Raw genomic sequence first — 115,343 nt, 5'->3', positions numbered from 1 at the left:
GCCCGTGAACCAGGGTGCGATCGGGTTGCCCCACCAGCGCGTCGAGGCAGGCACGGTATCGCCGCGCATGACCAGCGAGGCCGGGCCGACGGTCGAGCCGTCGCCGATCACCGAGGCGGGCAGGGCGACGCAGTGCGGGCCGAGGGTAGCGCCAGCGCTGAGGGTGACAGCGTCCATGGCCATGATCCGATCGTGGAACAGGTGGGTCTGCACTACACAGCCACGTTCCACAGTCGCGCCGTCACCCAGGGTCACCAAGTCGGCCTCCGGGAGCCAGTAGGACTCGCACCATACTCCGCGGCCGATCTTCGCGCCGAGTGCGCGAAGCCATAGGTTCAGTAGGGGCGTTCCGGTTGCCGCGCGCGCGAACCAAGGCGCGGCGACGGTTTCCACGAAGGTGTCGGATACTTCGTTACGCCATACGAACCAACTCCACAGCGGGTGCTCCTCGTGCCGGATCCGCCCTACCAGTATCCATTTGGCGGCCACCGTTCCTGCCCCGGCAACCGCGCCCGCGGCCAGCAGTACGACACCACTGAGCAGCCCAGCGACCAGGTGGCCGAAGTTTCGCGCGAGCCATGCGAGGGCGAGCAGCACACCGAGTCCGATGGCGAAGGTCGCCATAACTGGGAACAACCGGCAGGTTTCGACGAGGCCGCGCGCGATACGCAGTCGGGTGGGCGGGTAGAAGGTGCGTGTGGTGTCGGAGTTTCCTGCGACACGGCGCAGCCGGACCGGAGGACTGCCCAGCCAGGATGAGCCGGCCTTTGCCTTGGACGGTGCCGCGGAAAGGACGGCCACCAGGCCGTTTTTCGGAACACGGCGACCGGGCGCGGTCATCCCGGAGTTGCCGAGAAACGCGCGCTTGCCGACCTTGGCCGCACCGATACGCAGCCAGCCGCCGCCGAGTTCGTAGCCGGCGATCATGGTGTCGTCGGCGAGAAACGCGCCATCGGCCACTGTGGTGAATTTCGGCAACAGCAGCACCGTGGATGCCTCGACGCTTTTACCGACCTTCGCGCCTAGTAGACGCAGCCATACCGGCGTGAGCAAGCTCGCGTAAAGTGGGAACAAGAAGGTGCGTGCGGAATCCAGGAGTCGCTCGGTAGCCCAGGCCTGCCAGCCGATACGGCTGCGCACCGGGTGATAGCCCTCGGTCAGACCGATGCTCAGTAGCCGAACCGCGGCGACAATCGCCGCGGCGTACGCGCCGAGGCTGAGCAGGACGGCTACAGGAAGGACCGCGAAGGCGCGGCCTACAGCTTGCACCGGTGCGCTGGTGTCGCGGATGAACCAGGCGATGAACGCACCGCCCATACCGAGGGCGAGCACGGGCAAGGCGGCCGATACTATCGACGTGACCCCGAAAACGGCGACCCAGCGCCTGGCTCGGGCGGGCGTACGCGCAGGCCAGCGGCGCTGAGCCTTGCCGACCTTCACTGCGGGCGAGCCTGCCCACGCCTGCTCGGCCTTTACCCTGCCCGATACCGCGGAGCCGGGTGCCACCTCGGCATTCTTGCCGATCTCCGTGCCTGGCAGCAGGATCGAGCGCGAGCCGACGACCGCGCCGGGACCGATGCTGATCGGACCGAGATGCACTCTATCGCCGTCGATCCAGTAACCGGACAGGTCCACCTCCGGCTCTACGCTGCACCCGTCACCTAGTTCGAGCATGCCGGTCACCGGCGGCAGGGAGTGCAGGTCGACGCCTTTGCCGATCCGCGCGCCAAGGGCCCGGGCGAACGGAACCATCCATGGGGCGCTGGAGAGATTTTCGGCGCCGCTGGCCTCGGACAGGCGGATGGCAGCCCAGAGTCGCAAGTGCACGGAGCCGCCACGCGGATAACATCCTGGTCGGACACCACGCAAGAGCAAGCGCGCCCCCGCCACACAGAGCGTCATACGTCCAGGTGGCGAGAGGAACAGCACGAATGCGGCCATTGTCCACCACCAGGACAGGTGCGGTAACCATGACAGCGAGCCGAACCCGGCCGTGATATTTCCTGCGATCACCAGCCAGGTAAACCACTGCAGGCCGGTGAGCGTGGCCAGCGGCACGGTGGCCAGTACCTGCACTGTCTGCGCGATTAGTGGTGTCGGGCGCACGATTCGTTCAGTGGCGGCGACCTCGGGTGTGGTCTGCTCCAGCAGTTCGACCAAGGCGCCCAGCCTGGGGTGGTCGTAGAGATCGGCGACGGTGAACTGGGGACAGCGTTCACGCAGGGCGGCGACCAGCAGGGCTGCCGCGAGCGAGTTGCCGCCGAGATCGAAGAAGTCGGCGGTGAGATCGCGGACTTTCGTGCCCAGAATCGAATCCCACAGTCCGGCAACCCATTGCGCCGTGCCGGTCAGATCGTTGTCATCATCCTCCGTAGTATCGGCCAGTGGCCAGGGCAGCGCGTCTCGGTCGATCTTGCCCGAGGTCCGGGCGGGGAGTTCGGCGACCACTACGAGTCGCGGAATCAGTGCGGCTGGGAGGCGTTCGATGAGAACGGTTCGCGCCGCCTCGGCATCGAAGTCGAGCTTCGGCCCGGTCAGATAGCCGACCAGAACTTTATTGCCCGCCTTCGTGGTCTGGATCGCGGCAGCGGCGCCGGTGACTCCGGGGAGTTGCCGTAGCGCGTTGTCGATTTCGCCGAGTTCGATACGTCTGCCACCGAGTTTGATCTGGTCGTCGGCGCGGCCGAGGAAGATCAGGCCCGCGCGGTCGTTGCGAACGAGGTCACCGCTGCGATAGGCACGGTTCCAGCCGACGGAGGGCAGTGGCGCGTACTGTTGCGCGTCCTTCACCGGGTCAAGATAACGAGCCAGACCGACGCCGCCGATCACCAATTCGCCGGATTCGCCCTCGCCCACAGGGTTTCCCCTTTGGTCCACCACGACGAGATCCCAGCCGTTGAGTGGAAGGCCGATCCGGATCGGTTTCTGGCCATCCAGTCGCGCTGCACATGCGACGACCGTCGCCTCGGTAGGGCCGTAAGTGTTCCATACCTCGCGTCCCTCTCCGGCAAGGCGTTCGGCGAGTTCCGGTGGGACGGCCTCGCCGCCGAAAATCAGTAAACGTACTGCTTCCAGCGCCTCGACCGGCCAGGTCGCTGCCAGAGTAGGCACGGTCGAGATGATGGTGATCCCGCGTTGTACCAGCCAGGGGCCGAGGTCGGCGCCAGTACGTACCAGTTCCCGAGGAGCAGGCACCAGACAGGCGCCATGGCGCCACGCCAGCCACATTTCCTCGCAGGAGGCGTCGAAGGCGATCGAGAGGCCTGCCAGGACCCGGTCGCCGGGGCCGATCGGAGCCTCGCGGAGGAACAGGTCGGCTTCGGCGTCGACGAAGGCGGCGGCGTTGCGGTGTGTGACGGCGACACCTTTCGGAGTTCCGGTCGAGCCGGAGGTGAAGATTATCCAGGCGTCGTCGTTGGGGGTGGGTAGTTCTGGGCAGGTGTCCGCACGCTGGTGCTGTCCTATGGCGCGGATGTCGGTGGCTGTGTTTTCGATACCCGCGGCAGTCACGATCGCGGTGACGCGCGCCGCGCCGAAGACCAGTAAGGCGCGCTCGTTCGGGTCGTCGGCGTCAACTGGTACATAAGCGGCACCGGCATAGAGGATGGCGAGGATTGTGGCGTAGAGCTCGCGAGTGCCCGATGGCATGCGTACGCCGATCCGATCGCCTCGGCGTACGCCTGCCGCCGCGAGACGGTTCGCGATCTTCTCGATCTCAGCGACCAGTTCGAGGTAGGACAGGACTGTTCGGCCGTCATCGATAGCAGGGGCGTTGGGGTGTGTGGATGCTGTCGTGGTCAGGATGTCGACGAGTGTCCTTGCCTCGGAAGCGTACTCGCCGCGCAGTAAGGGGTTTGCCTGCGCGTCGAGTGCTGCCCGGAGTAGGGTGCTCTGCGCACCTCCCATCGACCTGCCTCACACTTCCTTTTGTCCGTCATACAGGGCTGCCACGGTACAAACGCTACGATGGCCGACGGTTCACGGTACCCGGAGCCGTTTTCGTCGGGCTTATTTGTCGACGGAAGGTTGTCCGTGCCCCCGATAAGCGTGGTTGTCCATCCCGGTATGGGCCCAGGCCTCAGCTTGTCGGTCGACCGAGGCACGGACCACTGAGAGAGTCCGGATCAACGGCGGATATGTCAATCTCCCAGCTCAGTGGGGCGGTAATAGCGACCGTTGTAGTAGAGCAGTGGAGCTGCGGCGGGTTTCTCGTCAGTGTTGTCGTGCACGCGGGTGACCAGACCGGCGACCACAGTGTGGTCGCCGACGGGGATGAGCCGGTGCACGGTGGCGCGCAGCCAGATGGGGGTGCCGTGCAGCACCGGCTCGCCGGTTTCCAGGGTGGTCCACAGGGATTGGTTGGTGAATCGTTCCGTGGCGGTTCGGGAAAACCGATGTGCCAGGTGCTGTTGGTGCTCACCGAGGAAGTGGATGACCACGGACTCGGCGTCCAACAAGGCGGACAGACTGGAGGAGGTGTGCGCGATATTGAACGAGACCAATGGCGGGTCCAGCGACAGCGAGGCGAAAGAGGTCGCGGTGAAGCCGACCGGTCCGCGCGGTGAACTCGACGTGACGACAGTGACGCCTGCGGGATAGTGGCGCATAGAGGCGCGATACTGCTCAGCGGTGATACCGCTGAGATCATCGGGGATCGTAAAGTCCGCCGCCTCGGGCCGGGGTATTTCGGTCACATGACGAAACTACGCTCGAATTCTCGCAGTGGCACGGCGAGTCGCTCTTCTGTTGAGGATGGGGCACGATAGCGTATGTTCACGCTGTCTCGATACGCTGTATAAATGACAGATTGGCAGGCTTTCACGGTCGAAACCAAGGACAACGTCACTCAGGTGACACTGACCGGTCCCGGTAAGGGCAACGCGATGGGGCCGGATTTCTGGCGCGAGTTGCCAGAGATCTTCCAGACGCTGGACGCCGACCCCGAGGTGCGTGCGATTGTGCTGACGGGCTCGGGAAAGCATTTTTCCTATGGACTCGACCTGCCCGCGATGAGCAGTACATTCGGCCCGTTGCTCGCCGATCGCGCCCTGGCTGCGCCGCGTACCGAATTTCTGAATGAGGTACGCAGATTGCAGGCCTCGGTAACAGCGGTGGCGGACTGTCGCAAGCCGGTGATCGCCGCGGTGTCCGGTTGGTGCATCGGCGGCGGACTGGATCTGATTGCAGCCACCGACATTCGTTACGCCAGCACGGACGCCAAGTTCAGCCTGCGTGAGGCCAAAGTCGCGATTGTCGCCGACATCGGGTCGCTGCACCGGTTGCCCGGCATCATCGGCGAGGGACACCTGCGAGAGCTCGCCTACACCGCCAAAGACATCGATGCCGCGCGCGCGGAGAAGATCGGCTTGGTAAACGATGTCTTCGCAGATCAGGAGACGATGCTCGACGCGGCGCACGCCACCGCACGGGAGATCGCCGTAAACCCGCCACTGGTGGTGCAGGGCGTGAAGGATGTGCTGGATCAGCGCCGTAAGGATGAGGTCGCCGCAGGTCTGCGTTATGTCTCCGCGTGGAATGCCGCATTCTTGCCTTCGGAGGATCTCACCGAGGCGATACAGGCTGTCTTCGAAAAGCGCGCGCCCGAGTTCCGCGGCAAGTAAGCCAGCTACGTTCGAATCGTCTTCGGTATTGCCAGGAAGGCGTTGCCGGATAACCGGGGAGTCCGGACTTGTCGGACTCCCCGGCTCCTCTGGATTTCAGTGCCCGCCCTGGTCCTTCAGACGTTGGATGGATGCCTCGATCTCGGCTTCGGCTTCGGCGCGCCCGACCCATTCGGAGCCCTTGACGTACTTGCCGGGTTCGAGGTCCTTGTAGCGCTCGAAGAAATGCTTGATCGAGGAAAGCTCGGACTCCGGGACATCTTTCAGATCCAGGATGTGGTTCCACCGTGGGTCGCCGGCAGGCACACACAGGATCTTGTCGTCGCCACCTGCCTCATCGGTCATTTTGTACATCGCGACCGGGCGAGCTTCCACGACGACACCAGGGAATACCGGATCCGGCAACAGGACCAGCGCGTCCAGTGGGTCGCCATCCTCACCGAGGGTGTTCTCGATGTAGCCATAGTCGGCGGGATAGACCATGGAGGTATAAAGGAAGCGGTCGAGTCGGACCCGGCCGGTCTTGTGGTCGACCTCGTATTTGTTCCGAGAACCCTTGGGGATCTCGATGGTGACATCGAACTCCACGCTATCTCCTTCGGTGCTTCGGTGCCGAGCCGGAACCCGGCTTTTGCGGTGACTGTCGACTCGGCCATAGCAGAAGCGCCGACTCGCCAGGTTATGCATAGGAACAGTTGCGCAACGAGGATAGTGTGATCGGCGAAGGCACGGATGCGGCAGGCGGCTGCTGCGGGAATCGGTCAGGAGCGCGGCGGCGACGTGTTTGGTAACAACGGAAACATGGGTGTGCTGGCTGCCAGGCGGCGCCGCAACAGGTGGATCTGGGGATCGGTCACTCTGGTGGCGTTGCTCGTGGTCGTCGTAGCGGCGGTGGTCACGGTGCGGCCGTGGACTGCGGAGTTCCGGCACGGTGGGCTGATTGTCGCCGCTCCACCCGCACTGGTCGATCCCACCTTACAGATCAGTCCGGTCAGGCCGAACGCGCCCGCACCGAGCCCTGCGGGGATCGCCGCCGCGCTGGCTCCGGTAATCAAGAACCCGAATCTCGGTGTTTTCGCAGGCCAGGTAACCGATGCCAGCAGTGCCACAGTGTTGTGGAGCAATGGGGCGGACAAGCCGATGATTCCCTCGTCCACCGCCAAGATCCTCACTGCGGCGGCTGCCTTGCTCACGTTGCCTGCTGAGCACCGGGTGAGCACCACGGTGGTCACCGGTGCGGCACCGAACGAACTGGTTCTGGTCGGCGGAGGTGACCCGACGCTCACCGCACAGCCGGACGGCAAGGGCTATTACCCGAATGGGCCGCGCCTGGCCGACTTGGTAGCACAGATCAAAGCAGCGGGCCGTCCAGTGGACAGGATCATTGTCGATACTTCCGCTTATACGGGATCGGCCATGGCGCGGGGTTGGGATCAGGTCGACATCGCCGGGGGCTCGATCGCCCCGATCGAGCCGGTGATGCTCGACGGTGGACGCCTGCGACCGCTCGTGGAGTACTCGCCGCGCACCCCGGCTCCCGCGCTGGCCGCAGGACAGCGCCTGGCTACCGATCTCGGGCTCGACCCGGCTCTGGTCCGGATGGGCAAAGCGCCCGCTGATGCGGTCGAGGTCGCCGCCGTACAGTCGGCGCCGTTGCGGGATCGTCTGCACGATATGCTGGTCCATTCCGATAACGTGCTGGCCGAGGCGGTCGGGCGGGAGATTGCGATGGCGACCGGTGGCGAGGCATCTTTCAATGGTGCCGTCACCGCGGTGCGTGGGGCGCTGAGCGCGGCCGGTTTCGATCTCACCGGCGTGGATATGCACGACAGCAGCGGGCTTTCAGTGGACGATCGAATCCCGGCACAGCTTCTCGACCGAGTGATGGCAACCGCGGCTGAGCCCACCGACACCACCGCGGCACAGCCGACGGGCACCAGGGCCATACCTGGACAAGGCCGGATCGCCGCTACCTTGGCGGCGATGCTCGATGATCTGCCGGTCGCGGGCGCTACTGGTTCGTTGAGTAGCCGTTATGTCGTTCAAGATCGGCAGGCGGCGGGCTGGGTACGAGCTAAGACCGGAACTTTGTCGGTGTCGAGTGCGTTGGTCGGATATGTGCTGGACGCGGATGGTCGGGTACTGACCTTCGCTCTGATGTCGAATGAGCGACCACCGGAGGTGAGCAGGCCCGCATTGGATGCGATCGTAGGCACGCTGCGAAACTGTGGATGCTCATGACGGGTGGTTGACCATGACCCAGCAAGGTTCTGACACAGCCGGATTCGGTCCCGCACTTGTGCCAGAGCGGCACAAGGGTCGCTCTGGTCTTTCCGGACTGGTCGATTGGCGTTTGGCCGCGCGAACCGGCTCGGTTCTGGTCCCCGCGGGCCCACGCACTTCGCGTTACTCGGCCGAGCAGGTCGTTGCTGAACTCGCCATTGCCTCCGAACGTGCCGAAGGGCCGGTTCGCGAGGTCAGCGGGCTGTTGGACGGCAGACCGGTGCCCGAAGCCAGGATTGTCGACCGGCCGGGCTGGATCACGGCCGCCGCAGACTCCATGGCCCAGCTCACCGGCACCGGTGTAGCGCAAGAGGAGTGGAAGCTGCTCGCAGGAAAGCCCGCAGGCGTGCAGGCAGGGGCGATGCTGGCCTTCTTGTCCACCGCGGTCCTCGGTCAGTACGACCCGTTCACCGGAACGGACGGAGCTTTGCTGCTGGTCGCGCCGAACATCGTAGCGGTGGAACGCGCACTAGGAGTGTCGCCGACTGATTTCCGGCTCTGGGTTTGTCTGCACGAGGTGACGCATCGGGTGCAGTTCTCCTCCGCTCCATGGCTCGCGGAGTACATGCGCACCAATGTCGGTGTACTCAGTGAATCTGGTGATGAGCCGCTGGCCGATATGCTTTCCCGATTGGTCGAGGAGATTCGCGACCACCGCCGTGGCGCGGTCTCCAGCGATCCCGCCGCACGTGGTGTGGTCGGACTGTTGCGTGCCATCCAGACGCCGCCGCAGCGTGAGGCGTTGGACCGGCTGCTCATGCTCGGCACCTTGTTGGAGGGACATGCCGATCACGTCATGGACGCGGTCGGTTCCGCGGTTGTCCCGACGGTCCAGCAGATCCGCACTGCCTTCGATCAGCGGCGCAGACGTCCGACGAATCCGGTGCAACGTCTGCTGCGTGCCCTGCTCGGCGTGGATTCGAAGGTGGCGCAATATGTGCGCGGAAAGAAGTTTGTGGACGAGGTGGTCGACAGGGTGGGCATGGTGCAGTTCAACATGGTGTGGGCTGAGGCTGCCGCTCTGCCACATGTCGATGAGATCGACAATCCGCAGCGCTGGATCGAGCGAGTACTCGGCTGAACGCGCCGAGGCGGTTTCGGCCGGTCGGCCATGGTGGGATCGTTCGGTGAACGTGGTCGGTAGGCTGCGGCGCATGGGGCGCGCACCGGAAACGACATCAGGACGCCTCGGGTCGGCAGGTAAGAGGCCTGATGGCGGACGGCTGCCAGAAACCGCTGCTGTGCTCGCCGTCCGCAGGGCGGTGCGAGATTGGCTGGCTCGGTATGCACCTTCCGAAACCGAGGGATGCGCGGTGACGGTGGGATTGTCCGGCGGCGCCGATTCGCTGGCGCTTACCGCGGCAGCGGTGGCCGAGACGACTGCGGTCGACGCGCTGGTGATCGACCACCGACTGCAGCCGGGGTCCGGTGCGGTCGCCGCGGAGGCGGCGGCTAGGGCGCTCGCGCTCGGCTGCAGGTCCACACGAGTGCTCGAGGTCGAAGTCGGCACCGAGGGAGGGCTGGAGGCGGCCGCACGCCGGGCCAGGTATGCCGCATTGGACGCGGCGCGCGACGGCCTTCCGGTGTTGCTCGGGCACACTCTCGACGACCAAGCGGAAACTGTGCTGCTCGGACTAGCGCGTGGGTCGGGAGGCCGTTCTATCCAAGGAATGGCCGAGTACGTCGAGCCATGGGGTAGGCCGTTGCTCGGTGTGCGTAGGGAAACGACTCGTCAGCTGTGCGCAGACCTCGGCATGCCGCCGCACGACGACCCGCACAACGTGACACCGGATTTCACCAGGGTCCGGCTGCGGCTGGAGGCGCTGCCGCTGCTGGAGCGGATTCTCGGAGGTGGGGTGGCCTCGGCGTTGGCTCGCACGGCCGAACAGTTGCGGGAAGACGGCGCGGTGCTGGATGTGCTCGCCACCGAATTACTGCACCGCGCGAGTGATGGGCGAACGCTCATGATCGAGACCCTCGCCACCGCTCCCGCAGCTCTGCGAAAACGGGCAATTCGATTATGGCTGTTGGCTAATGGCGGGAAAGCCTTGACCGCCAAGCATTTACAGGCCGTCGACGAACTGGTGGTCGCGTGGCGCGGTCAGGGCGGCGTAGCGGTCGGCGGTGGAAGTCCGGAGAACAGGTTGGTTGCCGGACGGGAACATGGCAGGCTGACACTGCGGCCGGACAAGAATGGCCATCGGAGGCGATGAGACAGATTGAACCGGTTCAACGAGCTCACTCACCACGGAAGGGAATCCAACTGACGTGTACGAGGACGACATCGCGTCGGTACTGATCACCCAGGAACAGATCACAGCCAAGACCGAAGAGCTGGCCGGGCTCATCGCCGAGCGGTATCCGGTCGACACCCCAGAGGGGGACCTGCTACTGGTCGGTGTGCTCAAGGGTGCGATCTTCTTCATGACCGACCTGGCCAAGGCGCTGCCGATCCCGACCCAGATGGAGTTCATGGCCGTCTCGTCCTATGGATCGTCCACTTCGTCTTCCGGCGTGGTGCGCATCATGAAGGACTTGGACAAGGACATCGCGGGCCGCAATGTCCTGATCGTCGAGGACATCATCGATTCCGGACTCACTCTGTCTTGGCTGCAGCGCAACCTGTCCACTCGTAATCCGGCTTCGCTCGAGGTGGTCACTCTGCTGCGTAAGCCCGACGCACTACGCACGCATGTGGATGTCGCGCATGTGGGCTTCGATATCCCGAACGAATTCGTCGTCGGCTACGGTCTCGACTACGCGGAACGCTACCGTGACCTGCCCTACATCGGCACTTTGAACCCAAAAGTCTACGGCGGCTGATCGTTATCGGGAAGGATCCCGAAAATTGTCGCGGGAGAACCGGATCCACGGCGATAGATCGGACCGCCCACTAGCACCCACGCCCCCGTCTCCGGCAGTACGGCGAGGTTGGCCAGGCATTCCAAACTGATCCGGTGTTCGCCGTAGACCAGCTTGGACACCGCATAGGTTGTGTCGGTGCCTACATCCGGGCCGAAGGTGTCGATCCCGAGTGCACCGCGGCGACCGAGCCTGCCGGTACGCAGTAGCCACGCCACAGTCGCTACTGCGAAACCAGGTTGATGCCCCGCCGCTTCCCCGGTGCCGACGAATTCCGGCGTACCCCACTTGGCGTCCCAGCCGGTCCAGGCGATTATCGCGGCACCGTCCGGGATCCGGCCGTATTCGGCTTCCCAGTGCCGCAAGTCGTCGACGGTGATCGTGTAGTCGCGATCCTGCGCGCAGCGCTGCCGGAGGTCGATCTTCACCGCGGGCAACAGCAGGTCGACCAACTCCAGCTCGTCCGAGGCGAGGCCGCCGGGATCGAAATGGATCGGCGCGCCCCAGTGAGTTCCTGTGTGTTCACCGTGTTGAAGATAGCGCAGGTAGTAGCCGTCCTCGGCAATCGTGGCCACGGTATCGGCGCGGAATTCCGGGTCGCCCGGATATAGCGGCGTGGTGGCTGGATCGTGTACGTGTGACAAGCTCACAATCCGGCCCAGTGGGCACGATGCGCTCATCGGGCCCGCTGCGGAATCGCTTTGGCCAGGGCGAGCAGGTCGGCCTCTAGGACACGGAACAGCCGGTAGGTGAGCACGAATGCCAGGATGCCACTCACACTGAGTGCGCGCACCGGAACGATGATGTAGGGCAGGTCATCGGCGGCGACGAAGGTCGCGCTCGCCACTGCGAGCAGGGGAACTGACGCCGCGACACCGAGGTAGAAATTGCCGCGCCTGGCCAGCGCGCGCAGCTGGCGTTCGTCATCGGGGCCGATCTCGCCGTGTACCAGAAGCTGTGGATAGATCGAGCGCAGTGCGTAGACCATGATCGGAAAGAACGGATAGGCCAGTGCGATGGTCGCACACACCACCTGCGCGGTGAAGAAGTGCGCGAATGTCCGCTGCGGCAGGTCGACGCCGGACAGTGCCAGTCCAAAGGGCCAGGCAATGCCGGCGACCACCCAGAATCCGAATGGCACCCATACCGCCCAATCGCCCATCAACAGTGTGTCGCGGCGCCCTTTCGCGAGCGTGCGAGCGGAGTACTCGCGTCCGCGGGCGAGTAGATGTGTGATGGCGAGGGGACGCCAGGTCAGCAACAGTAAAAACAGCGCAGCCAGCGGAAAGGCGATCAGATTGTTGATCAAGCCGACTGTCTCGAATTTCTCCTGGTCGACTGACGACATTCGCTCGACGATCAGGTTCTGGTTCAGCCGGATGTTATAGATGCTCGCCAGCATGCTGGGCACGCCGACGCACAGCGCTGCTAGCGGAAGTAGCCAGCCCCTGGCTCGGTAGGCAAAGCTGTCCGGTGCGGGGTCGACCAGATCGCGCGCGTGCGCGTCGAGGCACAATTGAAGTTGTGCGGCGAGTTCGGCGCCGCTGCGCCAGCGGCGCTTGGGGTCTGCATGCAGACAATCCAACAGCACGCGGCGTAGCGCAGCCGGGGTCTCCTCGGGCAGGCGCGACAGCGCTTTCGCGTGGACACCCGCGTAGCGTGCCGTCAGCATCCTCGCGTACATTTCGGTGGCGGTGTCGTACTGTTCGGGCGGCGGGTCCTCGAATGGGCTTGCACCGGTCAGCAACTCCCAGAGCAATACTCCAAGGGAATAGATGTCGCTTCGGTTGTCCGGTGTGGGGGCGTCGTGATCGAGGCAACGAGCCAGCTGCTCCGGGGAACGGTAGGCCAGTGTATCCGCAGTGGCGGTCTGCTGCATTGTGGCTGTGCGATAGCCAGGTTCGTCGAGCGCGAAATCCGCGAGCTTCGGGATGCCTTCAGCAGTGAACAGGATATTCGCCGGCTTGATGTCGTGATGCAGCACACCGTGGTGCTCGGCGTATTCCAGTGCGTCGGCGAGCCGTATGCCTATCCACGCTATGGTTTCCGGCCAGCTGAGCTGCGCGATCTCGACACGAACGCTCGAGTCCGATGGCCGGATCTCGCCTTTGGCCTCCATGGCGGTATCCACTGCGCGAAGTAGCAGCCGACCGCCGTCGGAGACCGGGCCTTGACGACGTTGTTCGAGCAGAGCGTCCGCAGTGCCGCCGGGGAGGTACTGCATATAAACCAGGTGCGGGAAAACAGTGGTCGCCGCGGGGGCTTCCGAGACAGTCGAGGTGGGTGAAGAATCCGGTTGCGCGGCAGATACGGAGTCGGTGTGATCCGGCGGACTGAGAACTGTCGTGTCGGTGTCGGTCGATCGAGCACTGTGTGTTTCCCGGTGTATGCGCATGGGAATTTTTTCGCCGGATTCGACAGATAGTTCGGTGGTTCGAGGATCGGGTGGCTTCGCGCTGCCGCTGGACGGACCGTGACCATGGAGAGTGTAGGACCTGGCTGCCATCGTGGTGTCGTCGGCGTCGAGCCGATCTAGGCCTGCTGGGCCACCCGCATGGAGGAGTTCGGTATCGGTCGCTGTGCCGGGAGACACTGGCCCGGCAACGGTCAGATTTCTGGCGGCGTCGATGCTGAGCACCCGTTGGTCGCAGATACGCACGATATGCGGGTGGTCGAGCTGGGCCATCGTCAGCGGCATATCCACTCGTCCCACCGAAAACCGCACGGCAACGAGCCTTTGCATAGACCGTTGTCTAGCGAGGAAGACCCGGCCGAGTGGACCGGTGCCGAGATCAGTGAGCAGATCGAAGTCATCGACACGCTGACCTGGCGTGAGATCGGCCAGCGCAACAATGGCTTCGCTCGCTTCGTCGCCGACTATGGTCTCGGCGCTGTCGGCGAAGCCGGTAAGTCGTTCGCTGATCTGGTCAGCCAGGTCTGGATATTCGGCGAGGAAATCGGCCACCGTCAGTGGCGTATATGTGCGGCGCGCCAAGAACTCCGCACACACCAGATCTACGAGCTGGGGGCTGTCGTCTATCTCGGGGAACTCTTCGCGGTACTCGGCTATTCGTTTACTGAGCCCTTCCCGCTCCCGGCGTTGTTGTATATCGATCCGCACCAGCTCGGTGAGTACGCGCACGCGGATCTGCCTGCCATCAGGCACATAGTCGCAGATCTGTGGTGTCGACCGATCGCCGTGGAGGCTGTGCCGCCAATCGTCGCCGAACCGGACGATGGCCTCGTCAATCGAGGAGGTCACGTGCCGTTCTCCGCAGTCTTCGTGGCATCTTGTTCGATTCGCGGTTGCTTGCCTGCGATGTCCAGTACGGCGGAGTCGGGGTCGACTACCCGTTCCAGTGCCCGCAGGTCTGCCTCCAGCGCCCGGAACAGGAGGTAGGTGCCCACGAATGCGATGATGCCACCGAGACATAGCAACCGCACCGCGGAGAGCACTGAAGGGATGTCGTCGGGACGCAGGAAGGTGATCCCCGCAACCGCGAGCAGCGGCACAGAGGCGGCGACCGCGAGATACCAGTTGCACCGTCGATCCAGGCCACGCAGCCATACCGCGTCTTCCGGACTGATGTCCCCGTGCCGGAGAAACAACGGATAGATGCACCGCATCATATAGAACGTCAGCAGGAAGAACGGATAGGCGACCGCGATCGCACCACACACCATCAGTGAGACCAGGAAGTGCACCACGGCCCGTGCCGGCATGGCCCCGGTGGACAGCTGTAGCGCGATCGGGAAAATGATCCCCGCCAGGACCCACAGGGAGAATGCCACAGCGACGGCGCGGTCGCCGATCAGCAGAGAGTCCCGTCTGGCTCGCCGCAGAGTGCTCGGATCGTATCGGCGTCCTCTGCGCAACCCGGAAGGCACTTTCAGTACATATCTGGACATGTACAGCACGATCGCGATGCCGGCCGGGAAGAAGATCGCGTTCACCGTGCCGGTGATGATGAAGAAGATTTCCTGGGCTTCACTGTTCATCCGGTCGACGATCAGGCTCTGGTTGTGCTTGATGTTGTACAACGAGGCAAGCACATTCGGTAACGCCACCGAGAGCAGGGCTACCGGCAAGAAGTAGGGGCGTAGGCGCCGCCGCCAGCTGTGTGGCGCTGGGTCGACCAGCTCCCGTGCGCGGTGATCCAGACACATCTCCAACTGCCTGGCCAGGATGGCGCCGCTGGACCAACGGTCGGTTCGCTCCGGTGCGAGACAGGTCAGCAGTACGCGACGCAGTGCGGCCGGGCAGTCCGGTGGAACCCGCTGCAGTGCGGCTGCATTTACGCCAGCGCTGCGTCGCTCCAGCATGGCCTCCAAGGTGGTGTCATCGCCTTGATCGTCCACATTCGCTGTGGTGTCGTCGAACGGCTTGGCGCCGGTGAGCAGCTCCCACAGCACAACACCGAGTGAGTAGATGTCAGCGCGGGTATCCAAATCGATGGCACCACGGTCGAAGCCGGGATGGCAGGCCTCCAGCTGTTCCGGTGACATATAGGCCAGCGATCCGCCGAAATAGGCCACCGGACTGGCACCAGCCACATTACGGCTGAAGCTGATGTTGAAGTCGGCCAGTTTCGGCACCGCCTCGGTAGTGAGCAGAACATTGGCCGGCTTCACATCACGGTGCAGTACGCCATGCGTTGATGCGTAGTCCAAGGCTTCGGCCAGCCGCTTGCCCAGCCAAGCCACGGTTTCCGGCCAGCTGAGCTGCGCGATCTCGGCACGCACGCTGGAGTCGGTCGGCCGGATCTCCCCTTTTTCTTCCATTGCCGCATCGACGGCGTCCAGCAGCAGTTGACCGTTGCGCTCATGCGGTGGTGTGGCCCGCACCCAGCGCAGCACTCCCAGTAGTGTGCCGCCGGGCAGAAACTGCATATAGAGCAGCCGTAACCGACGCGTGGCTCCCGCTGCGTCGTCCAGGAGCCGTTGGTCGAAGACCCGAACGATGTAGTCGTGGTCGAGCTGGGCGAGCGTCTGTGGCTCGGTGCCGTGATCAGTGGAGATCTTGACCGCGACCAGCCGCTGTAGCGAGCGCTGCCGCGCAAGGAAGACTCGGGCGAACGCTCCGCTGCCCAGAGCGGTCAGCAGATCGAAGTCATCTATCCGATGGCCGATGTCGATGCGATCGAGCGTGATGTCACGTTCCGGTGCGGACCCGATCGTGGGGGAGACCGCGGTGGCTGTGTCGGTCGGCTCTGTGACGGTCGTGCTGGACATATCCGAACCACTAGTGGATTGGGTGGTTTGGTTCGAATTGGTGTCGGTGAGGGCAGTGCGGGTGCGGTCGAAAACGTTCTGCGTGGAATCTTCCAGTACCACGCGGCGGGTGCTCTGGTCCAACTCATCGGCATTCAACAGAGTGCGCAGTTCCTCCGCTTGGTATGGGTATTCGCGCAGGAATTCGCGCGGATCGATTCGTTCCCCGCTGTGGCGGCGGATGACGAACTCCTCATATACCAGACCGGCTGGTATCTCTTGGGGAGTTAGTTCGGGAAATTCGGCGCAGTAATCGGCCAAGCGTTTACGTGCGGTCGGTTGCGGTAGGGTGCCCATTGCTGTCGAGGCGCGCCGCAACCAGCGATTTCGCAGGTCGACGCGAATCAGCTCGAGCAGTGCCTCGCGCCGCAAGGTGCTCGCGTCGGGCAGATAAGCGGCGATCAGCGGTGGGCGCCACGTGGTTTTCCAGGCCGCGGTGAACGCGGCCACCGCGTCGAATTCAGCGTGGGGCAGATCGCTATGCCCAGCGTCGGTGCTCGCACCTGTGTCGGAATCGAATCTTCTTTCGGAGTTCGCATTCATGCTCGGACCTATCGGCTCGGCGGACGCCGCGGAATCCTCAGTGGCTGCTCGTTGGATGTGCTGGAAAAATTACGCCACACCCAACACCATCATCCCCCGCGCCGTATTCGAAATGATAACTTGCGGCTCATCAGCAGATCACCCGATTTCGATAAGCGAGCGACGGGGGACGACCAGTACATATCTGACGAGGCCGCGGCGGCGGACGGTTCGATCTCGACCGGCTCGATCAAGACGACCGTAGCGCGAGCAATCCGGAATGTATCTGCCGTTGAGTCGATGGACGCCTCTCCGCTTTCCGCGGCTGCCGGAATCCGGCGCCCACGTGGTCGTGCCCTCGCACCAGTTATCGAGCGTCGCCCGGCATCGATAATCGCGGCGAGCGTGCGTGATGGTTTGTTGTTTCCCAGCCGGGTAGCGGTGGACGCTTTGGCGCGGAACTCGATAGTGAGCCGGGAATCGAATGCGTTCGGGGCAGGCTCTGGCAGCATCCGGGCTACGCATCGGGCCATGGCCGAGGCCGCCGCAGTAGAACTGCGTGATGACCTCGATGTGTTGCCGTTGGCCGGTGTGCCTGTCGCAGTCGAGCCACTGTCGTGGGACTCGGCGACCGCCGTGGATCATCCCGCCCAGACTAGGCTGCGTGCTGCGGGGCGGTGATCGTCGGTCGCGTCGCCTCGGCGTGCTGTGGAGTCTTCGGCATCGCGCCGGGGCGTTTCCCCCTTGTCGATGCTCGCGTCTGTTCCAGCCAGGTCGAAAACGGTGTACTCGCGACGACGGTCGACGATGCGGCGCTGGCTCTGGCGGCCCTCGCGGCACGGCCTGATCTGACCGAGGTCGATCCGCCCGGCAGGCTCCGTATCGGGTTGGCTCTTGATCTGCCATCGCGGCTGGTCCAGCTCGACTGGCATTGGGTAGCCGCTGCCAGGAGAGCGACTTCGCTCACCGCGGCAGCAGGTCATCTCGTCGCGCCCGCTGTACTGCCCTATGGCAACGCTATGCGGGTGGTTGTCCTACACAGGCAGGTCGTAGGCGCCTGCGCCGATTCGGTGCAGGCGCAGCCGACGTGTTCGCCGCATCGTGTCCGAAGCCGACCGGCCTTCAACCAGTCGATGCCCGGGGTGCTGCGCGCGCACCCAGCCCAGCTAGAGCGGGTGGAGGCACTTCAGACGCTGACTGGGGACCGTTGTGCGGCGAATCCGCCCTCGATGGCACGACCAGCGAATTCCAGGATGGTCGGTCGATGGTCGTCGGACCGCCATGCCACAGCGAGCTCACACGGCGCGAGCCCGGAAACTGGGCGTGCAGTCAGGCCGGGCCAGCGGTACATAGGTACATTGTTCTCGGCGAGCAGGCAGACGCCGAGGCCGAGGCTTACGGCTTCCAGCCGGTCCTCGGGGGTCGCGGCCTCGGCACCGATCCTGGGTGGGCGGCCGCCGCGCCCGTCATTGCCGAGCCAGAAATCGCGCACCGCACCGGCTTCGGTAGGCAGCGCGATGAACGGTTCGTCGAGCAGATCGGCGAACTCGACAGTCGACGAGACAGCCAGCGGATGGTTTTCCGGAAGCAATACCCAGCGCGGTTCGGTGCGTAGCACTTGCCAGCGGTAGCGATTCAGCTCCGGTAGCGGCAGCCAGACCATGGCGAGGTCGGCTTGGCGGCTGGAGAGTCCGCTGGACGGGTCGGTCCATGCTGCCGAGTGCAGTGCGAGGCGATGTCCGCTCGCGCTCTCCAAATCGCTGAGCAGTCCGCGGCCGAGTGTGGCCTGGATGCCGACACGCAGCACTTCCCCCGCTTCTTTCAGCGAGATGTTGGTGCTTTCCCACAGTTCCAAGATCTTGCGGGCGCCTTCGAGTAGTTCTTTGCCCGCGACGGTCAATGCGACACTGCGCTGGTTGCGGTCGAAAAGGACTACGTCGAGCTGGCGTTCCAGCTGCCGGATCTGACGTGACAGGGTGGGTTGAGCGATGTGCAGCCGCTGAGCGGCGTTGGTGAAGTGTAGTTCCTCAGCGACGGCGACAAAATACCGCAGGTCGCGCAAGTGCGGGTCCATAGCCTCTTGCTATCAGAATCGGTCTCGATTTTCCAGCTTTATCGGGCTGAGAAGTTCATATGAAGCAGATAAACAGCCGACAGGTTTGTTAAACACAGCATATTGCTTATCGTGCCGCAGTGCACCATGTGGTTCGCCCGTGCCTCGACGTGCGCCGAGCTGCTCTGGCCGTGATTGTGTGGCCAGTCGCCTGACCAGCATTGATGGAGCTATGGTTCAAGTAGCTACGGCAGGTCGTGGTCTTTGTGTCCGCTGTGGTGGGCGGGCTGAAGATGCCTTGTGGACCAGCGGTCGCCGATGTCCGAGAAAAGATGTTAGTTTGATCACAATCGGGTCGGTACTGCTGATGGATCGCCCGCACGGCGCCGTCGCCGGATTTCAGCAGCAGCACCCTATCGTCGCGACTATCACACGTTGCGGGCGCGTTCCTCGTATGTTTTGCGTTTCTCATCTTCGGCGGCACCGAGGAACAGATGATCCGTACCGAGTGCCCGGCCGATGCGGTCGGCGAGCGGCTGTGGCAGCAAGCCTATGGTCTGGGCGATGAATCCGGCCAGAGCGGTCACCCTGACCTTGGCCTTCGGCGTGGCTATCAGCTTTGCGATGGCGTCGGCGATTTCCTCTGGTTCGGCCGCGCGCACCGGGGTGGTGAGACCGGAGCCGAGTTCGGTGTTGGTCAATGTGGGCAGCACCGAAGAGAAGTGCAGGCCGGTGCCCCGGTACTCCTCGCGGAGGGTATCAGTGAACCCGAGTACCGCGTGCTTGCTGGCGTTGTAGGTAGCCAAGCCAGGGATGTGCGACTCGCCTGCGAGCGAGGCGATATTGATGATGTGCCCGTGGTCGCGCGGCAGCATCCGGCGTAACCCCGACTTGGAGCCGAGAATCACCCCGTAGACGTTGATGTCGAGGATACGGCGGGTAACCCGATCCGGTTCGTCCACCAGCTTGCCGATCGGCATTATGCCCGCGTTGTTGATCAGTACATCGATCGGGCCTAGGGTGCGCTCCACCTCGTCGAGGAAACCTTCGAATGAGGCCTGATCGGTCACGTCGAGCTTGCCGTAGAACTCGAATTCGCGCGCCGAGCCGGATTCTTTGGCAGCGGCCTCGTCGATATCGCCGATGACGATCCGCGCACCGAGGGCCTGCAGTGCGGTAGCGGTGGCCAATCCGATCCCGCGGGCGCCGCCGGTGATAACGACTATCTTGCCTTGGACCTGCTCCGCGACGCTCATTTGTCTTCTCCCCTGAGCCTCAGGACGGCTGGAAAGTTCAGCCTACGAAGCCCGCGCGCACCGGCCGCGCGCATGGCGCTGATTGCGAGTAGGAGTTTTGGCATCGAATACGGTTGCCAGAACAATTCCTTCTGCGGGGTCGGCAGGATCGGCATGGTGATCGCCTGCTGGCGGCAGTACTTGCGTACTCCTTCGGCCCCGCCCCAGCGCGCACCGACGCCGGACAGCCTCCAGCCGCCCATCGGTAGTGCGTAGCTGAACAGGTTGGCGAATATATCGTTGATATTGACCGCACCGACGTCCAATTGCCGGGCGATTCGCGCGCCACGTTCCTTGTCGCTCGTCCAGACTGAGGCCGACAGACCGTAGACCGAGTCATTGGCCAGCTGGATCGCCTCCGCCTCATCGGCCACCTTTATGACTGGCAGCGTCGGGCCGAAAGTCTCCTCAGTGATACAGGACATGGTGTGGTCGACGTCGACAAGCACGGTCGGCTCGAACGCGGTGCCGAACCCGGCGCGCTTGCCGCCGGTCAGCACCTTCGCGCCTGCCGCGACGGCTTCCTCGACATGGCGTTGCACAGTGGCCATCTGTTGCTCATTGGCCAGCGCGCCCACGTCGTATTTCGAGTCGCGCCCATCGAGGCCTTGGCGTAGGGCCTTGACATTGGCGGTCAGTTTGGCAACGAACTCGTCGTACACCGGCGCTTCCACATATACTCGCTCAACCGAGAGGCAGACTTGTCCGGAGTTGAACATGCCGCCGAAGGTGATGCCGTGCGCGGCGCGGTCGAGGTCGGCGTCGGCCAGAACGATGGCGGGGTCCTTGCCGCCCAGTTCGAGGCTGTAGGGGATCATGCGTTCCGCACAGGCGACGGCGATCTTGCGTCCGGTCGCGGTGGAACCAGTGAACTGGAGATAGTCGACATTGTCGACTACAGCCGCTCCGGTCGCGCCGGCCCCGGTGACTACGGAGAGGACCGGTGGGGCGCCGATTTCCGTCCAGCCCGCGGCCAATTCCAGTGCCGAGAGCGGGGTCACCTCCGAAGGTTTGAGCAACACAGCCGCACCTGCGGCGAGAGCGGGGAAGGTGTCCATTACCGGCATGGCTAGCGGGAAGTTCCACGGTGTGATCACACCGACCACCGGATAGGGCCGGTAGATCGTGCTCAGCCGCTTGGCTTTGGCCAGCGGGCTATGTGGTGTGGGGTGCTCGTCTGCGAGGAATTCGCCTGCGTGGCGCGCGTAGTAGCCGATCAGATCGGCTGAGAAGCTCGGATCGATCAGGGCTTCTGCTCGGGGCTTCGCGGTCTCTGATTGCAGTACGGTGGCCAGTCGGTCGGTGTTGTCGAACAACCAATCCTGGAACTTCAGCAGCCAAGCCTTACGGCCGTCGGGACCGATCTCCCGCCATTCCGGCTGGTAGAGCCGTAGCTCACGGACTTTTGCCGCGACGACGTCAGCGGTTTCATCCGGTATCGCGCCGACGATCTTTCCGGTGCCGGGGTTACGCACTTCGATGCTGGAGGGGCCTGCGGCCTTCGTGTGGGCTGATGCTTTCTTGATCGGACCTGGGGCTGGTTCGGTATTGGTCACTGCTGCTCTCCCACTGACATGTTTTGGTCCGCGGTCTGCTGACTGCAGTGAGCCAGACCACTGAAATATGATCGTGACACAATAAGAGCGGACGTTCTTGGCCTGATTTATCAAGTGTATCGAGAATATTTATATCCAAAGTACAAATTCGGCCTGAGTAAGACGCTCGAGCAGAAGGAGGGGGCGATGGCTGTTCCGGTTTCTGATACTTCGGCGGCGACTGCGGCTGTTCCGCTGGATAGCGTGTCTCGGCCGAGCCCGGCGCCCGGTGAGGTTCGCGATTGGCTGACCGACTATGTCTATGCGACCATGCGCGTCGAGACGCTCGAACAGATCGTCACCCGGCTCGACGACGTCGTTATCGAGCGCATCCCAGAACTGACTGATCGCGATATGCGCCGCGACCTCGCGGCGAGTACCCGGGCCCATGCGCGGACCGTGCTCAGCCGCTTGGCTAGCGACACTTTCGAGTTCTCGCTCCCGGAAGAGGCACACGCGTTCGCGCGCAGTGTGGCTCGACGCGGTTTCGAGCTGCGGTTGCTCTTACGGGTCTATCACGTGGGCATGGAGGCGGTGCTCGGCTACCTGACCGAAATGATCGAGCAGCAGCAGGTACCGCCCGAGTTGGAGCGGATGGTGCTGCTGCGGCTGTTCGAGCGGGCTACCAAATGGATGAGCGCCTCGGTCGAGTTGCTCACCGACACATATATGGAAGAGCGCGAGCAAGTTCTGCGCGCCGCACTCAACCGGCGCACCGAGACCGTCCGCGCTCTGCTCGCCGGCGATGAAGTGGATGTCGGGCAGGCGTCGGTACGGTTGGGCTACCGGTTGCTGCAGAAGCATCTGGCCTTCGTATTGTGGACCGATGAACTGACCGGAGAGCCAGGATGTGCTGACGCGGAAGCGACCGGTCTGCTCGACCAGGTCGCGGCGCGGTTGGCCTCGGCCTTGGGCAGCAGCAGGATGCTCACCATCCCAATTGGAGCCAGTGCGGTGTGGGCGTGGGCGGGATTGGACGCCAGGCACGATGCGGGACTCGCGGTGCCGGGGCAGTTGGAGCGGCTGTTGGCGGCTAGGGTCGAGGCCCCGGTCCGAGTCGCCTTCGGGGTACCCGCCGGTGGGGTCGAGGGTTTTCGGCAAAGCCATCGTGAGGCTGTTGCCGCGCGGCATGTCGCTGAGCGCATGCCAGGGGGTGGCCAACGGGTCACCGGGTACCGCACAGTAGAGATCGTCTATTTGGCGGGTGCGGACGACGCGGCTATGCGTGGGCTGGTGCGGCGTGAATTGGGCGCGTTGGCGGGCCAGGATGCGAACATTGTGCGATTGCGTGAGACATTGCACGCCTACCTGCGCAGCCACCGCAGCCCGGAGGCTACAGCGAAGTTGCTCCGCGTACATAAGAACACGATCCGCTACCGCGTTCAGCAGATCGAACACCTTCTGGGATTTCCGATCGAAGAGCGCAGTCTGCCTCTGGAGATCGCATTGGATTGCGCCGCTGTCTACGGAGCCGATGCTCTGTCGTGAACCGGATCGGTTATTCCCCCGCGGCGGTTTCGCGGGCGGCGATCCGGCGAAGCGGTGGTTCGGTGGTCGGTGCGACCTTGCGGGTGGGCAGTTCGGCGAGCAATGTGGTAGTCGCCGCCGCGATGGCCGCGACAGCCCTGTCCATAGCGGGCTTGGTGGCCGAACTCAGGCCGGACACGCCACCGACCTTACGCGCGTACTGAAGTGCGGCGGCATATATCTCCTGCTCGGTCGCGGCAGGTTCCAGGCCACGCAGGACGGTGATATTTCTACACATGTCAGCACACTAGCTCCGGACTACCACAGGTGTCAGTGCGAACGGAAACCGCTGGAAAAATCGTTCACACGGTGGCCGCGTCCCCCTTGCGTCGGTGGGCGAGTCCGCAGTGGCATCCTACGAATATCGAATATCTATTGCGTGTGATAGGGGACAATCAGGACATGGCTTCACGCGGAGTGCCCACCTTGACGACGTTTTCTTATCCGGAGCTGGATGAACGGGAAGAAGACCATTGGTCCGGTGCCGCGGTCTCCGGCGATGAGCTGCGGGCACTGGCACTCGGCGCCTTCTACTCGGCGCGTTGGGATGCCTTCCATGATGCTTTGCTGCTCGGACCGGAACGCACGCATCCGCTCGGCGATCGTCGTGAGTTGGCCATTGATACGTTGACCGGTGCGTGGGGCATTACCGACGGTACTGAGGCGCAGGCATCGATGGAACAGCTGCTGGACGGCATGCACGCTCCGCTCTACGCGCTGGTGCATCCGCTTGTCATGGCTTCGATCAACGCCAGCGAACGCGACCGTTTCGGCGAGCGAGCCGATCGGCACCGAGCGTTCCTACGGCAGGTCGGTGCGTTCCGTGGCATGGACAATCCCGAGGCGCTGGTTCGTGATTACGATATCTGGGCGCAGGCGATCAAGATCGGTTTCACCGACCACCTGGTCCGGCCGCTACCCGGCGATATCCATGCCTGGGATCTGGCCAGGGTGGTCGCAGTGGCCAGGATGGCCTACACCGCAGGCTACCTGGATGCCGAGGCGGCCTGGGGCTATCTTCAGCGCGCCCTGCCGCTGGCGCAGCGCAAATACCGCAACTGGCGTCAGTTCGGGGACGCTTATCTCACCGGTTGGACCTACTGGCAGGCTTGCGAGGATTTGGCCGAGCTGAAGAACGGCGGTGTCGATCGTCGCAAGGAGCTGCTGCGGTTGTGGCTACGCCCCACCAGCCCGTGGCGGCGGATCGCATTGAACTCAGCTCCGATCGGGGAGTGAGCGCAGAATGCCGCGCCCGTAGCGTTGGAACTGCGCGTCGTCGACCATACCGAGGGAGTGGCGCTCCACCAGCAACTCCCATTCCGAATACAACTGGGCGACCCCGGGATCCGCAGGCCTGATGGCGCCATCGGCGGATTCGCGATGTACTGCGAAGTTCACCGCGCAGGTGATCCGTTCGGTGTCGGTGCTATCAGTGCCTGCGAAGCACAGGGTCCGGCTGCCGTCGTACACCTCGATACTCGTCATGCCATGTTCGGTGTCGATCTCGCCGGAGCCCGCGGCGGGTGTGTCAATGGTATTCGTCCACATGATCAACGAAATGGGCAGTTCGTGGGCATAGCGGGTTGCGCAGGTAGAGATGAACAGCAGCCGTCTTGTCGTCACTGCCAAGAGGCCGGGACCGGTGCCGGCTGGTGGCAGCGCGTTCACGACGGTGGCCTCCAGCACGTACTCATCCGGCATCACGTAGTGGTGCAGGGCCGCTATCGCCTGTTTCGTGTCGCGTCGTGATGTCATCTTGCGCGCGGCCCGGTCCACGTCCGCGCGGTTGGGACCGCCTTTACCCCAAGTGGGGGTGGGGGGACATAGATCGGGGGCTGTCACGTCGATGCGTTGGGTCGCCGTAATGTGCGTATTGATCCGGTCGACGATCTCGGTGGCCGCGTGGACGTCATGCTCGGCGATCAAGACTGGCAACGGCGTGCGATCAGCGGGTACGCCGGTGAGCACAGGCTTCGGGTACCGCAGGTAGATCTCGATGACAACTGCGTCGTCCGCCCGCCGGTTCAAACGGACCTTGAGCAGGTCCGAAACCGGAACATCGAGCACACGCTCGCCGCCGGATCCGGGTCGCAGAACGATCAACCTGCCGTGACCGTGCCGCAGTATCGCTGTGGGTGTCCTTAACTCGACTATGTCCATACCCCCTGCGTTCGTGTCCGATTCGCAGTGCTCCAGGGCGCTTTCGTGGTCACGTGAGCTACCGCTTCCGTGACTGTTGTTCGCGCCGCGATATTGTGTCGTCGCTCACGATAGGCGGAACATGTCATGATTGTTGCCACTTGGAGATTGTTGCCACTTGGAGGAAGTCGGACAGGAGATGTCGGGAACCACCTACGTTCCCTGCTCGTTTACCTCTTCAACTGCACCTGCAGCCGAACTATGCGATGTATCGAATAGACCGTACGCGGTAACGTGGCATGTCCGCATCCGGACCCTCGCGGAACCGGATACGCCAGACGCATCGCTAGGCAAGAACCGGAGACACCGGAAAGGACTGGCCGCCCCGGCCGACGCTCTATGAACCGCAAGACTGTGTTTCGCACCCTGGCCGTAGTCTCGGGCATTCTGCTCGTGATCTATGCGTTCAGCTACTTCGGCAACGACACGCGGGGCTGGAAGAGCGTCGATACGTCGGTCGCCCTGAGCCAGCTGGAGAACAAGAGCAACGTCAAGAACGTTCAGATCGACGACCGCGAACAGCAACTGCGCATCGAGCTGAAGAACGGCAACGACGCCACCGGCGGTCAAACCAAGATCATCGCCAAGTACCCGGGCGGTAGCGAGACTTCCGCGCAGATATTCCAGGCTGTGAAGAACTCCGGCGCCGACTACAACACCGTGGTCAAGCAGGAGAGCTGGTTCACTCAGATCTTGCTGTTCGTGCTGCCGATGGTGATCCTGCTCGGTCTGTTCATCTTCGTAATGGCCCGTATGCAGGGCGGTGGCCGCGGCGGCATGATGGGCTTCGGTAAATCGAAAGCCAAACAGCTGTCCAAGGACATGCCCAAGACCACGTTCGCCGACGTGGCCGGGGCCGATGAGGCGGTCGAGGAACTCTACGAGATCAAGGACTTCCTGCAGAACCCCGTCCGTTATCAGGCGCTCGGGGCCAAAATTCCCAAGGGCGTCCTGCTCTACGGCCCACCGGGCACGGGTAAGACCCTGCTGGCTCGCGCTGTCGCGGGTGAGGCTGGTGTGCCGTTCTTCACCATCTCCGGCTCGGACTTCGTCGAGATGTTCGTCGGTGTGGGTGCCTCCCGAGTACGGGATCTGTTCGAGCAGGCCAAGCAGAACAGCCCCTGCATTATCTTCGTCGACGAGATCGACGCGGTCGGTCGTCAACGCGGCGCCGGCCTCGGCGGCGGTCACGACGAGCGTGAGCAAACCCTCAACCAGCTCTTGGTCGAGATGGACGGCTTCGGCGATCGCACCGGCATCATCTTGATCGCCGCGACCAACCGCCCTGACATCCTCGATCCAGCACTGCTGCGCCCGGGGCGATTCGACCGACAGATTCCGGTCAGCAATCCCGATCTCGCCGGGCGTCGCGCCATCCTCCGGGTGCACTCGCAAGGTAAGCCGATTGCACCGGAGACCGATTTGGACGGGCTGGCCAAGCGCACCGTTGGTATGTCCGGCGCGGATCTGGCCAATGTGATCAATGAGGCCGCATTACTCACCGCTCGCGAGAACGGCGCGGTGATCACCGGTGAATCGCTGGAGGAATCGGTCGATCGGGTGATCGGCGGCCCGCGCCGCAAGAGCCGGATCATCAGCGAGCACGAAAAGAAGATCACCGCATACCATGAAGGTGGCCATACCCTGGCCGCGTGGGCCATGCCGGATATCGAGCCGGTGTATAAGGTCACCATCTTGGCGCGCGGCCGCACCGGCGGACATGCCATGACGGTGCCCGAAGACGACAAGGGGCTGATGACCCGTTCGGAGATGATCGCCCGCCTGGTCATGGCGATGGGCGGTCGTGCGGCCGAGGAGCTGGTGTTCCATGAGCCGACCACCGGCGCGTCCTCAGATATCGACCAGGCCACCAAGATCGCTCGTGCGATGGTCACCGAGTACGGCATGAGCGCTCGGCTCGGCGCGGTCAGGTACGGCCAGGAGCAGGGAGATCCGTTCCTCGGCCGTTCGATGGGGATGGGTTCGGAATATTCGCATGAAGTGGCGGGCGCGATCGATGAAGAGGTGCGCAATCTGATCGAGGCCGCGCATACCGAGGCGTGGTCGATTCTCAACGAGTACCGCGATGTGCTCGACGAACTAGCCACTGCGCTGCTGGAGCGGGAGACCTTGCATCGCAAGGACCTCGAGCAGATCCTTGCCTCGGTGCATAAGCGTCCGCGGATCACTGCGTTCAACGACTTCGGCGACCGTGTCCCCTCGGACAAACCGCCGGTGAAGACCCCGGGAGAGTTGGCTGCCGAGCGTGGTGAGACATGGCCGCCGGAACCGATGACGAAACCCGTGCCCGCGGCCGCGCAGCGTGAGCAGCAGGTAGCCAATGGCTATCCGCCGGGAGGCAGTTACGGTGCGCCGCCACAGTACGGTCGCTCGCCCGCGCCCGGCTATCCCCTGCCGCAAGCGTCTGCCCCGGGCTATCCACGCCAGGGCACGCATGGTTCGCGCCCGGACTATGGCGCTCCCGCAGGGTGGTCCGCTCCCGGCTGGCCACCGCGGGACGAGTCGCAGGGACAGCCGGCCGGCTGGGGCGACCCGCAGCAGCCCGGTTACCCGCAGCAACCCAGTTACCCACAGTGGGGTCCTCCACAAGAGGGGCCGCAGCAGAGTGCGCCTGCGGAGGGCTACGGCCAGGGTGGGTATGGCGATCATGGTGGCAATAAAGAGCAGCACCACGCCAATCCGAATGGTGAAGGGCAAAACGGCGAGTGGGATGGACCAAACGGTCGACACTGACGAGCGCCGATTAGGCTCGACTCGGGGGTGCCCAGCAATGACAGGCACCCCGAGATTTTGGAGGTGTCCTCGATTGTCGGCCAACAACCACGATGGTGGTTACATCCTCGCTCAGGCGGATAACCTCGCCTCGGCGGATAACGCCGAATCCCGCGGCATGGGTGCGGGCATCGTCGAGCCGGGGCAGGTCGCATTGGAAACTGGCAGGTCATTCGATCAGAGACGCGCCGAAGCCGCAGTACGGGAGTTGCTGATAGCCGTTGGCGAGGATCCCGATCGGCCCGGCTTGCGTGAGACACCCGCCCGTGTCGCGCGCGCGTACCGTGAGACCTTCGCCGGGCTCTACGTGGAACCGGACTCGGTGCTCGACACCGTATTCGACGAAGGACATCAGGAGCTCGTGCTGGTCCGGGACATTCCGATGTATTCAACCTGCGAGCATCACCTCGTGTCGTTCCATGGTGTCGCCCACGTCGGTTACATCCCCGGCCCGCACGGCCGGGTCACCGGTCTGTCCAAGCTGGCCAGGCTGGTCGATCTCTACGCCAAGCGGCCCCAGGTACAAGAGCGTCTGACCAGCCAGATTGCCGAAGCGGTTATGCGCAAGCTCGATCCGCGCGGCGCGATCGTGGTAGTCGAAGCCGAACACCTCTGTATGGCGATGCGTGGTATTCGCAAGCCGGGCGCGAGCACTACCACTTCCGCCGTGCGCGGACTACTCCAGTCCAACGCCGCCTCGCGTGCCGAGGCGCTCGATCTCATCCTGCGGAAGTGAGCGAGGCCAGCGCGCGCGGGCTTGCGAGCGTGAGCGTACGCGGCGGTCGTTGCTGTGCGGTGCTGGGGGTAGTGAACGTCACCAGCGATTCGTTCTCTGATGGCGGTAGATATCTAGCTCCCGAAGCGGCTATCGCGCATGGTGTGCGGCTCTACGCGGCGGGCGCGGACATCATCGATGTCGGTGGGGAGTCGACTAGACCAGGTGCTATGCGTGTTGACGCGGCTACCGAGGTCGCACGGGTGCTACCGGTTATCCGCGGCCTGGTCGAGGCCGGCGTGCCGACCAGCGTTGATACTATGCGGGCCGTTGTAGCCGAGGCCGCGATCGAAGCCGGGGTATCGGTGGTGAACGATGTTTCCGGTGGCCGCGCCGATCCCGACATGGTTCGGGTGATCGCCTCCGCTCAGGTCCCGTGGATTCTTATGCACTGGCGGGCGGGTGCCGACTACCGGCATACCGGTCCCGCGGACCACTATGACGACGTTGTTGCCGAGGTACTCGCCGAATTGATCACCCAGGTCGACCTGGCTGTGGCGGCGGGGGTGGACTCCTCTCGGCTGATCCTCGACCCTGGGTTGGGTTTCGCGAAGAACGCCCAGCACAATTGGGCACTGCTGGGCGCGTTGCCCGAACTGGTCGCCGCCGGGCTGCCGATCCTGATAGGTGCCTCGCGTAAGCGCTTCCTCGGCACGTTGCTCGCAGGCGATGTGGGGCCGCGTCCACCAGAGGGTCGCGAGACAGCCACTGCGACTATTTCCGCGCTCGCCGCCCTACACGGCGCGTGGGGAGTGCGCGTGCACGATGTGCGTTCTTCGCTGGACGCGATCACTGTCGCCACCGCGTGGCAGAACGCCGTACGACAGCGTGCCGCACGATATGACATCACTCGACCGATCGTTGAAGGAGCGTACCGATGAACCGGTCCCCGGTTCGTACCGAAGATGATGCGCTGTCGCGAAGTTCGTCACTCCGGTTTGGCGACGATCGAATCGAGCTGCGTGGCCTGCGTGTTTATGGGCAGCACGGCGTATTCGAGCATGAGCGCCGCGACGGTCAGGAATTCGTAATCGACCTGACAGTGTGGGTAGATCTCACCGCTGCCGCGGCATCCGACGATTTGGCGGCTACCGTCGACTACGGCGCGCTGGCCGAGCGCGCGGTGCGTATCGTGCAGGGCAGGCCGCGCAACCTCATCGAGACGGTGGCAGCGGAGATTGCCGACGACATGATGACCGATCCACGAATCGGGGCGGTCGAGGTGGTTGTGCATAAGCCCGCCGCGCCGATCCCGCACGCTTTCGCCGATGTTCGTGTAGTCACCTCGCGTTACCGGGATAAGGCCGTTGAATGAGTAGACGAAATCTTGACGCAGCTTCTCCTCGGACTGGGCCGAGCTCTGTGGGAGACCGTCGATGACCCGTGCGGTGCTGTCTATCGGCTCGAACCTGGGTGATCGGCTTGCTCATCTGCGAAGTGTTCTGGATGGACTGGGACATCGGGTGCTAGCCGTTTCCCCAGTGTATTCAACCCCGCCTTGGGGGGGTGTTCCGCAGGGGGACTATCTCAACGCCGCAGTGCTGGTAACAGACCAGGCCTTTGACTGTATGGACTGGCTGCGTCGTGGCCAAGAGCTGGAGGAGGCCGCGGGGCGAGTCCGTGATGAGCGATGGGGAGCGCGGACGCTCGACGTGGATGTCGTGTGGTGCGCGCGGCTACGCGACGGCGTGTCGGTCGCTTGCCGTAGTACCGATCCAGAGCTGATCCTGCCGCATCCGCAGGCGCATCGTCGGGCCTTCGTCCTGGTGCCGTGGTTGGATGTGGCGCCGGACGCGGTGTTAGAGGTCGATGGCGGAGCACACACTGTCGCGGATCTGTTGGCGCGGCTCGATCCGGCCGAGCGGGCCGGTGTGCGCCGAACCGAGTTCTCGCTGACGGGTGCGACATCGTGAAGCTGAAGCCGACTCGCGTCCTAGACCTGGTGGCGAACGTACTTGTCGCTGCGATTGTCGCGTGGATCGCCACCAGAATGGCCTACGACAATTTTCCGCCGATCTCGATTTTCGCGGGTGCCTCACTCTATCCGGTGGCCGTCATCGAAGTTGTACTCGCTTTCGTGATTCGAGCCAGAGTCAACGATCACCAGATCGGTGATGGTCGCCACCAACTGCATCCGATCACCGCCGCTCGCGCCGTCGCGTTGGCCAAGGCATCGGTGCAGGTGGGATCTATCGCAGGCGGTGTTTGGCTCGGCTTCTTATGCTGGATTCTTCCGCAGCGTGGTACTGTGCGCGCGGCGGCTGCCGACAGTCCGGGTGCGATTGTCGGGATGTTGGCGGGGGTGGCTTTGGTTGTCGCGGCTCTATGGCTGGAGTACTGTTGTCGCGCTCCGGACGAGCCCACCGATGATGCGGCAACTACGTAGCTAGTTTTTCGAGCAGACTTACGCAATCGGAATCTGCGCATGGCGCGTTGTTTTGGATACTCTGGCTGACATGGTCTCACCTTCCCGGAGCAGCACCTCTCGCCGACAGCGGGATGACGTGGGAAGATTTTTCATTGGCGTCTTGATCGCCTTGGGACTGGTTGCCAGTATTTTCCTGGTATTCAGTGACAATGTGCACTTCGTTCGGGTAGGTCTGATCGCAGCATTATGGGCCGCGACCATCGGTGCGCTGGCCGCGACAAGGTATCGCAAGGAAGCGACGATCGACAAGGCCAAGGTCCGCGATATGCAGACGGTCTATGAGTTGCAACTGGAGCGGGAGGTCACCGCGCGGCGCGAGTACGAACTCGGTATCGAGGCCAGGATCCGAGAAGAAGTGGGAGCCGACGTGGCCGAACTCGTGGCGCTGCGCGCGGAGCTCACCGTGCTTCGGCAGAGCCTGCAACGGCTGTTCGACGGGGAGCTGCCGATGGATCGCCCAGCATTGCGGGCCGATGCGACCAGAATCCAAGAGCTGACCAGCCCGAGTGGAGAATCGGCCGACAATGGCGCCGAAAACGCCGAGATCTGGTCTGTCTTCGCTGATAAACAACAGGGCAGCGGCTCTATGCCGATCTTCGCCGGTCCTTTCGATGAGCCGGTCACCGCCGAGACCACCATCCTCTCCTCCGAAAGTGACGACTCCGGACCCGCTGATGTCGAGCAGACCGGGTTCACTCAGACGGGTGGCTGGGAAGAGGTGCTCGCTGGGACTGTGGACGAGTCACCCGACGAACCCCGGTCGCAGCAGGACAGGCAGCCCGAGCCGCGCCAAAAAACTGTGCGACAACAACCTTCCGCGCCCATAGTGGGCACGTCGAGCAGGCGGAACAGGCGCAGGGCCGACGACGAGATGCCGGAGCATCGGCTCTCCGTCGCGGAGATTATGGCCAACCTGCAGTCCGAAGGACGGCAATAGCCCTGCAGTCAGCGTGTCCGACGGCAGTGCGGCCTATATCACGTGCCCCCCGGTGGCATCGGCCTGCGGCGTGCCGATATCCTCGCACCGTACCGTCCGGTACCCGCATGGCGGGACTGGAACGAGATCGAGAGGACGCCGTTGACCTCGAGAAGTGTCAATTCCGACGACATGATGTCGGACTGTGACCTGGCCCCCGCCCGTTTGACTGTGGGCATCGTTTCGGCGGGACGTGTCGGCTCGGCACTGGGTGCCGCGCTGGAGCGTGCCGGCCATGTGGTGTTCGGTGTGTGTGCGGTCTCCGATGCCTCGGTGTGCCGCGCCAGGACCCGGCTGCCGGATTCGGAGATCTTGCCGATCGAAGAGGTGGCCGCGCACAGCGAGCTGCTGCTGCTCGCAGTACCAGATGTCGAACTCGCTGGTCTGGTACGGGGCCTGGCCGGTGCCGGCGTCGTCCGGCCGAGCGCTATCGTGGCGCACACTTCCGGCGCGAACGGTATCGGGGTACTCGACCCGCTTACCGAGATCGGCGCGCTTCCGCTGGCGATCCACCCTGCCATGACCTTCACCGGTCACGAGGAGGACCTGGCCCGGCTGGGCAATGCCTGTTTCGGCATCACCGCGGCCGATGAGGTCGGTTATGCCATCGCGCAATCGTTGGTGATCGAGATGGGCGGCGAGCCGGTCCGGGTGCCGGAGGAACACCGACCGCTGTATCACGCCGCGCTTGTGCACGGCTGCGGAAACCTGCTGACAGTGGTTCTCGATGCACTGACCATGCTACGGACCGCGTTGGCAGGCCAAGGACTGCTCGGTCAGCAGGTGGTCGACGATCAGCCGGGTGGTTTGGCCGAACGCTTGCTCGCTCCTTTGGCCTCGGCCGCGCTGGACAACGCGTTACGCCGGGGACAAGCTGGTCTGACTGGACCCGTCGCCCGTGACGACGCTGACGCGGTGGCCGCGCATCTGGCGGCATTGGCACCGGTGGACCCTCGGCTGACCGAGGGGTATCGGGCATTGTCGCTGCGCACTGCGGAAAGGGCGGGTACGGCCCCCGCTGTCATCGAGCTCTTGGAAGGACGTTGATGTTCGATCCGAAATTGCACGGCGCATACCGACCCGGTGAGCTGACCGTGCACAATGATCCCGCGGTGATCGGCGCCGTATCCCGCGCCCTGCGCGGCGTCGGTCGCACGGTAGCTCTGGTTCCGACGATGGGCGCGCTACATGAGGGCCACCTGGAGATCGTGCGGGCGGCGAAGCGGACCAACCAGGTGGTCATCGTCTCGATCTTTGTCAACCCTTTGCAGTTCAGCGCGAACGAGGATTTGGACAATTACCCTCGCACCTTGGACTCCGATGTCGAGCTGTTGCGCGCGGAGGGAGTCGATCTGGTATTCGCGCCGAGTGTGTCCGATATGTATCCAGACGGTCCGCGCACTGCGGTGCACCCAGGTCCGCTCGGGACCGAATTGGAAGGGGCCAGCCGTTCGACCCATTTCGCCGGCGTGCTCACTGTGATCGCCAAACTGCTACAGATCGCATGCCCCACCGAGGCCCTTTTCGGTGAGAAGGACTACCAGCAGCTCACACTGATCCGGCAACTGGTTCGCGATCTGAACTTCGACGTGAAGATCACCCCCGTGGTCACTGTACGCGAACCCGATGGCCTGGCGATGTCCTCGCGTAATCGCTATCTCGATGCGGCGCAGCGCGAATCGGCGCTTGCGTTGTCGGCAGCACTGGTGGCGGGCAAGCACGCGGGTGGTCTGGGCCCTGATGCGGTGCGCGCCGCCGCCAAGCAGGTGCTCGATGCTGCTCGAGGTATCGAGCTCGACTATCTGGAGTTGCGTTCGGCAGACCTCGGGCCCGCGCCGATGAGTGGGAACGCCAGATTATTGATCGCGGCGAGGGTCGGCACCACCCGGCTCATCGACAATATCGCCGTCGCACTCGGTGTTCCGAGCGATAACCACTCTCATGCCCGCGGTTCGTATTCCGACGCGGACACTGCCCACCCTGCCCCGACGGTGCCAGTTCCCGCCCCGCTCCCTCCCACGAACTAGAAAGGGCGCCACCATGCTGCGCACCATGATGAAATCGAAAATCCACCGCGCCACCGTGACACACGCCGATCTGCATTATGTGGGATCAGTCACCGTGGACCAGGATCTGCTCGATGCGGCAGACCTGTTGGAAGGTGAACAGGTCTGCATCGTCGACATCGATAACGGCGCCCGGTTGGAGACCTACATCATCGCGGGAGAGCGGGGTTCCGGCGTGATCGGCATCAACGGCGCTGCTGCCCATCTGGTCCATCCAGGCGATCTGGTGATTTTGATCGCCTATGGTCAGCTGAACGAGCAGGAACTGATGGGGTACAACCCAAGGGTTGTGTTCGTCGATGAGCGAAATCGCCTGGTCGAGCTGGGTTCGGACCCGGCGCACGCACCAGAGAGCTCGGGTTTGGCCTCGCCGCGCGGTCTGTCCTTCGTCTGAGGACCGGCGGCCGGAGCATGCTACTGACTATCGATGTTCGCAATACCAGTATTGAACTCGGTCTGTTCTCGGGCACCGGAGCACATTCGACATTGGTGCGGCACTGGCGCATGCACACCAACCCGTTGCTGACTGCTGACGAATTCGCCATGCAGGTGCGTGGGCTGGTCGGTAAGCAGCTGGACGAGGTGATCGGCGTCAGTGCGCTCTCGACCGTACCGCCGGTACTGCGCGAGTTGCGCGGCATGCTCAGTCAGTACTGGGGGCATGTGCCGCACGTGTTGGTGGAACCTGGTGTGCGCACGGGCATTCCGCTGCTGGTCGACAACCCGAAAGAAATCGGCGCGGATCGTATCGTCAATTGTCTTGCTGCCTATCAGCGATATTCCTCTCCCGCGATTGTTGTCGACTTCGGCACTGCGATCTGTGTGGATCTGGTATCCGAGAAGGGTGAGTTCCTCGGCGGGATTATCGCTCCTGGCGTGGAGATTTCCACCGAAGCGCTGGTGGAACGTAGTGCGTTGCGACGAGCCGAGTTGACCAAGCCGCGTTCGGTGCTGGGGAAGAACAGTATGGAATGCATGCAGTCCGGTGCGGTATTCGGTTTCGCCGGATTGGTGGATGGGCTGATCGATCGAATTCGCGACGAGTTCGATGCTTTCTCCGGCGACGATGTCGCGGTGGTGGCGACCGGTACGACCGCGCCGTTGATCGTCCCGGAATCGGAGACGATCGACCAGCACGATCCGTATCTCACGTTGACTGGTCTGCGGCTAGTGTACGAGCGTAACCAGCGCCGCAAGGGAAATTTGTGGCCCATGTGATGTGGGACTCACCGCAGGTCGAACATACCGCGCTGCGGCCTGCTATCCTGTCGCTCGTGTCTTCTAGCGTGAGTGCCCAGGAGTGTTGTCGAGGCTGACACGCCTCGACCGATCGAGGCTGAGTATCTGCCCTCGACCGATTTAATTTTCCTGGAGCTCCCCTCATGCGCTCTTCTGTTTCCGTCATCTCCCACGTCCGTAATTCCTTTTCGGCTGTCCTGTCGCTGGAGCGATCGGTCGGTCTCGTGTCTCCGAATCGGCTTCGCCCGTCCGGTCTGCTGAAGTCGACCGATGAATGCACCGAAAGTGTGTTGGCCGGCCGCTATGGACACCTGCTTGCCTCGAGTGGTCATCGGCCGCTGGAGGAGCGCTGGGCAACTAGGTTACCGGTCGACGATGAGGCCGACTTCTGGCTGATCAGTTGGGTGCCGGGCAAGTCAACCGGGTTACACGACCATGTCGGATCGCTCGAGGCACTGACTGTGCTCAGAGGCGCGTTGTCGGAATATCGATGGGGCGGAACGGAATTGCATTACCGCACGCTGATGGTGAGTGGTCGGGCGGCATTCCGGATCGGTTGGTCACACAACATTGTGCGCGCATCCGCAGGTGTTTCCGGTGCTGCCGAATCCGCCTACCCCCTTGATCGGACACTGAGCGTGCCTGCCCATTCCCCGCCGCTCATCGCAATGTCGCATTACGAGGTGACCTGTCACGGCACCCCGCTATCTACTCATATTATCCGTACTGAACAGCCCTAAGGTGATAGGTGATGACCCGTTCGACTATCGATCGGATGTTGGAGAACACACGGGCCCGGTCGGCCCGGACCCACATCTTCGAATTACCGGAAGCGATCGCGCGTGGCGCCGTTCTGGTAGATATCCGGCCTCAGGCGCAACGGGAGTGCGAGGGCATCCTACCTGGTGCCTTGGTGATCGAGCGCAATGTGCTGGAATGGCGTCTGGACCCATCCAGCGCTGCTCGGCTGGCGCTGGCCACCGACCACAGGATGGAGTGGATCGTTGTTTGCTCCGAGGGGTACACCTCCAGTTCGGCCGCTGCCGCACTGCGACAGCTCGGATTGCGTCGGGCGACTGATCTAGTCGGTGGCTATCAGGCATTGAAGGCAGCGGGATTGCTGAACGTCGCCATGCATGCGTCGCACTTCGTGCGCGAGGTCGCCGCGCTCGTCTCATTGTAATTCTCCTCCCAGCTTTCCCGAACCGAATTATTCGGGTGCGCAGGTGCTTTCGGCTTCGCAAGATCCACAGCCGATTTCTTCTCCCTGGTCAGTAGCCGGGTTGTCCGAACAAGTGATGGAATCGAGACCGTTTCGTTACGCTATGCGCTAAAGCCTGGGTGGCTCGCAAAACGATTTCTGGTGCACGCTAGGGTTGCTCGTCGTGAGCACTCCCAACTCCGCATTCTCCAGCGTATCGTCATCGGATTCGAGGCCCACTGCGGCGACCGGCTCCGACGACGCTCCGGAGCAGGTACGGATTCGCAGGGAGAAGCGGGAACGGCTGCTTGCGGCTGGTAGCGATGCATATCCGGCCGTTGTGCCGCGGACGCACACTCTTGCCGAAATTCGGGCCGCATACCCGGACCTGGCCGCAGACATTGCCACCGGACAGGAGGTCGGTGTAGCAGGTCGCGTCATTTTCCTGCGTAATACCGGCAAGTTGTGTTTTACGACGTTGCAGGAGGGTGATGGCACCAAGCTGCAGGCGATGGTCAGTCTGAAGGGGGTCGGCGCCGACTCGCTCGCTGCGTGGAAGGCCGACGTCGATCTCGGTGACTTTGTTTTTGTGCGCGGTGAGGTCATCTCGTCGCGGACCGGAGAGTTGAGCGTCTTGGCCGATTCCTGGTTCATGGCGGCCAAGGCCCTACGGCCGTTGCCTGTGGCGCATAAAGAGATGAACGAGGAGACTCGTGTCCGGCAACGTTATGTCGACCTGATTGTGCGTCCAGAGGCCAGAGAAATGGCGCGAACGCGTATCACAGTTGTGCGTGCGTTGCGTAACGCGCTCGAACGGCGGGGATTTCTAGAAGTAGAGACTCCGATGTTGCAGACGCTACACGGCGGCGCCGCAGCCCGGCCGTTCATCACCCATTCGAATGCTCTCGATATGGATCTCTACCTGCGTATAGCACCCGAGTTGTTCTTGAAGCGCTGTGTGGTCGGTGGCTTGGAGCAGGTTTTCGAGATCAACCGGAACTTCCGCAACGAAGGCGCGGACTCTACGCATTCTCCTGAGTTCGCCATGTTGGAGACATACCAAGCATACGGAACCTACGATGACTCGGCGCTGATGATCCGGGAATTGGTGCAGGAAGTGGCCCAGGATGTGTTCGGCACGCAGACGGTGACTCTGGCCGACGGAACCGAATATGACCTGAGTGGCGAGTGGGCAACCATCGAGATGTATCCTTCGCTATCGGATGCGCTGGGTGTCCGCGTCACTCCGGAAACATCGGTCGCGGAATTGCACGCACTCGCAGATCGGGTCGGATTGGAAATTCCCGCGGATAAGGGCTATGGCCACGGGAAACTTGTCGAGGAACTATGGGAACACCAGTACGGTGACAAGCTGTACGCGCCGACTTTCGTTCGCGACTTCCCGGTCGAGACATCACCGTTGACAAGGCAACATCGCAGTACGGCAGGCGTCACGGAGAAGTGGGATCTCTATGTGCGCGGCTTCGAGTTGGCCACGGGCTATTCGGAGTTGGTCGATCCGGTGATCCAGCGCGAGCGATTCGCCGACCAGGCGCGGATGGCCGCGCAGGGTGATGATGAGGCGATGATCCTGGATGAGGACTTCCTCGCCGCGATGGAACACGGTATGCCGCCTACCACTGGCACTGGCATGGGAATCGATCGGTTGCTGATGGCGCTGACAGGATTGGGAATCCGGGAAACGATACTGTTCCCAATTGTGCGTCCGGTCACCAGGTGATCGCTGGATTACAAAGCAGCGGCTCCAGTCTTGGAATTTCCGGAATTCAAGGTATTCTTGCCTCGTATAATCGGCCTAGCATGCGGGTCGCACGATTTCGAGAGGACGTTCATCTCATGGCAAAGAAGGTCACCGTTAGCCTGATCGACGATGTCGACGGTGAGTCCATCGCAGACGAGACCATAGAGTTTGCGATCGACGGTGTGTCGTACGAGATCGACCTGTCGTCGGCAAATGCTATGAAGCTACGCGATGGATTGGAAGAGTGGGTTTCGAGTGCACGGCGGGTCAGTGGCCGACGCAGGGTCAAGACTACTTCTGCTGCTGCGGGCGCTCCTAAGAACCGGGTCTCCATCGACCGAGAACAAAGTGCCGCAATTCGCGAATGGGCGCGGCGGAATGGGCACAAGGTATCTGCGCGTGGTCGTATCTCCGCCGACATCACCGACGCATACAACAAGGCCGCGAAGGGATAGTTCAATTTTGTCCGTCGCCCCGTCGAATCGTGCGGCGCCGGGGCGGCGGTCTTGTTTTGTGATAGGACTTCGTTATAGCGACGAGACCGGATGGCGTAATCATCCGAGGAATCATCGATCACCTCGGTATCGGTCGAATCGATCTTGCTCGGAGTACCCGGACGCGGCACCATGGAAACGTGCGACGGTCACTGGCGGTATGGAGAAGCGAGGTATCAGCGCAGTGACAAGATTCGTCGGATCGTTTTTGCGATTCACCGATGACGCGGGAAGGCAGCGGGAGCTTATGCTCACGCCCGACCACAGTCGTGTCACGATCGGGCGCTCTGCTCATGCCGATCTTGCCCTGAGCTGGGACGCAGAAGTCTCCCGGCTGCACGCGGCGGTCGAATATCTGGGCGCGCACTGGACCATCGTCGATGACGGTCTTTCCCGCAACGGAACCTTCGTCAATGGTGACCGGCTCGCAGGAAGGCGCAGGCTGAAGGGCGGCGATGTCATCCGAATGGGTACCTCGCGGGTTTCTTTCCATGATTTCAGCGGTGTGGCCGACGACATAACCCGCACCTCCACCGGATCGTTTCCCACCGCCCGTTCGCTCACCGCAACTCAACGCTCGGTGTTGATCGCGCTGTGTCGCCCGTACAAGCACGGTGCGGGTTTCGCCACGCCTGCATCCAATCAGCAGATCGCCGAAGAGTTGTTCCTCAGCGTCGACGCGGTCAAGACCCATCTGCGCGCGCTGTTCGCCAAGTTCGGTGTGGAAGATCTGCCCCAGAACCAGAAACGGGTGCGGTTGGCCGGACTGGCTATGCAGAGCGGGCTCATTTCCGATCGGGATCTGTGAGTTCTCCACCGCGGACACTCGCTCAGTAGATGGAGCTTGCGGACATGGAAAGTGTCTGCGGCGGTTCGGCTCGCTGAATATGCACGCGGTACGGTCGCCTTCACTCTGTTGGCGACAGTGTCGCACCTCGGCAGGGAATATCGGGGCATGCTGGACTGGCTCGTGTTCGCGTTGGCGCTGGCGTGTTCACTTTTCGCAATGTCTACTTTTCGCAATGTCTTCCGACGGGAACGTCCGCCCGACAACCAGCTGCCTGTTGCCGGAGACCCAATGGTCATCGCGGAGCCCGTTGTACTGCGCATTGACGACGAACCGCTTGGTTTCGTTGGAATATCGTGCGTGGTGTGCGCTACACGCTCGTCTTGCTGATATCGGCCGCTGCTACGGCCTCGAGCGGGCGCACCGCGCCGGTCCGGCCAAGTGTTGTTCTTCGGTAGAACTTGTATCACTAGGATTAGCCTTTTCGGGGTCCTCCGGTGCGGTAGCGTTCTAGAACTGGTTCTATAACAGGAGGCTGTCGTGCGGCGTGTCTCGGGCTTCTCTTTGTTCATGGTGTTGCTTGCCGCGATGGGTGTCGTCACGGCGGGCTCGGCGCATGCGCAGCAGTATCCGGTTGTCTACAACTTCTTCTCGGGTATCCCGGCTGAGTTGACGAATCCGGGTGGCTCGCTGCCTGGTTCCAACGATTGGTCTTGTCGGCCGAGCGCTGCGCATCCGAATCCGGTGGTGCTCGCGCACGGGACGGGCGGTGGCGCGCAGACGAACTGGGGTGTGTATGTGCCGTTGCTGGCCAATGAAGGCTACTGCGTGTATGCGGGCACCTTCGGTAACTATGACTTGCCGTGGCCTGGATCATCCGTCGGCGGAATGCTTCCGATCGAACGTAGCGCCGCGCAGTTCGGCGCTTTGGTGGATCGGGTGCTGGCCGCGACCGGCGCCGCCAAGGTCGATATCGTCGCCCACTCCCAGGGCAACTTCTTCGCCAACTATTTCATCAAGCGGCTCGGTGGGGCGGCGAAGGTGGACAAGTTGGTCGCGCTGGCTCCACCATGGCTCGGCTCGAACGCCTTTGGAGCGGGGGAACTGGGTGAATACAGTGCGCGACTGGGGCTGGGATCGGCTTTCGATACGCTTGCCGGGGCGCTGTGTCAGGCCTGCCGCCAAGTTCTGCGTGGCTCGGATTTTCTGCGCGCGTTGAATGCGGATGGCGTCTATCACCCGGACGTGGTGTACACCAATATTGCGACCGCGCTGGATGAATTGGTTGTTCCGTACACTTCGGGGCTGGTGCCTGGGCCGGGCGTGACGAACATCGTGGTGCAGGACGGCTGTTCTACGGACTATTCCGAGCACGCTGGTATCGCGGGCAGTCCGCGGGCTGCGGCTTATGTGCTCAATGCGCTCGATCCCGCGCATCCACGCCCGGTACCTTGCCAGTTCATCCCCCCGTTCACCGGGTAGCCGGATACGGGTTCGCCGGGTGCTCGGCGGTGCACGCCGACTGGGCACACTGCGTCGCACTGACTTGGCGCAGTATCGAGATGATGCATGCCGCGCTCGTCGTACGCCGAAATCCGCCATCCCGAGAGGCTCTGTGCGATAGCATTCCAGAATTGATTTCAGATCCGGCGGAGTGTTCTAGAGCTATTTCTGGTTTTGGAGGCTATCGTGCGGCGTGTCTCGGGCTTCTCCCTGTTCATCGTGTTGCTTGCCGCGATGTCTGCCATCACGGCGAGCTCGGCGCATGCGCAACAGTATCCGGTTGTCTACAACTTTTTGGTCGGGGTCCCGGCCGAGTGGGCGAATCCGGGTGGCTCGCTGCCTGGTTCCAACGATTGGTCTTGTCGGCCGAGCGCTGCGCATCCGAATCCGGTGGTGCTCGCGCACGGGACGGGCGGTGGCGCGCAGACGAACTGGGGTGTGTATGTGCCGTTGCTGGCCAATGAAGGCTACTGCGTGTATGCGGGCACCTTCGGTAACTATGACTTGCCGTGGCCTGGATCATCCGTCGGCGGAATGCTTCCGATCGAACGTAGCGCCGCGCAGTTCGGCGCCTTGGTGGATCGGGTGCTGGCCGCGACCGGCGCCGCCAAGGTCGATATCGTCGCCCACTCCCAGGGCAATGTCTACGGTAATTACTTCATCAAGCGGCTCGGTGGAGCGTCGCAGGTGGACAAGTTCGTCGGACTGGCTCCGCCGTGGCTCGGCTCGAACGCCGCGAGTTTGGGGGAGTTGAGTGAGTACAGCACGCGATCGGGTCTGAAAGCAGCCTTCGACGGGCTCTTCGGGCCGTGTCAGGCGTGCCGTCAAGTTCTGCATGGCTCGGATTTCCTGCGCGCGTTGAACGCGGATGGCGTCTATCACCCGGACGTGACGTACACCAATATCGCGACCATGCTGGATGAATTGGTTGTTCCGTACACTTCGGGGCTGGTGCCTGGGCCGGGCGTGACGAACATCGTGGTGCAGGACGGCTGCTCGATGGATTACTCCGCACATGCGGTTCTCGCGGGCAGTCCGCGGGCTGCGGCTTATGTGCTCAATGCGCTCGATCCCGCGCATCCACGCCCGGTGCCTTGCCAGTTCATCCCCCCGTCCACGAGGTAGACCGGTATAGGTTCGGCGGAGTGTTCTAGAGCTATTTCTGGTTTTGGAGGCTATCGTGCAGCGTGTCCCGGGCTTCTCCTTGTTCATCGTGCTGCTCGCCGCGATGGGTGTTGTCACGGCGAGCTCGGCGCATGCGCAGCAGTATCCGGTTGACTACAACTTCTTGGTCGGCATCCCGGCCGAGTTGACAAATCCGGGTGGCTCGCTGCCTGGTTCCAACGATTGGTCTTGTCGGCCGATCGCCGCGCATCCGAATCCGGTGGTACTCGCGCACGGAACAGGCACAAACAAGCAGACGAACTGGGGTGTGTATGTGCCGCTGCTGGCCAATGAAGGCTACTGCGTGTACGCGGGCACCTTCGGTAACTACGCCGACTCGCCATGGCCGAATTCGGCGATGGGTGGCATGCTTCCGATCGAGCGCAGTGCCGCGCAGCTCGGCGCCTTCGTGGATCGGGTGTTGGCCGCGACCGGCGCCGCCAAGGTCGATATCGTCGCCCACTCCCAGGGCAATGTCTACGGTAATTACTTCATCAAGCGTCTCGGTGGAGCGTCGCAGGTGGACAAATTCGTCGGGCTGGCTCCGTTGTGGCTCGGTTCGAACGTCCTGGGACTAGGGGATTTGGGCGTGTACAGCATGCGGGTGGGTCTGAAAGCGGCCTTCGATGGGCTTTTCGGGGAGTGTCAAGCTTGTCCGCAAGTCGGACAGGGCTCGGATTTTCTGCGCGCGTTGAACGCGGATGGCGTCTATCACCCGGACGTGGCGTACACCAATATCGCGACCATGTTGGATGAATTGGTTGTTCCGTACACTTCGGGGCTGGTGCCTGGGCCGGGCGTGACGAACATCGTGGTGCAGGACGGCTGCCCTACGGACTACTCCGAGCACGCGGCTCTCGGCGGCAGTCCGCGGGCTGCGGCTTATGTGCTCAATGCGCTCGATCCTGCGCATCCACGCCCGGTGCCTTGCGAGTTCATCCCCCCGATCACTGGGTAGGCCGCCACTTGGGTTCGGTGGAGTGTTCTAGAGCTATTTCTGGTTTTGGAGGCTATCGTGCAGCGTGTCCCGAGCTTCTCCTTGTTCATCGTGCTGCTCGCCGCGATGGGTGTCGTCACGGCGGGCTCGGTGCATGCGCAGCAGTATCCGGTTGTCTACAACTTCTTCTCGGGTATCCCGGCTGAGTTGACGAATCCGGGTGGCTCGCTGCCTGGTTCCAACGATTGGTCTTGTCGGCCGAGCGCTGCGCATCCGAATCCGGTGGTGCTCGCGCACGGGACGGGCGGTGGCGCGCAGACGAACTGGGGTGTGTATGTGCCGTTGCTGGCCAATGAAGGCTACTGCGTGTATGCGGGCACCTTCGGTAACTATGACTTGCCGTGGCCTGGATCATCCGTCGGCGGAATGCTTCCGATCGAACGTAGCGCCGCGCAGTTCGGCGCTTTGGTGGATCGGGTGCTGGCCGCGACCGGCGCCGCCAAGGTCGATATCGTCTCCCATTCTCAGGGCAATGTCTACGGTAATTACTTCATCAAGCGGCTCGGTGGGGCGGCCAAGGTGGACAAGCTGGTCGGACTGGCTCCGCTATGGCTCGGCTCGAATGCCGCGGGTTTGGGGGAGCTGAGCGAATACAGTAAGCGGTTGGGGTTGGGCCAGGCCATAGACGGGCTTTTCGGGCCGTGTCAGGCCTGCCCGCAAGGCCTGCGTGGCTCGGATTTTCTGCGCGCGTTGAATGCGGATGGCGTCTATCACCCGGACGTGGTGTACACCAATATTGCGACCGCGCTGGATGAATTGGTTGTTCCGTACACTTCGGGGCTGGTGCCTGGGCCGGGCGTGACGAACATCGTGGTGCAGGACGGCTGTTCTACGGACTATTCCGAGCACGCTGGTATCGCGGGCAGTCCGCGGGCTGCGGCTTATGTGCTCAATGCGCTCGATCCCGCGCATCCACGCCCGGTACCTTGCCAGTTCATCCCCCCGTTCGCCGGGTAGGCAGTCGCCTTCGACCGTCAAGCGCTCTGTTCGCTGAGGGCAAAACCGAGCCGGAAACGAATGCCCCGACGCTTGCGTTATGGGTCAATGACGGTGCTGTCGCGGGTCGGCAATAGGGTGGACTGGCGACGGCGGCATCCTCCGCCAACTAGAGTGGAGGTTGGGGGCCGCAACCCCCGGGCTTCATGGCAGGTTGACGCCCAAGGTTGTAGACAGCGCAGGTGGCGTCTGTTGCCAGAATGTCGGAGCAGGAGAGTGAGGGAGCGATGTTCGAGAGGTTCACCGACCGCGCGAGGCGCGTCGTCGTCCTGGCCCAGGAAGAGGCCCGGATGCTCAACCACAACTACATCGGCACCGAGCACATCCTGCTGGGGCTGATCCACGAGGGCGAGGGCGTCGCGGCCAAGTCGTTGGAGTCGCTCGGTATCTCGCTGGAAGGCGTGCGCAGCCAGGTGGAGGAGATCATCGGCCAGGGGCAGCAGGCCCCTTCCGGACATATCCCGTTCACCCCGCGCGCCAAGAAGGTGCTGGAGCTGAGCCTCCGTGAGGCACTGCAGCTAGGCCACAACTACATCGGCACCGAGCACATCTTGCTCGGTCTCATCCGCGAGGGCGAGGGCGTGGCGGCGCAGGTGCTGGTGAAGCTGGGCGCTGATCTCAACCGGGTGCGTCAGCAGGTCATCCAACTGTTGTCCGGGTATCAGGGCAAGGAGCCGGTCGAGTCCGGTTCGCGCGGTGAGGCGGGTACTCCGTCCACTTCACTGGTGCTCGACCAGTTCGGCCGTAATCTGACTCAGGCCGCGCTGGAGGGCAAGCTCGACCCGGTCATCGGCCGATCCAAGGAGATCGAGCGTGTTATGCAGGTGCTCAGCCGCCGCACCAAGAATAATCCGGTGCTGATCGGCGAGCCTGGTGTCGGCAAGACCGCTGTAGTCGAGGGGCTCGCGCAGGCCATTGTCAATGGCGAAGTGCCCGAGACGCTGAAGGACAAGCAGCTTTATACCCTCGACCTGGGTTCTCTGGTCGCGGGCAGCCGCTATCGCGGCGACTTCGAAGAGCGGCTGAAGAAGGTGCTCAAGGAGATCAACACCCGCGGCGACATCATCCTGTTCATCGACGAGTTGCACACGCTGGTCGGCGCGGGTGCTGCCGAGGGTGCCATCGACGCGGCTTCGATCCTGAAGCCCAAGCTGGCCCGCGGTGAGCTGCAGACCATTGGTGCGACCACCCTCGACGAGTACCGCAAGTACATCGAGAAGGACGCTGCCCTGGAGCGCCGGTTCCAGCCGGTTCAGGTGGGTGAGCCGACTGTCGAACACACCATCAATATCCTCAAGGGCCTGCGTGACCGCTACGAGGCGCACCACAGGGTCTCCATCACCGACGGCGCTCTGGTAGCCGCCGCGACGCTGGCCGATCGCTACATCAACGACCGGTTCCTGCCGGACAAAGCGATCGACTTGATCGACGAGGCGGGCGCCCGGATGCGCATCCGTCGGATGACCGCTCCGCCGGATCTGCGCGAATTCGATGACAAGATCGCCGAGGCACGACGGGAGAAGGAGTCCGCGATCGATGCGCAGGACTTCGAGAAGGCCGCACGGTTGCGTGACAAGGAGAAGCAGCTCGTCGCTAAGCGAGCTGAGCGGGAGAAGCAGTGGCGATCGGGTGACCTGGATGTCGTGGCCGAGGTCGATGACGAGCAGATCGCCGAGGTACTGGCGAATTGGACCGGTATCCCGGTGTTCAAGCTCACCGAGGAGGAGACCACTCGACTGCTCCGCATGGAGGAGGAGCTGCACAAGCGGATCATCGGCCAGGAGGACGCGGTCAAGGCTGTCTCCAAGGCGATCCGTCGTACCAGGGCCGGTCTGAAGGACCCGAAGCGTCCTTCCGGCTCGTTCATCTTCGCCGGTCCATCCGGAGTGGGTAAGACCGAGCTGTCCAAGGCGCTGGCGAACTTCCTGTTCGGTGATGACGATGCGCTCATCCAGATCGACATGGGCGAGTTCCACGACAGGTTCACCGCCTCACGGCTGTTCGGTGCCCCTCCCGGCTATGTCGGTTACGAGGAAGGCGGCCAGCTCACCGAGAAGGTGCGTCGCAAGCCGTTCTCGGTGGTGCTGTTCGACGAGATCGAGAAGGCCCATCAGGAGATCTACAACACCCTGTTGCAGGTTCTGGAGGATGGGCGTCTTACCGATGGCCAAGGCCGGACGGTGGATTTCAAGAACACCGTGCTGATCTTCACCTCGAACCTCGGTACCGCGGATATCTCGAAGGCGGTCGGTCTGGGCTTCTCGCAGTCCAACAGCGAGGGGTCGAACTACGAGCGGATGAAGCTCAAGGTCAACGATGAGCTCAAGAAGCACTTCAGGCCGGAGTTCCTCAACCGTATCGACGACGTTATCGTCTTCCACCAGCTCACCAACGAGCAGATCGTCGAGATGGTGGACTTGATGATCGGCCGAGTCGCCACGCAGCTGAGGAACAAGGACATGGCGATCGAACTTACCCCGACCGCCAAGAGCCTGCTGGCCAAGCGTGGTTTCGACCCCGTGCTCGGTGCTCGGCCGCTGCGCCGCACCATCCAGCGCGAGATCGAGGACCAGCTGTCGGAGAAGATTCTCTTCGGTGAAATCGGGCCCGGACAGACCATTTCCGTGGATGTGGAAGGTTGGGACGGCGAAGGCACTGGCGAAGATGCCAAGTTCACCTTCACTGGTAAGACGAAGCTGACCAAGGCGACCGAGGAAAAGCCCGAGGTTGTGCTGACCGGAGCTTCCGAAGGCGCTACCGACGCAGTCTCCGGCGAGTAAGTCGCGAACCCGAAGGAGCCCGTATCACCAACTGATGATACGGGCTTTCTTCGCGAGTGTCGGCGACTCCGGTGTGCTGATCAGCGCAGTACTCAAGCAGCCTGTGATGGCTGTACGGGATTTGCCGCAAGATGCGTTGCGGTCAAGTGAGCGCCCAGTGGTGTGTGGTGAATTCTGCTGCTGTCGTGGTAATCGTGTATCGCAGCCTCCGCTGCCGTCGATGTGTTCGCGGTGTGTATTGTTCCGCGGGTCCGGTGGATGTGCCTGGCGCCGTACCGGTAGATGTTATGGCGATATCCGCTTCGACTGCTTCCGGCTCGGAAGCATGCGTGGGAAGGCAGGCCGCGACTCGGAATCCGCCACTGGGACGTGGGCCTGCCGTAAGCGCACCGCTAAGCGCATGTGCCCGCTCGCGTATGCCTGTGATGCCGTTGCCACCGTTGTGGTGGGTGCGGGAGGAGACAGTGGTCGGGCGAGTGTTATCGATAGTGATATCGACCGACTCCGCACGGACACGGCGAGCACGACCCCCAGTCCGAGCCGACCAAGCTCCGGTTCGCCATCGCTACCACCCGCACTCACGTAGCTTATGCGGCGGGGTCGAGATTTGCTGTCCGCCTGCAGTTGTTGCGAAAGTTGCTCGCACAGTACGTTTGTCAGCTGCTTTCGCACGTGCGCGCACCAGAATCCGTACGTACCGGTCGCGAAGCGGACACCACCGATTTCGGCTTCGAGCACTGTAGGAGCGTGCGCGTCCAGCACTGGCGAATCGGCGAACCAGTGGGCCAGGGGAGACTACCGGGGTAGGTTCGTGCTGAATCATCGAATGATTTTCGGCGAAAGGATCGTAATGCCCACACGTACCGCGCGTACCGCCTGGTCCGGCACTCTGCAAGAGGGTTCGGGACAGGTCGAGCTGACCAGCTCTGGAGTCGGTAAATATGATGTGTCTTTCCCCAAACGTTCTGCTGAGTCGGCCGACGGTACCACCAGTCCGGAAGAGTTGATCGCGGCCGCGCATTCCTCTTGCTATGCGATGGCGCTTTCGGCGCAGATCGGCAATGCGGGCGGCACTCCGGAAAGCCTGGACGTCACCGCGGAGGTCACTCTCGGCCCGGATCCAGCAGGAGGTTTCCGGATCACCGCGAGCAAACTCATCGTTCGCGGTCGTGTCTCCGGCATTGATGCCGACGCATTCCAAGCCGCCGCCGAGGCAGCCAAGGCGGGTTGTCCCCTCAGCAAGGCGCTGGCAGGCGTCGACCACATCACCCTCGACGCGGCCCTCGGGTAGGGATCCACTGCTCTGTTCCCCACACACCGCATGGATAGCGGGGAACAGAGCTCGGTATGTGAGTGATCACGACACACAGTGCGTCGAACGCGACACGGTGGACATCGGATACGAATCAGCCCCCGCTAGCGGCTGCCGCTCGAATCGGAGTATCGGTGCGTGTCGCGAACTCGGTGAGTGCCGCGAAGCCCACTGCGAGGCAGACCCATAGCGTTGTGGTCTCGGCCAGCGAAGCCACCCGAAACTGCCATAGTAGGGTGGCCGGGAAATCCGTCCCCACTTCGTTCACTCCAGGTAACAGAATGTAGCCGAGTGTGGTCACCAGGACGAACGTCGCGATACCGCCGATCAACCGGACTGTGGGCAATTGCGCTCGCAGCACTATAGCCACTGCGATCGCTGTGGCCACGGCCACGACACCGAGCAGTACTGCGGCCAACCACAGCAGGGTGCGCTCGTTGATGGTATCTGGGTCGCCTACTGCCGGTGGGTTGGCCGGGTACTTGAAGAATGGCACCGCGACGATCGCGGCCCAGCCTGCGACACCTATCGCCAGCGCGAGTCGTGGCCCTGGCAGCGTGGTGTAGCCTCGTGCGATATGTGCGACCGCAGCGTAGATGGCGCCGAACGCGAGCCCGGCCAACCCTAGTGCGAGGAAATGCCCGAATTTCTGGCCGGTGCGGCTCACCAACGGTTCTTCGCCACCGTGGGAGTGTCCGCCCGACGATGCCTGAGCATCGTGGGAATGCCCGCCCGTGGATACGGCGTGCTCGGCGGTTTCGGTAGCCGAGCCCGCTTCTTCGATAGCGATGGCGGCCTCCACCTGAGGTTCGCCGATGAAGAAACCGACCGTCGCGGCCAGCACACCAGCGATCAGGCCGGCCAGCAGTCCGCGCAGCAGTAATGTTGTGAGCGAACCGTTCAGTGGCACGGAAGCCCCAGCAGGTGGCGTCCGTCGTGCATCAGCTCATGCAGGTACATCCCGCTGCGCGAGATGGTGCCCTGGTCGAATCCGACCAGGTAAAGCGTGAGCAGTGCGAGAAGAACGACACCGACCGTGGTGAGCACGGTGGCCAGGGAGTCAGTTGCCCTGCTGGGCGAGTACGCGATAGCCATTCGAGTCCTCCTTGGGATACGCGTCCCGTCGGGTGGTGGTGCGACGGTGCCGGTGTCTGGCTTTCCGGCACCGGACTCGATGCATGGAACACAGTGGCGCGACCGCTCCGGAATCTCACCGGAATTACCGCATCACCCTCGCGTTTGTCCTTCGAACTGTGACATCCACATGTACCCGGCGTCAATAAGTCGGTACGGACGGTGCGCCACCGTCCCGGGCGAGTCGCCACTGGGTGCCGACCAGCCCGGTCGGGATACGAGCTGGTCGGCCGGTTTCGCACAGTCAGTTCGCCGGCTTCGCCGCGACATCGAGTACTACTTCGAACTCGAGTAGCGATGCCCCGGTCGCGACCGGTTTGCGACGCTCGCCCGCGTGTGCCTCGCGTGCGGGTCCATCGCGCCAGGCCGCAAAAGAATCTTCCGAATCCCACTGGGTAACAACGAAATACCGATTGTCTCCAGCAACCGGGCGCAGCAGTTGAAAGCCGAGGAAGCCGGGTGACCCCTCGACCGCGTGCGCGCGGTGGGCGAACCGCTTCTCCAGCTCGGGCCCCGCGCCCTCGGGAACCTCGATCGCGTTGATCTTCACAACAGCCATGTCTCCACGCTAGCGGTTGGCGTCGAGCGATTGCGCAGTATCTCCTATGGCCGAAATCTCGCTATTGTCGAATCGATGTTGCATGACGAAGGCGGAGCAGGCGTGCCGATACTCCTGCTGCATGGCTTGATGGGGAGTGCTCGCACCTGGTGCGAGCAACTGGACTGGCTGCGTGACTTCGGCCATGTCTATACCTTCGATGCCGCAGGGCATGGCAGGCCGGCACCCGAAGAACTGACCACCGAGGCATTCGTCGCGGATCTGGCCGCGCACATCCGCGAGATCACCGAGCCGATGGTGGTGATCGGGCATTCGATGGGTGCGCTGCACGGCTGGGTGCTCGCGGCGAGCTATCCGCAGCGGGTGCGGGCACTGGTAGTCGAGGATCTCGCGCCGGACTTCACCGGTCGCACTGCCGCGCACTGGGCCGCGATGATCGAGGCATGGCCGCAGCCGTTTCCCGATGCCGAGGCCGTGCTCACGTACTTCGGGCCGGTGGCGGGGCGGTATTTCTTGAACTCGTTCGAGTCCGGGCCGGACGGATACCGGCTGCACGGCTCGGTCACCACCTTCCGGGATATATCCGAGGAGTGGGGAAGACGTGATTTCTGGCGGCAGTGGCGTGCTGTGCGGGTGCCCGCGTTACTGCTGGAGGGCGAGTACAGCATCACCCCGCCGGGGCAGATGCGGCAGATGGCCGAGGTGCATCCAGCCGCTGACTACGTTGTGGTCCCCGGAGCGGGACACCTCGTACATGACGATCGGCCCGAGCATTACCGGACTGAGGTCGAGCGCTTCCTAAGGTACGTGCTCCACGATTGAATCGCCCGGCCCGAGGATTCGAGGTCGGCTCAAGGGGTGTGTGCGTTGTGGCCGCCTTCGCCCGCGAGCGCGAACAGCCCGTCCGGAGTCTGTTCGACCAGGCCGTCTACCAGCAGTGAGTCCAGAGCGCGGTCACGTTGGCCCGGGTCGCGGGTCCAAGCCAGATCCAGGTGTACCCGCTCGACTGGACCGCTGGCGCAGCGAAGGACGTCCAGTAGGCGACCTCGGGCTTGGCGGTCGGTGCCCTCGTATTTCTGGATGCGGCGGACCACCTCGGTCGCTGGTCGGCCCGCAGCGACCCACGCGCAGTGCGCGAGTGGACAGCGCGGGCAGTCCGGGGTGCGCGCAGTGCACACGGTCGCCCCGAGTTCCATCAGGGCCGCGGAGAATACGGTGGCGTTGTCGGCCTGGCTCGGCAGCAGGGCTTCGGTCTCAGGGAGGTCGCGCGCGGTCGGATTGCCCGCTTCTGCCCGCCCGTGTACTGCTCTGGCGACCACCCGGCGAACATTGGTGTCCACCACTGGAACTCGCTGACCGTAGGCGAAGCACGCGACAGCGCGCGCGGTATACGCGCCGATGCCCGGTAGGCCGAGCAGTACATCCACATCGGCGGGGACCTCGTTGTTGTGCTCGGTTGCCAGCACTCTGGCGCACTCGTGCAGTCGTAGCGCGCGGCGCGGATAACCGAGTTTGCCCCAGGCGCGTAGGAGTTCGGCGGGCGAGGACGCGGCCAACGCCGAAGGGACCGGCCAGCGTGCTACCCACTCCCGCCAGATCGGCTCAACCCGTGCGACTGGTGTTTGCTGCAGCATGACCTCGCTCAGCAGGATCTGCCATGCGGTGCTGCTCGGCTCTCGCCACGGCAGATCACGCGCGTTTTCCCGGTACCAGTTCAGCAGTGTGTCCTGGTCGATGCTCTTCGCTGTACTGTTTCGCACTACCCTCACTATTCCCGTTCTCTAACTATGCGGTGATATTTGCTCGCTTATAACCAGTAGAACTCGCCAGTAGCGCAAGCCTTGTGCACAATGGTCGGTATGCCTGGTTACACACCGATCAGTGCTTGGAAGTCCCTTCGAGAAGGCAACGAGCGCTTCGTCAACGGCGCGCTACTGCACCCTGGTCAGGGTGCGGCAGACCGGGCCAAGCTCGTCGGCGGCCAGCACCCACAAGCGATCGTGTTCGGTTGCGGTGATTCCAGAGTCGCCGCCGAGCTGATTTTCGATCAGGGACTTGGAGACATGTTCGTGGTGCGTACCGCGGGACATGTGGTCGATAGCTCAGTGCTCGGCTCGATCGAGTACGGGGTGCATGTGCTCAACGTACCGCTCATCGTGGTACTCGGACATGACAGCTGTGGTGCGGTGCAGGCGACCATCGACGCGCTCGACGGCGGCGAGGTCCCCGGCGGATTCATCCGGAGCGTGGTGGAGCGAGTCACGCCGTCCATCCTGATCGGTCGTCGCGAAGGTCTTTCCACCGTCGACGAGATAGAGGCTAGGCACGTAGTGGAGACCAGCCACTTGCTCGTGCAGCGATCGATGGTTATTTCGCAGCGGGTCGCGGCCGGTGAGTGCGCGATCGCCTGCGTGACCTACAAACTGGCCGAGGGGCGGGTGCAACTGCACCGGGTTGTCGGCAATATCGGCGAAGTGGCCTGAACAGGGCGCGATGGCATCGTGCCCTGGGCCGTGAGGTGTATGGCACCGAGGTATACGGTCAAGGGTATTGCGCTCGGAGTGCTGACGGAACCTACCCGTTGCCGATGAGCGTGAGCGGCCGACACGCCGCGCCCCTGAGGCGCTATGCCCAATCGTGCCCTTACCGTTGATGCGTGCTGGAACCGAATGGACCGCTGCCACCGGAGATCTATTGGCGTCGCCGCGCGTTCGCCATCGGAATTCTGGTCATCATCCTCGCTCTGGTGGTTTGGGTCGTATTCGTCATCGTGCGTGGCGGTGATTCGCCCGATGACGCCGCCTCCGCCGGCTCCACCCAGGCTCCGGAGATCGAGAAATCGGCCACAGTCGGTTCCGAAGCGCCGAACCCGCCTGCGGCGGCCGCCGGTATTGTGGCGGCCGGGCCGTGCCCAGACCAGTCGCTTGCGATCAAAGTGACAGTCGAGCAGCCTACCTACCGGCTCGGCGAGCAGCCAGTGTTCGGGATCGTCATCACCAATATCTCGACCGTGACGTGTACTCGTGACATGGGTTCTGGTCTGCAACAGGTTTCGGTGTACACGCTCGACGGAAGGCAGCGACTGTGGTCGAGCGCGGACTGTTATCCGGACGGTAGGCCCGATATACGAACGATGAATCGTGGTGAGCAGGCGGCGTTCACGGTGACTTGGTCGGGTTCCACGTCGCAGCCTGATTGCGCCGGCGAACGTGTACAGGTGCCTCCGGGGGCATACAACGTTGTGGCGCAACTAGGTACGGTGCGTAGTGCGGCTGAGCCGTTCAACCTTGCCTGAGCGGGGTTCGTTTCATCGGTCATTGAGCGCTGTGCCGGGTGCGGCGCAGCGGTGATAACCACCCAGGTCTGTGGGATGAATGCCGAGCATGGCGCTCGGCGGATCAGCCTCAGCCGACTGCTTCTGCTGGGGTGGCACGTAGTCTGCGGATACCCGCCATACGGATCGCGGAGCGGATATCGCTGACTTCGCGGATCTTCATGGTGCTTTTCGCCGGTGCTGGACCAGGAGGAACCAGGGCGGTAGTGAAGCCGAGGCGTTCGGCCTCGGCCAGTCTGCGGGCAAGGCCGGTTACCTTACGAACTTCGCCCGCCAGTCCGACTTCGCCGAGAATCACCCAGCCCGGGGGGATCGCGATATCGGCTTCGGCACTGGCGATGGCCAGTGCGATGGCCAAATCGGCAGCAGGCTCGACCAGCCGCATACCGCCGACCGTCGCGGCGTATACGTCGTTCTTACCGAGGAACACTCGGCCGCGGCTCTGCAGGACGGCCAGCACCATGGCCACTCGGTGGTAATCCAATCCGCTTACCGCGCGGCGGGGCTGCGGGATCTCGGTTTTCACTGTCAGGCCCTGCACCTCACCGACCAGCGGCCGCTTGCCGTCCATGGCAACGGTCACTGCGGTGCCTGGTACCGAATCGGTCCGGTGGTGCAGGAACAGGCCGGAAGGATCGTCGACACCGGAGATCCCGTCTTCATGCAGTTCGAAACAGCCCACCTCATCGGCACTGCCGAAGCGGTTCTTGATACCGCGCACCATCCGTAGCGTGGAGTTCTTGTCGCCCTCGAATTGCAGGACCACGTCAACCAGGTGTTCGAGCGTGCGTGGGCCCGCGACATTGCCGTCTTTGGTGACATGCCCGACCACGAGCACTGCGACCCCGCTTGCTTTCGCAAGCGAAGTCAGCGCAGTGGTTACCGAGCGCACCTGGGTGACGCCGCCGATCACGCCGTCGGTCTCCGGAGCGAGCATGGTCTGCACCGAGTCGACCACGAGCAAGCTGGGGCGTACCTGCTCGACATGCCCGAACACGATCGATAAGTCCGATTCCGAGGCTAGATAGACCCGGTCGTGCACCGCTCTGGTGCGGTCGGCGCGCAGCCGGACCTGTCCCGCCGACTCCTCTGCGGTGACATACAGCGATTTCTCGTCCCGCTGTGCTGCCCATCGGTGCGCTACTTCGAGCAGTAGCGTTGATTTGCCCACGCCGGGCTCGCCGGACAGTAGCACCACTGAGCCGGGCACTACGCCGCCGCCGAGCACTCGGTCGAGTTCGCTGACCCCGGTCGGCCTGGCTTTGGTGACCTGAGAATCGATCTGCGAAATCGGTGCGGCTGCTGTGCTCGGCAGCATCGCCTTACGGCCGCCCGCGCCAGCCGTATTCGGCTCGGCGATCACCGCGTCGACAGTTCCCCAAGCCTCGCATCCGGGACATTTGCCTACCCACTTGGCAACTTCATGGGAGCATGCGGAGCACCGGAAGATCGGCTTGGTCTTTGCCACACGCGCACCATACGTAACGCGTCCGACAGTTGTCCGATCAGTGCCCGCTCTGGTGCTCGATTTCGGCAGGCCCGGACAAGTCGGATTCGTGCCGCTCTATGTGGATGCCCGCGTCTACGGGCACCGACACTTGGACGGTGCCGTTCTTCTCGAAGTTGAACGAGACGTCGTAGGTCAGGCCAGGAATGATGTCCTTGGTCAGATCGGTGATCTCGATGAGAATCGGGTTGTCCTCGGGATTGCCGGTGGCGGTCTTGGTGTCGTTCGAACTACGGGACTCGGCGGTAGCCGAATCGGCGTCATGCTTGCCGGGCAGGCTCTTGGCGACGACTACCTGCTGTGGGGCGAGCTCGACAGCGGACTTGCCCTCGGCCGGGGTGATCTTGACGGTGCCGAGGTCCGTGGTGATGCCGACCAGCTTGTCGGAGCCGGACTGACTGTTGTTGATGAAGGACAGCGCGATGACCGCCTTGCCGCCCTTGGTATTGGTGTATTCGGTGCCCTCGGCCGGATGCACGATATGTACGTTCCGCAGCGCGATGCGTCCGATATTGGCGTAGTTGCCGTTCACTGCGGCGACCTGGCTAGCGGTCTGCGAGATCTGGCCCGCGCCGCAGCCTGACAGTGCGAGTGCCGCTCCGGCGGCGAGTGCGGCGACCGTCACCATGCGACGTCGCGTCCCCTTCGGGTTCGGGGCGGTCACAGCGTTCAGGGCAGTCACGGGTTGTCCCTCCATGTCGACCGGGCTCCGCTCTGCTCGGGAGCGTAGTAACTAGGCAGCGTAGTAGTTTCTTCGGCGAGCTAGGCGCGGGGGCTACATCAACTCGCACCCGGTCGCTGTTCAAGGCCGCTCCGCCGACCGCGGGGCAGCGCGGGCAGGCACCGGAGCGTCGCCACCGACACCTTTCGGATCGGTAACAATTCGGTTGAGTTTCGGGGGTTGCGGAGCGGATGCCGAACCGCCGAAGCGGCGAGGGGGGCGGTGTGGCCAGGCGATAACTCGTTCTGGCACAAGGTAATGCACATCACTTGATGTCTGTCAAGTCCCCCGGTTGCCTCGTTGTGGCCCTGACCTGCACAGTTGATCGCGCCGTTATCGAGTCGCATGTTAAACTGTGAACATCGAAAGGGGCACGGGACACATGATGTTTAAGGTCGGAGACACCGTCGTTTACCCCCACCACGGAGCGGCGCTGATCGAAGCAATCGAGACTCGCACCATCAAGGGTGAGCAAAAAGAGTATCTGGTCCTGAAGGTCGCCCAGGGCGATCTCACTGTTCGCGTTCCCGCGGAGAACGCCGACGATGTCGGTGTGCGTGATGTTGTCGGTCAAGAAGGGCTCGACCGGGTCTTTCAGGTGCTACGCGCACCGCATACCGAGGAGCCGACCAACTGGTCGCGTCGGTACAAGGCCAATCTGGAGAAGCTCGCCTCCGGCGATGTGAACAAGGTGGCCGAGGTCGTTCGCGATCTGTGGCGCCGGGAGCAGGACCGTGGCCTGTCCGCGGGAGAGAAGCGCATGCTCGCCAAAGCTCGACAGATTCTGGTCGGCGAGCTCGCGCTGGCCGAGGGCACCGATGACGGTAAGGCCGAGACACTACTCGACGAGGTTCTCGCAGCGGCCTCCTGACCGTGAACACACCTGACAACGGCACTCGTCCCGTCGACGGGTCCGTGGTTGCCTTGGTGCCTGCCGCGGGTCGCGGTGTACGTCTTGGTGAGAAGACTCCCAAGGCGTTCGTCGCGGTCGGTGGTACACCTATGGTCCGGCTTGCGGTGGAGGGTTTGATCGCCTCCGCCGCGGTCGATCGGATCATCGTGATAGTTCCCGCCGAATTCGCCGACCGTGCCGCTGCCCTGCTGTCGCCCTCGGATTCGGTGCAGGTGGTCGCAGGCGGCGCCGAACGACTCGACTCGGTGCGGGCTGGTCTCGCCGCAGCGCCCGAAGCGGCCTATTTCCTCGTGCACGACGCCGCTAGAGCTCTTACGCCGCCCGAACTGATCGCACGGGTGGTCGCGCAGCTGCGCGCGGGTCGTCGAGCGGTGGTTCCTGGACTCCCGGTCGCCGACACCATCAAATCCATCGACGAGACAGGGGCGGTGACCGGCACTCCCGATCGCGCGCAGTTGCGCGCCGTGCAGACGCCGCAGGGTTTCACCGCCGACCTGCTGCGCCGCGCCTACGCGACCCACGGTATCCAGGCCACCGATGACGCGGGACTGGTCGAGCGGCTGGGTGTCCCGGTCGCCACCATCCCCGGCGATCCACTGGCTTTCAAGATCACTACTCCGCTCGACCTCCTGCTCGCGGTCGCGGTGCGCAACGGCGCAAATACCGGCCAGGCGGTGGCGCGGTGAGCATGCGCGTCGGCATCGGCACCGATGTTCATCCCATCGAAGCCGGACGTCCCTGTTGGATGGCCGGTCTGCTGTTCGACAGCGCCGACGGCTGCGCGGGCCATTCGGACGGTGACGTCGCCGCGCACGCGCTGTGCGACGCATTGCTGTCCGCAGCCGGCCTCGGAGACGTCGGCGCGGTATTCGGTACCGGGCGCCCGGAATGGGCGGGTGTCTCCGGTGCGGCCATGCTTAAGGAAGTTCGTCGGCTGCTCGGTGAAGCGGGCTTCGAGGTGGTCAATGCGGCGGTCCAGGTGATCGGTAACCGGCCCAAGATCGGGCCTAGGCGCGCTGAGGCGCAACAGGTGCTCGGCGAGCTACTCGGCGCCCCTGTCTCGGTATCCGGTACGACCACCGATGGTCTCGGGCTGACTGGTCGTGGCGAGGGAGTCGCCGCAGTGGCGACGGCTCTGTTACACGACTGTCGTTGATCCCGTTCCCAGATCGTTACCGACCCCGAGCCGGTCCGTGAACACCCTTGACTACCAGTTAGGATCGGCTTCCGTGACTCTGCGCCTTTTCGACACCGATACGCGGGCCATGCGTGCTTTCGTGCCCTTGGTCCCCGGCCGTGCTTCGGTGTACCTCTGTGGCGCTACTGTGCAGGGGGAGCCACACATCGGTCATGTACGTAGTGGGGTCGCGTTCGATGTGCTCCGACGCTGGTTGCTCGCGCACGACTACGATGTCTGGTTCATCCGCAATGTCACCGATATCGAGGACAAGATCCTGGCCAAGGCCGCCGAGGCGGGCAGGCCGTGGTGGGAGTGGGCTGCGACCCACGAGCGTGCCTTCGACCGCGCCTACGAACAGTTGGGCGTGCTGCCGCCGTCCGTGGAGCCCCGCGCGACCGGCCACATCACTCAGATGATCGAGATGATGCAGCGGTTGATCGAACGAGGACATGCTTATGCCTCGGCGGGCAATGTCTACTTCGATGTGGTCAGTTACCCAGAGTACGGAAAGCTGTCCGGCCACAAGATCGACGATGTGCATCAGGGTGAGAGTGCGGGCGAAGGCAAGCGCGATCCACGCGATTTCACCCTATGGAAGGCTGCCAAGCCGGGTGAGCCCAACTGGCTCTCTCCATGGGGACCCGGCCGTCCCGGCTGGCATCTCGAGTGCTCCGCCATGGCCGAGTACTATCTGGGTTCGGAGTTCGATATCCACTGCGGTGGTATGGACTTGGTATTCCCGCACCATGAGAACGAGATCGCTCAGTCGAAGGCGTCCGGTGCTGGTTTCGCCAGGTACTGGTTGCACAACGGCTGGGTGACTTTGGGCGGAGAGAAGATGTCCAAGTCGCTGGGCAACGTGCTCTCGGTGCCTAACGTGCTCGCCCGGATTCGCGCCGTCGAACTCCGGTTCTACCTCGGCAGCGCGCATTACCGCTCGATGCTGGAGTATTCGGATCAGGCGCTCACCGATGCGGCGCAGACCTACCAGCGTGTCGAGGCTTTTGTGCACCGGGTGCTCGACCGGGTAGGCGAGATTCCGGTGGGTAAATGGACCGATGGGTTCACCGCTGCCCTCGATGACGATCTCGCCGTCCCGAAAGCGCTGGCCGAGATTCATCGGGTGGTGCACGAGGGCAACAAGGCACTGGAAGCCGAGGCGCTCGACTCTGCCCGTGATCTGGCCAGTCAGGTACGTGCCATGCTCGGCATTCTGGGTGTCGACCCGCTCGATCCGCACTGGCATACGCAAGGAGATTCCTCGGCTGCGTTGGATGCCCTGGACGTGCTGGTGCGCGCGGAATTGGACCGCCGCCAAGCAGCACGAGAGACAAAGGACTGGGCAAACGCCGACGCCGTACGTGCGCGCTTGTGGTCCGCTGGTATCGAGGTCACCGATACCGTCAACGGTCCAGAATGGTCGCTCGGCACACCGCGAACTGGAAAGGCCACGTAATGGCAGGCAATTCACAGCGTCGAGGCGCGGTGCGCAAAGGCGGCAGCAAGAAGGGTGCGGTGGTCGGCTCCGGCGGCAAGCGCAGGCGTGGACTGGAGGGGCGCGGCGCGACGCCGCCGGCCGAGAAGCGAACCAAGCATCCCGCTGCCAAGCGGGCGGCTGCGAAAGCCAGAGCTGCTCAGGGCCGCCCATCCGGCAGCGGTGGTCAGGGCCGACCTGCGGGACGCAGGAGCGACGACGGCCCGGAGCTGGTACTCGGGCGCAATCCGGTAGTCGAGTGCTTGCGTGCGGGGGTGCCCGCGACGGCGTTGTACGTCGCGGTCGGCGCCGAGAACGACGATCGATTGACCGAGAGTGTGCGCAGCGCCGCCGATAGGGGCATCTCTATCCTGGAGGTGCCGCGCACCGATCTGGATCGGTTGAGTGCCAATGGATTGCATCAGGGCCTTGCTTTGCAGGTGCCGCCGTACCGTTACGCTCATCCGGATGATCTGCTCGATCGGGCTCGCGATGCGGCGGCGCCTGCACTGTTGGTCGCATTGGACAATATCTCCGATCCGCGCAATCTAGGCGCGGTGATCCGTTCGGTAGCGGCCTTCGGCGGGCATGGTGTGCTGATCCCGCAGCGGCGCAGCGCGAGCGTCACCGCGGTGGCCTGGCGCACCAGTGCGGGTGCTGCGGCCCGGCTTCCGGTCGCACGCGCGACGAACCTGACTCGCACCTTGAAAGATTGGGCTGGACAGGGCATTCAGGTCATCGGTTTGGACGCAGGCGGCAGTACCCTCTTGGACGGCTTCGACGGCCGCGAGCCGATTGTGTTGGTAGTCGGTTCGGAGGGCAAGGGCTTGTCCCGCTTGGTGCGTGAGACCTGCGACGCGATCTTGTCCATTCCGATGGCTGGTCCGGTGGAATCACTCAACGCCTCGGTCGCCGCAGGTGTGGTGCTCTCGGAAATTGCCCGGCAGCGCCGAAGCTGAATGCCGTGGGAGTCCGGGCGGGCTCGATAACGCAAACGCTGTTGACGCTATGCCAGCTCAGCGGAGTCGCTGTGTTGGAGTTAGCCCGAAGATACCAGACGACTGGAGAAATCTACGCAAAGTCGTGAGCGCCCCGTAGAATTCGGCTGGTGGTGATACCGAATCAGCCTATCGGTCAACCGGTCGAGCATCCCAATGCGACGGCGGTGCTGGTTCTCGGCGCGCTCAGCATTCTCTGTTTCGGGATAACAGGGCCGGTGGCGTGGGCGATGGGTAAGCGGGCGCTGGATCAGATCGAGAAGTCCGGCGGTGCGTATGGCGGCCGTACCCAGGTGATGGTCGGCTATATTCTCGGCATTGTCGGCACCGTCTTGATGATCTGCCTGGCAACGCTGTACCTACTTATCCTCCTCAAAGGTAATGCCTGAACCTTTGGGTGGTTCGCGTTCTCCGGTGTGGTCCCAGCCGGGCCATTCCGTGCTGACGCTGCCGGACCAGCGCGGCTGTCTACGATTGCGAAACGCGATCATGGCCTCGTTACCATCGATGCTCTCGGCGACATCCTGATTGAGCTCGACCTCCAGTCGGCTGACCACCTCCGGGTTCATCCTCAGCCCCTCCCACAGCAGCCGCTTGGATAACGCCACCGGAAGTGGAGCCGGGCCGGTGGCGATGTCGTGCGCGACAGCGAGCGCTGTCGGCAGCACTTCGCCCGCCGGGAGGCAGCTATTGGCCAAACCAAGTGCTTTCGCCTCGTCGCCGTCGAAGAGGCGACCGGTCAGCATGATGTCGGCCGCATTCGCCATGCCGATCAGGCGGGGAAGTAACCAATGGGCACCGCCGTCGACCAGGACGCCGCGGCGAACCTGATTGAGCGCGTACACCGCATCACGCGCCATGTATCGCAGGTCGCACTGTAACGCAAGCGCCAAGCCGATGCCTACTGCGTGCCCGTTCACCGCCGCGATCACCGGTTTGCGGATTCGCCATGGCGGCGGGTCGATGGCCGCGCTGACCGCACCGACCCGATCGGATAGGTCCGCGCCCGCGCAGAACGCGGGCGGGGTGCCAGTGAGGACCACGGCACGGATAGCGTCTTCCGCATCGCAGCGTTGCAGTGCGGTGCTCAGTCCAGTGACCATCACCGGGGTGATGGCATTCTGCTGCGCAGGCCGGTTGAGAGTGAGCACGGCGACTCCTGCGGAGACATCGACGTGCAGTTCCGGACACATGTCACAGGATGGTAGCCGACCGGGACAACTGCCGGTTCGGTGCGGGAATTTGCGCCCTCGAAGGTGGCTTCGGTGGCCAGGAGGTCGCCTGTCGTCAAAAGATCGGGATCAATGGTGATGGCTGCGTGGGGGAAATCATCGGACTCGGGCAGCCTTGCGTCGATAGGTGCCGAGTGCTCGGCAGACCAGGTAGATCAGGAACGAAATTGTAGTGACGAATGTCGAGACCGGAACACCGGGTGCCAGCGACAAGATAATCCCGCCGACTGCGGAGAACTCGGCGAATATCACGGCAAGTATCGTCGCTGTAGCGGGATTCGCGGTGAGCTGTGCCGCCGCGGCGGCTGGGGTTATCAGTAGTGCGAGTACCAGCAGCGCTCCGACGATCTGCACCCCGAACGCCGCTGTGATGCCGAGCAGCACGGCGAACACGATCGACAGCATGCGCACCGGAACTCCTCGCGCCACCGCTACTTCGGGATCAGAGCTGGCGAACAGGAGCGGTCGGTAGACGAACGCGAGCACTACGAGCACCACTGCCGTGCAGATGGCGAGCAGGCCGAGACCGTCGTTACCGACGCTGACCACCTGCCCGGTCAGCAGCGAGAACTTCGATCCGGCACGATCGGGGCCTAACCACAGAAACAACACCGAAAGTCCGAGGCCGAACGAGAGTATCACCGCGATTACCGAGTCACGTTCTCTCGCACGGGTTCCCAGTAAACCGAAGAGCACGGCCGCGACCACGGAGCCCGCGATAGCGCCGAGGCCGACTCCGATGCCCGCCAGCAGCGCGGCGGCAGCGCCGGTCAGCGATAGCTCGCTGGTGCCGTGCACAGCGAAAGACATCTGCCTGCTGATGATCAGCGGACCGATCACCCCGGACAGCAGCCCGAGTAACGCTGCGGCCAGCAGGGCCTGCTGGACGAAGTCGTAGGACAGCAGATTCGCGGTAGTCGGGAAATCCAGCAACTTCGTGATGACACCGGACAGTTTGTCGATCATGAGCGCACTCCGCGCGCATCCGAGTGCACGACTGATGCGGTGGCACTGGCGTTATGGCCACCGCTGCTATCGATCAGGTCGGCCGTGCTCCGAGCAGGACTGTGTGGCGCCATGGCACGGGTGGGCAGCGTCCCATCCGGCTGGGAAACACCCTGAGCGAATCCGTCACCCGCGGCGCCGTGGCAGTGTCCACCCGCTGTGCCTAGCGCGTCCATTGTGTCGCCGGTGCCGACAACTACCAACTGCCCGCGAACTCGGACAACGTCGACCTCGGTCCGGTACAGCTCCGACAATACCGCCGAGGTCATCACCTCCTCCGGCGTCCCGATCCGGAACTGTCCGTCAACCAGGTACAGCACCCGATCCACCAGCGGCAGAATCGGATTGATCTCGTGTGTTACGAAAAGCACTGAGGTGGCGTGGGTACGTCGCCTGCGATCTATCAGCTCGGCGACCAATCGCTGATTGGCCAGGTCCAGGCTGAGCAGTGGTTCATCGCACAGCAGCACCTTCGGGTCGCCGACCAGAGCCTGTGCCACCCGCAGCCGCTGTTGTTCACCGCCGGACATGGATTCCAGTGGTGCGTGCGCGAAATGTTGCGCGCCGACATCCGCGATGGCTGCGGTCACCCTGTGCTTACGTTCCGCTCGCGCGCGCAGCCCGAGTCCCCAGCGGTGCCCGTCGACGCCCAAACCGACCAGATCGATACCACGTAATTGCACTCCGGCGTCAATTGTTTTCTGTTGCGGCACATAACCGAGGTCCGGATTGCCGGTGCGCGCGGGCGCGCCCGCGATCCGGACGGTGCCCGAACTCAATGCGAGCTGACCGAGCAGTACCTTCAGTAAGGAGGTTTTACCAGATCCGTTCGGTCCGAGGACGGCGACAAATTCACCAGGGGCGATAGTAAGATTCAGCTCTTGCCAGAGCGTGCGATTACCGAATGACAATCGGGCGGATTCCAGGTGCACGGCGGCTGAACCATTCTCGTCAGCACTGGACTCTGCTCGCCGCTGTGGTGCTGTTGGCTCGATCAGCTCGACTCTGTTGCTCATTCGCTCAGCCCAGCCCGATAGCGAAAGCTCGCGCATTCGCTGTTTGCCACTGTATGTAATTCATACCGTTAGGTATTGTTTCGGTTACTTCGATGATGTCGATGCCCGTGTGGCGGGCGATGTCACGCAGGTTCTCGGTGATCTTATTGCTGGTCTGTGTGTTGTAGATCAGTGCACGTACTCGCTTGCTGGTGAGTAGATCCCTGGTGGCTGCGACGGCCGCGGGCGCGGGGTCGGTCTCTTGCTCGATGGCCTCTTGGAACTCATGTGGCGTCAGATCCTTGGCCTTGGCTGCGGCCAAGAGGTAATGCGCGAGCGGTTCGGTCTGCAGTACCGGCGTTTCCGGGTGCTCGGCGGCGAGCTTGTCGAGGATGGCGGTGATTGTGGCGAGCTGGTTGCGGAATGTTGTCGCACGCTCGGTGTAGGTGGTGGCTTTAGCCGGGTCCAACTCGCCGAGTTGGGTCGCGATCCGGTCTGCGACCACCTCGACAGTATTCATGTCGTACCAGACATGCTCGTTATCATCGCTTTTGTCGACTCGGAGTGCGAATGCGTCCACTGTGCGGGTGGTCGTACCCGCCACCGCTTTCTCGGCGAATTCGTCATAGCCGCCACCGTTGTAGACCACCAGGTCGGCGTCGCGCAGCGCAGCCGACTCCACAGCGGAGGTCTCATGCGAATGTGGGTCGGCGGAAGGATCGGTGATCAGTGCTCGGACGGTGGCGTCAGGACCAGCGATGGTGGTTGCTATATCGCCCCAGACATTAGTGGAGGCAACGACAATCGGCTTGCCTTCATCAGGTGTGCCGTCGCAGGCGGTGAGGGTCATGGTGGAGGCGAGCCCCACGGCGATGCCTGCGCATTTCATGGCGAATCGGGTTCTCACGTGGGGACACTCCCGGTACTGCACTAGATAATGGAAATCGTTACCGTTTAACTTTAGCAGGGGGCGTCAATCGGTATCGCGCCGTACCGCGCCGGATCCAGAATATGAAGAGCCCGCGAACACGAAAGCGCTCGCGGGCCCTGAGAGTTGTGCGGTCAGACCAGCGCGGCCCCCACTGGTTGTCCGAGCAGCTGCGCGCAGCGCAAGAGACCGAGGTGGCTGTAGGCCTGCGGGTGATTGCCGAGCGATCGTTCGGCCACCGGATCGTACTCCTCGCTGAGCAGCCCGGTCGGGCCCGCGACATCGACCAGTTGGGCGAATAATGCCTCGGCATCCGAGCGCTTTCCGATCAGCAGGTATGCCTCGACCAGCCAGGCCGCGCACAAGTGGAATCCACCTTCGCCGCCGGGCAGGCCATCGTCGTGACGATAGCGGTACACGGTCGAACCGCTGCGCAGCTCGGCCTCGGTCGCCACAACGGTCGCCGCGAAGCGCGGATCGGATGGATCGATCAGTCCGCTCAGCCCGATGTGCAGGGTCGCCGCGTCCAGATCGGTGCCGTCGTAGGCCGCAGTGTAAGATTGCACCTCGTCGTTCCAGCCCTTGATCTTCACTTCGTCAGCGATAGTGTCGCGCAACGCCACCCAGGCCGGATCGGCCTCGCGATCGAACTTCTGGGCCAAGGTCAACGCTCGGTCGACGGTCAGCCAGCCCATCACCTTCGAGTACACGTGATGGCGGGGGTTGCCGCGGATCTCCCAGATACCGTGGTCGGGCTCCTGCCAGCGGTGCTGTACTGCCGAGACCATGGCACGCACCAGTTCCCAGTCCGCGTCCGGCAACACACCGGCGGGGTCGGTGATCCCACGCAACTCCCTGGCATGAGCCAGAGTCGCGATGAGGTCGACGATCGGACCGAAGACATCCAGCTGTACTTGCATGTTCGCCGCGTTGCCTACACGCACCGGACGGGAGCCCGCGTATCCGGGCAGCTGGTCGATCGATGCCTCCGGCGGCAGCGTCTCGCCGTACAGCGTGTACAGCGGGTGTAGACGCTCAGGCCCTGGCAGGGTCTCCAGCACCTGGTATACCCAGCCGAGGAAGCCCTCGGCCTCTTCGAACGAGCCCAGCGAGACCAGCGCTTGTGCGGTCAGGGCCGCATCGCGCAGCCAGCAGTAGCGGTAGTCCCAGTTGCGCACGCCGCCGATGTCCTCGGGCAGCGAGGTAGTGGCCGCGGCGAGGATCGAGCCGGATGGAGCGTGCACCAGACCCCGCAGGGTCAGTGCGGAGCGCTTCATCAGATCCGGCTTCAGCGGCGGCAGCGCGAGCTGTGCGGCCCACTTCGTCCAGTAGCGCTCCGCATCCTGTCGCCGCTGCGGCTCGTCGACTGCGGCCGGATCGAGATCGCTGGTACCGCAGCGTAATTCGAGTACAACCGGCCCCCGGGAAGGATCGATGACAGCTCGTGCGGACTCATGGGTTCCGTCGAAGACGATTTCCCATCGCACGTCGGGGGAACGCAGGGCGATCGGATCGTTGGTGCCGTGTACGCGCAGCCCGTCTCCCTGGGCTTCGATACTCACCGGCACCTGGCCGAACTCCGGGCGTGGGGCGAAGGTGACCACTGCTTTCGCGTGCCCGGTGATCACCCGAGTCAGATCGGTACGGTTCGGTGCGACGTCATGTGGCAGATAGTCGACAACTTGCAAACTGGCCCAACGGGTTTCGACAGTCATTGTGCCATCGAGATAACGTTGTGAGAGCGGAAGGCCGGGCCGCTCCGGTTCGATGGTGAAGTGACCGCCCTGCGTGCCGCCGAGCAAATGCGCGAACACCGCCGCTGAATCCGGTTCCGGATGGCACAGCCAGGTTACAGTCGCGTCCGGGGTAAGCAGTGCTACCGAGCGCGGGCTGGCCAGCATGGTCAGTCGTTCGATGCGCGGCGCGCTCGCGCCTGCCAGCCAGGTGCGGCGCTCTTCGAGCAGGTATGCCAGCGCGCAGGCCACGGCCTCGGTATTGCCCACCTGGAACTTGGCCAAGCTCTCGCCGTTGCCGACTTTGATGCCGACATCGGGCCCGGACAGCACTCGGAAGGCCTTCTCGTCGGTAACGTCGTCGCCGAAGAACACTGCGGCCGACGCGCCCGCCTGATGTCGAACGGTGTCCAGCGCTACGCCTTTATCTGTCTGCACCACCGCCAGTTCGATGACGGCCTTGCCTTCGGTGACCTGCACGCCGAACCAGGATGCCGCGCCGAGCCGGACCTGGGTCAGCGCGCGATGCCCGATCTCCGGGCTCGCGTTGCGCACGTGCAATGCGACACTGGCTGGTTTGATCTCGACCGTGACGCCGGGATTGTCCACGGCGATCTGATTCAGCGCCGACTGGATCTCGCGGAGCAGCTGTTTGGCGTCGTTATCGATGGCGTGCACAAAGCCGACGTCGAACTCCGAGCCGTGGCTGCCGATCAGTTGTACTTCGATCGGCAGCCTGGACAATGCCGCGAGATCCCGCAGTGCGCGACCAGAGATCACAGCGGCGGTGGTTCCGGTAAGGCCGGCGAGTGCTCGTAACGCGCTCACCGATTCCCGATGGGGAAAGGCTTTGGTCGGGTCGGACACAATGGGCGCGAGTGTCCCGTCGTAGTCCGATGCGACCAGCAATCGTGGCACCCGCGCGACCGTCGAAAGTGCACGACGAAGTTCCAGTGGCAGATCCTGTGCGCTCACGCATCCAACCTAGTGATCGGAGGAGTTTTTTCCGGGGGGCGTGAGAAACAATACTGCGTCGAATTCACACCGAAGCGTGCCGGTCCTTGTGCGCGCTATAGCGTGTGCGCCAGGACCGATATCCAAAGGATCTACGCGGCTGAGAGCGGTCGGTTCGGAGCAGGTGAGCTTTGTCGCGGGACAGGCGATCCGCGCAGGGGCGCGTGGCCGGGCAGCTAATTCGCTGAACGCGTTGACGATTCTGCCTCCGCGTTACCCGGTTTACTGGTTACGGTCGCTGAGCAGCAGGTCGACAGTGAGTTCCAGTCGTTCGGTGACGTCGGTGGCCGATGCGCGCCGGGTCAGCCAGGCCACCAGGTTCGATAACCACACATCGCTGATGACCCGCGCGATGCCCATCTGCCGGTCGGTGGGTTCGCCGTCGTTCATCGCACGTGCGAATACCCGGTCCATCACCTTGCCGACGCGGTCTACCTCGGCTGCGGCAGAGGCGTCGGCGAACATGAATGCGCGAGTCATGGCTTCGGTGAGTAGCGGGTCGCGCTGCATCATCCGGGTGATCTGGGTCAGCAGCAGGTGCATGCGTTCCTGCGGTGTCTGTCCGGCAAGCGGCCTGCGCTTGCTCTCGATCTGCTCGAATTCGCGGGACAGTGCCGACACCAGCAGGTGCACCTTCGAGGGGAAATACCGGTACAACGTGCCGACCGCGACATCGGCGCGCTCGGCCACTGCTCGCATCTGGACCGCGTCGTAACCGCCCTTCGAAGCGAGTGCCAAGGTCGCGTCCAGAATCCGCTTGCGCCGCTCACGCTGAGCCGCCGAGCTCAGTTCATCCTCGCTGAGCGTGGTGACTGTCGCGGTGGGTAGTGCCACGCTCGGGTCGGCTGGTTGCGAACGAGACGGGCTGGCCATTGATGAAAGTCCTTTCCGAAAAAGATCGTTTCGTCTGCTGCGTGCGCGGTCTGTCATTGCGGCGATGGTCTCTTGACTTACGCCCGGCTAGGATATTAGAACATGTTCTAGGTGTGGGAGTCACGCCGGAAAGGCGGTATGGAGTGTGACCATCGCCACCACTGAAGAGCACAAAGCCGTTCAGGAGTCGATGCGAGGGTGGGCGGAGTCGGTCCGCCCAATTGCAACAATGCGGGCCGGTCAGGTCGATTTCTGGCGGACCTACTGGCCCGCATTGGCCGAACTCGGGGTCTTCCGTGTGGCAGTGGCCGAGGAGGCAGGCGGGGCGGGCGGCTCGTTCACCGACCTTGCTGTCCTGCTCGAGCAGGCGGCGCATGATCTGGTCGGTGGCCCCGTGCTCACGACGGTTCTGGCCAATCTGATCACTGCGGGGCACCTAGACGAGGACCTGCCCTGCGGCATCGCGCTCGACGGCATTGTCGATTCGCCGGTGAGCCTACCCGTGAGCACTACCGCGAACGATGTGCTGGTGCTCACGGGCACCTGTGAGTGGGTGCTCGGTGCTGCACCGGGCACCGCCGTGCTGCTGCCGGTCGAGCTCCCGCAGGGGCGGCGCTGGTGTCTGATCCCGCCGGAGGCCGACGGTCTGCAGGTCCAGCCGCTCGCACCGCTCGACCCGAGCACGCCACTGGCCCGGGTGCACTGTGCGCAGCTACGAGTGCCGGCAGACCTGGTGTTCAGCGTGCCGGACGCGGTCGAGGATCTGTTCGTGGCGTTGGCTGCCGCCGAGCTGGCCGGTATCGCGGGCTGGTGCCTGGAGACCGCAGTCGGCTATGCCAAGGTGCGGGAGCAGTTCGGGCGCAAGATCGGATCATTCCAGGCGGTCAAGCACATCTGCGCCTGGATGCTTTGTCGGACCGAACTCATTCGCGCTGTCGCGGCCGATGTCGCGGCGGCCGTGGACGATGGTGGCGCCGAATTGCCGATCGCTGCCGCGATCGCGGCAGCCATCGCGCTGGACGCGGCGGTCGAGACCGCCAAGGACTGTATCCAGGTGCTCGGCGGTATCGGCTTCACCTGGGAGCACGACGCGCATTTCTATTTGCGCAGAGCGTTGGCGCTGCGGCAGCTGCTCGGTGGCTCGCCGCGCTGGCGGGCCAGGGTTACCGAGTTGACCCGCCAAGGCCGGCGGCGCGCTACCGGCGCCGATCAGGTCTTCGCCGCAGAGGGGGTGGCCGCGGTGGACGACGACAGCACGTACGGTTTGGAAGCCGAGCTCGCCAGGATTGCGGCGCTGCCCGCCGATCGGCAGCGTACCGAGCTGGTCGAGGCAGGACTGGTCATGCCGCATTGGCCCCGGCCCTATGGCCGCGCCTCGGATCCAGCGACCGGTCTGGTGATTGCCGAGGAGCTGCGCCGCGCGGGGCTCGCGGTGCCGGACCTGACCATCGGCGGCTGGGCGATACCCACGCTGCTGCAACACGGCACCCGAGCGCAGGTCGACAGATTCGCTTGGCCGACGCTGCGCGGTGAGGTGGTCTGGTGCCAGCTGTTCAGCGAACCCGAGGCGGGCTCGGATCTGGCCGCCTTGCGTACTACCGCGAAAAAGGTGGACGGAGGCTGGGTGCTGTGTGGGCAGAAAGTATGGACTTCTTTGGGGGACCAGGCGAATTGGGCGATTTGCCTGGCTCGTACTGATCCTGACATGCCCAAGCATCGTGGCATCACCTACTTCCTCGTCGACATGCGCAGCGCTGGGCTGGAGGTCCGCCCGCTGGTGCAGATCACTGGCGAGGCGCGCTTCAGTGAAGTTTTCCTCGACGACGTATTCGTCCCGGACGATTGCGTGGTCGGCGCGGTGAACAACGGCTGGCGGATCGCCCGCTCTACCCTGTCCACTGAGCGGGTAGCGATGAGTGGCGGTGGAATCGGGCCGGTACTAGAGGAATTGATCGCGAAAACGCCCGCCACGGGCCCTGGTGCGGAACTGTTGAACGACCGGCTCGGCGGTTTTGTCGCCGAAGCGGTCGCCGGACTTTTACTGGAGCAACGGGCCACGCTGAAGATTCTGGTCGGTGGTGATCCTGGCGCGCAGAGCAGCGTGCGCAAGCTGGTCGGGGTGCGACACCGGCAAGCCGTCGCGGAATTCGCTGTCGAGATCGCAGGACAGGCAGGCGCGACTGATACCGAGATAACCAAGGAGTTCTTGCTTACTCGCTGCCTGTCGATCGCTGGTGGAACCGAGCAGATTCTGCTTACCGTCGCCGCTGAGCGGATTCTGGGGCTGCCTCGTGACGCGGACAATTAGCCATCGAGACAACTCGGAGAAAAGCGTGGATTTCACCAGGGACGAGGGTCAGGACGCAGTAGCCGAAGTCGTCGTGAGCTTGCTGGAGCGCGAGCCCGCACGCGATATGGGGCTATGGCCGCGGCTGGCCGACTCAGGCCTGCTTTCCCTGCCGATACCCCAGCAGTACGACGGGGACGGTATGGGATTGCTAGGGGTATCGGTATTGCTCACCGAGCTGGCGATGGACGCGGTCGCGGTCGCGGCCCTGCCCACGCTCGGCTTCGGTGTGCTGCCTTTGGTCGCCTCCGCGCCGGAGCACATCCTTGCCCGCGTACTACCGGAGGTCGCCCAGGGGACGGTGCTCACGGCCGCACTGAGCGAACCGGCGGCGCCGTTCACCGATAGGCCGGAGACCAACGCTGTCACAGGGGGTACGACGGTACGGCTGCGCGGTTGCAAGGTGTCTGTACCTTATGCCGAACAGGCGCGCTGGCTGCTCGTGCCAACCGATTCCGGTATCGCCCTGGTTGATTCGGATGCCGATGGGGTCACTATGACGCCGACGCCGGTCTCCGGTGGTGTTCCCGAATACACCGTGGTGCTGGATCAGGTGGAGATTCCCGCCGAGCAGCTCTGGCCCTCCGGACTCGCCGATCTGCACCGGCTCGCGCTCGCTTCGATCGGTTCAGTAGCCGATGGATTGCTCACCGGCGCGATCATCTTGACTGCCGAGCACCTGCGAACCCGCGAACAGTTCGGCAGGCCATTGGCGCAGTTCCAGGCGGTGGCTCAGCAGATCGCCGATCTGTACGTCGTTTCGCGTACCATGCATGTCGCTGCGGTATCGGCGAACTGGGCTCTTGCCCAGGGTGGTTCGAGCAGAAAACACCGTGAGCGCATCGATGACGACCTGGAGATCCTGGCCTACACCATCACCGCCGAACTGCCTTCCGCTATGCAGAAATGCCACCACCTGCACGGCGGTCTCGGCGTCGATGTCACCCACCCGATGCATCGCTATTACTCGCAGGCCAAGGACATTGCCCGCTGGCTCGGCGGAGCATCGTTCCGACTCGATCGATTGGGAGCACGATGTTCATCGATCTGACCACCGAACAGTGCCGATTGCGCGACGAACTGCGCAAATACTTCGCCGATCTCGTGACGCCGCAGGAGGAGGCCGAGATGGCGGTGAACCGGCACGGCGAGGCATACCGTGCGGTGGTGCGGCGGATGGGGCGCGACGGCTGGCTCGGTGTCGGCTGGCCGAAGGAATACGGCGGGCAGGGTTTCGGGCCGGTCGAGCAGCAGATCTTCTTCAATGAAGCAGTACGGGCCGATGTCCCGCTTCCGCTGGTAACCCTCTTGACCGTCGGTCCTACTCTGCAGCAGTTCGGCACCGAGGAACAGAAGCAGCAGTTCCTGCCTGGAATCCTTTCCGGCGATATCCATTTCGCGATCGGTTACTCCGAACCCGAGGCGGGCACTGATCTGGCGGCGTTGCGTACATCGGCTGTCCGCGACGAAGCCGGGGACTGGATCGTCAACGGGCAGAAGATTTTCACCACAGGCGCGCATGAAGCCGACTATGTCTGGCTGGCCTGCCGCACTGGACCAGCGCAGTCGCGCCACCGGGGCATCACGATCCTGATCGTGGACACCACTGCGGCCGGGTACTCGTGGACACCGATTATCACCTGCGACGGTGCGCACCACACCAACGCGACCTATTTCGACAACGTGCAGGTCCCCGCGTCCATGCTGGTCGGTGCAGAGAACCAGGGTTGGAAGCTGATCACGACGCAGCTCAATCACGAACGGGTGAGTCTGGGGCCGTCCGGCAAGATCGAGCAGCTCTACGATCGGGTGCGGGATTGGGCACAGTCGCATGGTGCGCTCGGCCACCTCGATGTGCGCCGATCGCTCGGTCGTATCCACGCCATGGTCCGGCTGAACGAACTGCTGAATTGGCAGGTGGCCGCAGGTGCGGCGGGACCGAGTACACACGGCTCCGTGTGGTCTCGTTCCTCGCCAGGGACCGCTGTGGACGACCAGTCCCAGGTGATCGCCGATGCCTCAGCCACCAAAGTCTTCTCCACCGAAGCGCTACAAGAGGCGGGCAGGCTCGCCGAAGAGATCGTCGGCCGCTACGGCGACCCCGCCGACCCGGCCACAGGTGAACTGCTGACCTGGTTGGACCGCAGGACCAAGCAGAACCTCGTGGTCACTTTCGGTGGTGGCGTCAACGAGGTGATGCGCGAGCTGGTCGCCTCCTCCGGCCTCCGGCTGCCCCGAGTACCCCGCTAGTGAACGAAGGAGTCCGGCATGCCGGAAACCGCTACTCCGGAAGCGATCATCGCCGCGGCTGAGGCGATACAGGCGGCGGGTGAGTCCACGCCTCGTTTCGGACGTGATCCGGTGAACCAGCCGATGATCAACAATTGGCTAGAAGCGCTGGGCAATACCAATCCCATCTATGTCGATGCGGAGGCGGCCCGCGCCGCCGGACATCCCGGCGTGGTCGCGCCGCCCGCTATGGCCCAGGTATGGACCATGTTCGGACTCAGGGGCTCTCGTCCCGACGACGACCCGATGGGTGCGGCCATCCAGATGCTCGACGCAGCGGGATACACCTCCGTGGTCGGGACCGATTGTCAGCAGACCTACCATCGTTATCTCCAGATCGGCGAGGAGGTTTCGGCCACCAGCAGACTGTCGGATCTGAGTGGACCGAAGCAGACCGCGCTGGGCGAGGGCTGGTTCGTTACCTTTCAGACCACCTGGCGGTCTGGTGACGAAGTAGTCGCCGAAATGTTGTTCCGGTTGTTGAAATTCGCACCGGGTACCGCGGAGCCGAAATCCACTCCCGAGCGACGGGTCAAACCGATGATCTCCCGGGACACCGAATTCTTTTGGGCTGGAACGGAAGTCGGTGAGCTACGCATCCAGCGGCTGCCGGACGGATCATTGCGGCACCCGCCCATTCCGGCTATCTGGCAGGACAAGTCGAAGCCGTCGGATTACGTCGTCGCCTCCGGGCGCGGCACCGTATTCAGTTACGTGGTACACCACGCGCCGAAGGTGCCAGGGCGGCAGCTGCCGTTCGTGGTCGCACTGGTCGAATTGGAGGAGGGCGTGCGCATGCTCGGAGAGCTGCGGGGGATCGATCCCGCCGAAGCGCGGGTGGGTCTGCCGGTCGAAGTGGGGTTCGAGCGACTCGACGACGAGGCGACTCTGCCGTTCTGGCAGGTGACCGCATGACCGCCACTATCGAGCCCGCAGCCGTACGGGTCGGCGCCGTGCTGCCGGAGCTGGTGATCGACGCTGATCCCACGTTCGTGGTCAGCACTGCTCTGGCCACAAGGGATTTCCAGGATGTGCATCACGACAGGGACAAAGCTGTCGCACAAGGCTCCAAGGACATTTTCGTCAATATTCTCACCGACACCGGCTTGGTGGAGCGGTTCGTCACCGACTGGGCCGGTCCGCGCGCGATCATGAAATCCATCGCGCTGCGGCTGGGCGTGCCGTTGTACGCGGGAGACACGCTGATACTCACCGGTACGGTGACCGCGCTGGACGGTGATGATATCCACCTCGATGTGATCGGCAAGGATAGTCTCGGTGATCACATCAAGGCCACGGTCGTCATCGCTTTGCCGAGGGCCGATCATGGTGTGGAGGGACAATGACCGAGCAGAGCATTTCCCGGCGTGCGGCCATCGTGGGTGTCGGCGCCACCGACTTCACCAAGGATTCCGGCCGCAGTGAGCTGCGGCTGGCCGCCGAGGCTGTAACCGCGGCGCTGGCGGACGCGGGCCTGACGGCGGCCGATGTGGACGGCCTGACCACCTTCACCATGGATACCAATACCCAGGCCGCTGTGGCTAGGGCGGTCGGTATCCCGCAGCTGACCTTCTTCAGCCATATCGGCTATGGCGGTGGCGCGGCCTGCGCCACCGTGCAGCAGGCAGCTATGGCGGTGGCTACCGGCATAGCTGAGGTGGTCGTGGCCTACCGCGCGTTCAATGAACGTTCGGTATCGCGGTTCGGCCAGTTCTCCACGGCGCTGGCCACCGCGCCCACTTCGTCGGGCATCGACGCGGGCTGGTCCTACCCGCAAGGGCTCGGCACCCCTGCCGCGCAGGTAGCGATGGTCGCCAGGCGCTATATGCACGTCTACGGGGCCACCAGCGCGGATTTCGGCCGGGTCGCGGTCGCCGACCGTAAACACGCCGCGGTCAATCCGGCCGCGTTCTTCTACGGCAAGCCGATCACCTTGGCCGATCACCAGAATTCTCGATGGATCGCCGAGCCACTGCACTTGTTGGATTGCTGTCAGGAGTCCGATGGCGGTGTCGCGATCGTGGTGACCAGCGTCGAGCGCGCTCGGGATCTGCCGCAGCCATCCGCTGTAATCGCCGCGGCCGCACAGGGTTCCGGCGCCGATCAGTATGTGATGACCAGCTACTACCGCGACGCCATGACTGGTTTGCCGGAGATGGGCTTGGTCGGCGATCAGCTCTGGGCACAAAGCGGTCTGCGACCAGAGGACATGCAGGCAGCCGTTCTCTACGACCACTTCACGCCCTTTGTCCTCATGCAGCTGGAGGAGCTCGGTTTCTGCGGTCGTGGTGAGGCGAAGGACTTCATCGCCGACGGTGCTATCGAGGTCGGCGGACGCTTGCCGTTGAACACGCATGGCGGACAACTCGGCGAGGCCTATATCCATGGCATGAACGGCATCGCCGAAGCCGTTCGACAGATCCGCGGCACTTCGGTCAACCCGGTAGCGGACCTGGAGAACATTCTGGTCACCGCGGGTACCGGCGTACCGACCTCCGGGCTCGTCCTCTCTGCTTCCTGACCAACTTTGCGAGTTGGGGAAGGCTGCACACCCGCAGCCACTACGCTGAAAGACAGAAACGCCGCAACGATCCCTACCGGCCGCAGCCGCGGTCAGGCGAATCGTCGGGACATGGGTTGGAGTGCTGTCGCCGAGAGGAGAGGGCCGATGATCCACCGCCACCTGGTTGACGTTCATGTCCTGCTCATTCGGTCAGGTGAGTTGCTGCTGAGCAGACGGCGCACCGCCGACGAGTTCGACAGGTGCTGGCAGCTTCCCGCGGGGAAACTGGATGCGGGGGAGTCTGCGACCGCGGGGGCGGCGCGGGAGGCGCGAGAGGAAGTCGGAGTCGAGATCGATCCGGATGATCTGCGCTTCGTGCACGCTGTGCATATGACCGGACCCGGCCAGGAATCACGGCTCGGGTTGTTCTTCGAGACCTCGCGGTGGACCGGCGAGCCGGTCAACCAGGAGCTGGACAGATGCTATGAGCTGGGCTGGTTTCCGCTGAACGAGTTGCCGAAGGACACTATCGAATACCCGCTGATCGCGATTCGTGCCCAAGGTCGCGGCGAGCGGTATTCCGAACGTGGCTGGCGGTGAGGCTATCCGGAATTCGGTATCGTTCACTGGGCGCGCAGGTACACCGACAGCAAGTGTGTGAGCTGATCGATGCCGGCCCCGCTGCCGGGGGTGAGGCAGGCGCGGTTACCGGTGCAGTGGTCGAAGACCGCGCCCTCCAGCACGGCTATGAAGTCCGCGGCGGCTGTTTCCGGGTCGGGGTGGCCGCTGGCGCGAAACAGTTCTCGTGCCCGCTCGACCGAGAACAAACCATGTGCGAGACGAGCGCGTAATTCAGGATCGGCACGTAGTTCCGCCAATAGGGCGTGCCGGGCGATCAGATGGCTACCACGTTCGGTGAGCAGCCGATCGACCCATATCGCGATCCTGCGAGCGACCAGTCCGGGGTCGGGCATGCCTGGGCAGTCCGCGTTGATTGCCGTCGCGGCAGGGGCGCTGAGCCCGGCGGCGGTGAAGTCGGCGCGGGAACGGGCTGCGATACGATCCACGACACCCGTGAGTAGTGCGTGTCTGGTGCGGAAATAGTACGAGGACGAGCCTGCGGGCAGGTCGAGTTCGGTATCCAGCGCACGGTGGATGAGTGCGTGGATTCCTTTGGTCGCGATGACGTCGATGGCCGCATCCAGTAGTCGTGTCCGTCGGTCGTTTGTGGACATGCTCACTCTTTCTGGTGGCCGTTGCATCGGTCCTCTACAAATGCAGAGAACCGAGGAGGAGTCATGGAACTTGATGTCATGCAATGGGATTCCAACCAGGTGCGGGCAGCGGTACGGTTGCGGGAGGCGTTGGACCGGCGCGGCAAGCCGATCCGTCGTTCACGTGGCGTCTACCTGTACGGCAGGCCGGGGCGGGGCAAGACCATGCTGATGAACTGGTTCTTCGCCGCAGTGGCTTCGGAACGCAAGCGGCGCTATCACTTCCACCAATTCTTCGCCGAATTGCATGCCGCAAAGCATGAATTGGGCTCACTCCATGCTGCAGTGGACGCACTGCTCGGCGATGCCCTGGTGGTTTGTTTCGACGAATTCCACGTGCACGACATCGGGGACGCGATGCTGCTCGCGCGGCTGCTGGACGTGCTGTTCGCCCGTCGCGTCCTGCTGGTGTCGACGTCGAACTATCCGCCGCACGATTTGTTGCCCAATCCGCTGTTCCATGATCGTTTCGTGCCGACGATCGAGCGCATTCTCGCGGGTATGGACGTACTGTCAGTCGATGGTCCGGTCGACTACCGCGCCCTCGGTGCGCGGGTCAGTTCCCGCACCGGATTCACGGCCGGGCGATATCTCCTGGTTCCAGGACAAGATCTCGTCGAGACCGCCGGTGCCACACTGCCCACGCCTACGAGTAGCCCGGAAAATTCTGTTGCGGAGCAAGGAAATTCGGTCGCTGAGCAACGGGCGAGCGAATCGGCTGTCGGGATAGTCCTCGGCGGGCGAACCGTGCGTGCGATTGCCGCGCATGGCACTACTATCGTGATCGACTTCGCCGGTTTATGTGGTGTCCCGACCTCTCCTGCGGATTACGTAGCTCTTGCCCAGCGGTTTCGCCGTTGGGAGATCCGCGATATCCCGCTGTTGCGCACGGCTGTGCCGGATCAGGTGATGCGTTTGGTGAATGTGATCGATGTTCTCTATGACGCCGACCGTGAGCTCACAGTGGTCGCCTCCGCCCCACTGGACGAGCTGGTGCGGGAGGTCAGGGGCATACCGGATATCGCACGGCTGATCAGCAGGTTGGGCGCACTGTCCCGGTTCGCGCCCGCAGTGGCCGGGTAGCCGCCCGCGCTGCGGTCGACTTGCGGAACTCCAGCACGGCCACAGTGGGATAGGGGGCTGGATGTATTCGATTTCGTCCCGAGTAGACCGTTCGACATGAAACTATGTGGCTGGAACGAGCAGTACTCGGATTTGGTGGTAACGCTGTGACCTGGGGGCACACGCTGGTATCGCGCGTGATCGTATTGATCGCGCTGCTGGCCTGCGCTGCTCTCGCACTGCGAGGATACATCCCAGGAATTGTTGAATCCGAGTCGGGTGGACGTATTCCCTCCGCGCTGTCGGTCGCACTCATGCCGGTGCTGCTGACCGTGTCGATGGTGATCCTGCTGGCCGGGGTAATCGCCAGTCAGCACCGGCTGCCGCTGGCCACGCCGGCACCGCAGCGCCACGACGAGCACCGGCAGGGGCGGCTCGGACGGGTAGGGCTGGTAGTGCTCGGGGCGTTGATGCTGCTTACCTTGCTGCTCGCCGCCGCGGTCGCGATCTACTTCATCGCCCCGCCCCGTTCGAGTGAACCCGTGCCCCCCGCACCGCCTGCCGCTACTACCGAAGCCCCGCCGGAGCTGGGCAGCGCCCCGCCGGATGAGCCGGACACGCAGTCGCCGGAGTTGCACGGCGCGACGCGCCTGCTGGCCGAGATCACGGCCGCGGGTTTGCTGGCGGTCGCCACTGCCGGCGCGGTCGTGGTCGTGGTATCGGCGCGGCGTAGGCCCGTTCCTGCCCCGGCGTCACCGGACCTGGCGGCGCCTACTGAGGTCGATTCGTTGGCCCGCGCGGCTGAGCTGGGTCTTGCCGCGATGAATGCGCCCGGCCAGGACGCGCGTACCGCGATTATCGCCTGCTATCTCGCGATGGAGCGCGGACTCGCCTTCGACCGTTCCACCGCTCCACTGATCTCGGACACCCCGATGGAGGTGCTGGCCCGAGCGTTCGAACGAGGCGCGTTGCGCGACGCGTCCGCACGTGAGCTGGTCGCACTGTTCGAAGAGGCCAGGTTCAGCCCGCACGCCATGTTGGAGTGGCAGCGTATGCGGGCCGAACAGCTGCTGCGCATCGTGCTCGCAGACCTGCGCGGAGAGGTACTCACATGAGAGACAACCACCTGACCGGTCAGGCTGCGGAAGGGATGGTGCCCCGATGAGTGGTCAGGCTCGGAGGCGGCAGCGCAGCATGACCATGGAGGACCCCGATCATGCGAGAAAGGAGACCGCGTGACCCGGATAGGAGCCGTGATCGCCTGCGTGATCGCCGTTGTGGTGGTCGAACTGCTCGCAGTGGGACGAGCGCGGGAGCTGTTGCTGGTCGTCGCGAGTATCCCGGTGGCGGTAGCTCTGGTTTGGCTGGTCTGGTCGCTGCGCGATCAGTTCGACGCGGGGGACGACTCCGACGTCGAGGAGATGGAGAACGGTCCCGCGGAGATTCTGCGGCGCTGGCGGGCCAGGGCACAGATGCTCGCCGATCGCGCGGACGGTACGCGCGCCGAATGGGACCGGCATTTACGTCCATTGCTGGCCAAGGAGTTCGAGCTGGCCAGCGGTCAGCGGGCGGTGCGCAACCGCAGAGCAGTCGAGGCGGCGGGTATCCACCAGTTCGGGCCCGAATTGTGGTGCTGGGTGGACCCAGCGAATTCGGCTTTACGTGATCAGACCAGTAGGGCGCCGGGACGTGCGGCGCTGGCGGAGATTCTGAGCCGCTTGCAGAGAATGTGAAATGGGTTGAGACAAATGTGGGTACACACATGACCATGCCGATGGATGCGACTGTTCAGCGCAGCGAGGCTGTGTTCCGGGAGCTGTCCCGGGTCGTGGTCGGCAAGCGGGACGAATTGCAGTTGATCATGATCGCGGTGTTGTCCGGCGGTCACGTATTGATCGAGGATCTGCCCGGCCTCGGTAAGACCCTCATCGCGAGGTCGTTCGCCGCCGCGCTCGGATTGCGGTTCACCCGCGCGCAGTTCACCCCCGATCTGCTGCCCGCCGATCTACTCGGGTCGACCGTCTACGACATGACCTCCGGTCGGTTCACCTTTCGGCACGGGCCGGTGTTCACCAATGTGCTGCTGGCCGACGAAGTGAACCGCACCCCGCCGAAGACGCAGGCCGCGCTGCTGGAGGCAATGGCGGAAGGCCAGGTCAGCATTGATGGCGAGACCTTCTTGCTGCCGCAGCCTTTCATCGTGCTGGCCACCGATAACCCGATCGAGTACGAGGGTACCTATCCACTGCCGGAAGCCCAGCTCGACCGGTTCGCCATCCAGCTGCGCTTGGGTTACCTGTCCGAACACGACGAGACCCAGATGATCCGGCGCAGATTGGAGCGCGGCATACAGCAACCCCAGGTGCATCAGGTCGTCGATGTCGAAGGAGTGTTGGAGATGCGGCAATCCGTCGAGTACGTGACCGTGCATCCCGATGTGGTCGGTTATGTCGTCGCACTGGCCTCGGCGACGAGGGGGCATCCTCAGGTCGAAGTCGGTGCCAGCCCTCGCGCCGAGCTCGACCTCGTGCAGATGTCCAGGGCGAGGGCGTTGCTGCTCGGTCGTGACTATGTGATCCCCGAAGATGTTAAAGCACTGGCCATTCCAGCCATGGCGCACCGGATCACGCTACGGCCGGAGATGTGGGTGCGCCGCATCCGCGGCGAGGACGTGATCGCCGAACTGCTGCGCCGCCTTCCGGTTCCGCGCGCCAGCATGACATGAAGCATCGCGACTCCAGCTCCGTAGTCGTCACTGAATTGCGTTGGCGACCCGCGCCGCTGGCTTTTATGCTCGCGGGGTGTGGCGCAGCGGCATTGGTGTCCGCGGTGACCATCGGTAGCTGGCAGCTGGTGGTGTTCGCCGCGCCGCTGCTCGGCGTGCTCGCCACGGCTTCGTGGCAACAGTCCTCGACCACGATTCAGGTCGACGGCGGCGGCACCTTGCGTTGTTTCGAATCCGAGGAAGCGGTATTCACCGTGGCCGCTTTCGTGGAGCGGGGACACGCGCTGCTGCGTCTGAAGCCAGAGCACGTGCCGGGATCGCAGATGCGGGTCGAAGCAGCAAGTGATTCCGGTCAGGCGCCCGCTGGGCTGCGGGTGGCGCTCTGTGCGCATCGATGGGGGCGTTACCCGGTCTCGGTGCGGGTATCGGCGTTGAGCCCGGCGGGACTCGCGGTCGCCACCGCGGTGTTGCCCGCAGGGCAGCTGTTCGTCTATCCGATCACCGATCCACAGCGGATGCGGTTGCCGCGTGTCGAGCTTCCCGAGCGGCTCGGCACGCACTTGACCCGCAGGTATGGCCCTGGCGTCGAGTACGCGGATATCCGTGCCTATGTACCGGGCGATCAGCTACGCACCGTGAACTGGCCGGTAAGCGCGCGGCGTGGGCGGCTCTATGTCACGGAGCGCCTGACCAACCGCGCCGCGGATGTCGTCGTGCTGGTGGATACCTCGCAGCAGGCTCCTGGACCGGCCAGCACCGCACTGGAGCTATCGGTGCGTGGCGCGGCACAGGTGGTGCAGTCGACATTGCAGGCAGGCGACCGGACCGCGGTGGTGTGTCTGGGCCGGGCACCACGCTGGTTACGACCGGATATCGGGCGCCGTCAGTTCTACCGGATCGTCGACACCGTGCTCGGTGTCGGCGACGAGCACATTCCGACTACCGGTACCCTCGCTCCGCACGCGGCTGTGCCGCTCGGTGCGATAGTGGTGGCGTTCTCCACGCTGCTGGACACACAGTTCGCACTCGCGTTGATCGACCTGCGTAAGCGTGGGCATGTGGTGGTTGTGGTGGATGTGCTGCGCGGTGCGCCGTTCGACGAGGATCTCGACCCGATCTTGGTCAGTATGTGGCAGCTGGAGCGCACCGCGATGTACCGGGACATGGGTGCCGTCGGCGTCGATATCGTGGCTTGGCCACCAGATGTCCGGTTGGACCAGATCATGCGCGCGTTGCCGGAACATCGCAGAACTGTACGGGTGCGCCGATGACCCGATTTCTCGCCGTACTTTCCGGGGCGCTATTAGCGACCTCGGTGGCATTGCTGGAGCCGTGGTTCGGCATTCCCGCCGTGCTCCTCGTAGTGCTCGGCTGGTGGTTCCGGTTGTTCGCGGTCGGTGCGGTACTGCTGACGGCCGGAGTGCTCGCGGTAGCCGGTACGGGTGTGCTCGCCGCTGCCGCGACAGGATTGGTGGCGACGGCATACGTGCTCAATGCCGCGACAGTGAACGCGCCGCGCGGGGTAGTGCCGACCACCCTTCCCTCCGTGCTCGGCGCGATCGGCTTCGCGGCGGTCGCGGTGGGCGCGGCAACGGTTCCGTTGCATGTGGCCTGGGCGCCGCTGGCGGCACCGATAGCGATCGTCGTGCTGTACGGTCTGGTGATCCAGGGCATTGCCGCGCGTCGCCCGGCAAGTGAGGCTTGACCGCTCTCGACCAGCCGTTGTCCGATCCGGAGATCACCCGAGTTCGCTGACCGGTAGCGGTCTCCCGCAGGAAAGCCGCGGCCAGACCGCTACCGCGCGGCTCGGCCCAGCTCAGCGCGGGGAACCAGGGCCGAAGCGCAGTGTGACGTCACCGAGCACTGGTGCGTCGTCGCGTTCGACGACGGTCGCGGCGATGCTCAGCTCGTCGCCTTGCCGCCAGATTCGGGTACGGATCGTTTCGCCCGGATAGAGCACACCCGCGAACCTGGCGCGGAACCCGGTGACCCGGCTCGCGTCGGCGTCGAGCACGGTGTCGGTCACGGCCTTGCAGACGATGCCGTATGTGCACAGCCCGTGCAGGATCGGGGCGGGAAAACCTGCCGCGCGGGCGAATTCCGGGTCGGAGTGTAGTGGATTGCGGTCGCCGCACATCCGGTAGAGCAGCGCCTGCTGCGGCAGGGTCGGTGTGGTGATATCGAAATCCGGTTTCCGATCAGGCAGCTCGGATTTGGCGCTCGGTCCGCGTTCGCCGCCGAAGCCGCCTTCGCCCTTGGCGAAGATCGATGATCGCGTCGTCCACAGCGGTGCGCCGTCGGAACCGGTGACGGTGTGCTCCTGGACCACGACCGCTGCCGAGCCCTTGTCCCAGATTTCCGCGATCCGGCCGATGCTGGTGGCTTTGCCCGAGGCTGGGATCGGCCGGTGCACATCGACCTCCTGGTGACCGTGCACTACTTTCGCCAAGTCGATGTCGATACCGGGAAAGCTCACTTTCGGCGGCTCGGTTTCGTGCAGTGTCGGCGCCACGGTGGCGAAGGTCGGCAACACCTGCGGCTGCTGATCGTCGAGATAGCGCAGCTCGGCCGCGTCGGTCGGGTGTGTCCCCGCCCCGAGGCCGAGCTGGTAGAGCTGCACATCCGATGGTGTCCAGGCGAACTCCAGGCTCGGCAGTTGCGCGCCGAGCGCGATCTTCGGGTCGATGGGCATCCGATTCTCCTCGTGCGTGATTGTGGATGGATCCCGGCCCGCGCTCACGCTCCGGGCGCCACGGCAGTGGATTGTTGCTTCTTGCGGGTAGCGATATCGAGCACCGCGAGGTAGCCGAAGGTGATCGCGGGACCGATGGTAGCGCCGGGGCCTGCGTAGGTGTGACCCATGACCGGGGCGCTGACATTGCCGGAGGCATAGAGGCCTTCGATGACGGTCTCGTCCTCGCGCAGCACCCGGCCCGCGGTGTCGGTGACCAGGCCGCCCTTGGTGCCGAGATCGCCGGGCACCATCTTGGCCGCGTAGAAAGGGCCTTCCTGTAATGCGGCCAGGCATGGGTTGGGCTTCACGGTGGGATCGCCGTAGTACTTATCGTAGGCGCTGTCGCCGCGATGGAAGTCCTGGTCTACACCGGTGGCTGCGAATCTGTTGAAACGCTCGACAGTCGCGATCAGATTCTGCTCCGGCACACCGATTTTCGCGGCCAGTTCGGCGAGTGTCGGCGCCTGCACGATGAGGTCGTTTTCCATCCAGCGGGACGGGAATTTCTGGCCGGGCTGCAGCCCGGCGAAGATGTATCGGTTGCGGTAACGCTGGTCGAACACCAGCCAGGCCGGAATGTTCTCTCCTGGTCCCTCGCCGTGGCCGTGCTCGCCGCCGTACATGGTGTGTACGGCTTCCACATAAGGCGCCGACTCGTTTCCGAAGCGTTTGCCCTCGGAGTTCACCATGATGCCACCGGGCAGATTGCGCTCGGCCAGACAGAACCACGGCTTGCCGCCTTTGAAGATCGTCGGTCCCCACCAGGCGTCGGACATGATGTCGACCGCTCCGCCGAGTTCCAGACCGGCGCGGATACCGTCACCGGTGTTGGCGGGCGCGCCGGTGGTCCATTCGGTGTTGATGGGCTCGCGCTGGTAGGTCTGGCGCATCTGGGCATTGTGCTCGAAGCCGCCGCTGGCGAGCACTACGCCGTAGCGAGCGGTGAAGCGGACGGCCTGACCCTCGTATTCGGCCTCGACGCCGGTGACTCGATCGTTCTCGACGATCAGTTCAGTCATCGGGGTATCGAGCAGTAAAGGCACCCGCATGTCCAGCAGCCCCTTGCGCAGGCAGGCTACCAGCGCCTGGCCCATGCCGAGCAGATGTTTTTTGGTGAGCCGGGCCCAGGTGGTGCGCGCGCCGACGCGCATGGCGCGCAGCATACCGCGTGGGTGCCGCCGGATGAGATTGAGGTGTTTGAAATCGGCCTGGGTGACCACCATATTCAGCGGCGTCTTGCTGTAGGGCGGTTCCAGATTGAAGCGCTCCTGGCCGAGAATTTTCGCGTCGAACGGCTTCGGTTCGCAGGAGCGTCCTGCGGCGCGTCCGCCTGGTGTTTCGGGATAGTAGTCGGAGTACCCCGGCACCCAGCGCATCTTCAGCGGGCTGTGATCGAGTACGAAGTCGAACGCCTCGGCGCCGCGGTCGATGTAGGTGTCGATCCGCTCTTTGGGCACGACATCGCCGATGATGTTGTGCAGGTAGGTGCGGGCATCTTCCCGATCATCGGGCCGACCGGACGCGAGCAGCGCTTTATTGCCTGGGATCCATACCCCGCCGCCAGAGCGTGCGGTCGACCCGCCGTAGTGCGCGGCCTTTTCGATGACTACCACGCTCAGCCCGTGATGGGCCGCGGTGAGGGCGGCGGTCATGCCGGCGGCGCCGCTGCCGACCACCACCACGTCGTATTCCCGATCAGTCATGTAGAACACGTTATAGAATGAACGCGCTATTGGTCTATGTTGTGTGGCAGAAGACTTGCTCGGCGTTTCGTTTGTCTAGGAAACTTGTTTCAGTTTCGGACCGGAGTGAAGGACATGGCTCTCGAATGGGACCTGGCCAGCGACGTTGTCGTGGTCGGATATGGCGCCGCGGGTGCGGCGGCCGCGTTGGAAGCGACCGCGGCGGGCGCCCAGGTGCTCGTGCTGGAGCGGTTCGCGGGCGGCGGCGCGTCGGAGCTGTCCGGCGGCGTCATCTACGCGGGCGGTGGTACCTCGGTGCAGCGGGCGGCCGGGGTCGAAGACACCGCAGAGGCGATGTACGCCTATCTGGAGCGCGAGGTCGGCGACGCAGTCAGCCCGGAGACGCTGCGCTGGTTCGTCGAGCAGAGCCCGGCGCTCATCGAGTGGCTACAGGGGCACGGCGTTCCGTTCGAACCCACACTGTGCCCGTACAAGACTTCGTACCCGAACGATCACTACTACCTGTACTACTCCGGCAGTGAGATCTCCGGTGCGTTCCGGGACATCTCGGCCGCCCCACGCGGCCATCGGGTCAAAGGCAAGGGCACTTCGGGCAAGCAGCTCACCGGTCCGCTCGCCGCCGCGGCGGCCGGGCTCGGCGTGCGCGTGGAGACCCGCACCCGAGTAACCCGGTTGATCACCGATGATGCGGGCGCGGTGGTCGGCGTCGAATGTCGGACCTTGCGTGATGCACCACGCCGGGTGCGGAATCGCTATACGCGTATGGCGAAGATCGCGGCGAAGCCCGGTATCTACTACCCACCGTTGCGTCGGGTGCTGGAACGGCGGTTGGCTCGGTTGGAACGCCGGTACGGCAAGACAATTCGGGTCTCGGCGCGGCGAGGAGTGGTGGTCAGCGCCGGCGGGTTCATCGCCAATCGCGAGATGGTGCGGCAGTACGCGCCTGGCTATCGCGGTGGCCTCGCGCTCGGCACCACGGGGGACGACGGCAGCGGCATCCTGATGGTGCAGCAGGCCGGTGCGGTCGTCGACCGCATGGACAATATCTCCGCTTGGCGATTCCTCTTGCCGCCCAGTGCATTTACCGGTGCGATGCTGGTGGATGCCGATGGTCGGCGGGTCATCGACGAGACGCGCTATGGCGCTGCGGTCGGGCACGCGCTGATCGCCGAGCACGGCGGTAAAGGCTGGCTGCTGGCCGACGATACGCTGATGCGTACTGCGATCGGACAGATCGGCAAGCAGGGCACGTGGTTCCAACGCGCGCAGTTCGAGGCCATGCGGCGCACCGCGATCCGTGGCGCCACGTTGGAGGAAGCCGCGGCGCGGGCGGGTATCGATTCCGCCGGGCTGCGCGCGACGGTCGAGGCGCACAACACCGCGATCCGGACCGGCGCCAACGATCCGGCCGGTAAGCCCGCGGAATTCACCGCACCGGTCCGCACCGGCCCGTTCTGGCTGTTGGATGTAGGGATCAAACCCAGCCTGCTCAATCCGTGCCCCATGCTCACCCTCGGCGGCGTCGTCGTGGACGAGCACACCGGCGCGGTCCGATCGAGTGCGGGCACACCCATTCCAGGGCTGTTCGCGGCTGGACGCACTGCGGTCGGCGTCTGCTCGAAGTCCTACGTCAGCGGTCTGTCCCTGGCCGACTGTGTCTTCTCCGGCCGTAGAGCCGGTCGGTCCGCGGCGGGCGGGCGACCCTCCGCGTCCGAGCGAACACCTCGCGAGCAAGCGACTCGCGAGCAAGCGACTGTGGAAGGAAACTAGCGTGCTGTCCGACGCGGTACGAGCCGAATTGGCCGACGAACTCGAACACGCCGAGCGCGAACGGGTGGCGATAGATCCGCTGATCTCCACGTATCCCGATATCGACGTGGTCGACGCCTATGAGATCCAGTTGATCAATATCCGGCGCAGGCTCGAACGCGGTGCGCGGGTGGTCGGGCACAAGGTGGGATTGTCCTCGAAGGCCATGCAGCAGATGATGGGCGTCGACGAGCCCGATTACGGGCATCTGCTCGCTGATATGGAAGTCCACGAGGACACTCCGGTCGAAGCGGGCCGTTATCTGTTCCCCCGCGTCGAGGTGGAGGTCGGATTCGTACTCGGCGCCGACCTGCCCGGCGCCGACTGCACCGAACAGGACGTACTGGCCGCCACAGTGGCCTATGCACCTGCGATCGAACTGATCGACTCGCGGATCAAGGATTGGAACATCGGCCTGGCCGACACCATCTCCGACAACGCGTCCTCCGCGGGCTACGTGCTCGGTGCGGGGCGCGTCGCGCCGAAAGACATCGATAGCACCGCGATCGACGCGGTGCTCACCCGCAACGGCGACGTCGTCGCCGAGGGTCGCAGCGATGCCGTGCTCGGCGACCCGGTGATCGCAGTGGCCTGGCTGGCCCGCAAGGTCGCAAGCTTCGGCGTCCGGTTGCGGGCCGGTGACATCGTCCTGCCCGGTTCGTGCACCCGCGCGATTGACGCCCGTCCGGGCGATGCGTTCCATGCCGAGTTCGCCGGACTCGGTGCTGTCCGTTTGCAATTCACTTAGGGAGGCTGTCGTGTCCGTGAACGGCACCGTCACTGCCGCGATCGTCGGGTCCGGCAATATCAGTACCGATCTACTCTATAAGCTGTTGCGTTCGGAGAAGATCCAGCCGCGCTGGATGATCGGCATCGATCCGGACAGCGAAGGTCTGAAGCGGGCCCGCGGGCTGGGGCTGGAGACCTCGCACGAAGGCGTCGATTGGCTGCTCGGCCGATCCGAACTGCCGGAACTGATCTTCGAAGCGACCTCAGCGTATGTACACCGCGCCGCCGCATCGCGCTACGCTGAGGCAGGCATCCGCGCCGTGGATCTCACCCCCGCCGCGGTCGGTCCTGCTGTAGTGCCGCCGGTGAATCTTGTCGGCGCGAATCTCGATGCGCCGAACGTCAACATGATCACCTGCGGCGGGCAGGCGACCATCCCGATGGTCGCCGCGGTCTCGCGGATCGTCCCGGTGCCGTATGCCGAGATCGTGGCATCGGTGTCCTCGGTCTCCGCGGGTCCTGGCACCAGAGCGAACATCGACGAGTTCACTAAGACCACCAGTCGCGGCGTCGAGACCATCGGCGGCGCGCAGCGTGGTAAGGCGATCATCATCCTCAACCCGGCCGAACCGCCGATGATCATGCGCGACACCATTTTCTGCGCCATCCCAGAGGATGCCGACACCGCAGCGATCGCCGAATCCATCCACCGGATGGTCGCCGACATCCAGCAATATGTGCCCGGCTACCGGCTGCTCAACGAGCCGCAGTTCGACCTGCCGTCGGTGGTTTCCGGTGGCATGGCGAAGGTGTCGGTATTCGTCGAGGTGGAAGGCGCGGGAGATTTTCTGCCACCGTACGCGGGCAATCTCGACATCATGACCGCCGCCGCGACGCGGGTCGGCGAGGTCATCGCCGATCAGATCCGGAGCCGAGCGCAGCGAGGCGACCAATCAGACACAGCGGCACGGGTGTAAGGAGCTTTCCCATGGTCTACTCAGCAGAACTCGACATCCGAGTCACCGACACTTCGTTGCGGGACGGATCGCACCACAAACGGCACCAGTTCACCGCTACCGAGGTTCGTGACATCGTGGCCGCTCTGGATGGCGCGGGCGTCCCGGTGATCGAGGTGACCCACGGCGACGGCCTCGGCGGTTCATCGTTCAACTACGGTTTTTCCAAAACGCCGGAGCAGCAACTGGTCACCATCGCCGCCGAGACCGCCACCAAGGCGAAGATCGCCGTATTGATGCTGCCCGGTGTCGGCGTGAAAGAAGACATCAAGATCTCGCAGGACAATGGCGCTTCCATCTGCCGCATCGCCACCCACTGCACCGAGGCCGATGTATCGATCCAGCATTTCGGGCTGGCCCGCGAACTCGGTTTGGAAACCGTTGGATTCCTGATGATGTCGCACACTCAGCCGCCGGAGGTACTGGCAAAGCAGGCGCGCATCATGGCCGATGCAGGCTGTCAATGTGTCTATATCGTGGACTCCGCGGGCGCTTTGGTGCTGGAACAGGTTTCCGACCGAGTCGCCGCGCTGGTCGCCGAACTCGGCGACGACGCCCAAGTCGGCTTCCATGGTCACGAGAACCTCGACCTGGCCGTAGCCAACTCCGTCTACGCCATCCGCGCGGGCGCCACCCAGATCGACGGCAGCGCACGCCGTTTCGGCGCCGGTGCGGGCAATACCCCCGTCGAAGCCCTGGTCGGCGTATGCGACAAACTCGGCATCAAGACCGGCATCGATTTCTTCGCCATCGCCGACGCCGCCGAAGACGTGGTCCGCCCCGCCATGCCCCAGGAATGCCTGCTCGACCGCCAAGCCTTGATGATGGGCTACGCGGGCGTCTATTCCAGCTTCCTCAAGCACGCCGAACGCCAAGCCGAGCGCTACGGTGTCTCCGCCGCCGAAATGCTCGTCCGCGCGGGCAAACGCAAGCTTGTCGGCGGGCAGGAGGATCAGCTCATCGATATCGCTTTGGAATTGCAGAAGAAGCAGGCGACGGTCTCCGCCTGAGAAAAGGGAGAAGTGTTGTGCCATACGCGATATCGGCTGGAGCGAAGATCTACTTCACCGACACCGGCGGGGATGGACCCGCGGTTGTGCTCGGTCATGGTTTCTTCCTCGACCAGGAGATGTTCGCAGCTCAGGCTGCTGCCCTGAGCCCGAGGTATCGCGTTGTGTCGATCGACGCACGGGGCCACGGGCTGACCGAGGACGCCGGAGAACCGTTCAGCTACTGGGACCTGGCTCGTGACGCGTGGGCGGTGGCAGACGAGCTGGGTATCGAGCGTGCGGTAGTGGGCGGTATGTCGCAGGGTGGGTTCACGGCGCTGCGGATGGCGCTGCTGTGTCCGGGCCGGGTCGACGGTGTGGTTCTGATCGGCACGGCCGCTGAGGCGTACAGCCCGAAGCAGAAGGTCGGCTACCGCGAGGTCATGGACGCGTGGATGGGTTCGATGCCATTGGCGCCGATCGCCAAGGCGATGGCTTCCGTGATGATCGGTGGTACCGACGACGACAAGCGTCCTTGGCTGGACAAGTGGCTCGACAGCGACCGCGCTCGGATCCGGTTGGCGGCGGAGTGCTTGATCAATCGCGAGTCGATCGCCGATATGGTGGGCAGCATTACCTGCCCGGCAACCCTTATCCGGGGTGTCGGTGACCAAGCCTTCAGTCACGATGAGATGGCGACCCTGGCGGATCAGCTCGGCGGTGCCGCACAGTTGCACACGGTTGCCGGTGCCACACATGCGGTGAACATCACCAACCCACACGAGGTGAATGAGATTCTGCTGGCATTCCTCGATGAGATCTACCGAACGTCAAGCTATATCGGCGTCGACCGGTAGTCCGAGGAGCAGAAGGTGCCGCCGCCCCTGCCCGGTTGTGCTGAGTTCTTCGATCCGGATGGTGTGCACGACACCGGTTCTAGGATCGCGCAACCGCATCGTGGGGTCCGGCCGGTGCGTCGCCACTCGCTGCGACGTCCATAGTCGCCGGAAGTCGGGCTCGTCACCCAGTTCGTCGAGAAGTTGCCGTAGCGATTCTGTCGCTTCCGTTGTGCCTGCGCAGTGCCGCAAGCGCCCGACCGCCAGGCCGGCTTCTCGCTCCCATTCTTCGACTACCAGTCGCGCATAAGGGTTGGTGAACAGCCAGCGCAGCGTGTTCCCAGACGCTCGGATTCCCGGAAATGCCGCATCGCAGGCGGAGTTGCAGGCCAAGAGCTCCGAGTAGTCGCCCAGCGCCGCTGCGGGGTGGGGTGCCAGCGCATCGAGAGTCGATTGCAGCGTAGCGGGAATGACGTCCGTTTCCTCTTCATGCGGTGTCCGGTGGGCCAGCCGATACAGGTGAATCCGTTCGTCGGCATCGAGGCCGAGCACGTCGACGAGCGCATCGAGGACTCCTGGACTGGGCGAGTGCGCATCGCCTTGTTCGATTTTGGCGATGTATCCAATGCTGGAATGGATCGCTGCGGCGAGTTGCTGGCGGGACATCCCTGCCGGTGCCGACCAGGTTGGTCCCATGCGGCGTAATCGTACGAATTCAGCAAGTGTCGGTACCTGAAGTTCGCTCAATCCACCCTCCTGAACCGCAGTGCCTCTCGACTCGAGGATTGCAGATTCGGATCGATTATCCAATAGTGCTACTCGTGGGTGGCACCACTGGACATGGGGTGGATATGACTGGGTGTTCTCGATGCCTTGTCCACGCAGGGGATCGTTGATGACATTGATTCAGTCGGCCGGTACCGAATCCCCAAGAGGGGAGGAGGATTCGGCACCGTGCCGTTCTCATTCGAATTCCCCTTACGACGTACTCGATGCCACCCGCGACACACGTCGTTCTATTGGTTCGCCTCGAACGGCGCGGTCGATGTCGAGGTGCGTCAGGTCGGATAGGTCTGTGAACCACACGTATATCGGGTCGGCTCCAGCAGGGTGCTGCTTGTTAGACTGCGTGGGTCAATCCTGTTGGGGGTCGCGCCGATCGGGAAGTCGAGGGGGACGCGCGTATGGGTGAGGAAAATTCATCGTCTTCAGGTGGCAGCGGTTTCCGGTTGATCACCGGTATCGATCCCGCCATGGTGGCGGCGGGCAGGCAGGCCGCAGCGGCGCTCGACGAGACTCGGGAGCGGGTGCGGAATACCACCGATGAACTGTCCGGCAAGGGGGCGGGCACCGACTCGGACTACGCGGTCACCGATGACCGGTTCGAGGGGATGTCCGCACAGCGGATATACGATGCGGTGCACGGACCGGGCGGTATGGATATCGCGGGCCTGGAGACGGTTCGGGGAGCGTGGAACGACGTTTCCGTGCGGCTCGGGGGACTCTCGGTCGCGATGCAGGCCCGAGTGAATACTCTGTTGAGCGATGGAGCGCTTACCGGAAGGGCCGGTGACGCTGCGCAGGCCGCGGCAGTGCGGCTCGGCCAGGTGACCAATCAGATCGCCGAGGTGTTCTCAGCGGTCACCACTCGCACAGAGCAGTTGTATTACACCGCCGAGGCGACTCGTGTGGCGGTCCAGCAGCCGCCGATACCAGTGGTGTCGGTTGATCCGGACGATCCGGTGCAGTCGATCATTCCCGGTATCCTGAACCCGGAAACCGCCACCGCCGCCAGGGAAGCCGAACGACAGGTCCAGGCAGCGAACGTCGCCGCGATGAACTCCATCTACAAGCCCGGCTATCCGCCCGCGGGCGCGGGGGTTCCCGCCTACACATTCGTTCCGGATGCTCTTTCCGGAGACGCGGGCACACCTGGCGGCGCGGGGGCGCCGTCCGCCGGCGCACCTGTCGGCAGCGTCCCCACGAAACCCGCCACCGAAACGGAAACACCGCGGAACGAAGCCCCCGCGCCCGCCGAAGACACGCCGGGAGATCCTGGCCAACCGAATCCTGATGGTGGGCAGCCGAATCCAGATAGCGGGCCTGCCACGGAGTCGGCCGCGACGGCACCGGCAGGCACCACCCCGGCTTCGGTCGCGTCGACATCGGCAGGCACCACCCCGGCTTCGGTCGCGTCGGCACCGACGGACACGACCCGGGCTCCGGCCGCTTCGACCAACTCGGCGCCCGCTACCGGGCATTCCGGAATCGGGACACCAGCAGCCGGATCGCCGGGCATCGGCATACCCGGCTCTGGTTCCCGTACCGGCTCCGGCCTGCCGGGCGGCCCGGCACCATCCGCCCCGGCTCCCGGTCGGGCGGTGCCGGGCCCCGGTGGCGCCACGCCACTCGCGGCCGCCGCAGGCGCTTCCGGTTCGAGCGCACGGACAGGTATGCCGGGAGCGATGGGTCCCATGGCGCCCGGTGCGGGTGGCCGAAAGCAGAACGACTCGGACGACGAGCACACCACCGCCGAGTATTTACGAAGGGTGCAGCCGGACTGGCTCGCGGGCATAGCCGCGCCTGCCGCGGTGATCGGCACCGATACCGTCGTCGGTGGGCCGGAACCGTTCCGGATCGACCCGCCCGAGCAGGCGCCGGTAACACCGATATCGGCCACGGGTCGGTACGAGCCCGCACCGAGCACCGCCACAGGAGCGCATGGTCCGGCGGCTGAACCCTCCCCGCCTCCTGGTGCGTCGTCCATGGCGTTCGACCACACCGCGACCGATGCTCAGTCCACACCGCCACCTGCCCTGTCCCCGGAGATCGCCGCTTTGCTGAGCGAGTACGACTGGGACACCGACGAGACGGGTTCGGGTGATACCACCGCGGAGACGGAGCGGAATCCGCGGTGAGCCAGACCATGAGCCCCGATGAATTCGCCTGGTTATGGCGCGTACTCGCCGGTCGTGACGCATTCGATTACCCGGACCCGCTGCGAATCCAGGAAACAGCGGCGACCACCGACGAATACGCCCGGCACGTCGCCGAATTCGAACAGCGGTTTCCGCCCGAGGTCATCAGGGAGCTGGCCCCCGCTTTCGAAGTGCTGAGCGCCCCCGAGATCCGATTGCGCTGCTATGGGCTGCTGCGCGACCGGCGGGAGATCCGCGCTCACGCCGCGATCACCGACCGGCTGGCGGTGATCCTCGCCCAGAAGCCGGGCACCAGAGACGACAGCGGCCCGATCCGGCTCGTCGTCACCGACCCCGCCTCCGCCGCGCGGCATATCGCGGCCACGATGCCGCAGGCGGAACCCGGCGGCGCCGGAGCGATGCTCGGGTATACGCCGCGGGTGCGTGGTGCGGAGCCGCCGCTCGGCTGGGGCAGGACCGCGGACGGCAGGCTCCCGGTCGATGAACGGATCCGAAAGCTCACCAGGCTGGCCAGAGCTGCCGAGGGGCAGCTGATCATCGAACGGGATCTGCGCATCAGGCCCGCAGCGCCGGAGTATCTCTCCTGGATCGACATTCCGCCCGGCCAGTTCGCCTCCGGTCGGTATTTGATCGAAGTGGTCAATACCGAGACCACCGTGACACCGGCCTCCGCCGACAGGATCGCCGAAGAGCTGGGTCGTCGGGCCGGGCTCGTCTCTCGTATCAGTAACCAGCGAAGGGGCTCGTAATGGCTCGGGAGCTACCCGAAATCGACTACGGCAGAACCGAGATCGACGCTTTTCGCGGGGTCGCGGCCGGCGGTGATTTCCAGTACGACGCCGAGGGGGTGCGTGCGATCGTGGACTCGTACAAGATGTTCGTCGAGGACATCGTCGAGATGCTGAACTCGCTGAACAGGGCCGAGGATGCGTGTAGTTTCGGTGACTTCCCTTCCGCGCACGAGCTTCGCCAGGGCTTCAGCTGGAAGGCCACCGAAGGCAAACACGTCTTGAACCAGATCATCGAGGGTATCTACCGGCTTCAAGAGGCCTATCTGATCGCCGCCGGGCAGATCGAAGACGCCGACGCGGTCAACCAGAAACGGCTGAAACACCATGCCAAGCTGATCGAGGGAGCGTCGTGAAGATCAGACAGGCATTAGAGGCGGGGGGCGTCATCTGTTGCATGGTCACGCTTGCCGCGTGTGGCGCGACTGATACGGGTACCCCCACCGTGACTTCCGCGCCGACAACGACCACCGTGGCGATGGAGGTCACGGTGGAACCGACACCACATCAACCGGAACGGGCTCGGACCGCTGTCGAGTACGACCCATGCTTCACATTGCCTGATCAGGTGGTCGCCGACCTGGGGTTCGTGCCGAAGACACGGGAACGTGAGGACTTCGTCTTCGAGGACTACGCTCTGATCGGTTGCGATTTCGACCGACTGGAGAAAAGCGAATTCAGCGACCGAATGGGGCGAGTGGGCGGTTTGTGGGTCATCTCGTCGAATCTCACGGTCGACGATTTCCGTACTCGCAGCTTAGAGAACGCCACGGATACCACCGTCAATAATCGCGATGCCCTTTTCTACACCGCCGGCGCCGACACCTGTTCCATCGTCATGTCCGGACCCGATGGCGTAGTCCGGGTTTGGTTATCGGACTCGCCTGAAACCGATTGGGACTCGTGTGATCACGTCCGCGCGGCCGCCGAAGCGGTCGAAGCGATTCTGCCGCCCGAGCAGTAGACACCCCGTCGATATCAGGAGTTTCTCGTGTCATCCCTGCGCGCCGATCTCGAAACGCTCGGTCGGCTCAGCACGACCTTGCACGCATTGGCCGACGAGGCGTCGGCCCTGCACCCACAGCGCCCCTTCGGCCCGGCGGTAGCCAGTCCGCTGTTGGCGGTGCGGGCTGCCGAACATCTCACCACGGAATCGCTGCTGAAGACGCTGCTCCCCACCATCGCCGAACGGCTCGGCGAAACGGGGGATGTGATGGCCAATGTCGCCCGCCACTACAAGGATCTCGACGACGCGCGCGCCGGTGAGATCCGGGCCGTGTACCGGCAGGCCACCGGCGACTGGACCGTGTAGGGGCTTCGGCGAGATGAATCTTCGACAGTGGGTGGAGACCGCGAACCCGGCCATGCTGCTCGAGCTCGGCAACAGCTGGATCGGTTTCGCCGGTGATCTCGAGCGGATCTTCGACGCGTACGTCCATGCCGTCACTCAGGTGGGCGACGCGTATTGGGAGGGCGCGTGCGCCGAGGCCGCGCAGGATCGAGCGCGCGCCGACCAGCGCACCATGCGGGAACTGGCCGACCGGATCGAGCAGGTGGCAGACCGGGCGAAAGCCGGTTACGACGAAATCCACGCGCCACTGCTGCGGGCGCGGGGCGCCCTCGCCGAAGCTATCGGCCGTTGCTATCTGATCAACGACAGCACGCTCGGCTTGACGCATCCCGACCACGCCGCGTCACCGGCCGAGCGACAAGCTCTGGCCGATCTGCAATCGGCGCTGAATCACGCGGTCCAGGAAGCCTTGCGAGCGGATATCGCGGTACGAGACGCTCTCGGTGCGGCCCAGAACGATTTGCGGGCCGCGTTCGTCTCGGCCGCGGCCCTCGGCGCCGAGCAGGGTCGCACCGATGCGGAAGCCCTGGTCACCAACCCGGCGACTATGGCCCCGGAACAGACCCAGCGGCTTATCGAGGCCGCTCAGCTCACTCCGGAACAACGGGAGGCTCTGGAGCGTGGCGACACCACTACGATTCCGGCATCCCAGATGGAGTACCTCACCCAGGTGAGTAACGCGCTGGATGGCAAGAGCCCCAAGGAGATCGAGCAGATAGTCGGCAAATTGCCGCCCGAGAGTCAGCGGGCACTGGCGAACTCGATGAACATCATCTCGACCCCGGCGGTCGCCGCTGGTCCCGTCGCGAACAACGACAAGGACCTTCCACACAATGGGCGTGGGGGGATGAAACAGCTTCCCGAGTCCATCCAGCAGTCCCTCACCCGGCCCGATCTGGCGTCGAAGGACTCGAAGTACTTCCTCAACAAGGAGGTGAAGCTCAATGGGGTCGCCGACAACCAGGCCATCGCCAATGTGATGAAGCACGCCGATCCCGAATATCAACTCGGCAGCGATATCGACCGCGCCATGCTGGATGTCGGAGCCGAATACGTCAACGCGTACGAGGACTACAAGGACGACTCCCATGGAATGGTCGGCGGCACCGCGCTGACCATCGATGGCGGAACCGGGGACCCGAACATCTGGACTCAGACCGGACCGAGGATCGCCGAAGATCTGTTCCTCGCCGCGGGCGCCGACAAGAACGCCGTCCAGGAACTCGTCACCGGGGACAACAGCGAGGAGACCCTCGGAAACATCCTCACCCACAACTGGACCGACGACGGCGAAGCCGCGGGCAGTCTATTCTCCTTCGACCCGGCCGACGCCACCATCGAGGACCGGAACGATCCGGACGATGTCGCCAGAGCCGAACGCACCGGCGAGATCCTGGGCGCGATGGGCGCCTATATCGCAGGCGAAGGAGCGGAAAGCCCCGAAACCCGCTGGAGCGAACTCACCGCACTCGGAGCGCCCGACCACACGGTCTTCGCACTGAACCCGCGGTTGGTCGAAACACTCGACGCCAATATGGCCCCCTATGCCGCCGCGATGGCCGGAGATAACCAACCGGACCTCCCGCTGACCTTCGCCCCGCGTGAACAGGTCGATGGAAAATTCCGCAGCTGGATCGACCCGAATGGCGACGAGTCCTATCAGGGATCGATGAACGTCTTCGGCCTCTTGGGTGGGGTGGAATCCTCGCTGTCCACGAGTGCCGCCGAAGGCACGGAGGGGCGGGTGAGCGAATTACACAAGCGCGCGGTGGCAGCGATGGAGGGAGAGCTGCGCGCCTACGCCGCCGATCCCGGCGCATCCGATGGGCGCAGCCACTTGGACACTGCCGGACGGCTGCGTGCTCTGGTGGACAATAGCCGGCTGATGAACGCCACCGCGGAGGCCGAAGGGGACTATCTGGACGCCAAGGCAGAATATGATCGGCGCGGCTATCTCTACGAGACCGTTCGAGCTTACATATCGCTCGGAGCGACTGCGGGCCCAGGCCCTACCGGGGACTTTGTGGCAGGCGCGTATACCGGCGCAGCTGACGGCTGGAAACCCTGGTTCCAGGGGCTGGAGCCCGAGCCGGGCAAGGCGCCCGATATTGTGCGGCCGGACATCTCCCTGCTCAACCACATGATCTTGGAGAGCATGGATATCCCGCTGGAGGAGCGGGCGATCTACACATCGCTATTCGAGGGGGATGAACTCAGGTCCTGGCAAAGTATTCAAGCCGACTCAAACTACTCGGAACTCAATTCGCAACTCGATGGAATGTTCAGCTCACTCGGCCGGAAGGGTGACGAAACAGCTTTCGAAAATAGCTACAATAGAGTGATCAGCCCTTATGTCAACAATGTTGGAAGCCGATGAACGGCAATGAATCCGCCCAGGGGTGGCAATCAACTGTCCTGTCCTTTCTGACCAGCGGTCATGGGAAAGTGGCTGCGATCGGTACAGTCGTTATCGTCTTGGCTGCGGCCGTATACTTCGCCGATGGAAATCATGCCCCGGAGAATTCTCTTCCTCATCGTCATGCAGCTTCAGGAGAAGACGAATATTCGGACGTCCTCCCAGATATACCGTGGACAAATGTGTGGACCGCAGAACCGGGCGTCGATCTGTCGGACCGCGGTGCCGAGCTGATCCGAGCGGTGGGTGAGGCAGGGAGATTGGCCCGCTACCTCGGTGCGGCTCCGCTCTACTATCCGGGATACGGTGACGATCTCTTGGATGACAGAGGCCATGGGAGAGTCGATACCCGGTACAAGAATGGCAATGACTACCGCCGCGCACCCGGATATCATGCGCCGGTAAAGGCCGACATGACGGCATATAATCATATCGTCGAGTACGAATATGAAGGCGAAACTGTTAGTGCTGCTGTCTGTTACTTGGGAGTCCCTGCATCAAAAGCGATTGCTGGCGAGAATTCTAAGTTCGGATTATCGACCATGTATATCGTACTGCATCGAAGTGGCGATTCCCTGGGTGTTCCGGGGGCTACTGATCCATCGCGGGAATCGATCGACTACCCAGATGGTCGCACACCTTCCTGGAATGTCTTCGACAATTGGAAGATCACCACCATCTGGCAGATGGAACAAATACCTGAGAGCTGTGTCGACTGGTACAAGGAACAGATCCCCGGACTGGTCGTCACCGAAAGCGAACCTCCGGACCAGTACCAGGAAGGCGCGAGAAATTTCGAAGCCCCGGCCAACCTGAACGAACTCCGCCGTCCGGTAGAGCCGCAGTACCCCGAATGGATCCCACCGAGGTAGCCGGAGCGAAGTCATTCGCCGCCCGGCCACAACATGACAGTGGATCGGTGGTGTTGCCGTCATGCGGGTGTGCCGCAGGGCGACGATTCACGCGGTATCGGTGTTCGATCCCAACCGGGGGAAGGGTTCGGTGGCGAACACCACTTCCACCGCGACTTCGAAGTAGGCGGCGATGCGCAGCGCCAAGTGCAGGCTGGGGCTGTATTCGCCGCGTTCGAGGTAGCCCACTGTCTGGTAGTGGACGCCGAGTGCTCCGGCCAGCTCGCGCCGCGAGATGCCGCGCTCGGCGCGCAGCATCGCGATGCGGTTGTAGATGACCTCAGAAGGCACGTTGCATCGCCTTGTCCCTTCGTGTTTGCATGCTCGATCCTGATTCGTGGCGGGCCATGCGCCGCAACACCATCGGCGCGATCAGCAGGCCCACCACGGCCCATATGCCCAGTACGGCAGCAGTTTCGAGGTGTCGCCAGGACTGGTCGATTTCGACGGTGACCGCCTCGTCGGGCAGCAGCGCCGAGCGCATGCCGATCCCGGCCCAGTAGGTCGGGAACGCTTGGGCCAGGCCTTGGAGCCAACCGGGCAGGGCGGTGATCGGGTAGAAGATACCGGAGATGGCGACCAGTCCCATCAGCGGCATGGTCAGCAGGAAGGTATCGCGTGGATTGTCGAGGATGCTGCCCAGGATCGCGCCGATCGGCAGGGTGGCGAGCAGGCCGAGTAGCACGATCCAGGCGAAGTTCGCCCACGCGCCCGCCCCGTCGAAGGAGGACCCGCCGATGATCATCATGCCTACTGCCAGCACTACGACCACCTGCACGCACACCGATCCCGCCACGGTGATGATCTTGCCGATGAAGTAGCTGACCATGCCGTTGGGTGCGGCTTTGGCGCGCAGCAGGGTGCCGTCCTCGCGATCGAGCACCAGCGCGTAGACGATCCCGTACAGTCCGTTGAACGCGACGATGCTGCCGAGCAGGCCGGGTAGTGCTAGTTCGGCGACCGAGAGGTCGCTGCCCGCGTAGTCGCGGTCGCGCAGCAGATAGAGCACCCCGAGTGCGATAGCGGGGGTGAGGAACTGTCCGATCAGGTCGAAACCGGTAGCGAACAGCTGGCGGAGCTCGATCCATCCGCGGGCCATGCCGACCCGGATGGCGGTGCGGGTGGGATTCATCGGGCGATCTCCGTAAGAGTGTGGACCGGGGTCTCGATCTCGCCGGATTCGTAGCGCTGCACCAGTCTCATATAGACCTCTTCCAGTGAGGCGCGGCGCACCTCCAACTCGTCGATGCCCGCACCGTGCTGTTCGAACAGGTCGTGGACGAACTTCGTCGATTCGGCGGTGGTGTGTATGAAACGTTGATCATCGAGGGTCCAGCGCACTTCGGCTTCTCCGGTGACGGTGCGGGACAACTCCGTCGCCGAACCGTCGGCGATGATGCGCCCGCCCGCCAGGATCAGGATCCGATCGGCGATCTTCTCCGCTTCGTCCAAATCATGGGTCGTCAGCAACACAGTCGTGTCCTCCAGATCGGCCAGACGGTGGATGAGATCGTGGAAATCGCGGCGTGCGGCGGGATCGAAACCCGCGGTGGGTTCGTCCATGAACAGCAATTCCGGGCGGCCGATAATGCCGATGGCCACGTCCAGTCTGCGGCGCTGGCCTCCCGACAGGGTGGTGATCTTGGCGTTCGCGTGGCCGGTCAGCCCCACCAGCTCGATGAGTTCATCGCTGTCCCATGGCTTCCTGGCACCGTCGGTGCAGTAGGGGCGGTACAGCGCGCCCATATGCTCGAGTAGTTCCCGCACCCGCCATTTGGCGTGATCACGCCAGGACTGTAGAACGACCCCGATTCGTGCGCGCCAGCGTTCGTCACCGTGTTCGGGGTCAGCCCCGAGGACGGTGACTCGACCCGATGAACGCTTGCGAAACCCCTCCAGTATCTCCAGTGTCGTGGTCTTACCAGCCCCGTTGGGGCCGAGCATAACCAGTACCTCCCCGCGCAACGCTTGAAATGTCATGTCGTACAGGACATCGATGGTGCCATACCGCATCTGTACGGCATCGACGTCGAGAACCACCCTGCCACTCGAGTCCATAAGCCCTCCTGTACTTGGTCTCTATTAATTTGTAGCACAAATACTACATTTGCTAACAGCAATACTCCGAACTGGTCGACGTATTGCTTACGCCTTGCATGGGACGGAGGCGGTCGCCGCCTGTACGGGAACTCGCTGGAAGCACGGCGTAGCCCCGTGCGAGCAGCCTGTGTGGGCCGGAATCTCTCGTCCTCGGGAGAAGGAGGACGTCAACTGCCGCCGACTCGATGAGCCCGCGGAGCGGGACTGTACTCAGTCGGTATCGGTCCGGTGCATGTACTGTTACTGGTCGACAAGGTGCTGGTAGAAGCTGTTGTCCTGTGACTCCAGCGAGATATGCCGTAGACCGAGAGTTATCTTCCGGCCCGCTGCTCGCGCAGTATCCGTCCTCGCTGATGCCGAGATCGGCCAAGACCGCCTGTACCAGCTCGTCCAGCTCGCTATCGGTTATATAGACATCGAGGCAGCATTCGACCGGTACTTCTGCCGGGTCGTAGGCATCCCCCGCGCCCGACGCACGAATTCATCGAACTCGGAGACCGGTCCGAACCAGGTGAAACATGGGATGCGGTTCACCCCACGGATTCGATGAGCGCTTTCCTCCAGCGTCAGTGCGATCGGATGGATCCCCTCGTAGGCAAGGGAGCCGGGCCCGGTCGCATCGGGCAGTCCTAGCCCCACCGTCAGCTGCCAGACCATGCGTTCATCGTCTTCCACGCAGAAACCCTAACCGCCGGCGCTCGCATTCCGGCTGCCCTGCCCCGCACACGTGCGGCAGCCGCTGGATGCGGGTTGAGGTGACGGTGTCCGGCTATCTCCACCGATCGGTCAGGCGGACGGCATGGGGCAGAACGAGCTGTTGGGGTGCACTGTAAGAGGTTTCGATGCCGGAGTGGCCGGGTCACCGTAAGGGTGCGGCTGAAGCAGGGGAATCGACCCGAATCGCCACTGGCGCGGCGGCGGGCAGCAATGGCAACCGGACATTGGCAGTCGATATCCGGCCCTGGGCATGGAGAACAGCCTTGATCATCGTGGGATTGGGCTCGGACATGAGCGCGCTCGCGGGTTCGACGAGCCGGTTCCCCAGCACCCGTGCCCGCGCGGTTTCTCCGCTGTGCCACAACTGGAACAATTCGACGAACTCGCGGGTGCAGACGTTCGCGGTCGCCAGGATCGCTCCCGCCGCGCCCATTGCCAGCAGCGGTGAGACCAGCGTGTCCTCTCCCGCGAGAACCGAGAACGAATTCGCGGATTCGGCGAGCAGTCGCGCGGTGTCGGTGTCCACCGCGCCGACCGCCTGCTTGATGCCGACGATCCGAGGATGCTCCGCCAGACGCACGATGGATTCCCAACCCAACTGGCGACCGGTGCGATATGGAACGTTGTACAGAACCAGCGGGAGCGGACTGCGTGCTGCGACGTACTCGAAGTGCGCCACGATCCCTGCCTCGGACGGTCGTGTGTAGTACGGGACCACCACCAACGCACCTGCGGCATCGGTTTCCTCGTTCAGCTCCTGGACGGCGCGCACTGTGCTCGCGGTGTCGTTGGAGCCCGCCCCGACGAGCAAAGGAGCATCGTGCTCACGGCACACCTTGCCGCAGATCCGCATGACCTCTCGACGTTCCCGCGGGCTCAGTGCGGATGATTCAGCGGTGGTTCCCAACGCGACGATCCCGGCCGCTCCCTCCTCGAGCACAGTGTGGGCGAGACGTTCCAGGTCGGTGGTCGCCAGTTCGCCACTGTCGGCGAAGGGCGTGACGAGCGGGACGAATATTCCGGACGGGTGGAAGGTCATACGCCTAGTCTCACCGGCGACATAAACAAGATCCAGTTACTATCTTTATCGTCTTTCATAAGCTGAGCTGATGCTCGACATACGCAAGCTCAGACTTCTTCGCGAACTGGCTCATCGAGGCACTATCGCGGCGGTCGCGGAAGCGTTCTCGTATACGCCCTCGGCGGTGTCGCAACAAATCGCGGCGCTGGAACGCGAGGCTGGTCGCCCCCTCTTGACACGCACGGGACGTCGGGTGAATCTCACGCCCGCCGGGGCTGTGCTCGTCGAGCATGCCGAGGTGGTTCTGGCCGATCTGGAACGAGCCGAAGCCGCGCTCGTCGCGAGTGCGACAGGCCTGTCGGGATCGGTGCGCTTGGGGGCTTTCCCCACCGCTTTCCGGACGATTGTGCTACCCGCGCTATCGGAAATCGGCCGTATCGAAAAGGATTTGGAGTTGACGGTGACCGAGGTCGACCCCGCGGATGTGCCGGATCTCCTCCGCGGCGGCAGGCTCGATGTCGCGCTGGTTCACGAATACGACAACGTCCCCTCTGTCATGGGCTCGGGCATCGAGCTCGACCCGCTACTCGATGAGGTCGTGTACCTGGCCGCTGCCGTGGCGCGGGAAGTGCCCAACGACGCGGTGATCCGCCATCACCACGCGAGTCCCTGGATAGTCGGCAACCCAGGCACTCTCTGCCACGCCATGACCGTGCGCACTTGCCAGTCCCAGGGATTCGAACCACGGATAGCCCACCGGATCGATGACTTCGCGACGGTCCTGCGACTCGTCGCGGCAGGAGCGGGCGTGGCGTTGGTTCCGCAACTCGGGGCGATCGACGTCCCGGCAGGGGTAGTGCTCACGCCCCTCCCGATCGGTAGACGCACCCGGATCGCCTACCGTCGCGGCAGTCGCGCTCATCCGTTGTTCGCTCGCGTCAGCGACGAATTGCGGCGCGCGGCGCGATCCTTTCCTTGACCGTTGATCACGCTTACCACGCGGCCGGTCCGGTGCCCGATCCACAGACCGGCGAGAACGCGCTGGGCGCGGAATTTCTGGACTATGTCATAGTCGCAGGCGTCGGCACTGCCGTGCGATTTCAGAGCCATTGCGGTGCAGTCCATGTACGCCAGTTGGGACAATAGGAATTCGAGGCACTTGCGGCGGCGATCGTTCGCCCCTACCGAGTGATGAACAACGGGGAGCCCGCACACCGGCAGCGTCGTCACAGCCGTTATGAACTCGAAGCGCTGCTCGGCGCAGGCCGGGTGTGGTCCGCTCGATTCATTCGGGGACCCGAAACCGTTGTCTGTGCGGACCTGGACATGTGCCTGCGGTGCAACGCATGACCGTGATCTGAATGCGGCGGTCAATATCCTCGCGGCCGGGCAGGCCGAGAGGTTAAACGCCTGTGGAGGGGCTGTCAGCCTCTCCGTCTAGTGGAGAGCAGGCCCCTATGGAACAGGAACCCACCGAGAGCGTCCCGTGTGGACGCTGGTAGGAATCCTTGGTCCTTCAGGCCAAGGAGGACGTCAAACCTTCCAGCGGGTCGGCTAGATGACCGCGCCTGGTGCGCGCCGGGCGCGGAAGGTGAGCTGAGGCAATGTCACTACGCGCGAGTCCATCCGGCGCAGTCGCGCTTCGCGGCCGAGGTGAGCGCGACCAGGGTACCGTAGCGTGTGGCAGCTTGTTCATCGAACGGCAGCGGCTCGAAATCCACAATGGCGGCGCCGAGTTGCTCGGCTCGGGTGGCGTTGTCCTTCGCCATCGCGACGCCTTGGTGTAGTTCGGCCAATGTGATCGCTGTACCGAGCGTGGGCAGGTCATCGCGTTGGCCCGGTCGGTGCCCGCGGGGAAACCGGTGCGTCGCCCGGACGGGGAGTTGGTGGCCGAGACCGAGAACGGGCCCGGTGAATGGACCTTGGACACGCTCACCGGTGCGGCTCGCGCGCAGGGGATCGAGATCGCGCGTAGCCAGGTTCGGCGGATCCTGCGTGCGGAGGGGGTTCGGTGGCGTCGTACCCGTAGCTGGGCACGCAGCACCGATGCGGAGTTCGCCCCACAAGGGCTGCAGTCGTGGAACTCTACACCGCCCCACCGGAAGACTCCCCCGTGATCTGCGCTGAGGAACTCGGTCCGGTGATCCCTCGTTCCTTTCCGCCGGCGCCGGGCTGGTCACCCGACGGGCATCGGATCACCGCCGAGTTGGACTACTCGCGCGGTCCGGAGAAGACCTGGGTCTACGGTGGGCTGCGCGTGCGTGACGGCCATGCGGTCACCATGACCGCGCCGTCACGCAATAGTGTTGGCTATCAACAGTTTCTGCAGCTGATCGAGGACGACAATCCGCACGGACAGATCATCGTCGTCACCGACAACCTCTCCAGCCACGACAGCAAAAGCACCCGTGCATGGCTCACCGGCCACCGCAGAAACCGGCATGTGTTCATCCCCAAACGTGCCTGCTGGCTGAACATGCAGGAGGGTTGGTGGCGTCTGTTCCGTAAGATCGCCCTCGCTGGAGTGTCTTTCGCCGATCCCGATGAGATCACCTACGCCACCAGGATCGCTACCGTCCAGCTCAATACCCGCGCCCGTCCCTGGGTGTGGGGCCGCCCGCCACCCAAACCACGCACCCGACGCCGCCGGTTCATGTATACCCTTTGAGGAACGAAGCACTAAAGCGAACCTGCGCGTGTGTCAACGACACTGTGTGGCCGTAGCTCACGGCGAGCCACGGCCACACAGTGAAGCATGACCGGCAGAAAGCACTGTTGTGCGGCAGCGCCTTCCACTCGCGCACGGCTCGCTAGCCTTCGGCGACGGCACGCTTCGGGCGACGTGCTTCCCATGTGGCGACGGCGCCGATGTCAGTCAACTCCACGTCGGAATATGCTGCTCTCAGCGCTGTCTCCAAGCCGTCAAGATCGTCCTGCGTGTTATGGAAGATCCGAAGGTGGCCATTGTACACGGCACTGATGGTTCTCCCCAGTAAATTCACTGCTACACCGCGGCCGAGGATCGTCGAGCCGAAGAACACACCGTCGTCATGCATGACGTCGGCGATGTGACGGAAGGCAATTCCTTTCTCCCTCCAGGTGCCCGGGACACAGTGCATGACGAAGTTGGCTGCAACCGAGCGGACCGGGTGCGCCACTGGGAGTGGCTGCAGGATGCTGCCTAAGTGCGACGCGACTGTCACACCGTCGCGGCCCCGCAGGCGGCGAGTGGTCGTCGCGAGCGAGTTGACATTCAGATCAAACAGGGTGACGCCACAGTTCGCCGGTAAGGCGGCGTTGGCGAGGTACCACCCGCTGCCGGGGCCGATGTCGAGGTGGTCTGCGGTCACGTTGCGGTTGTAGAGATCGAGCAGTTTCGAGGTGGGACAGCGCCATGCCAGGTGGTTGCTGAACCCAAGAACGAAGGCATCGTAGACAGCCAGGGTGACCGGGTTGTAGATGGTGGTGCCTGCCTTGTCGGCCTGGACTGGGTTTGATCGCTGCACAGTTTCCTCTCTGGCACTTCGGTTCCGGTCGGCTCAGCTGTGCATCCACATGGAATCGCTTTTGCTTCGCTGACGGCTGGTGTGACCCTAGCGAGATGCGGTGATTTGCGCGTTGTGTGCCAGTATTTTCGCAAGATTTTCGCAAGAAATCCAGGCTTCGGAGTGCTTGAGATCACCTCGTCAGATTTCTTTGACATTCCCCTAAATTCGCTTTAGATACGCTTTTAATACTGCAACGACACTCAGGTGAGTGGGTGTCCTCGTCGCCGGTAGTACGATAGTCGGGCCTGGTATTGTCGGTGGCGGCGCCATTGTGACCAGGCCCGGTAGCCGCGGACCTGGTAGTGGTCGAGCCCGGCTTCGCCTTTGGCCTGTTGGAACGCTTCTTCGATATGCCAGCGCGATCCGGTGGTGAACGCCAGATCCACCAGCCGGGTCCGGATCGACGTCCCAGTCCGCCCGCCGCAGCACCGCTGCATCCCCTGCGGCCCCGTCTCACCAGCATACTCGGCCAGCGTCCACCCATTCTTCCGCTCCAACCCCGACACATACTCCCGCGCCCGAGCCCGCAGCTCCGACCGCGTGAACCGGCCCCCGATCCCGACCATCAACGAATCCAACTCGGCCACAGCATGATCCAACACCACACGACAGGTCTACCAGAACCGACTCACATGAGTGTCGTTGCAGTACTAACTCGGAAGAGCCGAAAAAGTCTTCGAAATACTCCACAAAAATTCTTTGGAGATTTCTCGGTGACAATGAGCCCTTTTCATCCTCTACGTGGATCGCCCGCGGGATGTGTTGTGCCGCAGCGGTGCCGATGTGACAGACAGCGAAGCCCCTGGTAGATCAGCTGTCGACCAAAACGACCGTTCCACCAGAGGCTTCGATGCTTTTCTACCGTTCCGCGCTGCCGTTGTCACGTTCGACCCTGACCTGGGTGGCTGGTGTGATCCGCCGTCACCGTCGCGCGATCGGGTCGGTATGGCGGATCCTGAATCCGGGGCGGCAAGCACTGCTCGTGCTGGCTCAGCTGCGAAAAGCGGAGACATATGCCGATCTGGGGGCCGGGTTCGACATCTCCACGACCACTGCCTGGCGCTATGTCGAGGAAACCGTGGGCCTGCTCGCCGACCGCGCACCGAGCCTGCGGGTAGCGTTACGGCGAGCGAAGTCCGACGGCCACGCCTACCTGATCGGGGACGGCACCCTGATCCCGATCGATCGGGTCGCCGCCGACCGTCCCTTCTACTCCGGCACGCACCGCCGCCACGGCATGAACGTGCAGATCCTCTCCACTCCCGACGGAGATATCGTGTGGGTATCGGACAGCCTGCCCGGCAGCGTGCACGACCTAAAAGCCGCCTGGAACTGGCAGATCCTCGCCGAACTCGAACTCGGTGACTGGAACACACTGGGCAACAAGGGATATCAAGGCGCGACAGCCTTGCTGACCCCTACAAGGGTAAGAACAAACCAGCCTCCCAGAAGGCCGCCAACCGCGCTCACGCGCGCTTACGCGGCCGGGGTGAACACGCGATCGCGCAGCTGAAGAGCCGGCGTGTACTGGCGAGGCTGCCCGTACAAGGCCGGCCGCCTCGCCAAGGCCATAAAATTCAGGCCGCACGACAAAGGTGAAAAGGCTCAATAAAGGTGAAAAGGCTCTATAAAGATATATTGTGATATTCACATTCGGTGGTAGGTTACTAATTGGACGCTTCAGGTGGGTGAAAAATAATCCTGGAGCATCTCTTTTCTTTGGAGGAATGTCCGTTTTTGGTGATCCGTCACTGTCGCCGGGCCTGGTATGCGGGCAAAGTGTTTTCGGCCAACCCAGGAGTCGACTGTGTCTGATATTGCGATTGTCGGTATCGGCTGCCGTTATGCCGGTGGCATCGAATCCCCGGAAACGTTCTGGGATCTGCTTGTCAGCAGACGGGACGGGGTGTGTGATGTCCCGCCCGAGCGGTGGGTTTGGCAGCGTTTCTACGATCCGGATAAACGCACACCCGCTCGGGCGTATACCAAGCGGGCGGCGTTCATGACCAGTGATCCGTGGGCGTTCGATCCGGACTTCTTCGGTATCTCGCCGCGTGAGGCGGCGTCGATGGACCCCGCACAGCGACAGGTACTCGAAGTAGCGTGGGAGGCGTTTGACGACGCCGGGATCGCCGGGCGGATCGCGGGGACTTCCCTGGGGGTGTACATGGGGTCGTTCACCCTGGATCAGCTGGCTGAGCTGTCCTCACCTCTGACACTGCCGTTTGTGGATATGCACGCGGCGAGTAGCACGTCGTTCACGATGATTTCCAATCGGCTGGCGTACGCGCTGAATCTGGTGGGGCCGGCGATCACGGTGGATACCGCGTGTTCGTCGTCGCTGGTCGCGTTGCATCTGGCGTGTCAGGGTATCGACAGCGGGGATTGCGAGATGGCCGTGGCCGGTGGGGTGAACGTGTTGACGCAGCCGGGACAGTTTATTTCGATGTGTAAGGGGGGTTTCCTCGCCGCCGATGGGCGCAGTAAGGCGTTCGACGCGGCTGCTGATGGATATGGGCGTGGTGAGGGTGTGGGGATGGTGGTGTTGAAGAAGCTGGCGGCCGCGCAGCGGGATGGGGATCGGATCTATGCGGTGATCAAGGCGACGGGGTCGAATCAGGATGGGCGTACGACCGCGATCACGGTGCCGAACGCTGATATGCAGGAGGCGTTGGCCAAGAAGGTCGCCAGGCAGGCGGGGATCGCGCCGCATGAGGTGACGTATGTGGAGGCGCATGGGACGGGGACTCCGGTGGGGGATCCGTTGGAGTTGCGGGCTATCGGTCGTGCTTATGGTGCGGTCGAAGGGCGTGCTGTGCCGTTGGGGGTGGGGTCGGTGAAGCCGCAGTTGGGGCATACCGAGGCCGCGTCGGGGGTCGCGAGTGTGATCAAGTCTGCGTTGGCGGTGTCCAAGCGGACCATTCCGCCGCAGGGGTGGATGGATACCCCGAATCCGGATATTCCGTTCGAGGAATTGAATGTCCGGTTGCAGTTGGAGACCGAGGAGGTCGGTCCGGAGGTCGATCGGGTCACCATCGCGGTCAATGGTTTCGGTTACGGCGGCACGAACGCGCACGCCATCCTGCAGGAATACCGCCCGCCCGCCCGCACCAGCGGTAACGGCGCGAGCAGAAAACCGAAACAACAGAAACCGAAACAGCGGGAGCCGAAACACTATGGGGTGTTACCGCTCTCGGCGCGCAGCGAGCAGGCGGTGCGGGACTTGGCGCGGGGTTTCATCGAGCGGATCGCGGTTGGCGCGGATGAGGGCTGGTTGGCCGAGACGGCGTGGACGCGGCGTAGTCATCATCCGTTCCGGGCCGGGATTCCCTTCGCCGACGACGCTGAGCTGATCGAGGGCTTGGTCGAATTCGCCGAGGGCACCGGACGAGTGAGCCGGGCGATAACGAGTAAGGTTCCCGAGCCGGTGTTCGTGTTCACCGGGATGGGTCCGCAGTGGTGGGCGATGGGACATGGGTTGTTGCAGGCCGGTGGCGTTTTCGCCGAAGAGGCGGCCCTGATCGATGCGGAGTTCCAGAAGATCGCCGGTTGGTCGATCGTGGAGGAGTTGTTGCGGCCGGAGGAGCGGTCGCGGGTGACCAGTACGGTGGTCGCGCAGGCAGGTAATTTCCTGGTGCAGGTGGGGTTGTGTGCGGTATTGCGGGAGTTGAGTATCCGGCCAGCGGCGGTGGTCGGGCACAGTGTGGGTGAGGTGGCCGCGGCGTATGTGTCGGGGGTGCTGTCGTTGCGGGATGCGTTGTTGGTGGGGTATCACCGGGCGCGGTTGCAGGCCACTACCGCCGGGTCGGGAGGGATGCTCGCGGTCGGGTTGCCGTTGGCGGAGGCGCGTGATCTCGTCGCCGGTGACGGCGGAGTGGATATCGCCGCGGTCAACAGCCCTTCGGCGGTGACCTTGGCCGGGGAGGTGGCCCGTCTCGACGAGATCGCCGAATCGTTGGTCGAGGACGGGGTCTTCGTCAAGCGTCTGCAGGTGGAGGTGCCCTACCACAGTCATCTGATGGACCCGATCCTCGACGAGTTCCGTGGTGTGTTGGCGGATATCCGGCCCGCGGTGCCGCGGGTGCCGTTGTATTCCACCGTTACCGGCACTCGGGTCACCGAGGCTGATTGGGATGGTGAGTATTGGTGTGCGAATGTGCGTCGGAGTGTGCGGTTCTCCGACGCGGTGGGTGAGCTCGTCGGCGCGGGTAGCCGGGTGTTCGTGGAGGTCGGCCCGCATCCGGTGCTGGGTGCCAATATCCGTGAGATCCTGCGTGGTGCCGGGGAGACCGGCACCACCGTCGCGACACTCAACCGCAAACAGGACGACGCCGACAGCATCCGGCAGGTCATCGCAGGCTTGTATGCCGCAGGGGTGTTGGATATCGAGGCGTTGTTCGCCGAGTTGCCGTCCCCGACCCCGCATATCGACCTGCCGGTCTATCCGTGGCAGAACACCCACCTACGCACCGAGCATCCGGCCGACCTGACCCATCGGTTCGGTACACCCGGCAGGTATACCCTGCTAGGCGACTCGGACCCGGACGACAGCACCACCAGCTGGCAGCTGCAGTTGAGTACTCCGGCGCTGCCGTGGCTGGCCGATCATGTGGTCGACGGCACCCGGGTGATGCCGGGGACGGGATATCTGGATATGGCCCTGAGCGCCGCCTTGCAGCGCACCGAGTCCACCCAGGCCGGTATGGAGAAGGTGCGTTTGGTGGCCCCGCTGGTCGTCGCGGACGGTGAGATACCGATCATGCGGCTCGACGTGGAAGAGTCGACCCATCGCTTCACCATCCGCTCCCGCAGCACAACCGGCACGACATGGACGGTCAACGCCACCGGCCGGTTGGTCGAGGGCGTCTTCGACCAGATCAAGGCCTATGTCCCCCACACCGACACGATGAGCACGGTCGACCCGGCCGAGTTCTATGCCACCATGGCCGCGCACGGACTCGACTACGGGCCGATGTTCCAGCGCGCCACCTCGCTCCGGGTCTCGGATACGACGGTGGTGGCCACGCTCGATGGCGCTATCGCCCTCGAGGACGGGTATGCGGCGCACCCGGCGATCGTCGATGCCGCCTTGCATGTCAGCTCCCTGCTGTTCGCGGGCGCGCACAGCAGGGACGAAGGTGCCATGGTCCCGGTGGAGGTGCGCGGGGTGCGTCTGCTGGCGCCGCTGCCGGAGGAGGTCGTGGTGGTGGCGCGACTCGTTTCATCCAGCGAGTCGTCCCGTGAGCCGATCACCGATATCGATTTGCTCGACGCCGATCACAACGTCTGCATGCGGATCATGGGGATGAAGTTCGGGTCCATCTCGCCGCGTCCGGCGCCGATACAGCGCATGATCGATTTCTTCTACGAAGAAGTCTGGGAGATGCGCGATCCCATCGATCCGGCCACGCTGCCGTCGGTCGGGGACTTGTACACCCTGGTCGTGATGCTGGGTACCGCGCCGAATCCGGTCGCCGAGCAGATCCTGCGTGTCACCACGTCCGGTTCGGCGGGGGCGGAACTGTTCATTGTCGGTGATCCTGGTCGCGAGGATCTGGAAGCCGAACTGACCCGGCGGCTGCGGTCGGCTCGCACTCGTGCCGGTGTCGACCGGCTGCATGTGGTCGTGGTCGCCGACACCGGCTCCGCCGACACCGGTTACGACGATGTGGACAATCTGTGGACGCTGCGCCGGATCGCGGTGACCGCCGAGGAATTCCTCGACGCCTGGAAGCATGAGCACGGGAGCGAGGTGGATCGCCTCGGTGACAGCGGCTACTATGCCTCGCTGATCACCGAGAACGCCTTCACCCACCCGGAAGCCGACACCGCACCGGACGCCAGTCACGCCGCGCTGGCCGGTAGCCGGCGGGCATTGCTCAATGAGCAGTCCTGGTTGCGGTGGCGGTTGATCGACCTCGACGGCGCGGTCGCCGATACCGATCTCGGGGTGGAGCTGACGATTCCGGGCGCCTTAACCTACGATCATGCCGACGAGGTGTTCTTGCATGGCGGGGCGCGGTGGGTGCCGGTGGTGAAGCGGACGCTGCAGGATCATCTCGATCATCTCAATGAGGCCGCGCCGTTGACCGACCCGGAAGCCAACTTCCGGTTGGAGCTGCCCCGGACCAAGACCTTCTCCCAGCTGGGGTGGCGGCAATGTGGCCGGCGTGAGCCGGGCCCCGGCGAGATCGAGGTGAAGATAGCCGCGATCGGCCTCGGCTACAAGGACGCGATGAAGGTCATCGGCGTGCTCGGTGAGCGCGAACTCGCCGACACCTACTATGGCCTGGAACCAGGTATGGAGGGTTCCGGCACGGTCGTCCGCCTCGGTCCCGGTGTCACCGAATACGAGGTCGGCGACCGGGTGCATGCGTTCTGGCCGGACATGATCCGCCGGTACAATACGCTCAGCGCGGACCGGGCCTACCTCGTCGGAAAGGACGTCGAACCCGGTGAGGTCAGCAGTTGCACCGTATTCACCGCCGCAGAGTTCGCGCTGTTGGATCTGGCTCGGGTGGAGCCGGGGGAGACGGTGCTGGTGCACGGCGGGGCCGGTGGGGTGGGGTCGGCGGCGATCCAGGTCGCAAAACGGCACGGTGCACGGGTGATCGGTACCGCGAGCACCGACGCACGCCGTGCCTATGTGCTCGAGCAGGGTGCCGACCGTGTGGTGAACTCACGGTCGTTGGATTTCGTGGACGAGGTGTTGGCATTCACCGACGGTCGGGGCGCGGACGTGGTGGTCAGCAGCGCGCCCGGAGAGATCCTGACCCAGAACTTCAACGCCGTCGCCGAATTCGGCCGCATCCTCGAGCTCGGCAAAGCCGACATCTACTTCGGTGGCACACTGGAGCTGCAGAACTTCGACAAGAACGTGGCTTATTTCTCGTTCGACCTCGACCGGACGATGGGACTGCGGCTGAAGCAGATCTTCGAGAAGATCCCTGAAGTGTATGACCGGATCAGTGACGGCACCTACCGGCCGTTGCCCTACCACGTGTTCGGTACCGCCGAGGTCGCGCACGCCTTCGAAGAAGCCGCGCGCTCCACGCGGATCGGTCGGGTCGTGCTGACGTTGGACGAGGAAGCGCCGTTAGTGCGTCCGCGGTTCCCGGATGTCGTCATCGATTCCGGGGCGCAGTACCTGATCACCGGTGGGTTCGGTGGATTGGGGATGGCCATCGGCCGTTGGCTGGTCAACAAGGGCGCCCGCCACCTGACCTTGCTCGGGCGTAGTGGCGCCACCACTGACGGGGCCCGCAAACAACTCGCCGTCTGGGAGCATCAGGGTATCGATGTGGTCACCGAGCGGGTCGATGTGACCGATGCGGAGGCGATCGCCGCGGTGATTGCCCGCGCGCACACTCCTGAGCATCCGTTGAAGGGCGTCTTCCACACTGCGGGCGTGTTGGACGACAAACGCGTCGGGGTGATGGACCGCGCTGGCCTGGCCAAGGTACTGCGCCCCAAACTCATCGGCGCGCGCGCGTTGTGGGATGGTGTCGTCGCGGCCGGGGTGCGACTGGACTATTTCGTCCTGTTATCCTCCGGCAGCGCCATCTTCGCCGGTGTCGGCCAATACTCCTACACCGCGGGCAACCTCGCGATCAACTCCTACACCGAGATGCTCGCCCGGCAGGGCGTCCCCGCGCTGGCAGTCGGCTGGGGCCTTATGGCCGGTGGCGGCCTGTTGGCAGACGATGAGAACCTCACCCGCTATCTGATCAACTCCGGATTCGACCCCATGGACATGGACGACGCACCGGTGACCCTGGAGGAAACGCTACGGCTCGGCATCCCCATCCGCAAGGTCAACCTCTTCCCGATCGACTGGCAGCGTGTCGTGACCGCCGGTGGACCGCAGATACCGTTGACCGGCCGGATCGAGGGCATTATCGCGGCCTCGGCGGAGCAGGATTCGGCCGCTGCCCGGTTGCGGGCCGAGCTCGCCACCCTTGAAGAGGCCAACCGCAAGGATGTGGTCGCCAATATGCTTGCCGAGCTGATGGCGACGGTGCTAGGGGTGCCCGCCGAATCCATCGATCTGACCGTGTCGGTACCGGAGTTGGGTCTGGATTCGCTCATGGCCGTCGAATTCCGTTCGCTGATCAACCGAACCCTGGACGTGGATGTGGTGTCGTTGAAGCTCGGGCAGTCGTTCACCTTGGAGCAGGCCGGCGCCGCGGCGGCCGAGGCGATCGTCGAGGGCACCGGTTCGGTGGGTCTGTCGGTGGCGCCGGACGACACCCCCGCCATGGCGGCGGAAGTTCCGGCGTGACCGAGGTTGCCGGACCTCGCGACCGACCGGGCCGGTCGATCACCGCGAGGTCCGGAATCCGGCGACGCCGGCGCGACCCCTGACGGGAGGCTGTAACCCAGAGATTTCGTCCGGCTGCGGAGTCCGCAGTGTGCCGTTGGCGAAGAGAAGAATGGTGCTCTGACCTGTGATAATTCCGCACTCACGCCGAGGTCGGCGGACACGACATCCCATCAGCGATCCATCCTCCCAGTCGACCGGCGGGGGCACGATCTTTTCAGGACTCGATGTCCCGGGGGAAACAAGTGCTCACCCGCCCGCCGCTACCGGCAGCGAGTTTGCCGTATGGGTGGACTCGCTACATCTCATTAGGGGGATCACTGACCGGCCGTAGCCCGGTCGACCGCGGTAAGAAAGGCTCCAAGATCCACGTCCTGTCCGACGCGAACGGAATCCCGCTGGTCACCGGCGTCACGGGCGCGAATACTCACGACTCGGTGATGCCGCGGCCGATGGTCGAGGCGATCCCACGGATCCGCTCGGTCCGTGGCCCACGCCGCGGCAAACCCGCCGAACTGCGTGCGGACAAAGGCTACGACTACGATATCCACCACCGCTGGCTGCGTACTCGCGGGATCGTTCCCCGGATCGCCCGTCGCGGGACCGAAGACCCCACGAAGTTGGGCCGCCATCGGTGGAAGATCGAGCGTACGATCGCGTGGTTGACCGGATACCGGCGATTGGCGATCCGCTACGAACGCCACGGCCGTCTCTTCGCAGCATTTCTACAACTCGACACCGCGCTCACCTGCTACAAGAAACTCCCCACGTAAGACACCCTCTAGTGCTTCGTTCCTCAAAGGGTATACATGAACCGGCGGCGTCGGGTGCGTGGTTTGGGTGGCGGGCGGCCCCACACCCAGGGACGGGCGCGGGTATTGAGCTGGACGGTAGCGATCCTGGTGGCGTAGGTGATCTCGTCGGGATCGGCGAAAGACACTCCAGCGAGGGCGATCTTACGGAACAGGCGCCACCAACCCTCCTGCATGTTCAGCCGGCAGGCACGTTTGGGGATGAACACATGCCGGATTCTGCGGTGGCCGGTGAGCCATGCACGGGTACTTCTGCTGTCATGGCTGGAAAGGTTGTCGGTGACGACCACGATCTGCCCGTGC

104 protein-coding genes and 3 pseudogenes (1 of these 107 running past the window's edge) are annotated in these 115,343 nt (G+C 63.8%); 71 read left to right on the top strand and 36 right to left on the bottom strand.

Annotation, left to right across the window (positions count from 1 at the left end):
- Together ACX4ZE_RS11835 and ACX4ZE_RS11830 are read right to left on the bottom strand one after the other, a co-directional pair.
- A protein-coding gene (locus tag ACX4ZE_RS11835) for a Pls/PosA family non-ribosomal peptide synthetase (RefSeq protein WP_480273413.1) crosses the window boundary here: on the bottom strand, positions 1-3,906 show its 5' portion. 18 nt of this gene lie to the left of the window's left edge; the window shows 3,906 of its 3,924 coding nt (coding positions 1-3,906); its start codon is at positions 3,904-3,906; its stop codon lies beyond the left edge, outside the window.
- 233 nt (positions 3,907-4,139) lie between these two features.
- Entirely contained in the window at positions 4,140-4,694 is a 555-nt protein-coding gene (locus ACX4ZE_RS11830) for a flavin reductase family protein (RefSeq protein ID WP_480273412.1), read from the bottom strand.
- A gap of 105 nt (positions 4,695-4,799) precedes the next feature.
- Between ACX4ZE_RS11830 and ACX4ZE_RS11825 the strand changes: the two genes are divergently transcribed.
- Positions 4,800-5,621, top strand: coding sequence for a crotonase/enoyl-CoA hydratase family protein (locus ACX4ZE_RS11825; protein ID WP_480273411.1), 822 nt, complete (start codon positions 4,800-4,802; stop codon positions 5,619-5,621).
- 96 nt (positions 5,622-5,717) lie between these two features.
- Here the strand turns inward: ACX4ZE_RS11825 and ACX4ZE_RS11820 are convergent, their stop codons facing one another.
- Positions 5,718-6,209 carry an inorganic diphosphatase gene (locus ACX4ZE_RS11820; protein WP_480273410.1) on the bottom strand — a complete coding sequence of 164 codons (492 nt, stop codon included), beginning with the start codon at positions 6,207-6,209 and terminating at the stop codon, positions 5,718-5,720.
- Between the two features lie 213 nt (positions 6,210-6,422).
- On the opposite strand from ACX4ZE_RS11820, the gene dacB reads away from it, so the two are divergent.
- The 4 genes from dacB to hpt are packed head-to-tail and all read left to right on the top strand — an operon-like array spanning position 6,423 to position 10,727.
- Positions 6,423-7,862 (top strand): D-alanyl-D-alanine carboxypeptidase/D-alanyl-D-alanine endopeptidase, encoded by a 1,440-nt coding sequence (dacB, locus tag ACX4ZE_RS11815; RefSeq protein WP_480273432.1) that lies wholly within the window; start codon positions 6,423-6,425, stop codon positions 7,860-7,862.
- Positions 7,863-7,875: 13 nt separating this feature from the next.
- Complete coding sequence (locus ACX4ZE_RS11810; RefSeq protein ID WP_480273409.1) at positions 7,876-8,985, top strand: zinc-dependent metalloprotease; 1,110 nt, start codon at positions 7,876-7,878, stop codon at positions 8,983-8,985.
- Positions 8,939-10,117, top strand: coding sequence for a tRNA lysidine(34) synthetase TilS (gene tilS / locus ACX4ZE_RS11805; protein WP_480273408.1), 1,179 nt, complete (start codon positions 8,939-8,941; stop codon positions 10,115-10,117). The genes ACX4ZE_RS11810 and tilS overlap by 47 nt, the downstream gene beginning before the upstream one ends.
- A 55-nt stretch (positions 10,118-10,172) precedes the next feature.
- A complete protein-coding gene (gene hpt / locus ACX4ZE_RS11800) occupies positions 10,173-10,727 on the top strand; it encodes a hypoxanthine phosphoribosyltransferase (RefSeq protein WP_480273407.1) in 555 nt (184 codons plus the stop codon).
- On the opposite strand, the gene ACX4ZE_RS11795 is transcribed toward hpt, so the two are convergent.
- From ACX4ZE_RS11795 to ACX4ZE_RS11785, 3 genes are read right to left on the bottom strand one after another with little or no spacing between them, the layout of a single operon-like run.
- A complete protein-coding gene (locus ACX4ZE_RS11795; protein ID WP_480273406.1) occupies positions 10,715-11,416 on the bottom strand; it encodes a cyclase family protein in 702 nt (233 codons plus the stop codon). The genes hpt and ACX4ZE_RS11795 overlap by 13 nt on opposite strands.
- A gap of 26 nt (positions 11,417-11,442) precedes the next feature.
- Positions 11,443-14,028 carry a protein kinase domain-containing protein gene (locus ACX4ZE_RS11790; protein ID WP_480273405.1) on the bottom strand — a complete coding sequence of 862 codons (2,586 nt, stop codon included), beginning with the start codon at positions 14,026-14,028 and terminating at the stop codon, positions 11,443-11,445.
- Positions 14,025-16,580 carry a serine/threonine-protein kinase gene (locus ACX4ZE_RS11785; protein ID WP_480273404.1) on the bottom strand — a complete coding sequence of 852 codons (2,556 nt, stop codon included), beginning with the start codon at positions 16,578-16,580 and terminating at the stop codon, positions 14,025-14,027. Before ACX4ZE_RS11785 ends, ACX4ZE_RS11790 begins: the two co-directional genes overlap by 4 nt.
- Before the next feature lie 279 nt (positions 16,581-16,859).
- On the opposite strand from ACX4ZE_RS11785, the gene ACX4ZE_RS11780 reads away from it, so the two are divergent.
- On the top strand, positions 16,860-17,240 hold the full coding sequence (locus ACX4ZE_RS11780) for a hypothetical protein (RefSeq protein ID WP_480273403.1): 381 nt from the start codon (positions 16,860-16,862) through the stop codon (positions 17,238-17,240).
- Between the two features lie 505 nt (positions 17,241-17,745).
- Here the strand turns inward: ACX4ZE_RS11780 and ACX4ZE_RS11775 are convergent.
- From ACX4ZE_RS11775 to ACX4ZE_RS11765, 3 genes are all read right to left on the bottom strand, one after another.
- On the bottom strand, positions 17,746-18,633 hold the full coding sequence (locus ACX4ZE_RS11775; protein ID WP_480273402.1) for a LysR family transcriptional regulator: 888 nt from the start codon (positions 18,631-18,633) through the stop codon (positions 17,746-17,748).
- A 407-nt stretch (positions 18,634-19,040) separates the two neighbouring features.
- Positions 19,041-19,868 carry an SDR family oxidoreductase gene (locus tag ACX4ZE_RS11770; protein ID WP_480273401.1) on the bottom strand — a complete coding sequence of 276 codons (828 nt, stop codon included), beginning with the start codon at positions 19,866-19,868 and terminating at the stop codon, positions 19,041-19,043.
- Positions 19,865-21,463: an aldehyde dehydrogenase family protein gene (locus tag ACX4ZE_RS11765; protein ID WP_480273400.1), complete on the bottom strand. Its 1,599-nt coding sequence runs from the start codon at positions 21,461-21,463 to the stop codon at positions 19,865-19,867. Before ACX4ZE_RS11765 ends, ACX4ZE_RS11770 begins: the two co-directional genes overlap by 4 nt.
- Before the next feature lie 186 nt (positions 21,464-21,649).
- Here ACX4ZE_RS11765 and ACX4ZE_RS11760 point away from each other — a divergent pair, with 186 nt between their 5' ends.
- Entirely contained in the window at positions 21,650-22,990 is a 1,341-nt protein-coding gene (locus tag ACX4ZE_RS11760) for a PucR family transcriptional regulator (RefSeq protein WP_480273399.1), read from the top strand.
- Positions 22,991-23,000: 10 nt separating this feature from the next.
- Here ACX4ZE_RS11760 and ACX4ZE_RS11755 read toward each other — a convergent pair whose 3' ends face one another.
- Positions 23,001-23,267, bottom strand: coding sequence for a DUF2277 domain-containing protein (locus ACX4ZE_RS11755; RefSeq protein ID WP_480273398.1), 267 nt, complete (start codon positions 23,265-23,267; stop codon positions 23,001-23,003).
- A 164-nt stretch (positions 23,268-23,431) separates the two neighbouring features.
- Between ACX4ZE_RS11755 and ACX4ZE_RS11750 the strand changes: the two genes are divergently transcribed.
- Entirely contained in the window at positions 23,432-24,265 is an 834-nt protein-coding gene (locus ACX4ZE_RS11750) for a DUF1266 domain-containing protein (RefSeq protein ID WP_480273397.1), read from the top strand.
- On the opposite strand, the gene ACX4ZE_RS11745 is transcribed toward ACX4ZE_RS11750, so the two are convergent.
- Entirely contained in the window at positions 24,245-25,189 is a 945-nt protein-coding gene (locus ACX4ZE_RS11745; protein WP_480273396.1) for a hypothetical protein, read from the bottom strand. The two genes, ACX4ZE_RS11750 and ACX4ZE_RS11745, sit on opposite strands and share 21 nt — an antisense overlap.
- Before the next feature lie 378 nt (positions 25,190-25,567).
- Between ACX4ZE_RS11745 and ftsH the strand changes: the two genes are divergently transcribed.
- From ftsH to ACX4ZE_RS11635, 22 genes are all read left to right on the top strand, one after another.
- Complete coding sequence (gene ftsH / locus ACX4ZE_RS11740) at positions 25,568-27,982, top strand: ATP-dependent zinc metalloprotease FtsH (protein ID WP_480273395.1); 2,415 nt, start codon at positions 25,568-25,570, stop codon at positions 27,980-27,982.
- A gap of 157 nt (positions 27,983-28,139) precedes the next feature.
- Entirely contained in the window at positions 28,140-28,757 is a 618-nt protein-coding gene (gene folE, locus ACX4ZE_RS11735) for a GTP cyclohydrolase I FolE (protein WP_480273431.1), read from the top strand.
- Between the two features lie 29 nt (positions 28,758-28,786).
- Positions 28,787-29,677, top strand: a complete 891-nt coding sequence (gene folP / locus ACX4ZE_RS11730; RefSeq protein ID WP_480273430.1) for a dihydropteroate synthase — start codon at positions 28,787-28,789, stop codon at positions 29,675-29,677.
- The gene (gene folB, locus ACX4ZE_RS11725; RefSeq protein WP_480273394.1) at positions 29,674-30,111 is read left to right on the top strand and encodes a dihydroneopterin aldolase; all 438 of its coding nucleotides are present in this window, start codon (positions 29,674-29,676) and stop codon (positions 30,109-30,111) included. Before folP ends, folB begins: the two co-directional genes overlap by 4 nt.
- Positions 30,112-30,172: 61 nt before the next feature.
- Positions 30,173-30,709, top strand: coding sequence for a 2-amino-4-hydroxy-6-hydroxymethyldihydropteridine diphosphokinase (gene folK / locus ACX4ZE_RS11720; RefSeq protein WP_480273393.1), 537 nt, complete (start codon positions 30,173-30,175; stop codon positions 30,707-30,709).
- Positions 30,710-30,711: 2 nt separating this feature from the next.
- Positions 30,712-31,182: a DUF3180 domain-containing protein gene (locus ACX4ZE_RS11715; protein WP_480273429.1), complete on the top strand. Its 471-nt coding sequence runs from the start codon at positions 30,712-30,714 to the stop codon at positions 31,180-31,182.
- 142 nt (positions 31,183-31,324) lie between these two features.
- Positions 31,325-32,161 carry a DUF6779 domain-containing protein gene (locus ACX4ZE_RS11710; protein WP_480273392.1) on the top strand — a complete coding sequence of 279 codons (837 nt, stop codon included), beginning with the start codon at positions 31,325-31,327 and terminating at the stop codon, positions 32,159-32,161.
- A 171-nt stretch (positions 32,162-32,332) separates the two neighbouring features.
- On the top strand, positions 32,333-33,247 hold the full coding sequence (locus ACX4ZE_RS11705) for a Rossmann-like and DUF2520 domain-containing protein (RefSeq protein ID WP_480273428.1): 915 nt from the start codon (positions 32,333-32,335) through the stop codon (positions 33,245-33,247).
- Complete coding sequence (gene panC, locus ACX4ZE_RS11700; RefSeq protein ID WP_480273391.1) at positions 33,247-34,227, top strand: pantoate--beta-alanine ligase; 981 nt, start codon at positions 33,247-33,249, stop codon at positions 34,225-34,227. The genes ACX4ZE_RS11705 and panC overlap by 1 nt, the downstream gene beginning before the upstream one ends.
- A 13-nt stretch (positions 34,228-34,240) precedes the next feature.
- Positions 34,241-34,660: an aspartate 1-decarboxylase gene (gene panD, locus ACX4ZE_RS11695; protein ID WP_480273390.1), complete on the top strand. Its 420-nt coding sequence runs from the start codon at positions 34,241-34,243 to the stop codon at positions 34,658-34,660.
- A gap of 17 nt (positions 34,661-34,677) precedes the next feature.
- Positions 34,678-35,484: a type III pantothenate kinase gene (locus ACX4ZE_RS11690; RefSeq protein WP_480273389.1), complete on the top strand. Its 807-nt coding sequence runs from the start codon at positions 34,678-34,680 to the stop codon at positions 35,482-35,484.
- Between the two features lie 164 nt (positions 35,485-35,648).
- The gene (locus tag ACX4ZE_RS11685; RefSeq protein ID WP_480273388.1) at positions 35,649-36,245 is read left to right on the top strand and encodes a cupin domain-containing protein; all 597 of its coding nucleotides are present in this window, start codon (positions 35,649-35,651) and stop codon (positions 36,243-36,245) included.
- 11 nt (positions 36,246-36,256) lie between these two features.
- Positions 36,257-36,688, top strand: coding sequence for a rhodanese-like domain-containing protein (locus tag ACX4ZE_RS11680; protein WP_480273387.1), 432 nt, complete (start codon positions 36,257-36,259; stop codon positions 36,686-36,688).
- A gap of 298 nt (positions 36,689-36,986) precedes the next feature.
- A complete protein-coding gene (gene lysS / locus ACX4ZE_RS11675; protein WP_480273427.1) occupies positions 36,987-38,447 on the top strand; it encodes a lysine--tRNA ligase in 1,461 nt (486 codons plus the stop codon).
- Positions 38,448-38,563: 116 nt separating this feature from the next.
- On the top strand, positions 38,564-38,923 hold the full coding sequence (locus ACX4ZE_RS11670; protein WP_480273426.1) for a histone-like nucleoid-structuring protein Lsr2: 360 nt from the start codon (positions 38,564-38,566) through the stop codon (positions 38,921-38,923).
- 286 nt (positions 38,924-39,209) lie between these two features.
- Entirely contained in the window at positions 39,210-39,770 is a 561-nt protein-coding gene (locus ACX4ZE_RS11665) for an FHA domain-containing protein (protein ID WP_480273425.1), read from the top strand.
- Positions 39,771-40,289: 519 nt separating this feature from the next.
- On the top strand, positions 40,290-41,231 hold the full coding sequence (locus ACX4ZE_RS11660; protein WP_480273386.1) for an esterase/lipase family protein: 942 nt from the start codon (positions 40,290-40,292) through the stop codon (positions 41,229-41,231).
- A 207-nt stretch (positions 41,232-41,438) separates the two neighbouring features.
- Positions 41,439-42,377, top strand: coding sequence for an esterase/lipase family protein (locus ACX4ZE_RS11655; protein WP_480273385.1), 939 nt, complete (start codon positions 41,439-41,441; stop codon positions 42,375-42,377).
- Positions 42,378-42,480: 103 nt separating this feature from the next.
- The gene (locus tag ACX4ZE_RS11650) at positions 42,481-43,374 is read left to right on the top strand and encodes an esterase/lipase family protein (RefSeq protein ID WP_480273424.1); all 894 of its coding nucleotides are present in this window, start codon (positions 42,481-42,483) and stop codon (positions 43,372-43,374) included.
- Positions 43,375-43,479: 105 nt separating this feature from the next.
- Positions 43,480-44,370, top strand: coding sequence for an esterase/lipase family protein (locus tag ACX4ZE_RS11645; RefSeq protein ID WP_480273423.1), 891 nt, complete (start codon positions 43,480-43,482; stop codon positions 44,368-44,370).
- A gap of 266 nt (positions 44,371-44,636) precedes the next feature.
- A complete protein-coding gene (locus ACX4ZE_RS11640; RefSeq protein WP_480273422.1) occupies positions 44,637-47,189 on the top strand; it encodes an ATP-dependent Clp protease ATP-binding subunit in 2,553 nt (850 codons plus the stop codon).
- 850 nt (positions 47,190-48,039) lie between these two features.
- Positions 48,040-48,480 (top strand): OsmC family peroxiredoxin, encoded by a 441-nt coding sequence (locus ACX4ZE_RS11635; protein ID WP_480273384.1) that lies wholly within the window; start codon positions 48,040-48,042, stop codon positions 48,478-48,480.
- Positions 48,481-48,595: 115 nt separating this feature from the next.
- On the opposite strand, the gene ACX4ZE_RS11630 is transcribed toward ACX4ZE_RS11635, so the two are convergent.
- The 3 genes from ACX4ZE_RS11630 to mhuD form a co-directional block, all read right to left on the bottom strand.
- Positions 48,596-49,411, bottom strand: coding sequence for a CbtA family protein (locus ACX4ZE_RS11630; RefSeq protein ID WP_480273383.1), 816 nt, complete (start codon positions 49,409-49,411; stop codon positions 48,596-48,598).
- Positions 49,402-49,596: a CbtB domain-containing protein gene (locus ACX4ZE_RS11625; RefSeq protein WP_480273382.1), complete on the bottom strand. Its 195-nt coding sequence runs from the start codon at positions 49,594-49,596 to the stop codon at positions 49,402-49,404. Before ACX4ZE_RS11625 ends, ACX4ZE_RS11630 begins: the two co-directional genes overlap by 10 nt.
- Before the next feature lie 283 nt (positions 49,597-49,879).
- A complete protein-coding gene (gene mhuD, locus ACX4ZE_RS11620; RefSeq protein ID WP_480273381.1) occupies positions 49,880-50,194 on the bottom strand; it encodes a mycobilin-forming heme oxygenase MhuD in 315 nt (104 codons plus the stop codon).
- Between the two features lie 75 nt (positions 50,195-50,269).
- Between mhuD and ACX4ZE_RS11615 the strand changes: the two genes are divergently transcribed.
- Complete coding sequence (locus ACX4ZE_RS11615; RefSeq protein WP_480273380.1) at positions 50,270-51,016, top strand: alpha/beta fold hydrolase; 747 nt, start codon at positions 50,270-50,272, stop codon at positions 51,014-51,016.
- Positions 51,017-51,045: 29 nt separating this feature from the next.
- Here the strand turns inward: ACX4ZE_RS11615 and ACX4ZE_RS11610 are convergent, their stop codons facing one another.
- The gene (locus ACX4ZE_RS11610) at positions 51,046-51,954 is read right to left on the bottom strand and encodes an HhH-GPD family protein (protein WP_480273379.1); all 909 of its coding nucleotides are present in this window, start codon (positions 51,952-51,954) and stop codon (positions 51,046-51,048) included.
- 99 nt (positions 51,955-52,053) lie between these two features.
- Here ACX4ZE_RS11610 and ACX4ZE_RS11605 point away from each other — a divergent pair, with 99 nt between their 5' ends.
- A complete protein-coding gene (locus ACX4ZE_RS11605) occupies positions 52,054-52,677 on the top strand; it encodes a carbonic anhydrase (protein WP_480273378.1) in 624 nt (207 codons plus the stop codon).
- 173 nt (positions 52,678-52,850) lie between these two features.
- Complete coding sequence (locus ACX4ZE_RS11600) at positions 52,851-53,489, top strand: hypothetical protein (RefSeq protein WP_480273377.1); 639 nt, start codon at positions 52,851-52,853, stop codon at positions 53,487-53,489.
- Positions 53,490-53,598: 109 nt separating this feature from the next.
- Here the strand turns inward: ACX4ZE_RS11600 and radA are convergent, their stop codons facing one another.
- Positions 53,599-54,996, bottom strand: a complete 1,398-nt coding sequence (radA, locus tag ACX4ZE_RS11595) for a DNA repair protein RadA (protein WP_480273376.1) — start codon at positions 54,994-54,996, stop codon at positions 53,599-53,601.
- Between the two features lie 37 nt (positions 54,997-55,033).
- Entirely contained in the window at positions 55,034-55,717 is a 684-nt protein-coding gene (locus ACX4ZE_RS11590; protein WP_480273375.1) for a copper chaperone PCu(A)C domain-containing protein, read from the bottom strand.
- 421 nt (positions 55,718-56,138) lie between these two features.
- Here ACX4ZE_RS11590 and ACX4ZE_RS11585 point away from each other — a divergent pair, with 421 nt between their 5' ends.
- The 6 genes from ACX4ZE_RS11585 (at position 56,139) to ACX4ZE_RS11560 (ending at position 60,710) form a co-directional block, all read left to right on the top strand.
- Positions 56,139-56,627: a CarD family transcriptional regulator gene (locus ACX4ZE_RS11585; RefSeq protein ID WP_028476308.1), complete on the top strand. Its 489-nt coding sequence runs from the start codon at positions 56,139-56,141 to the stop codon at positions 56,625-56,627.
- Between the two features lie 2 nt (positions 56,628-56,629).
- Positions 56,630-57,355, top strand: coding sequence for a 2-C-methyl-D-erythritol 4-phosphate cytidylyltransferase (gene ispD / locus ACX4ZE_RS11580; RefSeq protein ID WP_480273374.1), 726 nt, complete (start codon positions 56,630-56,632; stop codon positions 57,353-57,355).
- Positions 57,356-57,357: 2 nt separating this feature from the next.
- Positions 57,358-57,825 carry a 2-C-methyl-D-erythritol 2,4-cyclodiphosphate synthase gene (gene ispF, locus ACX4ZE_RS11575; RefSeq protein ID WP_480273421.1) on the top strand — a complete coding sequence of 156 codons (468 nt, stop codon included), beginning with the start codon at positions 57,358-57,360 and terminating at the stop codon, positions 57,823-57,825.
- Positions 57,826-57,898: 73 nt separating this feature from the next.
- Positions 57,899-59,305 carry a cysteine--tRNA ligase gene (gene cysS / locus ACX4ZE_RS11570; RefSeq protein WP_480273373.1) on the top strand — a complete coding sequence of 469 codons (1,407 nt, stop codon included), beginning with the start codon at positions 57,899-57,901 and terminating at the stop codon, positions 59,303-59,305.
- Complete coding sequence (gene rlmB / locus ACX4ZE_RS11565; protein ID WP_480273372.1) at positions 59,305-60,282, top strand: 23S rRNA (guanosine(2251)-2'-O)-methyltransferase RlmB; 978 nt, start codon at positions 59,305-59,307, stop codon at positions 60,280-60,282. The genes cysS and rlmB overlap by 1 nt, the downstream gene beginning before the upstream one ends.
- A 149-nt stretch (positions 60,283-60,431) precedes the next feature.
- A complete protein-coding gene (locus ACX4ZE_RS11560; RefSeq protein WP_480273371.1) occupies positions 60,432-60,710 on the top strand; it encodes a DUF4190 domain-containing protein in 279 nt (92 codons plus the stop codon).
- On the opposite strand, the gene ACX4ZE_RS11555 is transcribed toward ACX4ZE_RS11560, so the two are convergent.
- The 6 genes and pseudogenes from ACX4ZE_RS11555 to kstR form a co-directional block, all read right to left on the bottom strand.
- Positions 60,681-61,514, bottom strand: coding sequence for an enoyl-CoA hydratase/isomerase family protein (locus tag ACX4ZE_RS11555; protein WP_480273370.1), 834 nt, complete (start codon positions 61,512-61,514; stop codon positions 60,681-60,683). The two genes, ACX4ZE_RS11560 and ACX4ZE_RS11555, sit on opposite strands and share 30 nt — an antisense overlap.
- A gap of 135 nt (positions 61,515-61,649) precedes the next feature.
- The gene (locus ACX4ZE_RS11550) at positions 61,650-62,519 is read right to left on the bottom strand and encodes a metal ABC transporter permease (protein WP_480273369.1); all 870 of its coding nucleotides are present in this window, start codon (positions 62,517-62,519) and stop codon (positions 61,650-61,652) included.
- A gap of 188 nt (positions 62,520-62,707) precedes the next feature.
- A pseudogene (locus tag ACX4ZE_RS11545) lies at positions 62,708-63,574 on the bottom strand (metal ABC transporter ATP-binding protein); the annotation flags it as partial.
- Positions 63,575-63,578: 4 nt separating this feature from the next.
- On the bottom strand, positions 63,579-64,460 hold the full coding sequence (locus tag ACX4ZE_RS11540; protein ID WP_480273368.1) for a metal ABC transporter solute-binding protein, Zn/Mn family: 882 nt from the start codon (positions 64,458-64,460) through the stop codon (positions 63,579-63,581).
- Positions 64,461-64,615: 155 nt separating this feature from the next.
- A complete protein-coding gene (gene otsB / locus ACX4ZE_RS11535) occupies positions 64,616-67,189 on the bottom strand; it encodes a trehalose-phosphatase (protein ID WP_480273367.1) in 2,574 nt (857 codons plus the stop codon).
- A 261-nt stretch (positions 67,190-67,450) separates the two neighbouring features.
- Complete coding sequence (gene kstR, locus ACX4ZE_RS11530) at positions 67,451-68,101, bottom strand: cholesterol catabolism transcriptional regulator KstR (protein ID WP_480273366.1); 651 nt, start codon at positions 68,099-68,101, stop codon at positions 67,451-67,453.
- A 145-nt stretch (positions 68,102-68,246) separates the two neighbouring features.
- On the opposite strand from kstR, the gene ACX4ZE_RS11525 reads away from it, so the two are divergent.
- The 7 genes from ACX4ZE_RS11525 to ACX4ZE_RS11495 all read left to right on the top strand — a co-directional run bounded on the left by ACX4ZE_RS11525 (position 68,247) and on the right by ACX4ZE_RS11495 (position 75,840).
- Positions 68,247-70,409, top strand: a complete 2,163-nt coding sequence (locus tag ACX4ZE_RS11525; protein ID WP_480273365.1) for an acyl-CoA dehydrogenase family protein — start codon at positions 68,247-68,249, stop codon at positions 70,407-70,409.
- Between the two features lie 25 nt (positions 70,410-70,434).
- On the top strand, positions 70,435-71,499 hold the full coding sequence (locus tag ACX4ZE_RS11520) for an acyl-CoA dehydrogenase family protein (protein ID WP_480273364.1): 1,065 nt from the start codon (positions 70,435-70,437) through the stop codon (positions 71,497-71,499).
- Positions 71,484-72,698 (top strand): acyl-CoA dehydrogenase family protein, encoded by a 1,215-nt coding sequence (locus ACX4ZE_RS11515; RefSeq protein WP_480273363.1) that lies wholly within the window; start codon positions 71,484-71,486, stop codon positions 72,696-72,698. Before ACX4ZE_RS11520 ends, ACX4ZE_RS11515 begins: the two co-directional genes overlap by 16 nt.
- Positions 72,699-72,716: 18 nt before the next feature.
- On the top strand, positions 72,717-73,652 hold the full coding sequence (locus ACX4ZE_RS11510; protein ID WP_480273362.1) for a bifunctional MaoC family dehydratase N-terminal/OB-fold nucleic acid binding domain-containing protein: 936 nt from the start codon (positions 72,717-72,719) through the stop codon (positions 73,650-73,652).
- On the top strand, positions 73,649-74,083 hold the full coding sequence (locus ACX4ZE_RS11505) for a MaoC family dehydratase (RefSeq protein ID WP_480273361.1): 435 nt from the start codon (positions 73,649-73,651) through the stop codon (positions 74,081-74,083). The genes ACX4ZE_RS11510 and ACX4ZE_RS11505 overlap by 4 nt, the downstream gene beginning before the upstream one ends.
- Positions 74,080-75,258: a lipid-transfer protein gene (locus ACX4ZE_RS11500; protein WP_480273360.1), complete on the top strand. Its 1,179-nt coding sequence runs from the start codon at positions 74,080-74,082 to the stop codon at positions 75,256-75,258. Before ACX4ZE_RS11505 ends, ACX4ZE_RS11500 begins: the two co-directional genes overlap by 4 nt.
- A 147-nt stretch (positions 75,259-75,405) precedes the next feature.
- Entirely contained in the window at positions 75,406-75,840 is a 435-nt protein-coding gene (locus tag ACX4ZE_RS11495; RefSeq protein ID WP_480273359.1) for an NUDIX hydrolase, read from the top strand.
- Between the two features lie 23 nt (positions 75,841-75,863).
- Here the strand turns inward: ACX4ZE_RS11495 and ACX4ZE_RS11490 are convergent, their stop codons facing one another.
- A complete protein-coding gene (locus ACX4ZE_RS11490) occupies positions 75,864-76,475 on the bottom strand; it encodes a TetR/AcrR family transcriptional regulator (RefSeq protein WP_480273358.1) in 612 nt (203 codons plus the stop codon).
- A gap of 63 nt (positions 76,476-76,538) precedes the next feature.
- Between ACX4ZE_RS11490 and zapE the strand changes: the two genes are divergently transcribed.
- The 6 genes from zapE (at position 76,539) to ACX4ZE_RS11460 (ending at position 82,006) form a co-directional block, all read left to right on the top strand.
- On the top strand, positions 76,539-77,597 hold the full coding sequence (gene zapE / locus ACX4ZE_RS11485; RefSeq protein WP_480273357.1) for a cell division protein ZapE: 1,059 nt from the start codon (positions 76,539-76,541) through the stop codon (positions 77,595-77,597).
- 146 nt (positions 77,598-77,743) lie between these two features.
- Positions 77,744-78,691, top strand: a complete 948-nt coding sequence (locus ACX4ZE_RS11480) for a DUF4129 domain-containing protein (protein WP_480273356.1) — start codon at positions 77,744-77,746, stop codon at positions 78,689-78,691.
- 120 nt (positions 78,692-78,811) lie between these two features.
- Positions 78,812-79,309 (top strand): hypothetical protein, encoded by a 498-nt coding sequence (locus ACX4ZE_RS11475; protein ID WP_480273355.1) that lies wholly within the window; start codon positions 78,812-78,814, stop codon positions 79,307-79,309.
- Between the two features lie 29 nt (positions 79,310-79,338).
- Entirely contained in the window at positions 79,339-80,301 is a 963-nt protein-coding gene (locus tag ACX4ZE_RS11470) for an AAA family ATPase (protein WP_480273354.1), read from the top strand.
- A complete protein-coding gene (locus ACX4ZE_RS11465; RefSeq protein ID WP_480273353.1) occupies positions 80,298-81,572 on the top strand; it encodes a DUF58 domain-containing protein in 1,275 nt (424 codons plus the stop codon). Before ACX4ZE_RS11470 ends, ACX4ZE_RS11465 begins: the two co-directional genes overlap by 4 nt.
- Positions 81,569-82,006, top strand: coding sequence for a hypothetical protein (locus ACX4ZE_RS11460; protein ID WP_480273352.1), 438 nt, complete (start codon positions 81,569-81,571; stop codon positions 82,004-82,006). Before ACX4ZE_RS11465 ends, ACX4ZE_RS11460 begins: the two co-directional genes overlap by 4 nt.
- Before the next feature lie 111 nt (positions 82,007-82,117).
- Here ACX4ZE_RS11460 and ACX4ZE_RS11455 read toward each other — a convergent pair whose 3' ends face one another.
- Both ACX4ZE_RS11455 and kstD read right to left on the bottom strand, forming a co-directional pair.
- On the bottom strand, positions 82,118-82,993 hold the full coding sequence (locus ACX4ZE_RS11455) for a MaoC/PaaZ C-terminal domain-containing protein (RefSeq protein ID WP_480273351.1): 876 nt from the start codon (positions 82,991-82,993) through the stop codon (positions 82,118-82,120).
- Between the two features lie 44 nt (positions 82,994-83,037).
- Positions 83,038-84,738, bottom strand: a complete 1,701-nt coding sequence (kstD, locus tag ACX4ZE_RS11450) for a 3-oxosteroid 1-dehydrogenase (protein WP_480273350.1) — start codon at positions 84,736-84,738, stop codon at positions 83,038-83,040.
- Positions 84,739-84,852: 114 nt separating this feature from the next.
- Here kstD and ACX4ZE_RS11445 point away from each other — a divergent pair, with 114 nt between their 5' ends.
- Genes ACX4ZE_RS11445 through ACX4ZE_RS11425 form a run of 5 tightly spaced genes read left to right on the top strand, consistent with a single transcriptional unit; the run spans position 84,853 to position 90,138 of the window.
- Positions 84,853-86,508: an FAD-binding protein gene (locus ACX4ZE_RS11445; RefSeq protein ID WP_480273349.1), complete on the top strand. Its 1,656-nt coding sequence runs from the start codon at positions 84,853-84,855 to the stop codon at positions 86,506-86,508.
- A 1-nt stretch (position 86,509) separates the two neighbouring features.
- Positions 86,510-87,295 (top strand): 2-keto-4-pentenoate hydratase, encoded by a 786-nt coding sequence (locus tag ACX4ZE_RS11440; RefSeq protein WP_480273348.1) that lies wholly within the window; start codon positions 86,510-86,512, stop codon positions 87,293-87,295.
- Between the two features lie 16 nt (positions 87,296-87,311).
- The gene (locus ACX4ZE_RS11435; protein ID WP_480273420.1) at positions 87,312-88,253 is read left to right on the top strand and encodes an acetaldehyde dehydrogenase (acetylating); all 942 of its coding nucleotides are present in this window, start codon (positions 87,312-87,314) and stop codon (positions 88,251-88,253) included.
- 11 nt (positions 88,254-88,264) lie between these two features.
- Positions 88,265-89,302: a 4-hydroxy-2-oxovalerate aldolase gene (gene dmpG, locus ACX4ZE_RS11430; RefSeq protein WP_480273347.1), complete on the top strand. Its 1,038-nt coding sequence runs from the start codon at positions 88,265-88,267 to the stop codon at positions 89,300-89,302.
- 17 nt (positions 89,303-89,319) lie between these two features.
- Positions 89,320-90,138, top strand: a complete 819-nt coding sequence (locus tag ACX4ZE_RS11425; RefSeq protein WP_480273346.1) for an alpha/beta fold hydrolase — start codon at positions 89,320-89,322, stop codon at positions 90,136-90,138.
- Here the strand turns inward: ACX4ZE_RS11425 and ACX4ZE_RS11420 are convergent.
- Positions 90,112-90,864 carry a helix-turn-helix transcriptional regulator gene (locus ACX4ZE_RS11420; RefSeq protein ID WP_480273345.1) on the bottom strand — a complete coding sequence of 251 codons (753 nt, stop codon included), beginning with the start codon at positions 90,862-90,864 and terminating at the stop codon, positions 90,112-90,114. The two genes, ACX4ZE_RS11425 and ACX4ZE_RS11420, sit on opposite strands and share 27 nt — an antisense overlap.
- Before the next feature lie 437 nt (positions 90,865-91,301).
- Here ACX4ZE_RS11420 and ACX4ZE_RS11415 point away from each other — a divergent pair, with 437 nt between their 5' ends.
- Genes ACX4ZE_RS11415 through ACX4ZE_RS11385 form a run of 7 tightly spaced genes read left to right on the top strand, consistent with a single transcriptional unit; the run spans position 91,302 to position 98,483 of the window.
- Positions 91,302-93,035 carry a hypothetical protein gene (locus ACX4ZE_RS11415; RefSeq protein WP_480273344.1) on the top strand — a complete coding sequence of 578 codons (1,734 nt, stop codon included), beginning with the start codon at positions 91,302-91,304 and terminating at the stop codon, positions 93,033-93,035.
- Positions 93,032-93,805: a hypothetical protein gene (locus ACX4ZE_RS11410; protein ID WP_480273343.1), complete on the top strand. Its 774-nt coding sequence runs from the start codon at positions 93,032-93,034 to the stop codon at positions 93,803-93,805. Before ACX4ZE_RS11415 ends, ACX4ZE_RS11410 begins: the two co-directional genes overlap by 4 nt.
- Positions 93,805-94,200 (top strand): hypothetical protein, encoded by a 396-nt coding sequence (locus tag ACX4ZE_RS11405; protein ID WP_480273342.1) that lies wholly within the window; start codon positions 93,805-93,807, stop codon positions 94,198-94,200. The genes ACX4ZE_RS11410 and ACX4ZE_RS11405 overlap by 1 nt, the downstream gene beginning before the upstream one ends.
- Positions 94,197-94,808 carry a DUF3558 family protein gene (locus tag ACX4ZE_RS11400; protein ID WP_480273341.1) on the top strand — a complete coding sequence of 204 codons (612 nt, stop codon included), beginning with the start codon at positions 94,197-94,199 and terminating at the stop codon, positions 94,806-94,808. Before ACX4ZE_RS11405 ends, ACX4ZE_RS11400 begins: the two co-directional genes overlap by 4 nt.
- Before the next feature lie 27 nt (positions 94,809-94,835).
- The gene (locus tag ACX4ZE_RS11395; protein WP_480273340.1) at positions 94,836-95,156 is read left to right on the top strand and encodes a hypothetical protein; all 321 of its coding nucleotides are present in this window, start codon (positions 94,836-94,838) and stop codon (positions 95,154-95,156) included.
- A 13-nt stretch (positions 95,157-95,169) separates the two neighbouring features.
- Complete coding sequence (locus ACX4ZE_RS11390) at positions 95,170-97,572, top strand: TPR repeat domain-containing protein (protein ID WP_480273339.1); 2,403 nt, start codon at positions 95,170-95,172, stop codon at positions 97,570-97,572.
- Positions 97,569-98,483, top strand: coding sequence for a hypothetical protein (locus ACX4ZE_RS11385; RefSeq protein WP_480273338.1), 915 nt, complete (start codon positions 97,569-97,571; stop codon positions 98,481-98,483). Before ACX4ZE_RS11390 ends, ACX4ZE_RS11385 begins: the two co-directional genes overlap by 4 nt.
- An 87-nt stretch (positions 98,484-98,570) precedes the next feature.
- Here ACX4ZE_RS11385 and ACX4ZE_RS11380 read toward each other — a convergent pair whose 3' ends face one another.
- The 5 genes from ACX4ZE_RS11380 to dapA form a co-directional block, all read right to left on the bottom strand.
- Complete coding sequence (locus ACX4ZE_RS11380) at positions 98,571-98,813, bottom strand: helix-turn-helix transcriptional regulator (protein WP_480273337.1); 243 nt, start codon at positions 98,811-98,813, stop codon at positions 98,571-98,573.
- Positions 98,803-99,654, bottom strand: a complete 852-nt coding sequence (locus tag ACX4ZE_RS11375; RefSeq protein ID WP_480273336.1) for an ABC transporter permease — start codon at positions 99,652-99,654, stop codon at positions 98,803-98,805. Before ACX4ZE_RS11375 ends, ACX4ZE_RS11380 begins: the two co-directional genes overlap by 11 nt.
- A complete protein-coding gene (locus ACX4ZE_RS11370) occupies positions 99,651-100,580 on the bottom strand; it encodes an ABC transporter ATP-binding protein (protein WP_480273335.1) in 930 nt (309 codons plus the stop codon). Before ACX4ZE_RS11370 ends, ACX4ZE_RS11375 begins: the two co-directional genes overlap by 4 nt.
- A 447-nt stretch (positions 100,581-101,027) precedes the next feature.
- A complete protein-coding gene (locus ACX4ZE_RS11365) occupies positions 101,028-101,297 on the bottom strand; it encodes a hypothetical protein (RefSeq protein ID WP_480273334.1) in 270 nt (89 codons plus the stop codon).
- Positions 101,298-101,481: 184 nt separating this feature from the next.
- Positions 101,482-102,378, bottom strand: coding sequence for a 4-hydroxy-tetrahydrodipicolinate synthase (dapA, locus tag ACX4ZE_RS11360; protein WP_480273333.1), 897 nt, complete (start codon positions 102,376-102,378; stop codon positions 101,482-101,484).
- 70 nt (positions 102,379-102,448) lie between these two features.
- Between dapA and ACX4ZE_RS11355 the strand changes: the two genes are divergently transcribed.
- Both ACX4ZE_RS11355 and ACX4ZE_RS11350 read left to right on the top strand, forming a co-directional pair.
- Positions 102,449-103,339 carry a LysR family transcriptional regulator gene (locus ACX4ZE_RS11355; RefSeq protein WP_480273332.1) on the top strand — a complete coding sequence of 297 codons (891 nt, stop codon included), beginning with the start codon at positions 102,449-102,451 and terminating at the stop codon, positions 103,337-103,339.
- Positions 103,340-103,597: 258 nt separating this feature from the next.
- Positions 103,598-103,801 (top strand): zinc ribbon domain-containing protein, encoded by a 204-nt coding sequence (locus tag ACX4ZE_RS11350; protein WP_480273331.1) that lies wholly within the window; start codon positions 103,598-103,600, stop codon positions 103,799-103,801.
- Positions 103,802-103,970: 169 nt separating this feature from the next.
- Here the strand turns inward: ACX4ZE_RS11350 and ACX4ZE_RS11345 are convergent, their stop codons facing one another.
- Positions 103,971-104,129 carry a hypothetical protein gene (locus tag ACX4ZE_RS11345; RefSeq protein ID WP_480273330.1) on the bottom strand — a complete coding sequence of 53 codons (159 nt, stop codon included), beginning with the start codon at positions 104,127-104,129 and terminating at the stop codon, positions 103,971-103,973.
- A 63-nt stretch (positions 104,130-104,192) separates the two neighbouring features.
- On the opposite strand from ACX4ZE_RS11345, the gene ACX4ZE_RS11340 reads away from it, so the two are divergent.
- Positions 104,193-104,477, top strand: coding sequence for a hypothetical protein (locus ACX4ZE_RS11340; RefSeq protein ID WP_480273329.1), 285 nt, complete (start codon positions 104,193-104,195; stop codon positions 104,475-104,477).
- Positions 104,438-105,028 (top strand): transposase, encoded by a 591-nt coding sequence (locus ACX4ZE_RS11335; protein WP_480273328.1) that lies wholly within the window; start codon positions 104,438-104,440, stop codon positions 105,026-105,028. Before ACX4ZE_RS11340 ends, ACX4ZE_RS11335 begins: the two co-directional genes overlap by 40 nt.
- Positions 105,029-105,170: 142 nt before the next feature.
- Here ACX4ZE_RS11335 and ACX4ZE_RS11330 read toward each other — a convergent pair whose 3' ends face one another.
- Both ACX4ZE_RS11330 and ACX4ZE_RS11325 read right to left on the bottom strand, forming a co-directional pair.
- Positions 105,171-105,866, bottom strand: coding sequence for a class I SAM-dependent methyltransferase (locus ACX4ZE_RS11330; protein ID WP_480273327.1), 696 nt, complete (start codon positions 105,864-105,866; stop codon positions 105,171-105,173).
- A gap of 441 nt (positions 105,867-106,307) precedes the next feature.
- Positions 106,308-106,513 (bottom strand): annotated as a pseudogene (locus tag ACX4ZE_RS11325) (IS701 family transposase); the annotation flags it as partial.
- Between the two features lie 245 nt (positions 106,514-106,758).
- Here ACX4ZE_RS11325 and ACX4ZE_RS11320 point away from each other — a divergent pair.
- From ACX4ZE_RS11320 to ACX4ZE_RS11310, 3 genes and pseudogenes are all read left to right on the top strand, one after another.
- On the top strand, positions 106,759-107,421 hold the full coding sequence (locus ACX4ZE_RS11320; RefSeq protein ID WP_480273326.1) for a transposase family protein: 663 nt from the start codon (positions 106,759-106,761) through the stop codon (positions 107,419-107,421).
- Between the two features lie 294 nt (positions 107,422-107,715).
- Positions 107,716-114,189 carry an SDR family NAD(P)-dependent oxidoreductase gene (locus ACX4ZE_RS11315; RefSeq protein WP_480273325.1) on the top strand — a complete coding sequence of 2,158 codons (6,474 nt, stop codon included), beginning with the start codon at positions 107,716-107,718 and terminating at the stop codon, positions 114,187-114,189.
- A 350-nt stretch (positions 114,190-114,539) separates the two neighbouring features.
- Positions 114,540-115,001, top strand: a pseudogene (locus ACX4ZE_RS11310) (IS5 family transposase); the annotation flags it as partial.
- A 23-nt stretch (positions 115,002-115,024) separates the two neighbouring features.
- Here the strand turns inward: ACX4ZE_RS11310 and ACX4ZE_RS11305 are convergent.
- The coding region (locus tag ACX4ZE_RS11305; protein ID WP_480273324.1) for a transposase at positions 115,025-115,343 on the bottom strand (319 nt) is incomplete at its 5' end.

The organism is Nocardia sp. TBRC8007 (assembly GCF_056629435.1).
The sequence above is the reverse complement of the archived record's forward strand: the minus strand, read 5'-3'. Positions and strand labels throughout refer to the sequence as shown.

Bases quoted from the DNA above. Each gene is read 5' to 3' on its own strand.
- ACX4ZE_RS11825 (WP_480273411.1), top strand. From the start codon at position 4,800: ATGACAGATTGGCAGGCTTTCACGGTCGAAACCAAGGACAACGTCACT.
- dacB (WP_480273432.1), top strand. From the start codon at position 6,423: ATGGGTGTGCTGGCTGCCAGGCGGCGCCGCAACAGGTGGATCTGGGGA.
- ACX4ZE_RS11810 (WP_480273409.1), top strand. From the start codon at position 7,876: ATGACCCAGCAAGGTTCTGACACAGCCGGATTCGGTCCCGCACTTGTG.
- tilS (WP_480273408.1), top strand. From the start codon at position 8,939: ATGAGATCGACAATCCGCAGCGCTGGATCGAGCGAGTACTCGGCTGAA.
- ACX4ZE_RS11785 (WP_480273404.1), bottom strand. From the start codon at position 16,580: ATGAATGCGAACTCCGAAAGAAGATTCGATTCCGACACAGGTGCGAGC.
- ACX4ZE_RS11780 (WP_480273403.1), top strand. From the start codon at position 16,860: ATGGACGCCTCTCCGCTTTCCGCGGCTGCCGGAATCCGGCGCCCACGT.
- ACX4ZE_RS11775 (WP_480273402.1), bottom strand. From the start codon at position 18,633: ATGGACCCGCACTTGCGCGACCTGCGGTATTTTGTCGCCGTCGCTGAG.
- ACX4ZE_RS11770 (WP_480273401.1), bottom strand. From the start codon at position 19,868: ATGAGCGTCGCGGAGCAGGTCCAAGGCAAGATAGTCGTTATCACCGGC.
- ACX4ZE_RS11760 (WP_480273399.1), top strand. From the start codon at position 21,650: ATGGCTGTTCCGGTTTCTGATACTTCGGCGGCGACTGCGGCTGTTCCG.
- ACX4ZE_RS11755 (WP_480273398.1), bottom strand. From the start codon at position 23,267: ATGTGTAGAAATATCACCGTCCTGCGTGGCCTGGAACCTGCCGCGACC.
- ACX4ZE_RS11750 (WP_480273397.1), top strand. From the start codon at position 23,432: ATGGCTTCACGCGGAGTGCCCACCTTGACGACGTTTTCTTATCCGGAG.
- ACX4ZE_RS11745 (WP_480273396.1), bottom strand. From the start codon at position 25,189: ATGGACATAGTCGAGTTAAGGACACCCACAGCGATACTGCGGCACGGT.
- ftsH (WP_480273395.1), top strand. From the start codon at position 25,568: ATGAACCGCAAGACTGTGTTTCGCACCCTGGCCGTAGTCTCGGGCATT.
- folE (WP_480273431.1), top strand. From the start codon at position 28,140: ATGGGTGCGGGCATCGTCGAGCCGGGGCAGGTCGCATTGGAAACTGGC.
- folB (WP_480273394.1), top strand. From the start codon at position 29,674: ATGAACCGGTCCCCGGTTCGTACCGAAGATGATGCGCTGTCGCGAAGT.
- folK (WP_480273393.1), top strand. From the start codon at position 30,173: ATGACCCGTGCGGTGCTGTCTATCGGCTCGAACCTGGGTGATCGGCTT.
- ACX4ZE_RS11705 (WP_480273428.1), top strand. From the start codon at position 32,333: ATGATGTCGGACTGTGACCTGGCCCCCGCCCGTTTGACTGTGGGCATC.
- panC (WP_480273391.1), top strand. From the start codon at position 33,247: ATGTTCGATCCGAAATTGCACGGCGCATACCGACCCGGTGAGCTGACC.
- panD (WP_480273390.1), top strand. From the start codon at position 34,241: ATGCTGCGCACCATGATGAAATCGAAAATCCACCGCGCCACCGTGACA.
- ACX4ZE_RS11690 (WP_480273389.1), top strand. From the start codon at position 34,678: ATGCTACTGACTATCGATGTTCGCAATACCAGTATTGAACTCGGTCTG.
- ACX4ZE_RS11685 (WP_480273388.1), top strand. From the start codon at position 35,649: ATGCGCTCTTCTGTTTCCGTCATCTCCCACGTCCGTAATTCCTTTTCG.
- ACX4ZE_RS11680 (WP_480273387.1), top strand. From the start codon at position 36,257: ATGACCCGTTCGACTATCGATCGGATGTTGGAGAACACACGGGCCCGG.
- ACX4ZE_RS11670 (WP_480273426.1), top strand. From the start codon at position 38,564: ATGGCAAAGAAGGTCACCGTTAGCCTGATCGACGATGTCGACGGTGAG.
- ACX4ZE_RS11665 (WP_480273425.1), top strand. From the start codon at position 39,210: ATGCTCACGCCCGACCACAGTCGTGTCACGATCGGGCGCTCTGCTCAT.
- ACX4ZE_RS11650 (WP_480273424.1), top strand. From the start codon at position 42,481: ATGGGTGTTGTCACGGCGAGCTCGGCGCATGCGCAGCAGTATCCGGTT.
- ACX4ZE_RS11645 (WP_480273423.1), top strand. From the start codon at position 43,480: ATGGGTGTCGTCACGGCGGGCTCGGTGCATGCGCAGCAGTATCCGGTT.
- ACX4ZE_RS11640 (WP_480273422.1), top strand. From the start codon at position 44,637: ATGTTCGAGAGGTTCACCGACCGCGCGAGGCGCGTCGTCGTCCTGGCC.
- ACX4ZE_RS11635 (WP_480273384.1), top strand. From the start codon at position 48,040: ATGCCCACACGTACCGCGCGTACCGCCTGGTCCGGCACTCTGCAAGAG.
- ACX4ZE_RS11625 (WP_480273382.1), bottom strand. From the start codon at position 49,596: ATGGCTATCGCGTACTCGCCCAGCAGGGCAACTGACTCCCTGGCCACC.
- mhuD (WP_480273381.1), bottom strand. From the start codon at position 50,194: ATGGCTGTTGTGAAGATCAACGCGATCGAGGTTCCCGAGGGCGCGGGG.
- ACX4ZE_RS11615 (WP_480273380.1), top strand. From the start codon at position 50,270: ATGTTGCATGACGAAGGCGGAGCAGGCGTGCCGATACTCCTGCTGCAT.
- ACX4ZE_RS11605 (WP_480273378.1), top strand. From the start codon at position 52,054: ATGCCTGGTTACACACCGATCAGTGCTTGGAAGTCCCTTCGAGAAGGC.
- ACX4ZE_RS11585 (WP_028476308.1), top strand. From the start codon at position 56,139: ATGATGTTTAAGGTCGGAGACACCGTCGTTTACCCCCACCACGGAGCG.
- ispF (WP_480273421.1), top strand. From the start codon at position 57,358: ATGCGCGTCGGCATCGGCACCGATGTTCATCCCATCGAAGCCGGACGT.
- rlmB (WP_480273372.1), top strand. From the start codon at position 59,305: ATGGCAGGCAATTCACAGCGTCGAGGCGCGGTGCGCAAAGGCGGCAGC.
- ACX4ZE_RS11555 (WP_480273370.1), bottom strand. From the start codon at position 61,514: ATGTGTCCGGAACTGCACGTCGATGTCTCCGCAGGAGTCGCCGTGCTC.
- ACX4ZE_RS11550 (WP_480273369.1), bottom strand. From the start codon at position 62,519: ATGATCGACAAACTGTCCGGTGTCATCACGAAGTTGCTGGATTTCCCG.
- kstR (WP_480273366.1), bottom strand. From the start codon at position 68,101: ATGGCCAGCCCGTCTCGTTCGCAACCAGCCGACCCGAGCGTGGCACTA.
- ACX4ZE_RS11515 (WP_480273363.1), top strand. From the start codon at position 71,484: ATGTTCATCGATCTGACCACCGAACAGTGCCGATTGCGCGACGAACTG.
- ACX4ZE_RS11510 (WP_480273362.1), top strand. From the start codon at position 72,717: ATGCCGGAAACCGCTACTCCGGAAGCGATCATCGCCGCGGCTGAGGCG.
- ACX4ZE_RS11505 (WP_480273361.1), top strand. From the start codon at position 73,649: ATGACCGCCACTATCGAGCCCGCAGCCGTACGGGTCGGCGCCGTGCTG.
- ACX4ZE_RS11500 (WP_480273360.1), top strand. From the start codon at position 74,080: ATGACCGAGCAGAGCATTTCCCGGCGTGCGGCCATCGTGGGTGTCGGC.
- ACX4ZE_RS11495 (WP_480273359.1), top strand. From the start codon at position 75,406: ATGATCCACCGCCACCTGGTTGACGTTCATGTCCTGCTCATTCGGTCA.
- ACX4ZE_RS11490 (WP_480273358.1), bottom strand. From the start codon at position 76,475: ATGTCCACAAACGACCGACGGACACGACTACTGGATGCGGCCATCGAC.
- zapE (WP_480273357.1), top strand. From the start codon at position 76,539: ATGGAACTTGATGTCATGCAATGGGATTCCAACCAGGTGCGGGCAGCG.
- ACX4ZE_RS11470 (WP_480273354.1), top strand. From the start codon at position 79,339: ATGACCATGCCGATGGATGCGACTGTTCAGCGCAGCGAGGCTGTGTTC.
- ACX4ZE_RS11465 (WP_480273353.1), top strand. From the start codon at position 80,298: ATGAAGCATCGCGACTCCAGCTCCGTAGTCGTCACTGAATTGCGTTGG.
- ACX4ZE_RS11460 (WP_480273352.1), top strand. From the start codon at position 81,569: ATGACCCGATTTCTCGCCGTACTTTCCGGGGCGCTATTAGCGACCTCG.
- ACX4ZE_RS11455 (WP_480273351.1), bottom strand. From the start codon at position 82,993: ATGCCCATCGACCCGAAGATCGCGCTCGGCGCGCAACTGCCGAGCCTG.
- kstD (WP_480273350.1), bottom strand. From the start codon at position 84,738: ATGACTGATCGGGAATACGACGTGGTGGTGGTCGGCAGCGGCGCCGCC.
- ACX4ZE_RS11445 (WP_480273349.1), top strand. From the start codon at position 84,853: ATGGCTCTCGAATGGGACCTGGCCAGCGACGTTGTCGTGGTCGGATAT.
- dmpG (WP_480273347.1), top strand. From the start codon at position 88,265: ATGGTCTACTCAGCAGAACTCGACATCCGAGTCACCGACACTTCGTTG.
- ACX4ZE_RS11415 (WP_480273344.1), top strand. From the start codon at position 91,302: ATGGGTGAGGAAAATTCATCGTCTTCAGGTGGCAGCGGTTTCCGGTTG.
- ACX4ZE_RS11405 (WP_480273342.1), top strand. From the start codon at position 93,805: ATGGCTCGGGAGCTACCCGAAATCGACTACGGCAGAACCGAGATCGAC.
- ACX4ZE_RS11390 (WP_480273339.1), top strand. From the start codon at position 95,170: ATGAATCTTCGACAGTGGGTGGAGACCGCGAACCCGGCCATGCTGCTC.
- ACX4ZE_RS11385 (WP_480273338.1), top strand. From the start codon at position 97,569: ATGAACGGCAATGAATCCGCCCAGGGGTGGCAATCAACTGTCCTGTCC.
- ACX4ZE_RS11375 (WP_480273336.1), bottom strand. From the start codon at position 99,654: ATGAATCCCACCCGCACCGCCATCCGGGTCGGCATGGCCCGCGGATGG.
- ACX4ZE_RS11370 (WP_480273335.1), bottom strand. From the start codon at position 100,580: ATGGACTCGAGTGGCAGGGTGGTTCTCGACGTCGATGCCGTACAGATG.
- dapA (WP_480273333.1), bottom strand. From the start codon at position 102,378: ATGACCTTCCACCCGTCCGGAATATTCGTCCCGCTCGTCACGCCCTTC.
- ACX4ZE_RS11355 (WP_480273332.1), top strand. From the start codon at position 102,449: ATGCTCGACATACGCAAGCTCAGACTTCTTCGCGAACTGGCTCATCGA.
- ACX4ZE_RS11350 (WP_480273331.1), top strand. From the start codon at position 103,598: ATGAACTCGAAGCGCTGCTCGGCGCAGGCCGGGTGTGGTCCGCTCGAT.
- ACX4ZE_RS11345 (WP_480273330.1), bottom strand. From the start codon at position 104,129: ATGGCGAAGGACAACGCCACCCGAGCCGAGCAACTCGGCGCCGCCATT.
- ACX4ZE_RS11320 (WP_480273326.1), top strand. From the start codon at position 106,759: ATGCTTTTCTACCGTTCCGCGCTGCCGTTGTCACGTTCGACCCTGACC.